The sequence below is a fragment of the Ectopseudomonas khazarica genome (genome assembly GCF_004521985.1).
GTDB classification, from domain to species: domain Bacteria; phylum Pseudomonadota; class Gammaproteobacteria; order Pseudomonadales; family Pseudomonadaceae; genus Aquipseudomonas; species Aquipseudomonas khazarica.
The window spans coordinates 1-113,226 of the sequence record NZ_SBHZ01000003.1; the positions used below are offsets into that span (position 1 = coordinate 1).

100 protein-coding genes and 4 tRNA genes (1 of these 104 only partly in view) are annotated in these 113,226 nt (G+C 63.8%); 44 read left to right on the forward strand and 60 right to left on the reverse strand.

Features of this window, described 5'->3' with window-relative positions:
* A partial coding sequence (locus EPK82_RS03800) for a type VI secretion system Vgr family protein (RefSeq protein WP_134675814.1) occupies positions 1-1,868 on the reverse strand: 1,868 nt, incomplete at its 3' end.
* A gap of 238 nt (positions 1,869-2,106) precedes the next feature.
* Here EPK82_RS03800 and EPK82_RS03805 point away from each other — a divergent pair.
* The 3 genes from EPK82_RS03805 to EPK82_RS03815 are packed head-to-tail and all read left to right on the forward strand — an operon-like array spanning position 2,107 to position 5,024.
* The gene (locus tag EPK82_RS03805; protein ID WP_134675815.1) at positions 2,107-3,513 is read left to right on the forward strand and encodes an NAD(P)/FAD-dependent oxidoreductase; all 1,407 of its coding nucleotides are present in this window, start codon (positions 2,107-2,109) and stop codon (positions 3,511-3,513) included.
* Positions 3,514-3,554: 41 nt separating this feature from the next.
* Complete coding sequence (locus EPK82_RS03810) at positions 3,555-3,896, forward strand: cupin domain-containing protein (protein WP_134675816.1); 342 nt, start codon at positions 3,555-3,557, stop codon at positions 3,894-3,896.
* Between the two features lie 51 nt (positions 3,897-3,947).
* A complete protein-coding gene (locus EPK82_RS03815; protein WP_134675817.1) occupies positions 3,948-5,024 on the forward strand; it encodes a polyamine ABC transporter substrate-binding protein in 1,077 nt (358 codons plus the stop codon).
* Between the two features lie 98 nt (positions 5,025-5,122).
* Here EPK82_RS03815 and EPK82_RS03820 read toward each other — a convergent pair whose 3' ends face one another.
* The 3 genes from EPK82_RS03820 to EPK82_RS03830 form a co-directional block, all read right to left on the reverse strand.
* Positions 5,123-7,006 carry a methyl-accepting chemotaxis protein gene (locus EPK82_RS03820; protein ID WP_134675818.1) on the reverse strand — a complete coding sequence of 628 codons (1,884 nt, stop codon included), beginning with the start codon at positions 7,004-7,006 and terminating at the stop codon, positions 5,123-5,125.
* A gap of 146 nt (positions 7,007-7,152) precedes the next feature.
* Complete coding sequence (locus EPK82_RS03825; protein WP_134675819.1) at positions 7,153-8,193, reverse strand: RNA methyltransferase; 1,041 nt, start codon at positions 8,191-8,193, stop codon at positions 7,153-7,155.
* Between the two features lie 45 nt (positions 8,194-8,238).
* On the reverse strand, positions 8,239-9,978 hold the full coding sequence (locus EPK82_RS03830; RefSeq protein WP_134675820.1) for an N-acyl-D-amino-acid deacylase family protein: 1,740 nt from the start codon (positions 9,976-9,978) through the stop codon (positions 8,239-8,241).
* Positions 9,979-10,094: 116 nt separating this feature from the next.
* On the opposite strand from EPK82_RS03830, the gene EPK82_RS03835 reads away from it, so the two are divergent.
* Positions 10,095-11,171, forward strand: a complete 1,077-nt coding sequence (locus EPK82_RS03835) for an AraC family transcriptional regulator (protein WP_081876419.1) — start codon at positions 10,095-10,097, stop codon at positions 11,169-11,171.
* Here the strand turns inward: EPK82_RS03835 and EPK82_RS03840 are convergent.
* Positions 11,107-12,132 (reverse strand): DUF5924 family protein, encoded by a 1,026-nt coding sequence (locus EPK82_RS03840; protein WP_134675821.1) that lies wholly within the window; start codon positions 12,130-12,132, stop codon positions 11,107-11,109. The two genes, EPK82_RS03835 and EPK82_RS03840, sit on opposite strands and share 65 nt — an antisense overlap.
* A 139-nt stretch (positions 12,133-12,271) precedes the next feature.
* Between EPK82_RS03840 and EPK82_RS03845 the strand changes: the two genes are divergently transcribed.
* The gene (locus EPK82_RS03845) at positions 12,272-12,571 is read left to right on the forward strand and encodes a DUF1883 domain-containing protein (protein ID WP_134675822.1); all 300 of its coding nucleotides are present in this window, start codon (positions 12,272-12,274) and stop codon (positions 12,569-12,571) included.
* A 249-nt stretch (positions 12,572-12,820) separates the two neighbouring features.
* Here EPK82_RS03845 and EPK82_RS03850 read toward each other — a convergent pair whose 3' ends face one another.
* Together EPK82_RS03850 and metH are read right to left on the reverse strand one after the other, a co-directional pair.
* The gene (locus EPK82_RS03850) at positions 12,821-13,330 is read right to left on the reverse strand and encodes a hypothetical protein (protein WP_134675823.1); all 510 of its coding nucleotides are present in this window, start codon (positions 13,328-13,330) and stop codon (positions 12,821-12,823) included.
* Between the two features lie 68 nt (positions 13,331-13,398).
* A complete protein-coding gene (gene metH / locus EPK82_RS03855) occupies positions 13,399-17,109 on the reverse strand; it encodes a methionine synthase (protein ID WP_047591039.1) in 3,711 nt (1,236 codons plus the stop codon).
* Positions 17,110-17,261: 152 nt separating this feature from the next.
* Between metH and EPK82_RS03860 the strand changes: the two genes are divergently transcribed.
* Positions 17,262-19,541, forward strand: a complete 2,280-nt coding sequence (locus tag EPK82_RS03860) for a fatty acid cis/trans isomerase (RefSeq protein WP_134675824.1) — start codon at positions 17,262-17,264, stop codon at positions 19,539-19,541.
* Positions 19,542-19,675: 134 nt separating this feature from the next.
* Positions 19,676-20,260 (forward strand): Fe-S biogenesis protein NfuA, encoded by a 585-nt coding sequence (nfuA, locus tag EPK82_RS03865; RefSeq protein ID WP_037047521.1) that lies wholly within the window; start codon positions 19,676-19,678, stop codon positions 20,258-20,260.
* 51 nt (positions 20,261-20,311) lie between these two features.
* Here the strand turns inward: nfuA and EPK82_RS03870 are convergent, their stop codons facing one another.
* From EPK82_RS03870 to EPK82_RS03885, 4 genes are all read right to left on the reverse strand, one after another.
* The gene (locus EPK82_RS03870) at positions 20,312-20,539 is read right to left on the reverse strand and encodes a DUF1272 domain-containing protein (RefSeq protein ID WP_037047519.1); all 228 of its coding nucleotides are present in this window, start codon (positions 20,537-20,539) and stop codon (positions 20,312-20,314) included.
* Positions 20,540-20,648: 109 nt separating this feature from the next.
* Positions 20,649-20,915, reverse strand: a complete 267-nt coding sequence (locus EPK82_RS03875; RefSeq protein ID WP_037047516.1) for a hypothetical protein — start codon at positions 20,913-20,915, stop codon at positions 20,649-20,651.
* Positions 20,916-21,095: 180 nt separating this feature from the next.
* Entirely contained in the window at positions 21,096-22,301 is a 1,206-nt protein-coding gene (locus EPK82_RS03880; RefSeq protein ID WP_134675825.1) for a catalase family protein, read from the reverse strand.
* 36 nt (positions 22,302-22,337) lie between these two features.
* A complete protein-coding gene (locus EPK82_RS03885; RefSeq protein ID WP_134675826.1) occupies positions 22,338-24,212 on the reverse strand; it encodes a di-heme-cytochrome C peroxidase in 1,875 nt (624 codons plus the stop codon).
* A gap of 413 nt (positions 24,213-24,625) precedes the next feature.
* On the opposite strand from EPK82_RS03885, the gene EPK82_RS03890 reads away from it, so the two are divergent.
* Both EPK82_RS03890 and EPK82_RS03895 read left to right on the forward strand, forming a co-directional pair.
* The gene (locus EPK82_RS03890; protein ID WP_244229832.1) at positions 24,626-25,672 is read left to right on the forward strand and encodes a sigma-54-dependent transcriptional regulator; all 1,047 of its coding nucleotides are present in this window, start codon (positions 24,626-24,628) and stop codon (positions 25,670-25,672) included.
* A 68-nt stretch (positions 25,673-25,740) separates the two neighbouring features.
* Positions 25,741-26,208: a DUF3429 domain-containing protein gene (locus EPK82_RS03895; protein ID WP_037047509.1), complete on the forward strand. Its 468-nt coding sequence runs from the start codon at positions 25,741-25,743 to the stop codon at positions 26,206-26,208.
* On the opposite strand, the gene EPK82_RS03900 is transcribed toward EPK82_RS03895, so the two are convergent.
* Genes EPK82_RS03900 through EPK82_RS03915 form a run of 4 tightly spaced genes read right to left on the reverse strand, consistent with a single transcriptional unit; the run spans position 26,176 to position 29,602 of the window.
* Positions 26,176-26,727: an AAA family ATPase gene (locus EPK82_RS03900; protein ID WP_134675828.1), complete on the reverse strand. Its 552-nt coding sequence runs from the start codon at positions 26,725-26,727 to the stop codon at positions 26,176-26,178. The genes EPK82_RS03895 and EPK82_RS03900 overlap by 33 nt on opposite strands.
* Positions 26,724-27,293 carry a nicotinamide riboside transporter PnuC gene (gene pnuC, locus EPK82_RS03905; RefSeq protein WP_037047501.1) on the reverse strand — a complete coding sequence of 190 codons (570 nt, stop codon included), beginning with the start codon at positions 27,291-27,293 and terminating at the stop codon, positions 26,724-26,726. Before pnuC ends, EPK82_RS03900 begins: the two co-directional genes overlap by 4 nt.
* A gap of 52 nt (positions 27,294-27,345) precedes the next feature.
* Positions 27,346-27,960, reverse strand: a complete 615-nt coding sequence (locus EPK82_RS03910) for a hypothetical protein (RefSeq protein ID WP_037047499.1) — start codon at positions 27,958-27,960, stop codon at positions 27,346-27,348.
* Between the two features lie 7 nt (positions 27,961-27,967).
* Complete coding sequence (locus EPK82_RS03915) at positions 27,968-29,602, reverse strand: methyl-accepting chemotaxis protein (protein WP_037047498.1); 1,635 nt, start codon at positions 29,600-29,602, stop codon at positions 27,968-27,970.
* Between the two features lie 251 nt (positions 29,603-29,853).
* Here EPK82_RS03915 and EPK82_RS03920 point away from each other — a divergent pair, with 251 nt between their 5' ends.
* Together EPK82_RS03920 and EPK82_RS03925 are read left to right on the forward strand one after the other, a co-directional pair.
* Positions 29,854-30,684, forward strand: a complete 831-nt coding sequence (locus EPK82_RS03920) for an undecaprenyl-diphosphate phosphatase (protein ID WP_134675829.1) — start codon at positions 29,854-29,856, stop codon at positions 30,682-30,684.
* On the forward strand, positions 30,681-31,388 hold the full coding sequence (locus EPK82_RS03925) for a cold shock and DUF1294 domain-containing protein (protein WP_134675830.1): 708 nt from the start codon (positions 30,681-30,683) through the stop codon (positions 31,386-31,388). The genes EPK82_RS03920 and EPK82_RS03925 overlap by 4 nt, the downstream gene beginning before the upstream one ends.
* Here the strand turns inward: EPK82_RS03925 and EPK82_RS03930 are convergent.
* Positions 31,374-31,727 (reverse strand): MmcQ/YjbR family DNA-binding protein, encoded by a 354-nt coding sequence (locus tag EPK82_RS03930; protein ID WP_134675831.1) that lies wholly within the window; start codon positions 31,725-31,727, stop codon positions 31,374-31,376. The two genes, EPK82_RS03925 and EPK82_RS03930, sit on opposite strands and share 15 nt — an antisense overlap.
* Positions 31,728-31,970: 243 nt before the next feature.
* Between EPK82_RS03930 and EPK82_RS03935 the strand changes: the two genes are divergently transcribed.
* Positions 31,971-33,809, forward strand: a complete 1,839-nt coding sequence (locus tag EPK82_RS03935; RefSeq protein ID WP_134675832.1) for a sensor domain-containing diguanylate cyclase — start codon at positions 31,971-31,973, stop codon at positions 33,807-33,809.
* Between the two features lie 71 nt (positions 33,810-33,880).
* On the opposite strand, the gene EPK82_RS03940 is transcribed toward EPK82_RS03935, so the two are convergent.
* From EPK82_RS03940 to EPK82_RS03955, 4 genes are all read right to left on the reverse strand, one after another.
* Positions 33,881-35,269 carry an efflux transporter outer membrane subunit gene (locus EPK82_RS03940; RefSeq protein WP_134675833.1) on the reverse strand — a complete coding sequence of 463 codons (1,389 nt, stop codon included), beginning with the start codon at positions 35,267-35,269 and terminating at the stop codon, positions 33,881-33,883.
* Positions 35,266-38,445 carry an efflux RND transporter permease subunit gene (locus EPK82_RS03945; protein WP_037047484.1) on the reverse strand — a complete coding sequence of 1,060 codons (3,180 nt, stop codon included), beginning with the start codon at positions 38,443-38,445 and terminating at the stop codon, positions 35,266-35,268. Before EPK82_RS03945 ends, EPK82_RS03940 begins: the two co-directional genes overlap by 4 nt.
* 29 nt (positions 38,446-38,474) lie before the next feature.
* Entirely contained in the window at positions 38,475-39,713 is a 1,239-nt protein-coding gene (gene mexE, locus EPK82_RS03950) for a multidrug efflux RND transporter periplasmic adaptor subunit MexE (RefSeq protein WP_047587996.1), read from the reverse strand.
* Between the two features lie 175 nt (positions 39,714-39,888).
* Positions 39,889-40,803: a LysR substrate-binding domain-containing protein gene (locus tag EPK82_RS03955; protein ID WP_037047481.1), complete on the reverse strand. Its 915-nt coding sequence runs from the start codon at positions 40,801-40,803 to the stop codon at positions 39,889-39,891.
* A 219-nt stretch (positions 40,804-41,022) separates the two neighbouring features.
* On the opposite strand from EPK82_RS03955, the gene EPK82_RS03960 reads away from it, so the two are divergent.
* The 3 genes from EPK82_RS03960 (at position 41,023) to EPK82_RS03970 (ending at position 43,663) form a co-directional block, all read left to right on the forward strand.
* Positions 41,023-42,045 (forward strand): zinc-dependent alcohol dehydrogenase family protein, encoded by a 1,023-nt coding sequence (locus EPK82_RS03960; protein ID WP_037047479.1) that lies wholly within the window; start codon positions 41,023-41,025, stop codon positions 42,043-42,045.
* A gap of 60 nt (positions 42,046-42,105) precedes the next feature.
* A complete protein-coding gene (locus EPK82_RS03965) occupies positions 42,106-42,999 on the forward strand; it encodes a chemotaxis protein CheV (protein WP_037047478.1) in 894 nt (297 codons plus the stop codon).
* Between the two features lie 163 nt (positions 43,000-43,162).
* Complete coding sequence (locus EPK82_RS03970) at positions 43,163-43,663, forward strand: hypothetical protein (protein WP_134675834.1); 501 nt, start codon at positions 43,163-43,165, stop codon at positions 43,661-43,663.
* 6 nt (positions 43,664-43,669) lie between these two features.
* On the opposite strand, the gene EPK82_RS24985 is transcribed toward EPK82_RS03970, so the two are convergent.
* Positions 43,670-43,903 (reverse strand): DUF2798 domain-containing protein, encoded by a 234-nt coding sequence (locus EPK82_RS24985; protein ID WP_037047473.1) that lies wholly within the window; start codon positions 43,901-43,903, stop codon positions 43,670-43,672.
* A gap of 259 nt (positions 43,904-44,162) precedes the next feature.
* Positions 44,163-45,368, reverse strand: a complete 1,206-nt coding sequence (locus tag EPK82_RS03980) for an NAD(P)/FAD-dependent oxidoreductase (protein ID WP_134675835.1) — start codon at positions 45,366-45,368, stop codon at positions 44,163-44,165.
* A 122-nt stretch (positions 45,369-45,490) separates the two neighbouring features.
* Here EPK82_RS03980 and pdxR point away from each other — a divergent pair, with 122 nt between their 5' ends.
* Positions 45,491-46,993 (forward strand): MocR-like pyridoxine biosynthesis transcription factor PdxR, encoded by a 1,503-nt coding sequence (gene pdxR / locus EPK82_RS03985; protein WP_037047470.1) that lies wholly within the window; start codon positions 45,491-45,493, stop codon positions 46,991-46,993.
* 34 nt (positions 46,994-47,027) lie between these two features.
* Here the strand turns inward: pdxR and EPK82_RS03990 are convergent, their stop codons facing one another.
* From EPK82_RS03990 to EPK82_RS04030, 9 genes are all read right to left on the reverse strand, one after another.
* Complete coding sequence (locus tag EPK82_RS03990) at positions 47,028-48,281, reverse strand: OprD family porin (RefSeq protein ID WP_134675836.1); 1,254 nt, start codon at positions 48,279-48,281, stop codon at positions 47,028-47,030.
* Between the two features lie 384 nt (positions 48,282-48,665).
* On the reverse strand, positions 48,666-49,154 hold the full coding sequence (locus EPK82_RS03995; RefSeq protein ID WP_037047465.1) for a GlcG/HbpS family heme-binding protein: 489 nt from the start codon (positions 49,152-49,154) through the stop codon (positions 48,666-48,668).
* A gap of 93 nt (positions 49,155-49,247) precedes the next feature.
* The gene (locus EPK82_RS04000) at positions 49,248-49,874 is read right to left on the reverse strand and encodes a response regulator transcription factor (protein ID WP_134675837.1); all 627 of its coding nucleotides are present in this window, start codon (positions 49,872-49,874) and stop codon (positions 49,248-49,250) included.
* Complete coding sequence (locus tag EPK82_RS04005; RefSeq protein WP_134675838.1) at positions 49,871-51,298, reverse strand: sensor histidine kinase; 1,428 nt, start codon at positions 51,296-51,298, stop codon at positions 49,871-49,873. Before EPK82_RS04005 ends, EPK82_RS04000 begins: the two co-directional genes overlap by 4 nt.
* A 485-nt stretch (positions 51,299-51,783) precedes the next feature.
* Positions 51,784-52,833: a type VI secretion system protein TssA gene (gene tssA / locus EPK82_RS04010; RefSeq protein WP_037056756.1), complete on the reverse strand. Its 1,050-nt coding sequence runs from the start codon at positions 52,831-52,833 to the stop codon at positions 51,784-51,786.
* Positions 52,830-56,648 (reverse strand): type VI secretion system protein, encoded by a 3,819-nt coding sequence (locus EPK82_RS04015; RefSeq protein WP_134675839.1) that lies wholly within the window; start codon positions 56,646-56,648, stop codon positions 52,830-52,832. The genes tssA and EPK82_RS04015 overlap by 4 nt, the downstream gene beginning before the upstream one ends.
* A complete protein-coding gene (locus EPK82_RS04020) occupies positions 56,645-57,403 on the reverse strand; it encodes a DotU family type IV/VI secretion system protein (protein WP_037056760.1) in 759 nt (252 codons plus the stop codon). The genes EPK82_RS04015 and EPK82_RS04020 overlap by 4 nt, the downstream gene beginning before the upstream one ends.
* Before the next feature lie 29 nt (positions 57,404-57,432).
* Complete coding sequence (tssK, locus tag EPK82_RS04025) at positions 57,433-58,758, reverse strand: type VI secretion system baseplate subunit TssK (protein ID WP_134675840.1); 1,326 nt, start codon at positions 58,756-58,758, stop codon at positions 57,433-57,435.
* Between the two features lie 51 nt (positions 58,759-58,809).
* Complete coding sequence (locus EPK82_RS04030; RefSeq protein ID WP_134675841.1) at positions 58,810-59,280, reverse strand: type VI secretion protein; 471 nt, start codon at positions 59,278-59,280, stop codon at positions 58,810-58,812.
* A 208-nt stretch (positions 59,281-59,488) separates the two neighbouring features.
* Here EPK82_RS04030 and tssB point away from each other — a divergent pair, with 208 nt between their 5' ends.
* The 11 genes from tssB (at position 59,489) to EPK82_RS04085 (ending at position 73,040) form a co-directional block, all read left to right on the forward strand.
* Complete coding sequence (gene tssB, locus EPK82_RS04035) at positions 59,489-60,040, forward strand: type VI secretion system contractile sheath small subunit (RefSeq protein WP_037056766.1); 552 nt, start codon at positions 59,489-59,491, stop codon at positions 60,038-60,040.
* A 29-nt stretch (positions 60,041-60,069) separates the two neighbouring features.
* The gene (tssC, locus tag EPK82_RS04040) at positions 60,070-61,548 is read left to right on the forward strand and encodes a type VI secretion system contractile sheath large subunit (RefSeq protein ID WP_037056768.1); all 1,479 of its coding nucleotides are present in this window, start codon (positions 60,070-60,072) and stop codon (positions 61,546-61,548) included.
* Positions 61,549-61,630: 82 nt separating this feature from the next.
* Positions 61,631-62,128, forward strand: a complete 498-nt coding sequence (locus EPK82_RS04045; protein ID WP_037056770.1) for an Hcp family type VI secretion system effector — start codon at positions 61,631-61,633, stop codon at positions 62,126-62,128.
* A gap of 12 nt (positions 62,129-62,140) precedes the next feature.
* Entirely contained in the window at positions 62,141-62,557 is a 417-nt protein-coding gene (gene tssE, locus EPK82_RS04050) for a type VI secretion system baseplate subunit TssE (RefSeq protein WP_134675842.1), read from the forward strand.
* Positions 62,550-64,337: a type VI secretion system baseplate subunit TssF gene (tssF, locus tag EPK82_RS04055; RefSeq protein WP_134675843.1), complete on the forward strand. Its 1,788-nt coding sequence runs from the start codon at positions 62,550-62,552 to the stop codon at positions 64,335-64,337. Before tssE ends, tssF begins: the two co-directional genes overlap by 8 nt.
* Positions 64,301-65,320: a type VI secretion system baseplate subunit TssG gene (gene tssG, locus EPK82_RS04060; RefSeq protein WP_134675844.1), complete on the forward strand. Its 1,020-nt coding sequence runs from the start codon at positions 64,301-64,303 to the stop codon at positions 65,318-65,320. Before tssF ends, tssG begins: the two co-directional genes overlap by 37 nt.
* The gene (gene tssH / locus EPK82_RS04065) at positions 65,320-67,866 is read left to right on the forward strand and encodes a type VI secretion system ATPase TssH (RefSeq protein WP_134675845.1); all 2,547 of its coding nucleotides are present in this window, start codon (positions 65,320-65,322) and stop codon (positions 67,864-67,866) included. Before tssG ends, tssH begins: the two co-directional genes overlap by 1 nt.
* Positions 67,867-67,930: 64 nt before the next feature.
* Positions 67,931-69,361, forward strand: coding sequence for an NAD(P)/FAD-dependent oxidoreductase (locus EPK82_RS04070; protein WP_134675846.1), 1,431 nt, complete (start codon positions 67,931-67,933; stop codon positions 69,359-69,361).
* A 284-nt stretch (positions 69,362-69,645) separates the two neighbouring features.
* The gene (locus EPK82_RS04075; protein WP_134675847.1) at positions 69,646-70,473 is read left to right on the forward strand and encodes an exonuclease/endonuclease/phosphatase family protein; all 828 of its coding nucleotides are present in this window, start codon (positions 69,646-69,648) and stop codon (positions 70,471-70,473) included.
* 13 nt (positions 70,474-70,486) lie between these two features.
* Complete coding sequence (gene tssI / locus EPK82_RS04080) at positions 70,487-72,487, forward strand: type VI secretion system Vgr family protein (RefSeq protein WP_134675848.1); 2,001 nt, start codon at positions 70,487-70,489, stop codon at positions 72,485-72,487.
* 7 nt (positions 72,488-72,494) lie between these two features.
* The gene (locus EPK82_RS04085; protein ID WP_134675849.1) at positions 72,495-73,040 is read left to right on the forward strand and encodes a toxin-antitoxin system YwqK family antitoxin; all 546 of its coding nucleotides are present in this window, start codon (positions 72,495-72,497) and stop codon (positions 73,038-73,040) included.
* Between the two features lie 151 nt (positions 73,041-73,191).
* Here the strand turns inward: EPK82_RS04085 and EPK82_RS04090 are convergent, their stop codons facing one another.
* The 3 genes from EPK82_RS04090 to EPK82_RS04100 all read right to left on the reverse strand — a co-directional run bounded on the left by EPK82_RS04090 (position 73,192) and on the right by EPK82_RS04100 (position 75,653).
* Positions 73,192-73,584, reverse strand: coding sequence for a DUF4280 domain-containing protein (locus tag EPK82_RS04090; RefSeq protein WP_081876531.1), 393 nt, complete (start codon positions 73,582-73,584; stop codon positions 73,192-73,194).
* 78 nt (positions 73,585-73,662) lie between these two features.
* Positions 73,663-74,985, reverse strand: coding sequence for an ATP-binding protein (locus EPK82_RS04095; protein ID WP_244229834.1), 1,323 nt, complete (start codon positions 74,983-74,985; stop codon positions 73,663-73,665).
* Positions 74,982-75,653: a response regulator gene (locus tag EPK82_RS04100; protein ID WP_134675850.1), complete on the reverse strand. Its 672-nt coding sequence runs from the start codon at positions 75,651-75,653 to the stop codon at positions 74,982-74,984. Before EPK82_RS04100 ends, EPK82_RS04095 begins: the two co-directional genes overlap by 4 nt.
* Positions 75,654-75,812: 159 nt before the next feature.
* Between EPK82_RS04100 and EPK82_RS04105 the strand changes: the two genes are divergently transcribed.
* Positions 75,813-76,187, forward strand: a complete 375-nt coding sequence (locus EPK82_RS04105) for a PA0061/PA0062 family lipoprotein (protein ID WP_134675851.1) — start codon at positions 75,813-75,815, stop codon at positions 76,185-76,187.
* A gap of 117 nt (positions 76,188-76,304) precedes the next feature.
* Here the strand turns inward: EPK82_RS04105 and dmpG are convergent, their stop codons facing one another.
* From dmpG to EPK82_RS04125, 4 genes are read right to left on the reverse strand one after another with little or no spacing between them, the layout of a single operon-like run.
* Complete coding sequence (dmpG, locus tag EPK82_RS04110; protein ID WP_134675852.1) at positions 76,305-77,339, reverse strand: 4-hydroxy-2-oxovalerate aldolase; 1,035 nt, start codon at positions 77,337-77,339, stop codon at positions 76,305-76,307.
* A 13-nt stretch (positions 77,340-77,352) separates the two neighbouring features.
* Positions 77,353-78,261, reverse strand: a complete 909-nt coding sequence (locus tag EPK82_RS04115; RefSeq protein ID WP_134675853.1) for an acetaldehyde dehydrogenase (acetylating) — start codon at positions 78,259-78,261, stop codon at positions 77,353-77,355.
* Between the two features lie 8 nt (positions 78,262-78,269).
* Positions 78,270-79,061: a fumarylacetoacetate hydrolase family protein gene (locus EPK82_RS04120; protein ID WP_134675854.1), complete on the reverse strand. Its 792-nt coding sequence runs from the start codon at positions 79,059-79,061 to the stop codon at positions 78,270-78,272.
* Positions 79,058-79,882, reverse strand: coding sequence for an alpha/beta fold hydrolase (locus EPK82_RS04125; RefSeq protein WP_134675855.1), 825 nt, complete (start codon positions 79,880-79,882; stop codon positions 79,058-79,060). The genes EPK82_RS04120 and EPK82_RS04125 overlap by 4 nt, the downstream gene beginning before the upstream one ends.
* 281 nt (positions 79,883-80,163) lie before the next feature.
* Here EPK82_RS04125 and EPK82_RS04130 point away from each other — a divergent pair, with 281 nt between their 5' ends.
* Positions 80,164-80,640 carry an SRPBCC family protein gene (locus tag EPK82_RS04130; RefSeq protein ID WP_037056613.1) on the forward strand — a complete coding sequence of 159 codons (477 nt, stop codon included), beginning with the start codon at positions 80,164-80,166 and terminating at the stop codon, positions 80,638-80,640.
* Between the two features lie 64 nt (positions 80,641-80,704).
* Here EPK82_RS04130 and EPK82_RS04135 read toward each other — a convergent pair whose 3' ends face one another.
* Together EPK82_RS04135 and EPK82_RS04140 are read right to left on the reverse strand one after the other, a co-directional pair.
* Complete coding sequence (locus tag EPK82_RS04135; protein ID WP_037056615.1) at positions 80,705-81,079, reverse strand: steroid Delta-isomerase; 375 nt, start codon at positions 81,077-81,079, stop codon at positions 80,705-80,707.
* A gap of 165 nt (positions 81,080-81,244) precedes the next feature.
* Positions 81,245-82,372, reverse strand: coding sequence for an LLM class flavin-dependent oxidoreductase (locus EPK82_RS04140; RefSeq protein ID WP_037056618.1), 1,128 nt, complete (start codon positions 82,370-82,372; stop codon positions 81,245-81,247).
* 223 nt (positions 82,373-82,595) lie between these two features.
* Here EPK82_RS04140 and EPK82_RS04145 point away from each other — a divergent pair, with 223 nt between their 5' ends.
* From EPK82_RS04145 to EPK82_RS04165, 5 genes are all read left to right on the forward strand, one after another.
* On the forward strand, positions 82,596-83,105 hold the full coding sequence (locus EPK82_RS04145; protein WP_037056621.1) for a flavin reductase family protein: 510 nt from the start codon (positions 82,596-82,598) through the stop codon (positions 83,103-83,105).
* Between the two features lie 18 nt (positions 83,106-83,123).
* Positions 83,124-84,779, forward strand: coding sequence for an FAD-binding protein (locus EPK82_RS04150; RefSeq protein WP_394346181.1), 1,656 nt, complete (start codon positions 83,124-83,126; stop codon positions 84,777-84,779).
* Complete coding sequence (locus EPK82_RS04155; RefSeq protein WP_037056628.1) at positions 84,776-85,531, forward strand: glucose 1-dehydrogenase; 756 nt, start codon at positions 84,776-84,778, stop codon at positions 85,529-85,531. Before EPK82_RS04150 ends, EPK82_RS04155 begins: the two co-directional genes overlap by 4 nt.
* A 434-nt stretch (positions 85,532-85,965) precedes the next feature.
* Positions 85,966-87,540 carry a DUF1302 domain-containing protein gene (locus EPK82_RS04160; protein WP_134675857.1) on the forward strand — a complete coding sequence of 525 codons (1,575 nt, stop codon included), beginning with the start codon at positions 85,966-85,968 and terminating at the stop codon, positions 87,538-87,540.
* 20 nt (positions 87,541-87,560) lie between these two features.
* Positions 87,561-88,937, forward strand: coding sequence for a DUF1329 domain-containing protein (locus EPK82_RS04165; RefSeq protein ID WP_134675858.1), 1,377 nt, complete (start codon positions 87,561-87,563; stop codon positions 88,935-88,937).
* Between the two features lie 546 nt (positions 88,938-89,483).
* On the opposite strand, the gene EPK82_RS04170 is transcribed toward EPK82_RS04165, so the two are convergent.
* The 3 genes from EPK82_RS04170 to EPK82_RS04180 are packed head-to-tail and all read right to left on the reverse strand — an operon-like array spanning position 89,484 to position 92,338.
* Positions 89,484-90,584: a 3,4-dihydroxy-2-butanone-4-phosphate synthase gene (locus EPK82_RS04170; RefSeq protein WP_134675859.1), complete on the reverse strand. Its 1,101-nt coding sequence runs from the start codon at positions 90,582-90,584 to the stop codon at positions 89,484-89,486.
* Between the two features lie 10 nt (positions 90,585-90,594).
* Positions 90,595-91,518, reverse strand: coding sequence for an alpha/beta hydrolase (locus EPK82_RS04175; protein WP_134675860.1), 924 nt, complete (start codon positions 91,516-91,518; stop codon positions 90,595-90,597).
* 4 nt (positions 91,519-91,522) lie between these two features.
* Positions 91,523-92,338 (reverse strand): SDR family NAD(P)-dependent oxidoreductase, encoded by an 816-nt coding sequence (locus tag EPK82_RS04180; protein WP_134675861.1) that lies wholly within the window; start codon positions 92,336-92,338, stop codon positions 91,523-91,525.
* Between the two features lie 148 nt (positions 92,339-92,486).
* Here EPK82_RS04180 and EPK82_RS04185 point away from each other — a divergent pair, with 148 nt between their 5' ends.
* Together EPK82_RS04185 and EPK82_RS24735 are read left to right on the forward strand one after the other, a co-directional pair.
* Positions 92,487-93,518: a Rieske 2Fe-2S domain-containing protein gene (locus EPK82_RS04185; RefSeq protein WP_134675862.1), complete on the forward strand. Its 1,032-nt coding sequence runs from the start codon at positions 92,487-92,489 to the stop codon at positions 93,516-93,518.
* Between the two features lie 325 nt (positions 93,519-93,843).
* A complete protein-coding gene (locus EPK82_RS24735) occupies positions 93,844-94,011 on the forward strand; it encodes a hypothetical protein (protein ID WP_156049331.1) in 168 nt (55 codons plus the stop codon).
* Between the two features lie 58 nt (positions 94,012-94,069).
* On the opposite strand, the gene galU (EPK82_RS04190) is transcribed toward EPK82_RS24735, so the two are convergent.
* The 4 genes from galU (EPK82_RS04190) to gorA all read right to left on the reverse strand — a co-directional run bounded on the left by galU (EPK82_RS04190) (position 94,070) and on the right by gorA (position 97,422).
* Positions 94,070-94,942, reverse strand: coding sequence for a UTP--glucose-1-phosphate uridylyltransferase GalU (galU, locus tag EPK82_RS04190; RefSeq protein ID WP_134675863.1), 873 nt, complete (start codon positions 94,940-94,942; stop codon positions 94,070-94,072).
* Positions 94,943-95,043: 101 nt separating this feature from the next.
* The gene (locus tag EPK82_RS04195) at positions 95,044-95,430 is read right to left on the reverse strand and encodes a VOC family protein (protein ID WP_037056652.1); all 387 of its coding nucleotides are present in this window, start codon (positions 95,428-95,430) and stop codon (positions 95,044-95,046) included.
* Positions 95,431-95,432: 2 nt separating this feature from the next.
* The gene (locus tag EPK82_RS04200) at positions 95,433-96,056 is read right to left on the reverse strand and encodes a trimeric intracellular cation channel family protein (protein ID WP_037056654.1); all 624 of its coding nucleotides are present in this window, start codon (positions 96,054-96,056) and stop codon (positions 95,433-95,435) included.
* 7 nt (positions 96,057-96,063) lie between these two features.
* Entirely contained in the window at positions 96,064-97,422 is a 1,359-nt protein-coding gene (gene gorA, locus EPK82_RS04205) for a glutathione-disulfide reductase (protein ID WP_037056656.1), read from the reverse strand.
* 72 nt (positions 97,423-97,494) lie between these two features.
* On the opposite strand from gorA, the gene EPK82_RS04210 reads away from it, so the two are divergent.
* Positions 97,495-97,917, forward strand: a complete 423-nt coding sequence (locus tag EPK82_RS04210; protein WP_134675864.1) for a VOC family protein — start codon at positions 97,495-97,497, stop codon at positions 97,915-97,917.
* Between the two features lie 47 nt (positions 97,918-97,964).
* Here the strand turns inward: EPK82_RS04210 and galU (EPK82_RS04215) are convergent, their stop codons facing one another.
* The 10 genes from galU (EPK82_RS04215) to EPK82_RS04260 all read right to left on the reverse strand — a co-directional run bounded on the left by galU (EPK82_RS04215) (position 97,965) and on the right by EPK82_RS04260 (position 105,739).
* The gene (gene galU / locus EPK82_RS04215; RefSeq protein WP_037056659.1) at positions 97,965-98,804 is read right to left on the reverse strand and encodes a UTP--glucose-1-phosphate uridylyltransferase GalU; all 840 of its coding nucleotides are present in this window, start codon (positions 98,802-98,804) and stop codon (positions 97,965-97,967) included.
* A 39-nt stretch (positions 98,805-98,843) separates the two neighbouring features.
* Complete coding sequence (locus tag EPK82_RS04220) at positions 98,844-100,205, reverse strand: UDP-glucose dehydrogenase family protein (RefSeq protein WP_134675865.1); 1,362 nt, start codon at positions 100,203-100,205, stop codon at positions 98,844-98,846.
* 144 nt (positions 100,206-100,349) lie between these two features.
* Entirely contained in the window at positions 100,350-101,504 is a 1,155-nt protein-coding gene (locus EPK82_RS04225) for a Fic family protein (protein WP_134675994.1), read from the reverse strand.
* A gap of 456 nt (positions 101,505-101,960) precedes the next feature.
* Positions 101,961-102,047: transfer RNA gene (locus EPK82_RS04230), tRNA-Leu, on the reverse strand.
* Positions 102,048-102,167: 120 nt separating this feature from the next.
* Positions 102,168-102,241: transfer RNA gene (locus EPK82_RS04235), tRNA-Cys, on the reverse strand.
* A gap of 38 nt (positions 102,242-102,279) precedes the next feature.
* A tRNA-Gly gene (locus EPK82_RS04240) sits at positions 102,280-102,355 on the reverse strand.
* A gap of 67 nt (positions 102,356-102,422) precedes the next feature.
* Positions 102,423-102,983, reverse strand: coding sequence for a CDP-diacylglycerol--glycerol-3-phosphate 3-phosphatidyltransferase (gene pgsA / locus EPK82_RS04245; protein WP_037056661.1), 561 nt, complete (start codon positions 102,981-102,983; stop codon positions 102,423-102,425).
* Between the two features lie 33 nt (positions 102,984-103,016).
* Positions 103,017-104,840: an excinuclease ABC subunit UvrC gene (gene uvrC, locus EPK82_RS04250; protein ID WP_037056667.1), complete on the reverse strand. Its 1,824-nt coding sequence runs from the start codon at positions 104,838-104,840 to the stop codon at positions 103,017-103,019.
* A 3-nt stretch (positions 104,841-104,843) separates the two neighbouring features.
* Positions 104,844-105,488, reverse strand: a complete 645-nt coding sequence (gene gacA, locus EPK82_RS04255; RefSeq protein ID WP_037056669.1) for a response regulator transcription factor GacA — start codon at positions 105,486-105,488, stop codon at positions 104,844-104,846.
* A 163-nt stretch (positions 105,489-105,651) separates the two neighbouring features.
* A tRNA-Ser gene (locus tag EPK82_RS04260) sits at positions 105,652-105,739 on the reverse strand.
* 173 nt (positions 105,740-105,912) lie between these two features.
* Here EPK82_RS04260 and EPK82_RS04265 point away from each other — a divergent pair.
* From EPK82_RS04265 to EPK82_RS04295, 7 genes are all read left to right on the forward strand, one after another.
* Positions 105,913-106,581 carry a Bax inhibitor-1/YccA family protein gene (locus tag EPK82_RS04265; RefSeq protein ID WP_134675866.1) on the forward strand — a complete coding sequence of 223 codons (669 nt, stop codon included), beginning with the start codon at positions 105,913-105,915 and terminating at the stop codon, positions 106,579-106,581.
* 121 nt (positions 106,582-106,702) lie between these two features.
* On the forward strand, positions 106,703-107,095 hold the full coding sequence (gene tusD / locus EPK82_RS04270; protein ID WP_037056680.1) for a sulfurtransferase complex subunit TusD: 393 nt from the start codon (positions 106,703-106,705) through the stop codon (positions 107,093-107,095).
* A complete protein-coding gene (tusC, locus tag EPK82_RS04275; RefSeq protein WP_037056682.1) occupies positions 107,096-107,455 on the forward strand; it encodes a sulfurtransferase complex subunit TusC in 360 nt (119 codons plus the stop codon).
* Positions 107,455-107,754, forward strand: coding sequence for a sulfurtransferase complex subunit TusB (tusB, locus tag EPK82_RS04280; RefSeq protein ID WP_047589207.1), 300 nt, complete (start codon positions 107,455-107,457; stop codon positions 107,752-107,754). The genes tusC and tusB overlap by 1 nt, the downstream gene beginning before the upstream one ends.
* Positions 107,751-108,086, forward strand: a complete 336-nt coding sequence (locus EPK82_RS04285; protein ID WP_134675867.1) for a TusE/DsrC/DsvC family sulfur relay protein — start codon at positions 107,751-107,753, stop codon at positions 108,084-108,086. The genes tusB and EPK82_RS04285 overlap by 4 nt, the downstream gene beginning before the upstream one ends.
* Positions 108,083-109,078, forward strand: coding sequence for a glycosyl transferase family protein (locus EPK82_RS04290; protein WP_134675868.1), 996 nt, complete (start codon positions 108,083-108,085; stop codon positions 109,076-109,078). Before EPK82_RS04285 ends, EPK82_RS04290 begins: the two co-directional genes overlap by 4 nt.
* A gap of 73 nt (positions 109,079-109,151) precedes the next feature.
* Positions 109,152-110,159, forward strand: coding sequence for a glutathione S-transferase family protein (locus EPK82_RS04295; RefSeq protein ID WP_134675869.1), 1,008 nt, complete (start codon positions 109,152-109,154; stop codon positions 110,157-110,159).
* A gap of 79 nt (positions 110,160-110,238) precedes the next feature.
* On the opposite strand, the gene cysG is transcribed toward EPK82_RS04295, so the two are convergent.
* The 3 genes from cysG to crcB all read right to left on the reverse strand — a co-directional run.
* Positions 110,239-111,627: a siroheme synthase CysG gene (gene cysG, locus EPK82_RS04300; protein WP_037055933.1), complete on the reverse strand. Its 1,389-nt coding sequence runs from the start codon at positions 111,625-111,627 to the stop codon at positions 110,239-110,241.
* 108 nt (positions 111,628-111,735) lie between these two features.
* Complete coding sequence (serS, locus tag EPK82_RS04305) at positions 111,736-113,016, reverse strand: serine--tRNA ligase (RefSeq protein ID WP_134675870.1); 1,281 nt, start codon at positions 113,014-113,016, stop codon at positions 111,736-111,738.
* A 79-nt stretch (positions 113,017-113,095) separates the two neighbouring features.
* Positions 113,096-113,226, reverse strand: the final stretch of a protein-coding gene (gene crcB / locus EPK82_RS04310) for a fluoride efflux transporter CrcB (protein WP_037055922.1). It continues 250 nt past the right edge of the window; 131 of the gene's 381 nt are visible here — the last part of the coding sequence; its start codon lies beyond the right edge, outside the window — the gene reads right to left on this strand; its stop codon occupies positions 113,096-113,098.

Below are 113,226 nucleotides of genomic sequence, written 5' to 3' on the forward strand. Positions count from 1 at the left end.
CCCCCGGAGTTCATCTTGATCGTCGCGCCGCTGATGGTCACGCCGCTGGGGTCGAGTTTGACGAAGCTGCCGCCGCCGGCGGCGGTGAGTTCCATGCCGGCGTCGATCACCACCTTGCTGCCGGCGTTGTAGTGAATCTCGCTGCCCGCTTCGATGAACAGGCCGGTGCCAATCTTGTTGTGCTGGGTGGTGGCGACGGTGAGGTGGTCGTTGGCGCGCACTTCGATCTTGCGGTCGAGGTCGGTGGTGCGGTGTTCCTCGGCCTGCATTTCCGCGTAGCTGTTGGCTTCGACGGTGTCGTGGCGTTCGTTGCCGATGCGGATCTTCTGGTCGTGCTCGACGTTCTCGTCCCAGTCGCGCTCGGCGTGGATGTAGATCTGCTCGGCGCCCTTGCGGTCTTCGATGCGGAATTCGTTGTAGCCGCCGCCACCCGGGCTGCTCAGGGTCTTGAACAGGCTGCGGGTCTTGTTCGCGGGCAGCTCGTAGGGCACCACATGCTCGGCGTGGTAGAGGCAACCGGTGACCAGGGGTTGGTCGGGGTCGCCCTCCAGGAAGGTCACCAGCACTTCCATGCCCACCCGTGGGATGGCCACGCCGCCGTAGGCATCGCCGGCCCAGTTGGAGGCCACACGCAGCCAGCAGCTGGTGGTGTCATTGCCGATGCCGTCGCGGTCCCAGTGGAACTGCACTTTCACCCGCCCGTACTGGTCGCAGTGGATCTCTTCGCCGGCTGGGCCGGTGACGACGGCGGTCTGGCTGCCCAGGACCTTGGGCTTGGGATGTTCGAGCAGCGGGCGATAGGGAATGTCCCAGGGCGTGGCCACGAAGCGGTTGCGGTAGCCCTGCTGGAAACCGTCACCCGGCTGGGTGTGGCTGGTGACCGACTCTTCCAGCACCTGCGGTTGCTTGCCCTCGTGGATGACTTCGCACAGCAGCCAGAGGTCGTTCCACTGCTCACGCGGGTGGCCGGCCAGCGCCAGGAAGTGGCCGCTGGCCAGGTACGCGTCGCTCTTGCCCTCGGCGAGCTCGTAGTCGCTGCGCAGGCGCTCCAGACTGCGCTTGGCCAGGTGCTTGCCGCGGGTGCGATCGGTGAAGCGTCCGGGATAGTCGTATACCTCCAGCGCCGGGGTGAACTCGCTGCTGTAGTCCGCCTCCATCTGCAGTTTGGGCTGCTCGAAGTCGTAGTCGCGCCAGGTGGCCTGAGTGCTGCGGGTTTCCATGCGCACGCCGAAGACGCTGACCACTTCGTTGTCGGCGGAGAGGCCGCTGTCCTGCTGGTAGTTCAGCGGATCGAGCTTGGGGAAGACGCTGGCGTCATCGCCAAACACCAGCACATGGCCGTCCTCGCTGTGCTGGAAGTGGAAGCTGATCCCTTCTTCCTCGCACAGGCGCTGGATGAAACGCAGGTCGCTCTCGTCGTACTGGGTGCAGTAGATGCGCTCGGGGTAGACGTAGGGGCCGAACTGCATGCGGTAGTCGGTGCCGTCCAGCAGGCCGTGTTCTTCGAGTACGGCGGCGATGATCTGCGGGGCGGTCAGGTGCTGGAAGATGCGCTGGTCGAAGCTGTGGCCCAGGTAGGCCAGGCTGGGGCGCAGGTCGATGTGGTAGCGCGTCAGGCGCTTGCCGGAGTCGCCCTGGGTGATGCCATGAATGATGCCGTGGACACCCTTGTCGCTCGGGCCGAAGGCCAGGTAGGCGGTCTGGTTGATCAGCTCGTTGAGGTCGAGGTCGGCACGCGGGCTGACCAGCTCGATATCGAAGCGGTAGGGCTTGTTAAGCATTTCCCGGCCAGTGAACGAGAGCACTTGCAGGTCGCTTTCGACGGCGGGAATGGTGAGGGTGATATGCGCCTGGTTGGCATCCAGCATGGCGGTTTCCTTCCTTAGATCCGGGCTGGGCATAGGGTGCCCAGCTCAGGTGGCAGGATCAATACTGGCCGGGCGATAGCATGACCTGGGTCACGCTAGGCGATACGCCCTTGTGCGGACTGAGTGGGCGAGCCGGCCGGATCGGGCAGGTAGGCAATTTTCCTCGCGGGCACGCACGCAAGACAGCGACCGTTCGACGCCTCTAGCCTTGGGCCATCGATTGATGACGGAGGCGAGGATGAATTCCTGGCGCAACATCAGCCTGTGGATGGATCAGCTCGACGAGCCCCTGCAGGCCCGAGCCGCCTTGCAGGCGGACCTGCAGGCGGACGTGGCGATCATCGGCGCGGGCTATACCGGGCTGTGGACGGCCTACTACCTCAAGCGCCAGGCGCCACAGCTGCGCGTGGTGATCCTGGAGGGCGAGACCGCAGGCTTCGGTGCTTCAGGGCGCAACGGTGGCTGGCTGATGGGCAATCTGCTCGGCGAGGATCGCATGCTGGCCGCCTTGCCCGCGGCCGAACGCAAGGCCTCGTTCGACCTGCTGCACGGTATTCCCGATGAGGTGGCGGCGGTGGTCGAGCGCGAGGGCATCGACTGCGACCTGCGCAAGGGCGGGGTGCTCTATTGCGCCGCGCGTTACCCGGAGCAGGAGGTGCGCTTGCGCGAGTATCTCGCCGAGCTGCGCGCCCTGGGCCTGGGCGAGGAGGACTATCGCTGGCTGGCACCGAGCGAACTGGGCGAGCAGTTGCGTATGGCCAATGCCTACGGTGCGCTGTATAGCCCGCACTGCGCGACCATTCAGCCCGCCAGGCTGGTGCGCGGGCTGGCCCGCTGCGTCGAGGGCATGGGCGTCGAGTTGTATGAACGCAGCCCGGTGATCGACTGGCAGCCCGGTGCGGTGCGCACTGCCCAAGGGCGCGTCACGGCCGATTGGGTGGTGCCGGCCATTGAGGGCTATGCCGCGACCCTGCCGCCGCTGGGCAATCACCAGTTGCCGGTGCAGAGCCTGATCGTCGCCACCGAGCCCCTGCCTGCGGATGTATGGGCGGGGATCGGCCTGGAACGTGGCCAGGCGTTCAGCGAGTTCAGCCGGCAGGTCACCTACGGCCAGCGCAGCCTGGATGATCGGCTGATCTTCGGCGCGCGTGGCGGCTATCGCTTCGGCGGGCGCCTGCGCAGCGACTTCAGCCTGACCCGGGACGAACTGGACCTGCGTCGCTACCTGATGGGGGAGATCTTCCCGCAACTGCGCAACGTGCGCTTCACCCACTCATGGGGCGGCAACCTCGGCATGGCGCGACGCTTCCAGCCGCACATGTTGCGCGATGCGCGCAACCGGATCGCCCTGGCCGGCGGTTACGGCGGCGAGGGCGTGGGGGCCACCAACCTGGCCGGGCGAACCCTGGCCGACCTGATTCTCGGGCATGACAGCGAACTGCTGCAGCAGCCCTGGGTGCTGGCTGACAGTCCGGTTTCCCGTCTGCGCCGCTGGGAGTCCGAGCCATGCCGCTGGCTCGGCTACAACGCGATCATCCGCAGCTTCGTCCACGAGGACGAGGTGCTCGCCAACCCGCGCAGCCCGGCCTGGCGACGACGCCTGGCGCAAGCCGTGGCGGGGCGCATGGAAAGCCTGATGAGCTGAGCGAGTGCCTGGCTCTCACCGAACTTCAACCTGGAACTCACATGAACATCACCCATTTCCGCAATACCCAGGACATCGTCCTGGAGGAGTCCAACCCGGTGGCCGTGCCGCTGAGCGAGCCGGTGGCGGTGGCCTCGACCACCAGCGTCGAACGCAGCGATGGCGTCGAGACTGGCGTCTGGGAGTGCACGCCAGGGCGTTGGCGCCGGCAGATCGTGCAGCAGGAGTTCTGCCACTTCATCGCCGGGCGCTGCACCTTCACCCCGGACGGCGGCGAACCGATCGAGATCGCAGCAGGTGACGCACTGATGTTGCCGGCCAACACCCTGGGCATCTGGGACATACAAGAAACGCTGCGCAAGACCTATGTGCTGATCTTCTGATCCGGCGCTTTTTTCAGTGACTGCCTAGAACAACAACTCACGAGGTAACCCATGCTGAAGAAACTTCTACCGTGCCTGTTGCTGGCCGGCACCGCCCACGCCGCCGACAGCGTGCGCATCTACAACTGGACCGACTACATCGCCCCGGACACGCTCAAACAGTTCGAGCAGAGCAGCGGCCTGGCGACGCACTACGATGTCTACGACAGCAACGAGACGCTGGACGCCAAGCTGATGGCCGGGCGTTCAGGCTATGACGTGGTGTTTCCCTCCAACCACTTCATGGCCCGGCAGATTCAGGGCGGTGCGCTGAAGAAGCTGGACCGCAGCAAGCTGCCCAACTGGAGCAACCTCAACCCGGTGCTGATGAAGGCGCTGGAGGTGAACGACCCCGGCAACGCGCATGGCTTCCCCTATCTGTGGGGCAGCACCGGCATCGGCTACAACGTCGACAAGGTGCGTGAGGTGCTGGGCGACGATGCGGCGATGGACAGCTGGGACGTGTTGTTCGACCCGAGCAAGCTGGCCAGGCTCAGCCAGTGTGGCGTGGCGATTCTGGACAACGGTCCGGAGATGCTGCCCATTGCCCTGCATCACCTGGGCCTGCCCCATCACAGCAAGAACCCTGACGACTACAAGCGTGCCGAGGCACTGCTGATGGAGATGCGCAAAAACGTGCGTTATTTCCACTCGTCCAAGTACGTCGGCGACCTGGCCAATGGCGAGATCTGCATGGCCGTGGGTTTCTCCGGCGACATCATGCAGGCCGGCGCGCGAGCCGCCGAGGCAGGCAACGGGGTGAAGATCCGCTATGAGATCCCCAGGGAGGGCGCGCCGATCTGGTTCGACATGGTGGCGATGCCGGTCGACGCCAGCAACGAAGAGGGCGCCTACGCCTTCATGAACTACCTGCTGCAGCCGGAAGTGATGGCGGCCATCAGCAACCACGTGAAGTATGCCAATGGCAACGCCAAGGCCGATGCGCTGGTCCAGCCCGCCCTGAAGGCCGACCCGACCGTGTACCCGCCGGAGTCGGTGATGGACAAGCTGTACACGCTGGAGGCCATGCCGCTGAAGATCGACCGGGTGCGCACGCGTATCTGGAGCAAGGTCAAGAGCGGCGTCTGATCACCACCCGCCCTGAATAGCACAAACGCCGCGAGCCTCTGCGGGATCGCGGCGTTTTCCTGTGCTTCGCTGGCAGCCGGGCGCTGCCTGTCCAGACGTCAGACCTTGAAGCGCCCCAGCAGACTGTCCTGCTGGCCAACCTGTTCCACCATCGAGGCGCACTGGCGCACCTGTTGCTCGGCGCCGCCTGCCAGCTCATGACTGATGTCGCGGATGTTGGTGGTGTTGCGGTTGATTTCCTCGGTGGTCGCGCTCTGTTCCTCGGCCGCCGTGGCGATCTGCAGGTTCATGTCGTTGATGCGGGTGATCGCCTCGCGGATGCGGCCGAGCATGTCGTTGGCCGCGCCGGCTTCTTCGGCGGTCTTGCTGGCCGTATCACGGCTCTGCTGCATGCGGCTCTCCGCCTGGCGTACGCCGCCCTGCAGCTGGTCGATCATCTGGCGGATTTCCTGGGTCGCCTGCTGCGTGCGCGAAGCCAGCGAGCGAACCTCGTCGGCGACCACGGCGAAGCCGCGTCCGGACTCGCCGGCACGCGCGGCCTCGATGGCGGCGTTGAGGGCCAGCAGGTTGGTCTGCTCGGCGATGCTGGTGATCACCTGCAGGATCGACTCGATGTTGTGGCTGAGCTTGGCCAGTTCGTTGATCGCGTGGCTGGTCTGGTCCATCTCGTCGGCCAGGTGGCGAATCGCCGAACTCGACTGCGAGACCACGCGCACGCCGCTTTCGGTCTCCTCGTTGGCCGCGACGGCCGCCTGGGCTGCTGCCTGGGCGTTGCGCGCCACTTCTTCGGCGGTGGAGGCCATCTCCTGCATGGCGGTGGCCAGCTGGTCGAGTTCCTGCAGCTGCTCCTGCAGGCGGCGGGCGGCCTGTTCCGACTCCTGCGATGTCAGCGCGGTGCTCTCGCGCACCTGGTGCGAGCTGCCCATCACGTCGCCGATCAGCGTCTGCAGGGTTTGCAGGAAACGGTTGAACTCCAGCGACAGCTCGCCGATCTCGTCATTGCTGGTGATCGCCAGGCGCCGGGTCAGGTCGCCTTCGCCGCTGTTGATCTCGCGCAGCGAGGTGCTGAGCAGGCCGAGCGGCTTGAGCAGGCTATTCATCAGCAGGCCGAGCACCACCAGGCTGATGGCCACGCCTACCACGGTGCCGCCCACGGCCAGCCAGGTCAGGCGATCGGCCTCGGCCATCACCACGCTCTCGTCGAGCACCACGCCGATGTACCAGTCCATGCCACGCAGGTTGGGCAGGGGAGTGAAGGACACCAGCAGGCTCTTGCCGTCGGCATCCACCTCGTGCAGTTCCTTGCCCAGGGCCGGGCTCTGGCCATCGAACAGCTCGCTGTAGGCCTTGCCGTTGTAGCTGGCGTCCGGGTGGGAAATGATGTTGCCCGAGCGGCTGAGCAGGAAGGCGTAGCCGGCGCCGTTGAAGTCCAGGGTATTGACCGCGTCGGCGACCGACTGCAGGCGGATGTCGCCGCCGAATACGCCGAGGAACTTGCCCGCGTCGCTGATCCGGGCGACGGCGGAGATGAGAATCTCGTTGGTGGTGGAGTCGACGTAGGGTTCGGTCAGCACGGCCTGGCTGCCGGCCTTGCCGGTGGCGTACCACGGGCGTTTGCGGCCATCCCAGTCGGCGCTGGGCTTCCACTCGTCACTGTTCTTGATCGGCTTGCCGTCCGCTTCCAGTGCGCCGAACACCAGAATGAACTCGTTCTTCAGCAGCGGGGCATCGAATACCCGCTGGTTTTCTTCCGGGCTGTAGCTGCTGTCGATGGTCTGTGCCATCAGGTCGATCAGGCGCAACTTGGCGTTGAGCCAGTTCTCGATCTGCCTGGCGAGCGCGTTGCTCGACTCGCTGATACTGGATTCGACCTGACTGCGCAGGGTGTCGCGCACCTGGCTGACCTGGGACAGCGACAGCAGGCTGGTAGTAAGGAACAGCACGGTAGCGGCAGCGATACCGACCTTGTGGGCAATCTTCATGAATGGGCTCCTGAGCGCCAAAACGACGGGGCTGCATCCATGCAATGCGGCTTGTGGCAAACCTATTACAGTGCCGGTAATTCACCGACTGGACGTGTGGTCTCTCTGTAGAGGGGCTATCGGCTGGCGGATGCCATTCTTGAGCGTCAGGCGCGACTTCTGTGCAGGCGACTGGTGTTGACCACGTCCACGGCGCGGGCACGCAGCTGGCCACAGCCGCCGTCGACATCCTGGCCGGCCGAGTTGCGCACCTTGGTCAGCACGCCCCGGCTGTGCAGGTAGCGGACGATCTCGACGATGCGCTCACTATCGGGGCGCTGGTACTCGTCGGCTTCCAGGCTGTTGTACGGGATCAGGTTGAGCACCGCGAACTTGCCCTTGAACAGACGCAGGATGTTGTCCAGCTCCGCCTGGCTGTCGTTGATCCCCCTGAGCAGCGTCCACTGGTACTGGATCGGATAATCGATGGCGCGGGCGTAGGCCTCGCCCAGCTCCATCAGCCGTTCGGGGTCGATGCGCGGGGCTCTCGGCAGCAGGCGCTGGCGCAGCTCGGCATCGGTGGTGTGCAGCGACAGCGCCAGGGCAGGGCGCACGCGTTGCTGCGGCAGACGCTCGAACACACGTGGGTCACCGACGGTGGAGAACACCAGGTTGCGGTGGCCGATTCCTCCTTCGGTGCCGAGCAGGTCGATGGCTTCGAGCACGTTGTCGAGGTTGTGCGCGGGCTCGCCCATGCCCATGAACACGACTTTCTTCACGGCGCGGCGGCGCCGGCCCAGCACCACCTGGGCGACCATTTCGGCACTGCTGAGCTGACGCAGCAGGCCGCTCTTGCCAGTCATGCAGAAGGTGCAACCCACGGCGCAGCCCACCTGGCTGGAGATGCACAGGCCGTCACGTGGCAGCAGCACGCTCTCGACCATCTGCCGGTCGGCCAGCTCTACCAGCAGGCGTGACGAACCGTCGGCACCGGGGTGCTCGGTGCTGACCCTGGCCAGTTGCTCGAGGCTGGCGGCGATTGCCGGCAAGCCTTCGCGCACCGTCAGCGGCAGGAAGTTCTCGGTCTTCTGGTGCTTGGTCCCGGCATCCAGCGGCTTGCCCTGCAGCCAGGCACGGGTGATGCGCCCGATATGCTGGGGTTTGGCGCCAAGGTCGGCGAGACGGCGAGAAAGTTCGGTGAGCTGCATGGGGCGCGCATGCTACCACCGCCGCGCGCCCGTGCGTAGGGCGTTTCAGCGCGCCGCGAGGAACTGGCCGTAGCCCCGCGCGTGGCCCAGCTCGGTGGCGATGCGTTCGTCGTCCACGGCCAGGCGGCCATTGATCAGCACATGGCTGACGCAGCCGGGATTGCGGCAGACCATGCGCGGGATGCCGAAGCCCTGCATCTCGTCCCAGTTCTCCTGCTCCAGGTTCTGCCGCAGGCCCTCGGGGTCGAGCAGCACCAGGTCGGCGCGGTCACCCAGACGGATGTAGCCGGCGTCGATACCGAGCCAGTCGGCCTGTTCGCCGGTCAGGCGATGGACCGCCTGTTCCAGGCTCATCACCGGCTGGCCCTCGTCATGGCTGTCCTTGACCAGCTTGAGAAAACGCAGCGGCAGGTTGTAGAAGGCCATGTTGCGAATGTGCGCCCCGGCGTCGGAGAAGGTGATCAGGGTGTTGGGGTTGCGCACCATCTCGCGCAGCTTGTCGCGGCGGTGATTGCCGATCACGGTGAACCAGCGCAGCTGGCGGCCGTGCTGCACCACCATGTCGAGAAACAGGTCGACGACATGCAGGCCGCGTTCGCGGGCCACGTCGGCGAAGTTCCTGCCCACCAGCGAGGTGTCCGGGCAGCCGAGGATCACCGCGTCGCCGAAGTCGCGCTGCCAGACCCGTGGCGACAGTTTGTCGGCGTAGTACTTGCGGAAGGTGCGGCGGTACTGCTCGTCCTGCAGCAGCTTGTTGCGCTCCAGCTGGTCCTTGACGTCCAGGGCCATCTCGCCCGCGCCGAATTCCTCGAACAGCACGATATCCATGCCGTCGGCGTAGATGGCGAAGGGCGTGGGCAGCAGTTGCCAGCGGAAGTCGCCGCCCAGGCGATTGGTCAGCCAGGCGGAAACACGGGCAAGCAGCGCCAGGCTGCGGTTGCCCTTGAGGTCGAGCAGGGAAATCAGCGTGGTCTTCAGCGGCTTGCGCAACAGGCCGATGGCCTCGCCGAGGTACTGGGTGATCTGCAACGGATTGGCGGCGTTGGGCGCGCCCTGGTGCACCCGGCCGCGCTGGCGCAGCAGGCGGTTCAGGCGGCGTATCTCGCGCCAGCGTGCATAGGTGCTGGGCAGGCTTTTCGACCATTCGCGGTCGCCGTCGATCTTGTCCCATTTCAGACACATGGTGGACAGCCCGAGAAAGCCGCAATCCAGCGCCTCTTCGAGTACGGCTTCCATGCGCTGCTGTTCCGCTGCGCTGGGTACGACCTGACGATCGGTGGCGCGGTGCAGGCCCATCACCGCCACGCGCAGGTCGCTGTGGCCAAGGAAACTGATCAGGTTCGGCCCCAGGGGGTGCTGGTCGATGAACTCGCGCCACTGCCGCGGGCCGCTCCAGGTCTTGCGTGTCTGCAGGATCGGCAGCACCTTCTCGCGCGGTACGGTTTCTACGCGGGTGAAGATGTCGGATGCATCCTCGGCCTGGCTGCAGACCATGCTCAGCGAGCAGCTACCGACCAGTACCGTGGTCACCCCGTGACGCACCGACTCCGACAGGCCGGGGGCGACGATCAGCTCGGCATCGTAATGGGTGTGGGTGTCGAGGAAGCCGGGGGTGATCCACTTGCCACGGGCGTCGATGACGCGCTCGGCCAGGTGCTCGTCCAGCGGCTCGGCGCTGATCAGGGCGACCCGACCATCCTTGATGGCCAGGCTGCGGATGGAGGAGGGGGCTGCGCTACCGTCGAAGTAGCGGCCGCTTTGCACAATCAGGTCGTACTGAGCCACGGATCACCTCGGATTTTTGTTGTTGTGGGGTGAGACTAAGCCGCTGGCGAGCGTGCGACTTGTCATGACACGACAAACACCGCATCTTCGTCGGGCAAGCCCTTCACGGAGTGGCCATGAGCATTCGCTACGAGGTACGCAGCGCCGCATTGACCGGATTGCCGGCCGAGGTGACGGCACTGGGCGGCAACCTGGATGACCTGCTGGCGGCGGTTGGGCTGAACCGCACGGCGCTGGCCGACGGCGACCGGCTGATCCGTATCGAGCAGGTGATCCGCCTGCTCTGCGAAGCGGCGCGGCAGCTCGCCTGTCCCGACCTCGGCCTGCGCGTGGCTGGCCACCAGGGGCTGCAGATGCTCGGGCCACTCGGTCGCCTGCTGGCGCGTGAGGCCGACCTGCACGGTGCCTTTTCTGCTGCGCAGCGCTACCTGGCCTTGCACAACAAGGCCGAGCACTGGCGCCTGTCGGCCATCGGCGACCAGGTTGAGGTGCGCCGTATCGAACATTTCTTCGCCGAGGAGGGCGGTCAGCAGTACCGGGAAATGGCCATCGCCGCCTGTGCCCGCATGGTGCGCGCCATGGGCGGGGCCAACCTGCATCCGTTGCGGATCGCGTTCAGCCACAGCCCCGTCGCGTCGCTCGCCTGCTACCGGCGGCACCTGGGCTGCGAGGTGCTGTTCGACCAGGAGCACGACTGCCTGATCTACGCCGCCAGCGTGCTGCAGCGTCCGGTGCTGGCCATGGCCAGGCGCGATGAGCATCTCGACGACTACCTGCGTACGCTGCTCGACGGCCTGCAGGACAGCCTCGAACTGCAGGTGCGCAGCCTGATCACGCAAACCCTCGGCATGCGTCAGCATTCGCTCGGCCACATCGCGCAGCTGTTATGCCTGCATCCACGCACTTTGCAGCGCCGGCTGCAGGCGGAGGGGTTGCACTTCAAGCAGCTGGTGCACCGGGTGAAGATGGATACCGCGAGCTGGCACGTACAGGCATCGAACATGCCCCTGACCCTGCTCGCCGACGTACTCGGCTATGCCGATCTGGCTGCCTTCTCCAAGGCCTTTCGCAACGAGTTCGGGCAGTCGCCGTCGACCTGGCGCCAGCTGCATGGCAACCTGCCGGACCTCAGTGCGGCGCCGCCGCGACCACCTCGAAGCGCAGCACGCCGATCATCTGCCCGGCCTCGGTGACGACCCGCACCTGCCAGCGACCTTCGGGCGCGCCGGGGAAGTTGAGCTTGTGCGTCCAGGCGCGATAACCCTCCTTGCGGCCGCCGTGGATATCCAGGGCGATGCGCTCGACTTCGCGGCCATCGTGCTGCCAGACGTGATAGATGCGTTCGTTCAGTCCGCGAGGCGCGTTGATCGAGGTGTAGGCATAGATGCCGTTGGCGCGCAGCTGCTCGGCGGTGATGCGTTGCAGGCTCTCGCCCGGGGTGCGCTGCGTGCCGTCGAAACGGTCGCTGATCGCCACTTCGGTCAGCCACAGGGTGGCGGGCGGCACCCACACCCGCGCCATCCAGCCCGCGCCGGCCATCACCAGCGGCAGCGCGGCCAGCAGGACGATGCGCCGCCAGCCGGCGAAACCGATCAGCCCCGGCAGGCTGGGCAGTGCCAGCACCGTGGCGACCAGCAGGGCGATGCGGTAGCTCTCCGGCGTGCTGAGGTGAAAGATGATCGGCAGCGCCGTGAGCATGACCGCGAACAGCGCCAGGCTGTGCAACATCAGCAGCAGCCAGCGCTGTGGCGCCAGCCAGCGGTAGTAGATGGGGTCGGTGATCGACGCCAGCGCCGCGACGCCGAGCAGGCCGCTGAACAGCAGTTGCCCGCTGTTCCAGGTGGTGGTGATGAAGAAGAACGGCAGGACGAAGAACAGGCTCTCCTGGTGGATCATCTGCGTCGCGTAGCGCAGCAGCGGCAGGGGCAGCTCGAAGCCGAAACGCCGGGCGATGCGTTCACGCAGCAGGCTCTCCATCATCAGCCACAACCAACTGACCAGCAGCACGACACCGAGGACCTTGGCCAGATGGGCCTGGCGGTCGACCAGCACGAAGCTGGCCACGCCGGAGCAGAAACCGAACAGGGCGACGAGGCCGGGATAACGCTGGATCCAGGCAATCAGCGTGGGCACGCGATCGAGCAGGGCTTTCATGGGAGCGACGCGCTACTGTGATGGGCGGGCATCCTAGGTAGTGCGGGCCCCGGGTGCAAGCGAATCGTCGGCGCTGCTGGCGATCAGGCGCGGCTTGCGGCACTATTGCGCCCCCGTTTCACCACCGAGTCCGATCACGATGAAATTCATCCATCAACGCGAGCAACTGGAAGAGGGCGATCTGGTGGTCATCCAGTGTTCGCAACCCTGCAACATTCGCCTGATGAACGACGCCAACTTCCGCGCCTTCAAGAACCGTGGCCGGCATAGCTATCACGGCGGCGCCTTCATCAAGTTTCCGGCGAAGATCAGCGTGCCTTCCAGCGGCTTCTGGAACATCACCATCGACACCGTGAGCCGCAAGGCCGTCAGCGTGACGCGCAAGCCACAGCTCGAATACAGCATCACCATCAAGCGCCAGCGCCGCGAAGGCGTTTAAGCCCTGAGCCCTGGCAAACAGGGCCAGCCCTCGCTTCCTGAGCGCACCGTGTTCAGCCCGCTCGCCCTGCTGCCCATTGCGGAAAATCAGGTAGCCGGCCGGATTATCGAAGGTAGAACAACTCACCGTCGATCGACAGGGCACGCTGTGTCGTGGCTACAAACATGAAAAGAGCCCTGAATGGCGGGCTCTATCATCTCGTTTGCCTCACTGGACAACCGCTGTGACAGCGGTCGGCCTGCATGACAATCAGCGAGCCAGGTAGTCGAGCACCTGTTGATTCTGGTAGAGCGCCACAACGCCATCGGCGATCGAGCCGCTGAGGTCCTGTTGCGCACTGGCTCCGGTGGCATGGTTGACGGTGATGTCGAAGCGCTGCCCGTCACCCAGGCTGACGGTGAAGGTCATGGTGCCTTTCCAGTAGAAGAAGATGTAACGGCTTTCCAGGTGAGTGACCTTCAAGTCGATCGTCTTGTTGCTTCCAGCACTCACCTTGCCATGGCGCGCCAACTCGAATCGGGCTTGAGTGACCATTGTCTTGGTGACTTCGTGATAGTTCGACTGCAGGCGAATACCGCTTTGCGAATGGAGTATCACGGGCTCGGTGGCAGGTTGAGCGTTCTCGATGGTCACCGTTCCGCTCGTGGGAAAGTCGGCTATCTTGGAAGGCGCCAGCTCGAACACGGGTGGGTCGAACGCGATGGTGCCGCAGCCGGTCAGCAGGGTGAACAGAAGGAGGGCGGAGAGTCGGTAGTACATGAATACGTCCTTGCAGGGAAAGGCCCGGCGGCTATCGCCGCACGGGCTCGGGAGGTTCAGGTGTCAGCTCAGTCGTCGTAGCCGAGATTGGGCATCAGCCAGCGTTCGCTGACGCCGATGTCCTGCCCCTTGCGCTTGCTGTACTGCTCGATCTGGTCCTTGTCCACCTTGCCGACGGCGAAGTACTGCGCCTCGGGATGCGCGAAGTACCAGCCGGATACCGCCGCCGCCGGGAACATGGCGTAGTGCTCGGTGAGGAACACACCGCTACGGCCGGCCTTGTGGTAGTCGGCCTCGGGGTCGAGCAGCTTGAACAGCGTGGCTTTCTCGGTGTGATCCGGGCACGCCGGGTAGCCGGGCGCCGGGCGGATGCCGTTGTACTGCTCGCGAATCAGCGCTTCGTTGTCCAGTTGCTCGCCTGCGGCGTAGCCCCAGTACTCCTTGCGCACACGTTCGTGCAGCCACTCGGCGCAGGCTTCGGCCAGACGGTCGGCCAGCGCCTTGACCATGATCGAGTTGTAGTCGTCGCCCTTGGCCTCGTAGGCCTTGGCCACTTCCTCGGCGCCGATGCCGGCGGTGGTGATGAAGCCGCCGACATAATCGGTCTTGCCACTTTCCTTCGGCGCGACGAAGTCGGCCAGGGACAGGTTCGGCTTGCCGTCCGGCTTGATGGTCTGCTGGCGCAGGTGATGCAGGGTGGCCAGTTTCTCGCCGCCGTCGCCGTAGACCTCGATGTCGTCGTGGGCGACCTGGTTGGCCGGCCAGAAACCGAACACAGCGCGAGCCTTGATCAGTTTCTCGTCGATCAGCTTCTTCAGCAGCGCCTGGGCGTCGTTGAACAGGCTGGTGGCCGCTTCGCCGACGACCTCGTCGGTGAGAATGCGCGGGTACTTGCCGGCCAGGTCCCAGGAGATGAAGAACGGCGTCCAGTCGATGTACTCGACCAGGGTCGCCAGATCGATGTCGTCCAGCACGCGGGCACCGGTGAAGCCTGGCTTCGGTGCTACGTAGCTGGCCCAGTCGAAGGCCGGCTTGTTGGCGATGGCGTCGGCATAGCCCAGGCGCTCGGTGCGCGAGGCGCGGGCCGAGGTGCGCTCACGCACCACCACGTATTCGTCGCGGGTCTTCTGCACGAAGTCGCTCTTCAGCTCCTTCGACAGCAACTGGGTCGCCACGCCCACGGCACGCGAGGCGTCGGTGACATAGACCACGGCGTCGTTGCTGTACTGCGGGTCGATCTTCACCGCGGTGTGCGCCTTGGAGGTGGTGGCGCCGCCGATCATCAGCGGCAGGTTGAAGCCCTGACGCTGCATCTCCTTGGCCACGTGCACCATCTCGTCGAGCGACGGGGTGATCAGGCCGGAGAGGCCGATGATGTCGCACTTCTCATCCCTGGCGGTCTGCAGGATCTTCTCCGCCGGCACCATCACGCCGAGGTCGACGATGTCGTAGCCGTTGCAGCCGAGTACCACGCCGACGATGTTCTTGCCGATGTCGTGCACGTCGCCCTTGACCGTGGCCATGAGGATCTTGCCCTTGGCCTCCGGCTTGTCGCCTTTTTCCGCTTCGATGAAGGGGATCAGGTGCGCCACCGCCTGCTTCATCACGCGGGCGGACTTGACCACCTGCGGCAGGAACATCTTGCCCGAGCCGAACAGGTCGCCGACCACGTTCATGCCGCTCATCAGCGGGCCCTCGATGACCTCGATGGGGCGCGCGCACTGCTGGCGGCATTCCTCGGTGTCCTCGACGATGAAGGCCGTGATGCCCTTGACCAGCGCGTGCTCCAGGCGCTTGCCGACCGGCAGCGAGCGCCATTCCTCGTTCTCCACTTCCTTGGCCGCTCCGTCGCCCTTGAACTTGTCGGCGATGGCCAGCAGCGCCTCGGTGGCGCCGTCGTTGCGGTTGAGCACCACGTCCTCGACCGCGTCACGCAGCTCTTTCGGAATCTCGTCGTAGATTTCCAGCTGGCCGGCGTTGACGATGCCCATGGTCAGGCCGTTCTGGATCGCGTAGTAGAGGAACACCGAGTGGATCGCTTCGCGCACCGGGTTGTTGCCGCGGAAGGAGAACGACACGTTGGACACACCGCCGGAGCTGAGCGCGTAGGGCAGCTCGTCACGGATATAGGCGCAGGCCTCGATGAAGTCCACCGCGTAGTTGTTGTGCTCCTCGATGCCGGTGGCGACGGCGAATATGTTCGGGTCGAAGATGATGTCTTCCGGCGGAAAGCCCACTTCATTGACCAGGATGTCGTAGCTGCGCTGGCAGATTTCCTTCTTGCGCGCAGCGGTATCGGCCTGGCCGACCTCGTCGAAGGCCATGACCACCACGGCGGCGCCGTAGCGCTTGCACAGGCGGGCGTGGTGCTTGAACGCCTCGACACCTTCCTTCATGGAGATGGAGTTGACGATGCCCTTGCCCTGGATGCACTTGAGGCCCGCTTCGATCACTTCCCACTTGGAGGAGTCGATCATGATCGGTACGCGCGAGATGTCCGGCTCACCGGCGATCAGGTTGAGGAAACGGACCATGGCTGCCTGGGAATCGAGCATCCCTTCGTCCATGTTGATGTCGATCACCTGGGCGCCGGCTTCCACCTGCTGCAGGGCGACCTCCAGGGCTTCGGTGTAGTTCTCCTCGCGGATCAGCCGGGCGAACTTGGCCGAACCGGTGATGTTGGTACGCTCGCCGACGTTGACGAACAGCGAGCTGCGATCGATGGTGAAGGGCTCCAGGCCGGACAGGCGGCAGGCCTTGGGAATCTCCGGGATGACGCGCGGGGCATGCTTGGCCACCGCCTCGGCGATCGCCTTGATGTGCGGCGGGGTGGTGCCGCAGCAGCCGCCGATGATGTTGAGCAGGCCGCTGGCGGCGAACTCCTCGACCACCGCTGCCATCTGCTCCGGGGTCTCGTCGTACTCACCGAAGGCATTGGGCAGGCCGGCGTTGGGGTGAGCGGAAACCTGGGTGTCGGCCTTGGCGGCCAGTTCGGCCAAGTACGGCCGCAGCTCCTTGGCACCGAGGGCGCAGTTCAGGCCGACGGAGATCGGCTTGGCGTGGCGCACCGAGTTCCAGAAGGCTTCGGTGGTCTGCCCGGACAGGGTCCGGCCGGACGCGTCGGTGATGGTGCCGGAGATCATGATCGGCAGTTCGACGCCATCTTCCTCGAACACCTGCTGCACGGCGAAGATCGCCGCCTTGGCGTTCAGGGTGTCGAAGATGGTCTCGATCAGGATCAGGTCGGCGCCGCCCTCGATCAGGCCGCGCGTGGCTTCGGTGTAGTTGTCCACCAGCTCGTCGAAGGTGACGTTGCGGTAGCCGGGGTCATTGACGTCCGGGGAGATCGAGCAGGTGCGGCTGGTCGGGCCGAGCACGCCGGCCACGAAGCGCGGGCGATCCGGCGTTTCCAGGGTCTTGGCATCGCAGACCTCACGGGCCACGCGGGCGCCGGCCACGTTCAGCTCGTAGACCAGCGACTCCATGCCGTAGTCGGCCTGCGACACCTGGGTGGCGTTGAAGGTGTTGGTTTCCAGGATATCGGCGCCGGCATCCAGGTAGGCCTTCTCGATCTCGGCGATGACCTTCGGCTGGGTCAGCAGCAGCAGGTCGTTGTTGCCCTTGACGTCGCTCGGCCAGTCGGCGAAGCGCTCGCCACGGTAATCGGCTTCTTCCAGCTTGTAGCTCTGGATCATGGTGCCCATGCCACCATCGAGGATCAGGATGCGCTCCTTCAGTGCTTGCTGGAGGGCTTGTAGGCGGGCGCTGCGATCGGACATGGGTAACTACCTGAGCAAAGCGGAAACAAAGGTGCGCGATGATAGCAAAGCTGCAGGGTTCTGGAGCGCCGGCGCCATGTCCATGAATTTCATTCATGTTGCCGGTGGCGAGCTGTCGTTAGAATCGCGTCACCGCCATCAAGGATGCTGTCATGCTCAAGCCCGCTGTTCTGTTGTTCCTGTCACTTGCAGCCGGCGGCCTGGCCCGCGCTGAGCCGATCTCCTACAGCGATGACGTCGAGCCGATTCTCACCCACAAATGCGTGGCCTGCCATACCTGCTACGACGCCCCCTGCCAGCTCAACCTCGGCAGTGGCGAGGGCATCCTGCGCGGTGCCAGCAAGCAACTGGTGTACGACGGCACGCGTACCAAGGCGCAGGCGACCACGCGGCTGTACCTGGATGCCCAGGGCGAGGAAGCCTGGCGCAAGCGTGACTTCCACTCGGTGCTCGATGCGCAGAACGGTCAGGCGGCGCTGATCATACGCATGCTCGAACTCGGTCGCAGCCAGCCGCTGGAGCCCAATGCCAAGCTGCCTGACAACCTGGATATCGCCATCACGCGCAGCAACACCTGCCCGACACCGGGCGAGTTCGCGGACTACGCACAGAAGAATCCTCACGGCGGCATGCCATTCGCGGTGACCGGGCTGGAAGACGCCGAGTACGCGACGCTGGAGCAGTGGCTGGAGCAGGGCGCGCAGGTTTCCGAGCGGGCCGTGCAGCCCAGGGCCGAGGAGCTGCGTCAGGTCGAGACCTGGGAGGCGTTCCTGAACGCACCGGGCGCCCGGCAGAACCTGGTCTCGCGCTGGTTGTACGAGCACCTGTTCCTGGCCCATCTGCACTTCGACGGCGGCGAGCCGGGGCATTTCTTCCAGATGGTGCGCTCGCGAACGCCCAGTGGTCAGGCCATCGACCCGATCGCCACGCGGCGCCCCAATGACGATCCCGGTACCGAGTTCTACTACCGCCTGTGGCCGATCCAGGGCGTGATCGTGCACAAGACCCACATCACCTATCCGCTGGGCGAGGAGAAGCTGGCGCGGGTCAAGGCGCTGTTCTTCGCTGACGACTGGACGCTCGACGCAGTGCCCGGCTATGGCGCGCAGCGGCGTGCCAATCCCTTCGAGACCTTCGCCGCGATTCCGGCACGGGCGCGCTATCAGTTCATGCTGGATAACGCCGAGTATTTCGTGCGCACCTTCATCCGTGGCCCGGTGTGCCGTGGGCAGATCGCCACCGACGTGATTCGCGACAACTTCTGGGCGCTGTTCCAGGACCCCGAGCATGATCTTTATGTCACCGATGCCGAGTACCGGCGCGAGGCCACGCCACTGCTGGCGATGCCGGGCCAGTTCGACGACATCGGCGATCTGCTCGGGCTGTGGCGCAACTACCGCGACAAGCGCAACGAGTACGAAGACCTGCGCCAGGACGCCTACGCCGATGCGCCGCCAGCGGACTGGGCGCACATCTGGAGCGGCAATGACAATGCACTGCTGTCGATCTTCCGTCAGCATGACAGCGCTTCGGTCCGCAAAGGCCTGCTCGGCGAAATTCCACAGACCCTCTGGTGGATGGACTACCCGCTGCTGGAACGCACCTATTACCAGCTGGTGGTCAATTTCGACGTGTTCGGCAATGTCTCGCACCAGGCGCAGACACGCCTGTACTTCGACCTGATTCGCAATGGCGCTGAGGTGAACTTCCTGCGCCTGCTGCCGGCGGATTCACGCGAGGACTACCTGGACGACTGGTACCAGAACAGCGGCAAGCTGAAGATGCTGCTGGACTACACCACGGTCGATCACCGCAGCCCGAGTGCGCTGAACCTGGCCGGGCGGGACCCCAAGCAGCAGTTCGCCGAACAGCTGCTGGCGCGTTACGCCACGCTCAATGCGCGGCCCGACCCGATCAATCGCTGCAAGGGCGCGCGCTGCTACCGCGAAGGCCTGTCGAAAGATCTGCAGCACGTCGAGCAGACGCTGGCGCGCCTGACCAGTCGCCCGGCGGGTGGTTTGAAGGTCATCGACCAGCTGCCCGAGGCGACGATGCTGCGCGTGGAGCTCGACGATGGCTCGCGCGAGATCTACAGCGTGCTGCGCAATCGCGCGCACAGCAACGTGGCCTTCATGCTGGGCGAGGAGCTGCGTTATCAGCCGCGCCTGGACACCCTGACCATCTACCCGGAGGTGCTGAGCAGCTACCCGAACTTCCTGTTCAGGCTGCCAGCCAGCGAGATCGATGAGTTCGTCAGGCAGATGGAGAGCGTGGCCGACCAGGCGTCGTTCGGCCGCATCGTCGAGCGCTGGGGCATACGCCGCAGTCACCCCGAGTTCTGGCGCTACTTCCATGACCTGAGCGAGCACATCCGTGCAACCCAGCCCCTGGAGGCGGGGGTGCTCGACATGAATCGCTACGAGAACCTCTGACGCCCTGCCGACCTCTAGCCGCTCGCTGGGATGCGGGCGGGCGAGGGGGGAGTCTCTATCCTGAGTAAATTAGTAGGACTATATTCAGGGCGTCAGTTGGCGTACACTTCGCTTCATGACCGTGAGGAGTTGCCATGAGCACTATTACCATTACCGATGCCGCGCATGACTACCTGGCCGAGCTGCTGAGCAAGCAGGACACTCCGGGTATCGGCATTCGTATCTTCATCACCCAGCCGGGTACGCCTTACGCGGAAACCTGCATTGCCTACTGCAAGCCGGGTGAGCAGAAGCCGGAAGACAACGCCGTTGGCCTGGCCAGTTTCACCGCCTGGATCGATGGCGTCAGTGAGCCGTTCCTGGAGGACGCGGTTGTGGATTATGCCACCGACCGCATGGGCGGCCAGCTGACCATCAAGGCGCCGAACGCCAAGGTGCCGATGGTCAATGAGGACAGCCCGCTCAACGAACGCATCAACTACTACCTGCAGACCGAGATCAACCCGGGGCTGGCCAGCCATGGCGGTCAGGTAAGCCTGGTCGACGTGGTCGACGAAGGCATTGCGGTGCTGCAGTTCGGTGGTGGTTGCCAGGGCTGTGGTCAGGCCGACTACACCCTCAAGGAAGGCATCGAGAAAACCTTGCTGGAACGCATTCCCGAACTCAAGGGCGTGCGCGACGTGACCGACCACAGCAATCGCGAGAACGCGTACTACTGAGTCCGCGTCAGGCGTGACGAAGGGGCGACCAGAGGTCGCCCCTTCGTCGTTTCAGGCCTTGTGAACGCGCTGGGTGGACGCGGGGAAGCGCTCGAGCTTCTCGGCGGGACGAATCGGTCGCCTGACCAGCTCGCCGCCGCAGTTGGGGCAACGCAGCGCCAGTGCCTGCTCGGCGCACGTGCGGCAGAAGGTGCATTCGAAGGAGCAGATCAGGGCGTCGACACTGGCGGCGGGTAGATCGCAGTCGCAGCGTTCGCAGTTGGGGCGCAGCTCAAGCATGGCGATGGGCTCGGCAGAGGATCGATTCGTCCAGTCTGCAAGCGCCGGTGGCTGCGCGCAAGATGCTCAATCCAGGCAGGGGCGCCAGGGCGCCCCGAGCGCGGACGACTTACTCCGGCATGCTCCACGGCGCCAGGTCGAAACCCTGGCTGCGCAGCTCGTCACGAGAGCGCTGCAGGGCATCTTCTAGCTGCTGCGGGTCGCTGTAGGTCGCGCTGGAAAGCTGGCGGCCAAGCAGGCGAGTGCTGGTGCGGTCGATGACGCTGATGCTGACGACGCCGGTGCCATCCTGCGGAGCCCAGGCCACGCACTGGAACGGGCGGAAGGCACGATCGGCAATCAGCAGGGCTTCGTTGAAACGCAGCGGTGTGTTCATGGGGTCGGTTTCTCCGAGTTGATCCCAACAGTTAATTGCGGCCAGTCCATTATCGACTTGGCCTTTCGTTACTGTTGATGAACTCAGCGCACCCATAAGTCACAGGTTGGTGAAAAAAGTTTTTATTGCCGGTGCGGCGTGTCCTGGCGAGAACTTTGTACGTCTCGCCATTACAACTTTCTACTGCGAAAGTTCCGTGCCCGTTTCTTCTTCATCGACCTGAGACGCGCTGTTCTCGGGGCCTGCAGCGGCCGGCGCAGCGTTGCGCTGATGGCGATAGGCGCTCACCGCTTCATATACCGACTTGCGCAAACGGTTGATGCCGCCAATAGGGCGGTGCGCTGCAAGTGCATGCCAGGGGTTGAAGGACAAATTGTCGCAGAAGAGATTCTGTTCGCGGCTGTCGAAGTCCTGAGGCGGCACGGTAATACGGGCCACACTTTCAAACGGCGACAGTTTTTCATCCCATTCGACGGAGGGGTCCTCGATGGGCATGTAGTACTGCGCATCCTGTTTTTGCACCTGCAGTTCGAAACAGGCGGGCGCGCGGTCCAGCGACAGTTGCTGGTACAGCGCGTTGCGCAGGAAGTTGGGCAGTGCGGTGTTCTGCTCCGGCAACTGATAGGGCGGGCAGTTCTGCGGCGCGGGCACTACGCGGTATTTGATGTTCAGGTCGCCAAGCTTGAACGGCGCGATGGAGTTGTAGGTGGTATCAACCGGGCTCTCCGGCGCCGGTGAAAGCGTCTTCAGGGCGATGACCAGATGGCGCACTTCCCAGGTGCGAGGATCCCAGCTGGGGAAGAAGGCCTGTACTTTCTGGCCGTCGGCCTGGGCCGCGAAGTTGCTGCGGTATTCGGCCACGTCGCGAACGAAGAAAGCGGGGTGGTTGAACATCACGAAGTCCTGCTCGCCGGCATGCTGCGGGCTCTTCATGAGTTTTTCGCCGGGCACGTCGAGCAGCTTGAGCGCCATGCCGCGCGCATCGCGGGCGCGGTCGAACTGCGGATAGGCATTGCCATTGGACAGGCGCATCCAGGCCTGCCAGACATGCCCGGGCTCGCTGAACACACCCTGGCGCAGCGACGCGTCCAGGTCTGGCAGGACCTGCACGTCCGCCCTGACGCACCCGTGAGCCTTGGCATGGGCGTCGCGCAGCACACGGGTATTGTCACGGTGCTGCTCGACGATGCGCACGGCATCCTCGATGATCAGGCGGGTCAGCGCCGCCTCGTCCGCAGGGATCTGCTCCTGCGTCGACACCGGGCCGGAGAACTTCCAGGCGTAGTAGAGCTCACCGGCGCCCCAGCCAACGAGGCCGATCAGCGCGACGGTGAGCAACAGTTTACCCAGCAGACGACCCAGCCAGAGCCAGAGACCTTTCAACATCGTTGCAATCCTTGTTCTAGAACTTATCGGTTGAAATCAGCCTTCGCAGCTTGGGCCCGGTGTCCAGGGGCGCACGGCGACATCGCTGAGCTGGTTTTCCAGCGCGCTGTTGCCGAGCACCTTGAGGTACTCGATCAGCGCGAGACGCTCGTCCGGCGACAGGGCGCGGCCGATCACACCTTCCTGGCGGCAGCCATCGCGGAACTCGTGGCCGCCATTGCCATTGCCGGTTACCCGGGTGTCGAGCAGGAAACCGCCGGTGAAGGCCTCGCTGCGATAGCCCACGCGTACCGGGTCGAATTCGAAGTTACCGACCCAAAACTGGCTTTGCCGCTCGTAGACCGGTGAGAGCAACTCGAACAGGTTGGGCACCGAGCCATTGTGCAGGAACGGCGGGGTCGCCCAGATGCCGTCGAGTGGCCGGGCCTTGTAGCCGCGTTTTTCCTGCACGCCGATGGCCAGGCCATAGCCATCCATGTCGTAGCGCTGGCGCGGGCCGATACCGGCATCCTGGTAGGCGCGGTTCTCCACGTAGGCGGTGATGTAGGCCAGGCCCTTGGCGCTGGAGATGCTCTTGAAGTCGACGTCTTCCAGGTTGGCGCCGAACAGCTTGACGTCCAGGCGCGACAGCTCGGCCTTGCTCCAGCCCAGGCGACTGATGTCGAAGCGGTGATCGGCGATGTTGTCGGCGGTGGTCGGGTCGGTGCCGACGATGCTGGTCGGGACGATGCGCATCCGCCATTCGGGATCACGCGAGGGTGCCAGGCGCTGGTCGCGTGGCTTGGGATCGGGAGCATGGCAATAGGCGCAGTTTTCCAGATACAGCGCCTTGCCACGGCTGGCCAGCGGCAGGTCCACCTTGCCGAATACTGCCTCCGGCCACTTCGGCGGCTGCAGCTGTTTCAGCGTTTCCTCCAGGGTGTGGAGGTCATGCACGCGCACGCTGGAGGCATAACGATCGGCCTCGGCAACGCCCTTGCCGTGCTCGTCGAGCAGGTCCAGGCTCGCGCCGACGCCAAGGGCCTCGCCGACATTGCGCGCCATGGGCTGCATGGCCGAGCCGTTCCATTGCACCCAGTCGAACTTCCAGATGTCCCAGAGTTGCGGGTAGCTCACCGGGGCGTTGGCGACGCGATAGTTGGCTTCATCCAGCACGTCGCCGAACACCGTATTGGCGATGCGGCCGAACGCGTCGGTGCGTCCAAAGCCTTCTTCGGTCGGATACAGGCCGCGATGCCAGTCGTTCATCGCCGTGGCCAGCAGGCGGTCGAGCACTTGCTTGAAATCCTCCCGCAGCTGATCCCGGCCCTGCGGATACTGCTCGCCCAGCACTTGCTGGGCGAAGCGGCGAAACTTCAGCGGGTTGTAGTAGGTGAAGGCCATGCTCATGCCCAGTGCCTGGCCGAAGCCGCCACCACGCAGCGTGGGTACGGTGGACGCCAGGGAGTGCAGGGCGGCGCCGCCATCGATGCGCACTGCCTGGCCCTTGTAGCGCAGCTCGCCGGTATGGCAGGCGGCGCAGCTGATATCGAGGAAGCGCTCGCCGCTCTCGTCGTCCTGATGACGGGTGAAACCGACGGGCAGGTTGCCGGGGTTGAGGTCGCTGGCCTGCTGGTTCGGATCGGTCAGGAAGCCGAAGCGGGCGAGGTAGTCGAGTCGAGCGAACTTCTCCTTGCCGAAGGGCATCTCCAGCGCCGTGAACCAGTCGTAGCGCAGGCCCTTAACCGTGGTGCCCTGGGGGGTGTAGTAGTAGGTCTGGCGCTGCTCGTCGTTCCACTGCTGCAGATAGTGCAGCTCCTTCGGCGGATCGAAGCTCGGCAAGTTGGGGTTGGCCACGTAGTACAGCGCGACTGCCAGCCCGATCAGTGCCAGCAACACAATGAGCTTCAGGGTATGACGGAGCAGACGCATCCAGGACTTCCTTGTGGCGTTCTTATTGATCGGCTTGTTATGCCAATACTGCAGGCCATTGGCAAGTTGCCATCGTGGCAATTATGAAAACTCTGCAATAACCAGCGGGAACAACCCATATAGAGAAATGATCCATGGAGCGTCAAAGTTCTTGCTAGCGTTACAGTTGTGAGCGCCAAATCGTTGTTTTTTATGGGATTACAAAATAATGGCGCCAAGGATGGAGTATGTTGGAGGCTGTTTCCGGCACATCCCGGCAATTACTGGTGCTTGAGCCGATCGGTGCATGCGAAGCACTGCTTCCGCTGTTGCAGGATGCTGGTTGGTCGTTGCGCCGCTGCACAACGGAAACGCTCGTCACCGCGACTAGCCATGTGCTGCTGCTCGATCTGCATGAACAGCCGTTACCCAGCTTGCTTGCACACTTGCGGCGAACGGGGCTCTGCTGCGTCGCGCTCGCGGCCAGCCAGCCGGCAGCTTCCAGCGAGCTGGATGAACTGGCCCATGAATGGCTGTTCGCGGTGCTGTCGTTGCCGGTGGACGTGCCAGGCCTGCTCGAGACCCTGCAGCAGGCCCAGGCAGGCGCTCGCTTGCTGCGCTCGAAAAGCAAGAAACCACGGCAGTTCCTGGGCAACAGCGGCCAGGCCCGTAGCCTGCGCAAGCAGCTGGATGAACAGGGCAGGAGAGACGGGCCACTGCTGATTCGAGGTCCGCGTGGCAGTGGCAAGCACCTTCTGGCGCAACTGCTGCACGAGCGCACCGCCTCTGCGCAGCGGCGGATGTTGCAGGTCGATGTCACGCAGTTGCCTGGAGGGCTGTTCGATCAGGCCGGACACTCAGCGACTCTGGCTGCGGCAGCCAGCACGACGATTCTGCTCGAAGGCATCACGACCCTTTCGAGCGCTGACCAGCAGCACCTGCTGCACCACCTGCAGGGCCACCCCGGCCTGCGTTTACTGGTCATCAGTGGCGATGAGCTGGAAGCGGCGCTGCAGACGAAGCACTTTCGCGAGGACCTCTATCGGCTGCTGAGCGCCCGGCAACTGCATACACCGGCCCTGAGCGAGCATCCCGGCGATCTGCTGATGCTCGCAGAGCACTTCGCCAGGCGTCACGGCGTGGCCATCGGGCGCCACCACCGGCGTTTCAGCGAGGAGGCGATCGAAGCCATGATGGCGCATGCCTGGCCGGGCAACGTGCGCGAACTGCGCAACCGCCTGCTGCGCGCCCTGGTCCTGTCACAAGGGCGCCAGATACTCGCCACGGACCTTGGCTTGGAGGCACCGCAGGCAACGGATGATGACCCGGTGACCCTGGAGGACTACATCCTGCGCGCCGAGCGTCAGGCGTTGAACGATGTGCTGGGGCGCTACACCCACAACATGAGCCAGGCAGCCCGTACGCTTGGGGTTTCCCGGCCAACCTTCTATCGGTTGCTGCACAAACATCGACTGCGCTGAAGGGGCGTTACTGTTTCGCCGGGGAAACACTGCTAAGGTGCACGGCAAACGTATCGCGGGAGATCTTCATGCATCCGTTCGACGCCGAAAAGCCGCCGCAACTGGCCGTCCTGCTGGGCTATGCCGGGCTGCTGCCCTTCGTCAGCGGCGCCGCCGGGATCTGGGTGATTCCCCTGGGCTGGCGGCCTTACGTACTGGACGCGCTGCTGGATTTCGCCGCGGTGATCCTGGCCTTCATGGGCGCGATCCACTGGGGCCTGGCGATGCGAGCCGAGGAGACCGACGAGAACGCCAAGCTGCAACTGGGCCTGTCCGTGGTTCCACCGCTGCTCGGCTGGGCGGCATTGGCCAGCGGCCTACCCATCGCGCTGACGTTGCCGATCTTCCTGCTGTCGTTCATCGGCCTGTACCTGGCCGACATGCATGCGGTACGCGTTGGCCTCGCACCGCAGTGGTATCCCGCATTGCGCACCCCCCTGACCCTGGTGGTGTGCACCAGCCTGCTACTGGCCTGGGCCAGCGTGCTGATTCGCTGAGTCGAGCAGCGTCGCCACCTGGGTCATTGCGGCTTCGCGGCGTTCGGCCCAGTCGCCGGACAGGGCGACGTAGCGCTGCCCGTTGTCCAGCAGCCAGTCGTGGCAGGCGCGGTGGAATGCCTGACGCTCGGCCAGCAATGGCTGGCAGCGTTGCCCGTCTTCGATCCAGGGCACGCCTGCGGGGTCGAGCAGCAGGTGCAGGTCGTAGTGACGGGCCAGCAGCTCGGTTTCCAGCCAGCCCGGACAATCAGCGAACAGGCAGCGACTCCAGAGCAGGTTGCTCAGCAGGTGCGTGTCGAGAATCAGCAGTGCAGGTCGCGCGGCACGCGCAGCATCTTCCCAGGCCAGCTGGCCACGGGCGATATCGTCGATGTCGGCATAGCAGGTGTCGCGCTGATGCCGGTCGATGAAATGACGCACGTACTCGCCCACCACCACGCCGCCGAAGCGCGCCTGAATTTCCGCTGCCAGCCAGCTCTTGCCGCTGGACTCCGGCCCGGTCAGTACCAGGACCTTCATGGCGCGTAGCGCAGCGCGGGGTCACGCCGCCAACTCAGCCAGCCGCTGATGGCCAGCGCGGTGAAGGCAGCATAGAGCCCGGCAGTGAGGTACAGCTGGCTATGGACGAAGAACGCCACGTAGCAGAGGTCGACGACCACCCAGAGGGCCCAGCACTGCAGGCGTTTCTGGGCCATCCACAGCTGGGCGACCAGGCTGAATGATGTCAGCGCGGCGTCGAGCCAGGGGGCGCTGGCATCCGTGTGATTGGCCATGAGATAGCCAAGCAGCCAGGCTCCGAGCGCCCCCATCGACAGGCCCGCCGCCAGGCTGGCGAGGCTCAGTCGACTGACCTTGCGCCCGTCGTGCTGGTCGCCGCCACGTGTCCACTGCCACCAGCCGTAGAGCTGCGAGCCCGCGAACAGCAGCTGCAGAAGCAGGTTGGAATACAGTCGCCAGTCATAGAACAGCCACGCGTACAGCAGCACCATCAGCAGGCCGATGGGCCAGCACCAGGGGTTCTGCCTGACCGTCAGCCATACCGCGACGATGCCGAGCCCGGCAGCAATGAGTTCAAGCCAGGACATCCGGCATCCTCGGAACGATGAAAGGGCAGCGATTGTACTGGTCTGGCCGGCCTCAGCACACCAGGCTGTCGGCCTGCCGATAGAGCGTCAGCAGTTTGCGGGTGATGGTCTGCTGGATGTCGTCGCGCTCGAAGCTCGACAGGCGCTCCAGACGCGCCAGCTGCAGACGGTGCAGGTGGATGTAGGGCATCTGCTGGTCGAACTCGCGCAAGTCGCCCTTCATCAGTACCGGCAGGAACAGGTCGCCCACCTTCTTCTGGTTGCTGATGATCTGTGCCAGCGCCGGTTTGAAGGCCATGGTCTTGGGTGTCGGGCCGCCGTCGACGATCTGCGTGCTGAGCAGCAGCCCCGGCTTGCCGAGGACCTTGCCGGGCAGCACGCAGAGCCCGGTCTTGCGGATGGCGTGACTGTCGATGCCGTGCAGGGTGTCGTGAAAGGCGTAGGGGTTGGGCAGCACCACCATCTTGCGCCCGAGGTCGGTGGGGAAGTGCAGGCTGTAGTTGGTATACAGCTGCCCCACCGATTCGGAGTACACGCACAGGCGATTCTCGAACAGCTTGATGAAGCGCTCGGCCAGCTCGCGCCGGGCCATGCTGTCCAGGTCCCAGATCAGGTCCTGGTTCTGTGGCCGACTGAAGTCGACCTCCTGATGTTGCATGTTGCTCATGAACGTCTCATACGCGGAACTGCCCCAGCAGGCGATTGAGCTGGTCAGCCAGTTGTTTCAGGTGCTGGCTGGCAGCACTCGACTGTTCGGCGGCCTCGGCCGTGTTGTGGGCCAGTGCCGCCGTCTGGGTGACGTTCTGGTTGATGTCTTCAACCACATGCGATTGTTGCAAGGTGGCGCTGGCGATGGAAGCGTTGAGTCCGGCCAGATTGCGCAGCGACTGCGCAATCTGGGCAAGGCTTTCGCCGGCCTGGCTGGCCTGTTCCACGGTCAGCTGAGAGGCACGGCTGCTGTCGTTGATCACCTTGACGGCGGCTTCCGAGTTGCCCTGCAGGCGCTCGATCATGCCCTGGATCTCGGCGGTGGACTGCTGGGTGCGCTGCGCGAGCAGACGCACTTCGTCCGCGACCACGGCGAAGCCACGCCCCTGCTCGCCGGCACGGGCCGCCTCGATGGCGGCATTGAGGGCGAGCAGGTTGGTCTGCTCGGCAATCGAGCGGATCACTTCCAGGACGCTGCCGATCTGCGTGCTTTCGCTGGCCAGCGACTGGATCACCTCGACGGCCTTGTCGATGGTGCCGGACAGCTGGTCGATCTGGCGCAGGCTGGCGTCGATGTTCTGCTGGCCCTGGCCGGCCTGGTCCTCGGCGTTCTGCATCTCGCTGGAGGCATGCTCGGCGTTCTTCGCCACGTCCTGCACACCGTAAGTCACCTGGTTCACGGCGGTTGCCACCAGTTCCATCTGCTGCGCCTGCTGCTGGCTGTGGCGCTGCGCCTCGCTGGAAATGTCGCCAAGCGAGGCGGCGGCCCGATCCAGCGAGCCGGCCGAGTCGAGCATCTGCCGGATAACCTGGCGCAGCTTCTCGGTGAAGGCGTTGAAATAGGTGGCCAGCGCGGTCAGTTCGTCGCGTCCGTGGCTGTCGAGGTTACGCGTCAGGTCGCCTTCGCCACTGGCAATGCTGGCCATCGCATCCACGGCGGCCTGCAGTGGCTGGACGATGCTGCGGGTGATGAGCACTACCAGCACGACCAGCAGCACGGCAATCAGCAGGCCGATGCTCATCGCGCTCAGCGCCTGGGTCCTGAACTCGGCCTGCACGTCGTCGACGTAGACGCCGGAGCCGATGATCCAGCCCCAGGGTTCGAACAGCTCGACGTAGGAAATCTTCGGCACCGGGTCGCTGGCACCCGGCTTGGGCCAGCGGTAGTCGACCTGGCCGGCCCCCTTGCTGCGGCTGATGGCGACCATCTCGTTGAACAGTTCCTTGCCATCCGGGTCCTTGAACGCGGAGAGGTTCTGGCCTTCGAGCTTGGGGTTGGTCGGGTGCATGATCATGACCGGGGTCTGGTCATTGATCCAGAAGTACTCCTGGCCGTCGTAGCGCAGGCCGCGCACGACTTCCATGGCCTGCTTCTGCGCCTCCTCGCGACTCAGGGTGCCGGCGCTCTCCAGGCCATGGAAGTACTTGAGGATGCCGGCGGCACTCTGGACCACGTGCTGGGTCTTTTCCGACTTGCCGAGATACAGATCGGTATGGATCTGCCGCAGCATGTAGGCGCCCTGCAGGATCAGCGTCAGGATGGCCAGCACCAGGATCAGCCATAGACGCCGGCTGATGGGAAGACTACGTAAGCTGTTCATGGACGTATTCCTGATTGTTGTAATTGTCGGGATCAGGGCCACCTCGATGGAGGGCAAGGCAATACTGTCACATCAAGGCATTATTCACTCTAGTTGTCTGATAGCATTTCGGCCGCCCGGCGCCAAACCTGAGTGCTGGCCGGGCCAAGCCGCGTCAGGGAACTTCCGCGATCGATTTGTGTCCCAGGGCCGGGGCCGTGCTCCACGTTTAGTCTTGCGCATAAGGCACCTGCCGCGTTTTGGGAGATTCAATGGATATCTGGATGGCTTTTCAGGCCCTGATGCTGGGCGTTGTCGAAGGGCTGACCGAGTTTTTGCCCATTTCCAGCACGGGGCACCTGATCGTGGTCGGTGACCTGCTGGGTTTCAACGGCGAAAAGGCCACCGCCTTCAAGATCATCATCCAGCTGGGCGCGATTCTGGCGGTGATGTGGGAGTTCCGTGCGAAGGTCGTCGGTGTCCTCGTCGGCTTGCCCAGCGATCCGAAAGCCAGGCGTTTCAGCTTCAATCTGTTTCTCGCGTTCATTCCGGCGGTGATCTTCGGGCTGGCCTTCGCGGACCTGATCGAACACTGGCTGTTCAACCCCATCACAGTGGCCACGGCGCTCATCCTGGGTGGCATCGTCATGCTATGGGCTGAGCGCCGGGAGCACCCGATCCAGGCGGAGTCGGTGGACGACATGACCTGGCAGCTCGCGCTCAAGGTCGGATTCGCGCAGTGCCTGGCGCTGATCCCGGGGACGTCCCGTTCCGGGGCCACGATCATCGGTGGCCTGGTCTGCGGCCTGTCGCGCAAGGCCGCGACCGAGTTTTCCTTCTTCCTGGCCATGCCGACCATGGTGGCGGCCACGGTCTACTCCCTGGTCAAGTACCGCGACATCCTGCAAACGAGTGACCTGCCGATCTTCGCCATTGGCTTCGTCAGTACCTTCATCGTCGCCATGATCACCGTGCGTGCGCTGCTCAGGTTCATCACCAACCACAGCTATGCGGTGTTCGCCTGGTACCGGATCGCCTTTGGCCTGCTCATTCTCGCGACCTGGCAACTGCACCTGATCGACTGGAGCACGGCGCAACCGTGAGTGGCGCCGAACGCAGGGGGCGCCTGAGAAGCTGGAACGACGACAAGGGCTTCGGCTTCATCCAGCCCGAGAGCGGCGGGGCGGACGTCTTCGCCCATATATCGGCGATGCGCGGTGACCGTCGCCCGCAAAGCGGTGACCAGGTGCTGTATGTCGAGGGGCGAGACGAGCGCGGGCGCCTGCGCGCCGAGCATCTGCGCCTGGCTGGGGAACTGAGTCTCGATCGCCAGGCGATCCGGCGCAAACCGCAGAACCCCGCTGCGAAAGGATCAGCGCCGCGTACGGCGCGCAAAAGCACGGGGCAGGGCTCCATCCGCCATCTTCCGGCCAAGGTCACGGTCTTCCTTCTGCTCTGTGCCTTGCCCCTGATCGCCGCGCTGAAACTCTTCGACCAGGGCCTGTGGTGGCTGTTGCCGCTCTACCTGTCAGCCAGCCTGCTGAGCGTCCTGCAGTATTGGCTGGACAAGCGCAGCGCACAGGACGGCAGCCGGCGCATCGCCGAGAAGACCCTGCATCTGGTCGAGCTGCTGGGCGGCTGGCCAGGGGCGCTGATCGCCCAGCAACTGCTGCGCCACAAGACGCGCAAAGTCTCCTACCAGATAGTGTTCTGGATGATCGTCGCTGCGCATCAGGTGCTCTGGCTCGACCTGCTCTGGCTCGACGGCACTCATATTGCCCGCTACGTCCCGTTACTCGTCCAGTAACAGACCGGGTTGCAGCCGCTTGGGTAGGCGGCGTACCACCAGCTGATGCGAGCGCGTGAGCAGTTGGGTCAGTTCCTGACCGGCAAGCGGCAATTGCCTGGCGCTCATGCTGATCCAGTGAGCACGGGCCAGGTACGGGGCAGGGCGGATGCCCGGCCGGTCGACGTAACCGAGGAACAGGTCGCTGTCGACCTTGAACGCCAAGTCTTCGCCGAGAAAGTCGAGAATGGCAAACATCTTGTTGCCGGCAACGGAGAACACCCGGTTGCTGCCCCACTTGAAGTCCTCGCGGGCACCGGGCAGGTTCAGGCAGAAAGTGGCGATCTGTTCGGGTGTCATGGTGGGTTCCGCTGGATTGTCCGAGAACAGTCTAACGAGCGCAGCTACGCCTGCGTATACCGATTTACCTAGCAGCAGCCGTTGCCACTGATCGATGCTCCTGGCGAACGTCAGCCTCAGGGGAACGATCAGCCCTGGTTATTTTGGTGGCGCTTTACCGGCCCCTGAGCTTGTCTTGTAGACTTTCGCCAACCAAGCCCCTGAGCGAACTTTGTCTCGTTCGAGTTCAAACCGATACTTTTCATGACCGTTGATCACCATTTTCGGCTCTTCTTCCTATTGCTAAGCCTGCTGCTGCATGCGCTGCCAACCTGGGCCGGGGCGCGTGTGGTGGATGCCGTCGAGATGGCGCAGGAGCCGCTGTCGCTCACGGCGCAGGTTGGCGTACTGCAAGACCCTTCGCGGGCCTTGACGGTGCAGGCGGTCAGCACCGCCGAAATGGCGCGGCAGTTCCAGCACGGCCTGGCCAGTGGTGCATCCTTCGCGCTGGGGTTTACCCGCTCGGCCTACTGGTTTCGTCTCGACATCGGCAATAGCGGCGATGAGCCCGTGCAGCGACTGCTGGTGGTCAGCAATCCGCGCATTTCCCTGGTGGATGCCTATGTGCCGGACGGGCAGGGTGGTTATGCCGTCTGGCGCACCGGCGCCGATCGTCCGCAGACCAGCAAGGCCTATGACAACCGCAACTTCGTCTTCCCGCTGCAGCTGGCGGCGCATTCGCAGCAGGCGGTCTATCTGCGGGTCGAATCGAGCATCGGCTTGCTGGTGCCGTTGCAGCTCTGGTCGGTCGAGGCATTCCACGCTCACGAGCGCAACGACTACATGGCGCGCAGCGGCTACGTGGGCATCGCGGTGGCGATGATTCTGTTCAACCTCATGCTGTTCATCGCGCTGCGGGAGCGGATCTACCTGCTCTACGTCTGCTTCGTGCTCGGTGCGGTGGGCTGCGTGACCATCAAGAACGGCATGGCGCCGGACTGGCTGCTGTTCGGCCTGCCGCTCAACTCCAACGTCGCCTATTACGCCAGTGCGTCCCTGGCCCTGAGTGCGCTGATGCTGTTCATGCGGCGCATGTTGCAGACCGAGGTGACGCTGCCCTGGGGCGACCGCCTGTTGCGCGGCATGATCCTGTTCTTTCTGGCCAGTCCTGTCGTGTTCGCCCTGGCGCTGCCGCAGGTGTCGCGCTATGCCATCCTGCTGTTCCTGCTCGCCGCCGTGGTGATGATCGGCGTGGGCGTGGCCTGTGCGTTGCAGCGTCAGCGCAGCGCCTATTTCTTTCTGGCCGCCTTCGGCCTGCTGATTCTCGGTGGTGCGAGTACCACCCTGCGTGCCCTTGGCGTGTTGCCGACCAATGTGTTCACCGAGGATGGCCTGCAGCTCGGTTCATCGCTGGAGATGTTGCTGCTGGCATTCGCCCTGGCCGATCGCATCAACGTGATGCGCCAGGAGAAGCTCCAGGCCCAGGCGCAGCTGTTGCAGGCGCAGAACCAGCTGGTGGAGAGCCTGCAGCGCTCCGAGCGCGAGCTGGAGCGACGTGTCGCCCAGCGTACCGAGGAGCTGCAGGTACTCAATCAGCGCCTGGAAACCCTGAGCATGACCGATGCCCTGACCGGCATCGCCAACCGCCGCCAGTTCGACGAGCTGCTGGCTCTGGAGTGCAAGCGTGCCGCGCGCCATGCAGCGCCTCTGGGCCTGGCGATCATGGACGTGGACTGGTTCAAGCCCTACAACGACCGCTACGGCCACCCGGCAGGCGATGCCTGCCTGCGGCAGATCGCCCAGGCGCTCGCCACGGCCCTGGGCAGGCCCACCGATGTCATCGCCCGCTACGGTGGCGAGGAATTCGTCCTGCTTGCACCGATGAGCGATCTGGATGGCACCTGCGCGATTGCGCAGCGCCTGCTCGAAGCCGTCAGGTCATTGCAGCTGGCGCATGCCGACTCACCCTTCGGCGAGGTCACGCTCAGCATCGGGGTCGCCGCGTTGCTCGCAGGCGAGCAGCAGGCGCAGGCGCTCATGCAGCGCGCGGATGCGGCGCTCTACCGGGCCAAGCAGTCAGGGCGCAATCGCGTCGAGGGATAAAAAAAGCCCCAGGGCATCATCCCAGGGGCTGAGGAGGATCGGCAGGGCAGCCGATCCGGGGGAGAGCGGGTTCAGGCCTGGGGTTGCCAGCCGCCACCGAGCGCCTTGTAGATCGCGACGATGCCGCTGTACAGCTCGACCTCGGCCGCAGCCTGAGCGTCTTCGGCAGCCAGGCGTTCACGCTCGGCATCCAGCAACACCAGGAAGTCCACCGTACCTTCGCGGTAACGGATCGCCGCCTGCTCGGCGGCTGCACGGCTGGCTTCCGCCTGACGCACCAGCGAGATCAGGCGCTGCTGACGTTTGGCGTAGTCACTGAAGGCGTTCTCCGATTCTTCCAGCGCCAGCAGCACCTGTTGCTCGTACTGCGACAGCGCGCCGTCCGCTTCGGCCTCGGCGCCGCGCAGGCGGGCACGCACGCTGCCAAGGTCGAACGCCGCCCAGGTGATGCTGGGCGCCACGCCCCAGGCGCGTGCTGCAGATGCACCGAGTTGCGAGCCACGGCCAGCGGTGAAACCGAGGAAGCCTGACAGGCTGACCCGTGGGAACAGGTCCGCAGTGGCCACGCCGACCTCGGCGGTAGCCGCCGCCAACTGGCGCTCGGCCGCACGGATGTCCGGGCGGCGACGCAGCAGATCGGCCGGGTTGCCAATCGGCAGGGCCTTGGCGATCACCGGCAAGGGTTTCGCCGTCAGGTCGATTTCCAACTGCTCCGGCCGCTGGCCGAGCAGGGTGGCGATACGGTTCTGCGCACGCACCTGTTGGGCCTGTAACTGCGGCAGGCTGGCCTCGGTCGCGGCCAGTCGTGCATCGGCGCGCAGCACGTCCAGTTCGTTGCCGACGCCGGCGTCGCGCAGCTGCTCGGTGATGGCGCGCGAGTCCTGCTGGTTCTTCAGGTTCTTGCGGGCGATGCTCTCGCGCAGTTGCGCGCCGCGCAGCGTGCCGTAGGCATCGACCAGTTCGGCGATCAGGCTGACCTGCAGTTGGTAGTAGTCGGCCTCGGCCAGCTCGATGCGCGCTTCACTGGCTTCCAGCTGACGCTGAATGCGTCCGAACAGGTCCACTTCCCAGGCCATGTCCAGGCCCAGGTCGTAGCGTTCCTGACGGATACGGTCTTCACTGGTCGGTGGCTGCTGCGCCTTGCCGAACTCACCGCTGGCGCGGCTGGTGACCGTCGGGAAACGGTCATTGGCCACATCGTCGCGGATCGCCCTGGCTGCACGCAGGCGGCTGAAGGCCACGCGCAGCTCGCGGTTGTCCTGCAGCGAACGCTGCACCAGCTGATTCAGCGTCGGGTCATCGAATTGCTGCCACCAGGTCGCTTCGAAGCGCGAACGGTCGTAGTCGGCGCTCTCCAGCGCGTCGATGCGCGCCGGGTCGGTAGCGGGTGCCCGGTAGTCCGGGCCTACGGCACAGGCCGACAGCGCCAGGGTCAGGAGGGCGGGGGCAAAGGCTTTCATGCATGCGACTCCTGCAGGCGAACGGCTTTCTTGGCTTCGCGCTTCTCCACGAACCCACGGATCAGGACATAGAACACCGGGGTGAGCAGCAGACCGAAGAAGGTCACGCCGATCATGCCGGAGAACACGGCCACACCCATGGCATGGCGCATCTCGGCACCGGCACCGCTCGACAGCACCAGCGGTACCACACCCATGATGAAGGCGATGGAGGTCATCAGGATCGGGCGCAGACGCAGGCGGCAGGCTTCCAGCACGGCGGCGATGCGATCGAGGCCTTCTTCCTGTTTCTCCTTGGCGAACTCGACGATCAGAATCGCGTTCTTGCACGCCAGGCCCACCAGTACGATCAAGCCGATCTGGGTGAAGATGTTGTTGTCGATGCCGGCGATGATCACCCCGGTAATGGCGGCGAACAGCACGGTCGGCACGATCAGGATCACCGCCAGCGGCAGGCTCCAGCTTTCGTACTGGGCAGCCAGCACGAGGAAGGCCAGCAGCACGCAGAGCGGGAAGATGAAGATCGCCGTGTTGCCCGCGAGGATCTGCTGATAGGTCAGGTCCGTCCATTCGAAGGTCATGCCGATGGGCAGTTCTTCGTTGAGCAGCTTGGCGATCGCTGCTTCGGCCTGGCCCGAGCTATAGCCTGGCGCCGCAGCACCGTTGATCTCAGCGGTGAGGAAGCCGTTGTAGTGCATCACGCGGTCGGGACCGGCACTGTCGTCGACCTTGACGAAGGTCGACAGCGGCACCATTTCCCCACGGTTGTTGCGCACCTTGAGCTGGCCGATCTGCTCCGGCTCCAGGCGGAACTGCTGGTCGGCCTGGACGTTGACCTGGTAGGTCCGACCGAAGCGGTTGAAGTCGTTGGCATACAGCGAGCCCAGGTACACCTGCAGGGTGTCGAAGATATCGCTGATGGCGACGCCGTGGGTCTTGGCCTTCTCGCGGTCGATGGCAGCATCCACCTGCGGCACGTTGACCTGGTAGCTGGTGAACACCGACATGGGGTTCAGCTCGGGCAACTGGCGCGCCTTGTTGAGGATGTTCTGGGTCTGCAGGTACAGCTCTTCGTAGCCCAGGTTGCCGCGATCCTGGATCTGCAGGCGGAAGCCACCGATGGTGCCGAGCCCCTGTACCGGCGGTGGCGGGAAGATCGCGATGTAGGCGTCCTGGATGTCGGCGAACTGGGCGTTGAGTTCGGCCGCGATGGCGTTTGCGCTCATCGACGGGTCTTTGCGCTCATCGAATGGCTTGAGCGGGGTGAACACGATGCCGCTGTTCGGGCTGTTGGTGAAACCGTTGATCGACAGCCCCGGGAACGCCACGGTGTTCTCGATGCCCGGATGCTTGGCCGCGATCTCGGACATGCGCTTGATCACCGCCTCGGTGCGGTCCAGCGTGGCCGCGTCGGGCAGTTGGGCGAACGCCACCAGGTATTGCTTGTCCTGCTGCGGCACGAAGCCGGTCGGGGTGCTGGAGAAGCCCATGTAGCCGAGCACCAGCAGGCCACCATAGACCAGCAGGGCAATGCTGCTGCCACGCAGTACGCGCCGCACGGTGCCGACATAACGGTTGCTGGCGCGGTCGAACAGGCGGTTGAACGGGCCGAACAGCCAGCCACCGAAGAGCTTGTCGAGGATGCGCGAGAAGCGGTCTTTCGGCGCGTGGTGATCCTTCAGCAGAATGGCGGCGAGGGCCGGCGACAGCGTCAGCGAGTTGACCGCCGAGATCACGGTGGAAATGGCGATGGTCAGCGCGAACTGCTGGTAGAACTGCCCGGTGAGACCGGAGATGAACGCGGTCGGAATGAACACCGCGCACAGCACCAGGGCCGTGGCGACGATCGGGCCGGTCACTTCCTTCATCGCCTGGCGCGTGGCCTCGACGGGCGACTTGCCCAGGGCGATGTTGCGCTCGACGTTCTCCACCACGACGATGGCGTCGTCCACCACGATGCCGATGGCCAGCACCAGGCCGAACAGCGACAGGGCGTTGAGCGAGAAACCGAACAGGTGCATCACCGCGAAGGTACCGATCAGCGAGACCGGCACGGCGGCCAGCGGGATGATCGAGGCGCGCCAGGTCTGCAGGAACAGGATGACCACCAGCACCACCAGCACGATGGCTTCGAGCAAGGTGTGCACCACCGCTTCGATGGAGCCACGGACGAAGATGGTCGGGTCATAGACGATCTCGTAGTCCATGCCCTGCGGGAAGCTCTGCTTCAGCTCGGCCATGCGCTCACGCACCGCATCGGAGATGGCGATGGCGTTGGAGCCAGGACGCTGGAACACCGGGATGGCCACGGCCGGCTGGTTGTTCAGCAGCGAGCGCAGGGCGTACTGGTTGGAGCCGAGTTCGACGCGGGCGATATCTCGCAGACGGGTGATCTCACCGTTCTCTCCGACACGGATGATGATGTCTTCGAACTCTTCCTCGGTGACCAGACGGCCTTGCGTGTTGATCGACAGCTGGAAACTGTTGCCGGCGTCCGATGGCGGCGCGCCCAGCGCACCGGCAGCGACCTGACGGTTCTGCTCGCGGATCGCGGTGACCACGTCGGTGGCGGTCAGGCCGCGCGAGGCAACCTTGTTCGGGTCAAGCCAGACACGCAGCGAGTAGTTGCCCATGCCGAACAGCTGCACGTCACCCACACCGTCCAGGCGTGCCAGCTCGTCCTTGACGTTGAGCGCGGCGTAGTTGGATAGGTAGAGCATGTCGTAGCGCTGATCCGGCGAGGTCAGGTGCACCACCATGGTCAGGTCAGGCGAGGCCTTGTCCACGGTCACGCCGAGACGCTGTACCTCGGTGGGCAGCGTCGGCATGGTGCGGGTGACTCGGTTCTGCACCTGCACCTGGGCGTTGTCCAGGTCGGTACCCAGGGCGAAGGTGACGGTGAGGGTCAGCTTGCCGTCGTTGGTCGATTGCGACGACATGTAGAGCATGCCCTCGACACCGACGATGGCCTGCTCCAGTGGCGAGGCCACGGTTTCGCCGATCACCTTGGGGTTGGCACCGGGGAAGTTGGCGCGAACCACGACGGTGGGCGGCACCACTTCCGGGTATTCGCTGATCGGTAGCTGGAACAGCGAGATGGCACCGCCGATCAGGATCAGCAGTGACAGCACAGCGGCGAAGATCGGCCGCTGAATGAAGAATTGCGAGAAATTCATGGATCTTTCCTCAAGTCACGCTGGCGTGATCAGCCGCGCGGAGAGTGAGCATCGATTTTTTCGGCGGCGACACGCGGGGCCTGGCTGCCATCGACGGCCTGGCGCATGCGAGCCAGTTGCTCGAGCGTGCCTTCATCGGCCATCGACACCGGCTGCGGGTCGACGGTGGCGCCCGGCATGGCACGTTGCAGGCCGTTGACGACGATCTTCTCGCCCTTGCTCAGACCGCTGCGCACGATACGCAGGCCTTCCAGCTTCGGCCCCAGCTCGATGGCGCGATAGGCCACGGCATTGTCGGCGCCCAGCACCAGGACATACTTCTTGCCCAGGTCGGTGCCGACGGCCTCGTCCTTGATCAGTGTCGCTGCATAGGGCTTGCTGCCGACCAGCTTCAGACGCGCATACAGACCGGGGGTGAAGCGGCCATCCTCGTTGTCGAAGACGGCGCGGCCACGGATGGTGCCGGTGCGCGGGTTGACCTGGTTGTCGAGGAAGTCCAGCTGACCCAGGTGCGGGTGGTCGGCTTCATCGGACAGGCCGAGGTAGACCGGGCTGGCGCCACGGGCATCGGAGCCGGATTCGCGAGCCAGCTCCACATACTTGAGGAAGGCGCGCTCGTCCGCATCGAAGTAGGCGTAGACCTTGTCGGTGGACACCACCGAGGTCAGCAGGCTTTCGCCGGCACCGACCAGGTTGCCTTCGGTGATCTCGGCGCGGCTGACGCGACCGTCGATGGGCGAGGTGATGCGGGTGAAACCGAGGTTGAGGCGAGCGTTCTCCAGTTCGGCGGCGATGGCGGCGACCTCGGCCTTGGCTTCGGTCGCGGCGCTGGCGCGGGCATCGGCCAGTTCAGCGGAGATGGCGTTGCTCTGGCGCAGGCGCTCGCCACGGCGGGCCTCGCTGGCTGCACGTGCCTGGTTGGCACGCGCCTGTTGCAGCTGGGCCTCGAGGCGTTTGACTTCGGCCTGGAATGGGCGCGGGTCGATCTGGAACAACAGGTCGCCTTTCTTCACCAGCGAACCTTCGTCGAAGGCCACGCGATCGATGTAGCCCGAAACGCGCGGGCGAATCTCGACCGACTGCGGTGCCTCCAGGCGGCCGGTGAACTCATCCCACTCGTTGATCGGTTGTTCGATGACTTCGGCGACGCTGACCTTGGGGGCCGGCATCTGCGCCTGAGCCTGAGGCGCCTGATCGCAGCCGCTCAGGGCGATGACGCTGGCGAGCGCCAGGGGGAATATCCAGATGTTCTTGTGATGCTGTTCCATAGATGACTCCGCCAGTCGGATTTGTGGATGGGCGGAGTCTGCGGCGAGTCAGAGGGTGCTACGAATCGAACACCATGAAGTTGAATATCATCAGGAATGATGAAAGACAGAGTTCTATCAATTTTGAGTCATGATAGTGCGAGAAAGTTCCTGCCGGCACCTGCATGGTGCGTTTTCAGAGGCTGTCGGGGTCACCACAGAACATCTGGATGCGCGAACGCAGCCAGCGCTCTGCCGGGTCGTTGTCCTGCGCGCCGCGCCAGGCCATGTGTAGCTCGAATGTCTGCGCCGGCAGCGGCAGGTCCTCGGCGCGCAGGCCACCGGCCGCGGTCAGGGCTGCGGCGGTGTAGTCCGGCACGCTGGCGACGATGTCGGTTTCCGCCAGCAGGGTGGCTAGGCCGTTGAACTGCGGCACGGCCAGTACCACATGGCGCTCGCGCCCGACCTTGGCCAGCTCGTCATCGATGAAGCCGGTGAGGTCTCCGGCGAAGGACACCAGGGCATGCGGACGCGCACAGTAGTCATCGAGGCTCAGCGCGCCGGGCACGGTGTCTGCACGCAACAGCTTGGCCTTGCTGCGCCGCAGGACCTTGCGCTTGGCGTTGGCCGGCAACTCCTCGGTGTAGGCCACGCCCACGGAGATCTCCCCGGAGGCCAGCAGCCCCGGCATCATCAGGTAGTTGGTACGGCGAATCACCAGTACCACGCCTGGTGCCTCGGCGCGCAGGCGGCGGAGCAGGGCAGGCAGCAGGGCGAACTCGACGTCATCGGAGAGGCCGATGCGAAACACCGCCTTGCTGGTCGCCGGATCGAAGTCGGCAGCGCGGCTAACTGCGGTGGAGATGGAGTCCAGCGCGGGCGAGAGCAGGGCGAAGATTTCCTGTGCCCGTGGCGTCGGCTCCATGCTGCGCCCGGTGCGTACGAACAGCGGGTCATCGAACAGCGTGCGCAAGCGTGCCAGCGCCGCGCTGATGGCTGGCTGGCCGAGAAACAGCTTCTCAGCAGCCCGGGTCACACTGCGTTCGTGCATCAGCGTCTCGAAGACGATCAGCAGGTTCAGATCGAGGCGACGCAGGTCGTTGCGGTTCATCCAGGTACCATCCGAGGGGACACGGGCCTTGTCAGCACCGCGTTGCAAATGAGAGCCTTGCCGGCACAAATAGTACGGGCAGTGCGCAGCGGATTGAAAGTCGCTGAATCACTGACAGGCATGAAGACTATCGATAGAGTCTGATAGTGTCGCCGTCGCACAGCGGATAGAGTCCACAATCATTGAAGTGTTAATCCGCGATCAAGCTCGAGGTAAGCGATGTCCCGCATGATCCGTTTTCATAAGTTCGGCGATGCCGATGTGCTCCAGTACGAAGAGGTTCCGACGCCTGTGCCCGGCCCTGGTGAGGTGCTGGTGCGCGTTCAGGCGGTCGGCCTGGGCTGGAAAGACGTATTGTGGCGTCAGAACCTGGCGGCCGAGCAGGCCAAGCTTCCGGCAGGCACCGGCTTCGAACTGGCCGGCACCATCGCCGCCCTGGGCGAAGGCGTCAGCGATTTCGAGATCGGCACCGCCGTCGCCGGCTTCCCGGCCAGCACGCCGAACCGCTATCCGACCTGGGGCGATCTGGTGCTGATGCCCAGCCATGCCCTGACCCGCTATCCCGAGGTGCTCAGTCCGCTGGAAGCCAGCGTGCACTACACCAGCCTGCTGTTCGGCTACCTGGCGCTGGTCGACCTGGCGCACCTGAAACCGGGGCAGCATGTGCTGATCACCGAGGCCAGCCACTGCATGGCGCCGCAGACCGTGCAGTTGGCCAAGGCGCTGGGGGCGAAGGTGATCGTTTCCACCAGTTCGGCGGATGATCGCGAGTTCCTGCGTGGTCTCGGTGCCGACAAGGTGATCGCGACCGAGGAGCAGGACCTGGTGCTCGAAGTCGAACGCTACACCGAGGGCAAGGGCGTCGAGGTGATTCTCGACCAGTGCGCCGGGCCGCAGATGAAGCTGCTGGGTGACATCGCCGCGCCGCGTGGCAAGTTGATCCTGTACGGCATCAACGGCGGCAACGATACCGCGTTCCCGGCCTGCGCCGCCTTCAAGAAGCACCTGCAGTTCTTCCGTCACTGCGTGCTGGACTTCACCGGCTGCCCGGAGCTGGGCATCGAGCCCAACAACGAGGCGGTGCAGCGCGCGCTCACCCACATCAACCAGATGACGGCCGACCGCCTGCTGACGCCGGTGATCGACAAGGTGTTCGACTTCGAGGACTTCGTCGAGGCGCATCGCTACATGGAAACCTGCCCCAACCGCGGGCGAGTCGCCTTGAAACTGGCTGCGGATTAAAGTCCGCAGCCAGCTGGTCGCTATACCCGGTAGGCCTACCGTTCGTTCAAGGATCGTTTCATGAGTCTCATCACCGGCGACGCGCTGTCTCTGCTGTTGTTTCGTTTGCATAGCGGCCGACTGCTGGGAATCAACCTGCTCAAGGTCAACGAGATCATTCCCTGTCCGCCGCTGACCAAACTGCCCAACCGTGGACCGAACGTGCGCGGCATCGCCACGTTGCGTGGCTCCGCGCTGACGGTCATCGACCTGTCGCGTGCCACGGGCGAGGCCGGGGCCGCCGACGAGGACGACGGCTGTCTGATCGTCACCGAGCTGAGCCGCTCGCGCCAGGGGCTGCACGTGAAGAGCGTCGAGCGCATCGTGCAGTGCTCCACGCGCGACGTGCGCCCGCCACCCGCAGGCTCAGGCAACCGGGCCTTCATCACCGGGGTGACCCAGATCGACGGCGCCATCGTGCAGATTCTCGATATCGAGAAGGTGTTGCACGACATCACGCCTGCCCTGGAAGAGGCGCCGGTCGGGCAATTGCTCGATGGCCAGGACGGACAGATCCTGCAGGGACGACGGGTGCTGCTGGTCGACGATTCGCAGGTCGCGCTGCAGCAGACGCTCAACGTCCTGCGCCAGCTGGGCCTGGACTGCACGGCGGTACGCAGTGCCCAGGCGGCGCTGCAGCAACTGCATGAATATCGCCAGGCGGGCATGCCCTTCGAGCTACTGGTGTCCGACATCGAGATGCCCGAGATGGACGGCTACAGCCTGGTGAGGGAAATCCGCCGCAGCGCCGACATCGCCGATACCTACGTGTTGCTGCACACCTCACTGGACAGCACCATGAATACCGAAAAGGCCCGCTCGGTCGGTGCCAACGCGATGCTGACCAAGTTCTCCTCGGTCGACCTCACCCGGGCACTGCTGGACGCCTTCCGGCAGATCAGCGACTCGCACTGACTCTCGCCGCCACCTTGCCGCTCAGCGGCAAGGTCTTGCCTCCCATTGCCGCCGTTGAAAACGAACAAGCCCTGTGTTTTCAGAGGCTTACGTCACTCTTTCATGTTGGCACGCGCCTTGATTCCAAGCCCCTGGCAACTGCAACTCAGTCAAGGAGCGAGGCATGAGTATCATTGGAGGCGTAGGCAACTACAGCGGCGTGTCGCTGACCGGTTTCCGCGGCAAGCAGAACGAGCAGCAGGATGAACAAGCGCTCGTTACACGCGAGGTCGGGAAAACCGTGCGCACGGCGAATGCCGAGTCGGAGCGCGAATTCCAGGCCAGACAAGCCACGGAAGAGGGGTTTGCCCGCCTGCGGGTAGCCCTGCAGAACAGCGCCGATGAGCAGACCGAAACCAGCGTCGGCTCGGGACAGGTGGAGAAGATGGAGGAAGACGACGGCAAGGCCGCGCTCGAGGCGTTCAAGGCCTACATGGCAATGACGCCGGCGGAAAAGATGCGCGACCGCATACTCAAGGAAATGGGCCTGACCGAGGAAGATATCGAGTCCATGCCGCCTGAGCAGCAGAAGGCAGTGGAGGAGACGATTGCCCAGCGCATGCAGGAACGCGCCGAGATTCAGGCTGCTTCGGACGAGGATAGCCACTCGTACGGGCTGGTCTGAGGGCAGTCAGTCCTCGCGCTGAACGATGAGATCGGTCAGTCGCCGGACATAGGGTGCAGCCAGCAGTACCACCGGGATCATGCTCAGCCAGGTCAGTAACCAGGTCGTGCTCCAGCTGAGCATGAACGGACCCAGTGCCATCCCCTTGGGGTTGGCGATCAACGCCGCGATGGCGCTGGTGATGGCGGATTGCAGCAGCCCGAATACCTGCGGCCGGTACTGGCGATTGATGCGTGGCACGCGAACTCTCCTGCAGTCAAAGACCCGCGACAAGGCACTTCGACCCGGATTCGCCAGAGGGTGGCGGTGTGGCAGGGCCTTGCCCGTATGACCAGGCGACTGTCGCCAGGGGCTGCAATCAGGTCTGGCCTCGAGCATATACCGCTTGGGGCGCGTGATGTCAGTGGTTGCGCTGTCGAGCGGCAGGCCTCGCTGTGGCCGTGCGCAACTCGCAACGACGCATCCCCGGACGCACAGGGCGTCCGGGGCTGGCAGCGGGTCAGGCAACGACGGGGATCAGCGGGTCGGCCGCCGCCAGCGCGACATCGCGCTTGGCCTCCGGCGGGTAGATCCACTTGGTGTTGATCTCGGTCTTGATGGCCTTGCCTTCCTGGCCGGTCAGCAGCACCTTGCGCTCCCAGCCTTCGGTGAAGACAGCGCCCCAGGCGCCGAGATCGAGGCAGGTCACGTACTTGGGCTGACTGTATGGGATCGCTTCGACACCCAGCAGATCGGCCGCCGCGTTGTTCCCCGACGAGCGCCCCAGGGCGATGGCGTGCTGGCAGGTCATCAGCGCATGATTGCCCAGCTCATCCACGGCGGCATAGGCCGTATCGCCGGTGGCATAGATGCTGTCCTGGCCCAGTACCTTCAGGTTGCGGTCGACATGCAGGCGTCCGAAGGCATCGCGCTCGCCATCGATCTGCTGGGTCAGCGGCGAGGCTTTCACCCCCACGGTCCAGACCACGGTGCTGGCCTCGATGCGCTCGCCATCGTCGAGTTGCACGCCCTGTTCGTCGACCATCGATACCGGGCTGCCGAGCTTCCAGGTGACCCCCAGCGCATCGCTGGCTTCGGCGATCACCGAGGCGATCTGTTCGCCCATCGCGCTCCCCACCTGCTTGCCCATATCGACGACGATCACCTGCACATCCGCCTCGTCGCCGAGGATGGCGCGCAAGCGCGCCGGCATTTCTGTTGCCGTTTCGATGCCGGTGAAGCCGCCTCCGACCACCACCACGGTGTTTCGCGCCTGGCTGGCCGGCTTGTCACGCAGGCTCTGCAGATGAGCCTCGAGCTTTTGCGCCGATTCGAAGCTGTCGACATCGAAGGCGAAGCGGTCGATACCGGCCAGAGGAGGGCGGGCGACCTGGCTGCCCGAGGCCAGGATCAGCCGGTCGTAGCTCAGTTCGGCCTGGGCGCCGCCCGTTTCGCGGTAGATGACGCGCTTGCCGGCGGCATCGATGCGCGTCGCACAGCCTTCCACGAAATTCACCCCGACCGCATCGAACAGCGGGCCGAGCGGGGCAACGGTGGTGGCCAGGTCTGTTTCGTAGAAGCGCGGGCGCACGCGGAGTTCGGCTTGCGGGGCGAGGAGGGTGACGCTCACCTCCAGACGCTGGTGCTGGTCCAGCAGGCGAATGGCGCTCAGCGCGCTCCACATGCCGGCAAAACCGGCGCCGATGATCAGGATTCGTTGTTTCATGTCGTTGTTCCCGTAGCGAAGAAGAAAGGTGCTGGCTGACTACGGGATGAATTGTGCGGTTGCATTGGATCAGTGTATTGATCCAATCTTTGCAAGAATTACTGATCCACTTCGGAGCGCACATGGCTGCCGACAAAACACCGCCAGAGGTGGTCTTTCTGCCGCTGGGAACGCCGGAAGAGGGTGTCAGCCTGCAGAGCTGGCTGTATGAGTCGCTGCGCGCCGCGATTCTCCTCGGGCGTCTTCCCGCAGGCAGCAAGCTGCCCAGCACGCGCGCGATGGCCGAGTACTACAAGCTGGCCCGTGGCACGGTGCAGGCGGCCTATCAGCAGCTGCTTTCCGAGGGCTACCTGCAGGCTCGAACCGGCAGCGGGACACGCGTCAGCGATGTACTGCCGGACCCGACGCTGAACGCGGGATACGTCCGGCGCAAGGTGGTGGCCGAGGTGAAGGAAAGCCGCAGCGCCCCCGACACGCCCTGGTTGAATCGCCTGGCGGAGATCGATCCGATCTTCTCCCGACGCACGCTGCCCAGTGGGCTGCGTCCTTTCTTCCCTCATCGCGGCGACATCAAGGCCTTTCCCATCGACCTGTGGCGCAAGCTGCATACCCAGCAGTTGCGCAGCTCGCGTCTGTCCATGCTGCTGGATTCCGATCCGGCGGGCTTGCCCGCACTGCGCGAGGCGGTCGCTGGCTACCTGGCCATTGCCCGTGGGGTGCAGGTGTCAGCGTCGCGCATTCTCCTGCTCAGCACCGTGCAGCAAGGGCTGGACCTGTGCCTGCGGCTGCTGGCACCGGGCGAATCGCAGGTGTGGATGGAGGACCCGGGTTACCCGGGCGCACGCCAGCTGATGGAGGTATCCGGTGTGAGGCGTGTGGACGTGCCGGTGGATCAGGCCGGCCTCAGGGTCGATGAAGGCGTGCGCCTGGCGCGTGATGCGCGGCTGGCGTACGTCACGCCATCGCGCCAGGCGCCTCTGGGCGGCGAGCTGTCGCCCGCGCGGCGTCTGGCCCTGCTGCAATGGGCGCAGGAGCAGGGTAGTCATATCTTCGAGGATGACTATGACAGCGAGTACCGCTTCATCGCCAAACCCATCCCGGCACTGCGCTCCATGCCGGGCGCCGAGCACTCGGTGATCATGGCCGGCACGTTCAGCAAGCTACTGTTTCCTGCGATCCGCCTGGCCTATCTGGTGCTGCCCGAGCATCTGGTCGAACCGTTCACCCGCGCTTCGGCGCTGTTGTCGCGGCATGCCAACGGCCTGGCGCAGGCGGTGCTGGCCGATTTCATTCACGAAGGGCATTTCGACCGCCATGTGCGGCGTATGCGCAAGATCTACGCTTCCCGGGCCGATGCCTTTGCCGAAGCCGCGCACAGGCATTGGCGCGGATTGATCGATGTGCCGGAGATTCGCGCGGGGATGGACATCGCCTGCCGCTTGCACGTCGAGGATGAACAGCTGGCGTTCGAGCGTTTGCAGGAGGCCGGCATCGGCTCGATACCGCTGTCGCGCTACTGGGTCGCCAATACGCAGGCACCCGGCCTGATGATGGGGTTCGCCGCCTACGACGAAGCTGCGATCGAGGATTCGGCCAAGGCTCTCGTACAGGCCTTGCGGGCATGAAGGGTTGCCCCGACCAGGGTCGGGGCAGGGGGCATCACAGGATGCTCAGCGGGTACTCGACGAATGCACGAATCTCGTTGAGGTCCGGACCGACATCGGTGCTCGAACGATAGATCGAGTTGCGCAGGCGCAGGTGCAGGTCCTTGGCCACGCCACTCTGGACGGTGTAGCTGACCTGGTTGAAGATCTCGCGCTCGGTACCCTCGTTGTCGTTACCGGTGTCGATGTTGTCGCCACGGACGTAGGCGAACTTGTAGCGCAGGCCCGGCACGCCGTACTCGGCGAAGTCCAGCTCGTAGCTGGCCTGCCAGGAGCGCTCGTCCTTCAGGTTGAAGTCCGAGTAGTAGGAGTTGGCCAGGTAGATGCTGCTGCCGCCATCACCGTAGTCGTAGGCGAAACCGGCATCGCCGCTGTTGCGCTGATGCGCCAGGATGAACGCGTGGGCGCCGACGCTGTACTTGGCGGCCAGGCTCCAGATGGTGTTGCGGTCGCCTTTGCCGTCGCCACCAAAGTCCAGCGCGGCGCTGGAGCCGGTGTCGTACTTGGTGCGGTAGATGTTGAAGTCGAAGTTCAGCGCCTGATCGGCCGCCAGTGCCAGGTTGTAATTGACGTTGGCGTAGTAACGCTTGTACATGTCCTCGAGGTCGGCGTGGTAGACCGCCAGGCTCAGGTCATCACTGACGGCGTAGCTGCCGCCGAGCACATCGATGCTCTTCAGGCGGTTGGGGTCGCGCGCCGAGTCGCCCATCGGGCTGTCAGCGGTGAAGCGCCCGGCATTCAGCTCCAGGCCTTCGATCTCGTTGCTGGTTACCAGCGTACCGGTGAAGGACTGCGGCAGCAGGCGGCTGTCGTCATGCGCCAGAACGGGCAGGGAAGGGAACTGATTGCCGTACTTGATCACGGTGTTGGAGACGCGCAGTTTCACTGCACCGCCGGCCTGGGAAAGCTCATCGACCGGACGACCGTCGCCGTCGGTGTCGAAGAAGGCGCGGTAGTTGCGTCCACGACCGCTGTCGAGCTTGATGCCCAGCAGGCCGAAAGCGTCGACGCCGAAGCCGACCGTGCCCTGGGTGAAGCCGGACTCGAAGGTGGTGATGAAACCCTGGCCCCAGGTCTTGGCATCGTTGGTGCGGTCTTTGTAGTCGCGGTTGAAATAGGCGTTGCGCAGCAACAGGTTGAGGCTGGCATCCTCGACGAAACCGTTGGCTTCGGACTGGCTGCTGGCGTGCGCCAACTGGCCACCCAGCGCGAGGCTGCAGGCCAGCGCGAGACCGTGTTTTCTGTACATGAGTGCTCCCGGTGTTTGTGTGCTGTTCTAAACGTGCCTCACATCGAGGTAAGGCCCGGCCCAGAGGGCGCGCTTAGAGTTATCACCATGCTGCCGGCGGCACTATTTGAGCTGATTGATGATCACTATCGATGACTTCGATGGGGTGTTTGCGGACGCACCCGGTAGGCTTCGTCCCGATGAAGATTCCTGGGCAGCGACAGTTGACTCCGTGACAAGGTCGTTGCTCTGGCTCCACTTCATCTCCTTTGGTTAAGACGACTTGTGACCGCCTGGATCTTCCAGTGCGGTCTTTTTTTGTCCGGGAGACAGGGACCAGGCCACCGCCAGCTTCAGCAAGCGGCGGTGGCCAAGGCCGCGAATGACTACTCGCGTTACGATCGCTTAGCGAAACAACGCGGCATTCGCTGCGAGGACCTCATCGGCGCACTGTGCATCCAGGTGACCACCCGGAGCACCTGCCACACCGATGGCCCCGATGACGGTGTCGCCGGCCTTGACCGGAACCCCGCCACCCAGCAACAGGAAACCCGGAATATCGCTGAGGTTGGCTGCGCCGGGGTTCTTCTGCGCGTTCTCCATGATTGCCAGCGTAGGGGCCTTGGCCGACGCCGAGGTGAAGGCCTTGGCCCTGCTGGCCTCGATCGTGTGTGGGCCGGCGTTGTCCGCGCGGGCAAAGGCCTTCAGCAGGCCGGCACGATCCACCACCGAAGCGCTGACGTTGTAGCCTTTGGCGGAGCAGGCCGCGACGGTCGCACTGGCGAGCTTCTGCGCGTCGGCCGTCGACAGATTGCCTTCATTGAGAACCGCGCCGTTGGCGACGTTGACGAGGGCGAACGAGCAGAGCAGGGCAGCTAGGGACGAACGAGTCATGGGACTTTCCTTTTAGTCGGATCAGGAGTCGCCAGTCTGGTCGCATGCCCCTCGCCGCGGTATTCGCCCGACTACTCGTTGTTCTCCGTAGCGCTACGGAGACGGTTCATCCAGCAGGCTGGCGTACTGGCGGATCAGCTGTGCCAGCGAGTCGGCCTCGAGCTTGTCGAAGACGTTGGCCCGGTAGGTTTCCACGGTTCGCGGCGAGAGCTCCAGCTCCCGCGCGATCTCCTTGTTGCTCATGCCTGTGACAATGCGCACCAGCACGTCATGCTCGCGCCCGGACAAGCGCGCCAGGCGCTCGCTGGCCGCCAGGCTGACGGCCTGACGCTCCCGGCTGGCGATATGCAGACGTACAGCGGCTTGCACCGCATCCAGGAACACATCGTCATCCACGGGCTTCTGCAAGAACTCCATGGCACCGCCCTTGAAGGCGCGGCGACACAGATCGACGTTGCCATGCCCGGTCAGCATCACCACCGGCAGATCGGAACATTCGGCGAGCCGTTCCAGTACCTCCAGCCCACCCATGCCCGGCATGCGAATGTCCAGCACGACGCAGCCGATCGACTGCGCCGACAGCGTGGCGAGAAACGCCTGCGGATCGCCATGGCTTTCGCTGCGCAAGCCGACGCTGCGCAGCAGCAGGGCCAGGCCATCACGCACGGCGTCATCATCGTCGACCAGGTAAACCAGCGGGGAATGGGAGAGGGCGTTCATGCATCGGCTCCGGCAAGCGGTAGGCGCAGGGTGAAGCAGGCGCCGCCCGTGTCCAGGTTGCGCGCGCTGAGGCGGCCGTCCATGGCGCCGGCCAGCGTCTCGCACAGTGTCAGGCCCAGCCCCATGCCGTGCTGGCGTGACGTATAGAACGGCTCGAACAGGCGTGGTAGCGCTTCGTCTGCGATGCCCGGACCGTCGTCGCTGACATGGAACACATACGCATCGTCCTCGACGCCGCCACTGACCTGGATGTTGCGGGTGCCACTCATGTCAGCTGCGTTCTGCACCAGGTTGTGCACTATCTGCTCGAGCGCGACCCGATCGCCCAGCGGGCATTCGCCCGGGCTGGCATTGGACCAGCTCAGGCGAATGCCCTGGCGGGCCAGCTCCTCGGCGCGTAGAAACAGTAGCGAGGCCATCAGCTGCTCGGCATCCACCGCTGCACGCGTCGACGGCGAGCTGGACTGCACCAGATCGCGCAATCGGCGGATGATGTCCGCCGCACGGCGTGCCTGGGCAGCGCTGGCAAGCAGCGCCTGGCGCACGGCAGGGCGCTCGTCCTCTTCGTCGAGCAGGCGCTCGGCTGCACGCACCTGGGCGAGAATCGCCGTCAGTGGCTGGTTCAGCTCATGGGCGATGCCTGCGGCCATTTCACCCAGCGAACCCAGGCGGGCCATCTGCGCCAGGCGGGCTTGCTCCTGCTGTCGCCGAGCCTCGGCGCGCGTGCGCTGCCAGGCCGTGCCGGCAACGGCCAGCAGAGCGCTGGCGAACGCCCATGTCAGCCATGCCGGCCAGGGCCAGTCGGCTGGCGTCAGGGTCCGCCAGCTGTGCAAGGCAAAGGGCTGGCTGACGGCTCCCAGCGGTTTGCGCAGGTCGAACGTCCAACCCACGGAAAGGTCCCCGGGCTGGCGGGCCAGCAGCGTGAGCGGTCCGTTGCCCAGATCCAGAGTCAACACGCCCAATGATGGCGGAAATTCATCGGCGGAGAGCAATTGCCGTGCATCCAGCAGCAGGCTCCAGCCTGACGGCGCGACCAGCCAGTAGCGCGACTGTTCCTGAGGCAAGGTGACAGGCCGCTGCAGTTGGCGCGCTCGTTCGAGCATCATCGCCAGGTCTGCAGGCGCTGCCTGAGTCGCCATCCAGGTGCCGTTGCGAAACAGCCCGAGACCCTGCAACTGCGGCATGCTTGGTTGCAGGCTGGGCAACAGGCGTTCGGGCGCCGGCGGATTCGCCAACGCCGCCAGCGTTGCCAGGACGGCCTCATGCTGCACGGTCTTCTGACTGAGCATGCGCTGGGCGATGCTGGTGTCCTGGAAGAAGCGTTCGTAGTTGGCAACGCCGTCCTGCCAGCCAATCCAGGCTGCACCGGGGCAGAACAGGATCAGCCAGAGCACGGGAACGCTGAATCTGGACGATGATTTCATGGACCTCATCATGCCTGTCGCATTGGCCGTTCACCATCCGTAGTGCTGCGGAGGTTTCAGACCGGTAGCGGTGTCTGTTCTCATGTGTTGGTTGCATGCGTGCGCAGAGTGTTTTGTCTGGCGCCCTGGTGGTTTCTTCCAACCCAATACTTCGCATAATGTATATTATGTTAAATCACGTATATCGATGACCACCTCCCGGCTTGCCACGTCGTCCAGCTGGAAAACTCCAACCTGCCTAATCGTTGCTCGTCGACGCCCAACCGTCTTCCAAATCTATCCGAGTCTTTCGGCGCTGCTTTGCACCGGATGGATAAGCGCATGGACAGTCGACGCTACAGACCAACTCGCCTCGATACGTCACGACTCAAAACTTTCGCCAGCTGAGACTGCACTCGTCATTGCACCGACGAGGACGCGCATACCCGACCCGACATGCAGATCAATCTGCGCGCCCAGAGCGCTGGCCATACTGTGCTCGAAGGTCACTTGAGAACGCCGAGCAGCTTCCATAGGCGCCGGGACTCGGCATCGGCGCTGATCAACTCATCCAGTAGCTCACCGAGCGGCTGGTTGCCCCACTCCACTGCCCTGCGGATGACATAAGGCACCGGGCTGTGCGGTTCGGTCTTGGCCAGATAATCGGCAATCTGTGCCAGTTGCCGATAGGCCTGCTCACGACTGCTGGGTACACCCGCAGCAGGCGGCGCAGGGACAGTCGGTTCGGTAGTCGGCTCGTCCATGACGGCATCGCTCTCAGGATTGGATGAAGGAGACTCGGCTGGCGGGATGAATTCCTCGAGCTGAGCACGTAGCTCGATCAATGTATGGCGTAATGAACCGAAGCTGGGCGCCAACTCTGCCAGCCATTCATCGCTCCAGTGATCCAGACGCTCAAGGGCGGCAAGAGCGGCTTGCAGTTCGGCGTCAGCGGTTTGGAAGTCCGTCACCGGGGTTTGCCTGAGCTTTTCCTGCAGCTTGCGATACTCCAGCCGGGCAGCTTCGGCGGCGATCTTGTCCTGCTTGCTGTCGCTCATCTGCACCTGGCGCTGCTGCAACTGCAGCCAGTCGTGCAGGGTGACGCCGACATCAAGGCCAAAGAGCGCGACCTGGGTCTGCACGGTGTCGCTGTACTGGCGGATCAGCCACTCCAGGGGGAAGACGCGCCAGGAACGATCACCCTCCTCTGGCTGCGGATGCAGCGTATCGGGATAGCGTTCGCACAACTCGCACAGCAGCTCCAGGGCTGCAGCCAACCCAGCCAGTGCATGGCGTCTGATCCAGGCTTCGCCTAGCCACACGGCGATCATCAGATCCTTGCTGCGTTCACGCAGCAGGTCACCGGCCAACTGCTCCAGCGCCGCCCAGTCGCCACGCTTGAGTTCACTTTGCCAGACGCCAGTGGGCAGGCTCGCGTCGTCTTCGCGGCGCAGCTCCCGCAGGCGATCCCAGGCGCCCTCGTAACGCAGGCTCGGTCCGCAGACCGCATCACCTGGAATGGGCTGGAGATAAGGCTCGATGGACAAATGGCTCATAGCGGTGGCGCCTCATCGTACGAGGCCTGCAACTGGAAACTGGCAAACGGCGATGCGGGTGCAACCACCGGCAGCGGCTGGATCGATAAAGGCAGCTTGCTTCCCTGGCTGAGCAGCGACAGGCGCATGAACATCTGCGCCTGCGGGCTGGCATCCAGCATGCCGCGTACCGGCACCTGCAGGGTCAGGGGGAAGTCCGTGTAGTCCGTGTTCGGCAGATGCTGCGGCACCACATGCACGCGCATCATGCGCAGCAGCGCCCACGGCCCGCGGTATTCCCAGCCAGCCTCCAGGCCGTTGACGGCCATGCTCGCTTGCAGCGGATCGATCACCGGGCGCTGGTTGCTGTCACGCGCCCAGCGCAGCACGAGCTGCAGCGGATCGCCGACATTCCAGCGCAGGCGCTGGCCACTCTCGCCAGGATGCGCGATCTGATGGCCCGCGCCGTTGAGTGTCCAGGCGATCACCTGGTCGGCGCCCTCCTCGTCTTCTCGATCCGTCCGCCAACGTACCTCCAGCTCGACGCCGATGACACCTGACTGATCGCGAATGAACAGCGGCCCGAGCCAGCTCCTGGCCTGTTTCATCCGTGCCAGGAAGTCCTCCGCGGCCAGTCGGTTACCTGCCGGCGCCAGTGCCAGCCCTTTCTCGGCCGCCTCCAGATGGGTGTCGATCAGTTCCAGCAGATGCTTGACGCGGGCCGGGTCGGCATCGCTGCTATCGAGGTTGTAGGAGAACGGAAAACGGCCGGCCAGATACTGATTGAAGTAGCTCGCCAGCGCGCTCCAGGCTTGTGCCGCGCCCTGTGTCTGCAATTCGTTGCAGCGCTGCCGGGCCTGCTCCGATATGCCCTGGGTATAACGCGCCAGATCGCCATCGCCTGGCGGCAGGCTCGCGGTCGAGAGCACCTGGCGGCAGTTGCCGATGTCCATTTCCACCAGGTCCCGGCTCACCAGCTGCTCGAACAACGCGGGAGCGCTGGTCGGGTTCTGCGCCTTGTACTTCTTCATGTCATCGTTTATCGAACCCAGGCGGGATACCTTCTCCTGCAGCGGCAGTGGCAGATCATTCTGTGCCCTCAGCCACGTCAGCTCGGGCAGTACCTTGTCGGTACTGGTGCTGATATCGGTGAACTGTCGGGCCAGGGAGGCTTTCAGATCCTGAATGTCGGTGGCCCGGAACAGCTTCAGCCCCAGGTTGGGTTTGCCGTCCCACTCGGCAATCGGATAACGCAGGGTGAACAGCGGCAAGGTGTCGATATCCGCCAGTACCTCGGCGACGTCCGCCATGGCGCGCAAGGTCAACTGCGATTGCAGGGTGCTGGCCAGATCGGCGCGGCCCAGCCCCTTGAGTGCCTGGATCACTTGCATGGCCTGTTCGACGGAGACATTGAACTGGTTCTGCGTAGCGTCGTCGCTGTAGGAACCGCCCGACGAGGTCAACGCCGACCACATGGCCAACGCAGCGGCCTGTTCGGCGGCCTTGAGCATGCCCGCACGATAATCCGGCGCTATCTGAGCCAGCTCCTGCGCCACGAAGTCCTGGTAACTCTGCTGGTAGACCAGCGCCTGAGCTATCTGCTGCTCGCTCACATCGCCAAGGGCTCGGGTGTCGAGGCTGCCATCCGGGCGGCGCATCGCGCTCACGGCGAAGTCGCGCTGGAGCAGGTCATCGATGCTTCTGGCCAGCTTGCTGATGTTCTTCTGCAAGACCAGCGTTCCACCCGCCTGGCGCTGCAGGAGGTTGTTGCGGCTCGCGGACTCTTCGATCCACTGGCTGTGGAAGGTCTTGCGCAACTGTTCGGCCTCCTGCGTGACGGAGGCTTCGATGGTCGGCCCCAGCAGACGGCTCTGCTTCACGTCGTTCATCAGGTCACGAAAGCCAGGCACGAGCTCTTCCCCGCTGCCATGGCTCCAGGCGGAGTTGGTGAGGACGATCAGGTCGTCCAGATGGCCGATCAGTGCGTTGATTTCCTCGAGTTTCTTCAGCGAGGTATCGCGGCCATATTCCAGATCGCTCAGGTGCCTCTTGAGATAGCCGGCGGGCGTGACGAAATTGCCGGCCAGGAAGTATTGCTCCAGCCAGAACTTCATCAAGCCCTGGAAATGCGCGGAAAGCTGCTTGCCGTTGGGTTCCAGATCCACGGGGCGCAGGCCTGGTGCGGACAGATGGCGCAGGGTCCGGTCGTAGAATGCACGTCTGGACAGGCTGGAGGGGTCGAGGCTGAGCCCCAGCGCGTCGTTGCCCAGCTGGGCAAGCGATTCGGTGACGCCTTCCTGGCCGGTCAGCGCGTTGTTGAGCAGGTTATTGTGCCGTTCGAGGCTGACCACGCCCTCCGCCAGGGTGCGTGCCTTGACGTAGTTCGGCCATTGATCCGGCTGGGCGCTCTGCACGTCCGGGCGGCGCTGTTCATTGCGGATCACCAGCAAGCTTTGCAGTTGGTAGTCCTGCAGTTGTTGCAACGGCACCAGGGCTTCGCGGCGCGCCATGCCGCGCAACAGTTGATCCATCTGCTGATCCAGGGACGTGCCCCAGGACGAGGGATAGACCAGCGATGAAAAATGCCAGCGCGGCGCCTGCTGCAGCAGCTCCCAGAACGCCTGCACATTGAGCCTTGCCTGCTCCTGACGACGTTCCGGCGCGCGCAGACTGACGTGTCCGGCATGGGTTTCCTGCAGCAGGCTGCTCAGTACGCGGGCATCCTCCTGTCGCTCCTGCCACACCCATAGCATGCCCAGCAGCCAGCACAGCGCGAATACGACGGCAATGCCGCCGACGGTCATCTGCCAGCGTTGGCGCAGACGCAGTATGCGCGGTAGCGCCTGTGCCAGGCCCTGTTCCGCGATCAGCCGCTGCCGCCAGAGCGCTTGGGTGAAGACGCCTTGTGCCGCTGGCACCTCTCCGGGGTAGAGCTGCGTCGACTCGGCGAGCGCTTGCGCCGCGCCGAGGTAGATGCCACGGAATCTGGGCGCCTCTCCCTGCGTATTGCCCTGAAAGACCGGCTCCAGCAGGGTACGGAGATTGCCCTTCAATTCCAGCAAAAGGTCCGGCAGACGGTACAGATCCTCGGCCAGCTCGCCCTTCAAGGCGCCGACCTCGATGATCGCGGCCTGCATGTTCTGCACCACGGCTTCCAGCGCATCGTCGAGCCAGTAGCTTTGCCAGCCGGCATCCAGCCCATAGGGCGATGACCAGCCCAGCAGACGCTCGCGTCCCTCTTCGGGGAGTGCGGCGACCAGCTCCTGAAAACCTGGCATTTCCTCGAAACCGCTGATCAGGACATAGACCGGCACGCTCAGTCCCAGGCGTTGCAGCAGTTCCGCAAAGCGCCGGCGCAGCACGATCACATCGGCAGCACCTTGCGCACCGTCCTGCAACTGATTGAGGGGAATGTTCCAGATCACGCCATCCAGTGGGCGCTGGCCACGCAGCCTGAGCAACATGCTGAGCAGGCGCCGCCAGACGAAGGTGGACGCATTGCCGCCATCGCTGGGCAGGAAGATGCTCTGGGGTACCACCAGCAAGGCGCCGTCCTGATCCGCCCACCAGCGCCCGAACCACGCCGGACGGCCTGCAGGCGTGAGTTGCCAATCGAGGCAAAGCTGGCTGCCCTCGCGCGGATCACCGAGCAGCATCAGCCAGGGCACCTGATAGCGCGACTCGATTCCCTGTTCGTGCTCCATCTTGCGCACCGCGGCATAGAAGCTGCGGATCGCCATGCCCGATTGCGTCCGCAGCCACCAGAACAGTGCGGCCAATGCCAGCAGCAGCAGGAGCACGCCTAGCAGACTGAGGATGATCGCCAGCGTACTCATTGCGCCTCATCCAGGCTGACCAGATGCAGCAGTGGCGTCAGCTCCGACTGGATGTCACGCCACATCCAGTGCCCGGCCAGGCTCAGCAACAGCAGCAAACCGCAGATCGCCAGGCTCAGGCGCACGCCGTCGGGCAGCGCACGGCGCAACGGCAAGCGCAAGGGGGACGCCCGGGTGGGCCGGGCCAGGCTGGATATCACCTCTGCTGCCGCAGGTTCGCGCTGCCAGGCGAAGGTGAACAGCGCATGGCGCCAGCGTGTGTGCAGCGCACGCCCACGATCACTGCGCAAGCCGCCATAGAAACCCAGGATCAGGCATTGCAGATAGACGTTGGCCAGATCACGCGAAGCCGGCGCACGCTCCTTGAGCAGCTTGTGAATGGCGCGGGGCAGGCGCTCGCCCGCGGTACGCGAGCCATACAAGCGTGCTTCCAGGGGGCGTGGCTGCCAAGCCGTACGCCCTGGCCATTCATCGAACAGCAGGCGTTCGTCGACCAGGGCCACGAACGCATACACCATTGCCTTGACCTGGCTCGAGGACGATGCCCCCACGCTGGCGAATGCCGCGCGCCACAGACGGCGGACAACCAGAATCGTGGCTTCCGCCATGCGCTCGACCTGCTCATTGCCCGCATTGCTGAGCCCGGCAATGCCCTCCCAGGTTTCCCGCCATTCGATCCACGCCTCACGAAATGCCAGACTCAGGGGGGCTTCACCGAATTCGGGTGGGTACAGCGCAACGCTCCTTTCCGACATCTAGACTTCCTTGGCTTGGCTGGCGGATCTCAGGGGGTATCGGCGGTGAACAGCAGAACCTGCCAGGGGTTTGCCGCCGCTCTCTGCGAGGTCGCGGCCAGACATAGCGGCTGTTCGGGATCGAACCAGTCACCGGCTGCCTGGATCAGGAAGAGATGGGTCTCCTCACCCACTCCATAGGCCGTTCGCTCATTGCGACTCATCGGCTGGTGCGGCAGGCCGCTCATGCGCTGCTGGCGGAGCGTGGCGACATGCTGCTGCGACGCGATGACGGCCTGGGCCAGCCAGGCCTGCGCGGCCTGCTGCCCTGTACCGGCGGGCATGCGCAGCCCGACGATCAGGCGTTGTCGACGCGTCTGGTTATCCGGCAAGTCGATGGCAAAGCCCTGCTCGGACTGCTCGAAAACCAGGCAGCGGTAACCGACACGGATACTGTCCAGGCTCCGATGAAGCCATGCGATGACCTCGTCGAAGCCGTGCTTGAGATCGAGAAAATCAAGCGGCGCGAACGCTGGCACGCCATTGAGCGGGTCGAGCGCACACCAGGCGCCCGCCAAGCCGGCCAACAGGCCATGCAGGTGCGCCGGCGTCGCCACTCGGCCATTCAGGGCCACTTCGACCTCGGGGAGCCGGGACCAGAGAGCCGTCAGCTGCCGCCTGAGCTCCTGCACGTCATCGCGATTGCCCGCCTGCTCGGCCTGGCGTAGGCGCCCGGCCAGGAACATACATTTTTCTCGCCCTCGCGCGCACAATGCCGCGACCATCTGCCCCAACTGCGATTCCGGCAGGATCAGCGACATCGGCGGCACGTACGCCTGCCTGACGAAACCGCCCCCCTCCCTGGCGATACGCAACAGCGGCAGGCAGACCGAATCGGCCCTCTCGCTGTCGGTCACCAGGCGCAGATTGGGGCGCCAGATCAACACCGGCTCGGGATGTTCGCCACTGGCCAGATCGGGCACCGCATCTCCGCAGAGGGATCGCAGACGCCCGTTGAGTGGCAACACCTGCCCGCTGCGGCCAAGCGGATTGACTGCCAGGTAGAGAGTCACGCAGGCATTGGCCGAAGCCGCCACGGCAGGCCCCACATCGAGCTCGAGCCCCCTGTCGCCAGCTGGCTGCACGCTGACGGGCAGACCATCAGGCAGGATCGCCTCGAGCGACTGGATACGGACCAGACCGGTACTGAGCGCCGCCGGGTCCACTTCCAGTTCGCTCACCCCCCAGAACCAGGGGTTTGCAGCATTGGCGCACAGCGCCGTGACGACTTCTGCGCGCAGTCCCTGCAACTGAAAATGCTGAGGCAATAGCTGCATGCCCTCGTGCCAGCAGACTGCATCCGGCAACACCTTCATAGCACTCCCCTTCGACATCCGCTGTTTGGCATGCACACGCGCAACGCTGGGCTAACGATCTTGACCGGTCAGCAGGCGCATTTCCCTGCTGTCGAAACGCAGCCACACTCGGCCTGATTCGTTCAGGCGCAAACGATGCACGCCAGGGGTGTTATAGCCGGCGAATACCAAAAGTCCAGCGGCCCCATCGCCGGCGAAGGGGAAGTCGCGCACATCGCGAAACTGCCCCGGCACGAGTTCCAGCCCCCACACCGAAAACAGATTCCGGTAGTCGCGCTCGTACTGCCCCCGCTCGGCGAACCATTGCCTGGCGGGAATTTCGGAAAGCAGCTTGAGCAGATCCGGGTCATGCACGGCAACGAAGTCAACGGCAATCGGCGTGTCGTCATTGGCCTGCTCCGCCACATCCAGCGTCAGGCTGTCCAACTGGATTCTTTCGCCGCGAAAGGAACAGCCGCACAGGGCCATCAGGAGGCTCAGCAACACGGCAAAGCGATAGGAGGTCGCACGTCCCTGCGTCATGAGAATTTCACCTTGAACTTCACGTTTGCAAATTTATAGACCTGATCTAGCGTCTATGAAAGTTCGTCTTCGTGGCGAATGAGGATGGATCGCCAAGGATGGGCTCGCTGTTCAGCCAACCCGTCATCGTCGTGATCCAGCAACGGAGTGCGAGCACGGGTTCGTCCGCTGCAATGCGCTCCCGGTATCACCCCGGAGCCCAACCGACATGGCTGAAAGCACTCAACACAAGTTGGATCGAATCCGCCCTCCCCGCGTCCAGATCACCTATGACGTCGAGATCGGCAACGCCATCGAGAAAAAGGAATTGCCCCTGGTGGTCGGCATCCTCGCCGATCTTTCCGGCAAGCCGGACACCCCCCTGCCCAAGCTGATCGACCGTCGGTTCACCGAGATCGACCGCGACAATTTCAACGAAGTGCTCGCTTCCATCGAGCCGCGCAGCACCCTGCAGGTGGAGAACACCATCAGCGGCGACGGCAGCAAGATCAACGTCGAGCTGCGTTTTCGTCATTTCGACGACTTCGATCCGGTCAACATCGTCAAGCAGATCACCCCGCTGCGTCGTCTCTACGAAGCGCGCCAACGCTTGCGTGACCTGCTCACCAAACTCGATGGCAACGATGACCTCGACAAGTTGCTGCAGGACGTGGTGAGCAACACCGAAGGGCTACAGGAAATCAAGTCCTCGCGGCCTGAAGACGAAGCCCCGGCGGCCGACGCCGCTGCCGATGGTGAAGCACCGGCCGACCAGGCCTGACCGACCCTCGACTTTCCGGAGACAACGCAATGGCAACAGAAGCCGGTGCATCCAGCGAGAGCACGACCGAGACCTTGACCCTGCTCGACCGCATCATCGCCGAGGGCCGCATGGCTCACGACGAGAGCCAGCAGGACTACGCCCGCGACATGCTCGCGGAGTTCGCTACCCAAGTCCTCGATGAAGGCATGTCCATCGACAAGGACACGGTGGCCATGATCAACGACCGCATCAGCCAGATCGACAAGCTGATCAGCGACCAGCTCAACGAGGTGCTGCACCACCCCGACCTGCAGAAGCTGGAAGCCTCCTGGCGTGGCCTGCACATGCTGGTGGATCAGACCGAAACCAGCACCCGCCTGAAGCTGCGCCTGCTCAACGTCACGCAGAAAGAGCTGCAGAACGATCTTGAAAAAGCGGTCGAATTCGACCAGAGCGCGCTCTTCAAGAAAATCTACGAAGAGGAATACGGCACGTTCGGCGGGCACCCCTTCAGCCTGCTGGTCGGCGACTACGCCTTCGGCCGCCACCCGCAGGACGTGGCCTTGCTGGAGAAACTCTCCAACGTCGCCGCCGCGGCTCATGCGCCCTTCATCGCGGCTGCCAATCCCAAGCTGTTCGACATGAACAGCTTCACCGAACTGGCCGTCCCGCGCGATCTCAGCAAGATCTTCGAGAGCCTGGAGCTGATCAAGTGGCGCAGCTTCCGCGAGAGCGAAGACTCGCGCTACGTCTCCCTGGTGCTGCCGAACTTCCTCCTGCGCCTGCCCTACGGCCCGGACACCAAGCCGGTGGAAGGCATTGGCTATGTCGAAGACGTCAACGGTACCGATCACTCCAAGTACCTCTGGGGCAACGCGGCCTGGCTGATGGCCGTACGCATCACCACGGCCTTCGCCAAGTACGGCTGGTGCGCGGCGATCCGGGGAGCCGAAGGGGGTGGCGCGGTGGAGGACCTGCCGGCTCATACGTTCCGCACCCTGTCCGGCGACCTGTCGCTGAAATGCCCGACCGAAGTGGCGATCACCGACCGCCGCGAGAAGGAACTCAACGACCTCGGGTTCATCACCCTGTGCCACAAGAAGAACACCGATATGGCCGTGTTCTTCGGCGGCCAGACCACCAACAAGGCCAAGGTCTACAACACCAACGAAGCCAATGCCAACGCGCGCATCTCGGCCATGCTGCCGTACGTGCTGGCGGCCTCGCGCTTCGCCCACTACCTCAAGGTGATCATGCGCGACAAGGTGGGCAGCTTCATGACCCGCGACAACGTGCAGACCTACCTCAACAACTGGATCGCGGACTACGTGCTGATCAACGACAACGCGCCTCAGGAAATCAAGGCCCAGTACCCGCTGCGCGAAGCACGCGTGGACGTTTCGGAAGTCGCCGGCAAGCCGGGCGTCTACCGCGCCACGGTATTCCTGCGCCCGCACTTCCAGTTGGAGGAGCTGACCGCCTCGATTCGCCTGGTAGCCAGCCTGCCGCCACCAGCCGCAGCTTGATCCGGACGCCCCGCCGGCACACCCGGCGGGGACGCGCTCCACGCATGATCCACCCCGTTCCCAGACCCAGGAGTTATCCGCAATGGATGCCATCATTCTCGACCTCGGCGACGACATCAAAGGCGACAGCCTGCTCGAGGGCTACACCGACAAGATCGAACTGATGTCCTACAGCCACAACGTGGCGATGCAGGTCACCAACGACGTCAGCAACTCGGAACGTACCTCCGGCAAACCGCATATCGGCGAGTTCACCGTTACCAAATTCGTCGACACCTCCACGCCTTCGCTCAACGAATACTGCTGCGCCGGCAAGCCCATCACCAAGGCCACCATCACCATCGGCCGCAACGCTTCCGAAAGTGACGGCAAGCTGCTGTCCTTCATCGTCTACACCCTCGACAACGTCGTGCTTTCCAACGTCAGCGTCAGCGGCGGAGCCGGCGGCAAACCGGTGGAAACCCTGTCGATGAACTTCACCAAGATCAAATGGGAACTCACCGCACAGAAGGACGATGGCACCAAGGAGGGCACCGCGGCCTCCACCTGGGATCTGGCGGCCAACAAGCTCGTCAAGTAAGCAGGCCGAGGCGTGCGTGCGCCCCTGTTCGAGCGTCTGTCCGCCGAGGCGGACGAGGCGCCGGCCTTCGACCGCGAGGCATTGGCCGAATCCGTTCGCCAGGAGTTGATGCGCTTGCTCAATACCCGGCGCCCGCAGCGTGTTGCAGGGCAATCACTGACGCTGCTCGATTACGGCATTGCCGACTGGACAGGCCTGCAAGCCTTGCGCGCCGATGATCGCCGTCTGCTGTTGCGCGAGGTGCGTGCCGCCGTGCAGCACTTCGAGCCACGCTTGCAACTCAGCGACATCGACGTCGAGCCCTCGCCTGGACAGCCTCAGCGATTGAGCATCCGGCTTGCCGGGCGTCTGCGTGAAGGGCAACACACCTGGCCGGCTACATTTCTGCTCGCGTCCGGCGACGAGGGGATAGAGGTACGCCATGAGTGACTCGATCGACGCTGAACTGCTCGATTATTACCAGCGCGAGCTGACGTGGTTGCGCCATGCCGGCGCTGGCTTCGCCCAGCGCCATCCCAAGGTGGCCCGGCGCCTGGAACTGGCGCCCGGAGAATGTCCTGATCCGCACGTCGAGCGCCTGCTGGAGGGGTTCGCCCTGTTGACCGCTCGCCTGCACCGTCGCCTCGATGACGACTACGCCGAATTCAGCGATGCCCTGCTGGAACAACTCTACCCTTTGGCCCTGCGTCCCCTGCCCTCCTGCGCCATCGTGCAGTTCGAGCCCGATCCGACCCAGGGCAATCTTGCCGAGGGTTACAGCCTGCCACGCGATACCCCCCTGTTCGTCACCACGCGCGATCAGGCCAGCGTGCACTGGCGCACCAGTGCACAGGTCGAACTCTGGCCGCTGCGCATCAGTGAAGCCACGCTGCTCGATGGCGATGCGGCGGTGGCGTTCAGCGGCCATCCGCTGGCCCGCTCGGCCTTGCGCCTGACCCTGGAATGCCTCGGCGAGTTCGACTGGGCGCAATTGCCGGTGCGCAGCCTGCGCGTGCACCTGGCAGCGTCCCCGATGACCAACGCCATCCTCTACGACCTGCTCGCGGCTCACTGTCTCGGGCTATGGAGCGGTTCACCCGGCAAGCCGCTGTGCCGCGTATCCGGCACTGCCACACCCGTGGGCTTCGCCGACGACCAGGCCTTGCTGCCTGATGAAGATGGCCAGCACCCAGGCTTGCGTTTGCTCGCCGAATACTTCGCCTTCCCCGACAAGTTCGCCTTCTTCGATCTGCCAGTGCTGCCACCGGCAGAAGGCGGCCAGGCGTGCCAACTGGTGATCGCCTTCGACCACGCCCCTGCAGGCCGCCCTCACCTGCAAGCCAGTGAACTGCGCCTGGGCTGCACGCCGGCCATCAACCTGTTCCCGCGCACCTCCGAGCCCTTGCGCCCGGATGGCACTCGCAGCGAATACCGTCTGGTGGCCGACGCCCACCGCGAAAAAAGCGTGGAGATCCACAGCATTCGCAGCATGCGTGCCGCGACGCCCAGGGGCGTGCGCCGGGTGCCGGCCTATTACGGGCATAACCATGGCGGTGAAGGCTTCTACTGGTACGCTCGCCGGGTGCAGGGCCTGAACCCCGCGCAGCCGGGCAGCGATCTGCTGCTGAGCCTGGTGGACACGGCCTTCGACCCGCTGCAGGACGCCCCCGAGTACAGCCTTACCGCCGAACTGCTGTGCACCAGTCGGCACCTGGCCGAAAACCTGCCTGCCGGCACCCGCCTGGGATTCGAACGTCCCGGCCCCGTCGCGCAGGCCAGCCTGCTGAACACACCCACAGTGCAAAGCCTGCCACGGCTGTCCGGCCCTTCGCGTTGGCGCCTGGTTTCACAACTGAGCCTCAACCACCTCTCGCTGGTCGAGGGCCCCGAAGCCCTCGATGCACTGCGCGAGCTGTTGCATCTGCACAATCTGCGCGACGAAGCCGGGCCCCGGCGCCAGGTGGAAGGCCTGCTGGAGTTGACCTGCGAGCGGGTGGTGGCGCGGGTCGGTGACGATGCCTGGCGCGGCTGGCGCAATGGCCTGGAGGTACGCATCCGCCTGGATGCGGAGCATTTCGCCGGCAGCAGCGCCGTCCTGTTTTCCGCCGTGCTGGCGCAATTCCTGTCCCTCTACGCCACGCCCAATCGCTTCGTGCGTACGGTGCTGGTGGATCACGACAAGGAGGTGCGGACATGGCAGCCCCAGGCCGGCAAGCCCCTGAACCTCTGAGTAAACGCCTGCGCGAGGTCCCACAGGACTTCGAGTTTCTCCAGGCCCTGCTGCTGCTGGAACGCGAGCAACCCGGCGCCACGCCTCTCGGCCAGGGCAGCAGCCCCGAGCAGGAAGCGGTGCGCTTGCGCGGGCCATTGACGCCCACCTTCGCCCCCAGTCAGGTCGCGCATCTGCAGGACGTACCCGGCCAACCGCCGATCCTGAGCACCGCCGTCTTTGGCCTCGGCGGCCCCGACGGCCCACTGCCCTATGCCTATCAGGAGTGGCTGCAACAGCGGGCGCGCCTCAAGGATCATGCTCCCGCGGACTTTCTCGACCTGTTCCACAACCGCCTGCTCGCACAGCTCTATCGGGTGCTCGGCCGCCACCGTCTGGCGCTGGGTTTTCAGCACCCGCAACAGGCACCAGCACAGCGACTGCTACTGGCTCTCAGCGGCCTGTTGCCACGCAGCCTGCAAAATCGCATGGCACTGCCGGATGCCGCCATAACCGCCCGCGCCGCGTCATTCAACGGCCCGCGCCGGTCTCTGGCTGGCTTCGCCGTATTGGTGCGTCAGCAGTTCGGCGTGGCCGTGGACTACGACGCCTACCAGGGGGCCTGGCGCAAGATTCCCCCGGCCAGCCGCAGCCGCCTGCAACGCGGTGGGCGCAACCTCGGCCTGGGGCGCGATGCAATCGCCGGAACCTGGGTGTGGGACGAGCACGCCGGCATTCGCCTCACCCTCGGGCCGCTCACAGCCGAGCAGGCACCGGCCTATCTGCCTGGCGGGGAACACCATGTCCGCCTCGCGGATATGGCCAGCCTCTATCTCGGCCCGGATACCGAATGCCAGCTGCGCCTGCTGGTACGCCCTGGCAATCCCTTGCGCCTGGATCGGCAGCAACCGCCGCGCCTGCGCTGGAGTAGCAACCTGCAGTACGCCGGGGCGACCACCCTGCAGCGTATCGACACCCGCCTGCGGCACAAGGAGACGGCCTGATGGAACTCGCCGCGCTGATCGGTCGCCTCAACGCAGACAGCCGCCGTGCCCTGGAACGCGCCGCTCAGCGTTGCCTGCAGCGCACGCATCATTACGTGGAAATCGAGCACCTGCTGCTGGAACTACTGGACATAGAAGGCGGCGATCTCGCCTGGTTGCTGCCGCGCTTCGGTCTGGAGCGCGACAGCGTGGCCACCGAGATCAATCGCGCCCTGGAGCTGTTCAAGGCCGGCAGTACACGCACCCCCGCCCTCTCCGGCCAGACCATCGGCCTGCTCGAAGACGCGGTGGTTCAGGCCAGCGTGACGGGGCAGCAGAGCATCCGCTCGGGTCTGCTGCTGCTTGCGCTGCTCGATCGCGACGAGCGCCGCAGCCTGCTGCTCAACAGCGCCGCCTCGCTGCTGCGCATCCCGCGTGAAGCCCTGCGCGCCAATCTGTTGGAGTGGACGCAAGCGTCCCGCGAACACAGCGGCGGCGGCCCTGCAGGCAAAGTCCGTCCCGCCCCGGAAAACGCTCAGGACAGCGTGCTCGACCAGTACACCCAGGACCTCACCGCCGACGCCCGCGCCGGGCGCATCGACCCTATCGTCGGGCGTGACGGCGAGATTCGCCAGAGCATCGACATCCTCCTGCGCCGTCGGCAGAACAACCCGATCCTGGTCGGCGCCCCCGGTGTCGGCAAGACCGCCGTGGTCGAGGGCCTGGCCCTGCGCATCGCTGCCGGCGACGTGCCGCCGCCCTTGCAGAACGTCATCCTGCGCGTGCTCGATCTCGGCCTGCTGCAGGCCGGTGCCGGGGTCAAGGGCGAGTTCGAGCAGCGCCTCAAGGGCGTGATCGACGCCGTGCGCGGCAGCGAACAGCCGATCATCCTGTTCATCGACGAGGCGCACACCCTGATCGGCGCCGGCGGCAGCGAGGGTGGCAGCGACGCCGCCAACCTGCTCAAGCCGGCCCTGGCGCGGGGTGAGCTACGCACCCTGGCCGCCACCACCTGGCTGGAATACAAGAAGTACTTCGAGAAGGACCCGGCCCTGGCCCGCCGCTTCCAGTTGGTGCAGGTGGAGGAACCCGACGAGGCCACCGCCGTGGAGATGCTGCGCGGCGTCGCTGCCAAACTGGAGCAACATCACGGTGTGCAGGTGCTCGACAGCGCCATCCAGGACGCGGTCAAGCTCTCCCACCGCTACATCTCCGGCCGCCAGTTGCCGGACAAGGCCATCAGCGTGCTCGACACCGCCTGCGCCCGGGTCTCCCTCGGCCAGCACGACGTGCCGCCACCGCTGGAAAGCCTGCGCCATCGTGAGGTGGCGGTGAGCGAAGAACTGCAACGCCTGCGCCGCGAGCAGGCCACCGGCCTCGATCACCGCGAACGCATCACCACCCTGGAGCAGGAATCCGCCAGCAACCAGGCTGCCATCCGCGAGCTGGACACCCGCTGGGGCGAGGAGCGCGAAGCCGTGCGCGAACTGCTGGACGCCCGCCGTGAACTGCTGGCCCTGAGCGAAAGTGTCGATGCCAGCCAAGCCGATGAAACCCTGGACGAGCGCATCGACCATCTCGCCGCCGAACTCACCCGCCTGGAAGCCGGCCTCGACGCCATCCGCCAGGACGACCCGCTGGTGCCCGAACAGGTGGATTCGCGCACCGTGGCCGCCGTGATCGCCGGCTGGACCGGCATCCCCATCGGCAAGATGCTCGCCGACGAAGCCTATGCCGTGCGAACCCTCGGCCAACGCCTGGGCCAGCGGGTCATGGGCCAGGACAGCGCCCTGGGCACCATCGCCCAGCGCATCCAGGCCTACCGCGCCGGCCTCACCGACCCGGCCAAGCCGGTGGGTGTGTTCCTGCTGGTCGGCTCCACCGGCGTCGGCAAGACCGAGACCGCCTATGCCCTGGCCGACGCCCTCTACGGCGGCGAACGCAACCTCATCAGCATCAACCTCTCCGAGTACCAGGAGGCCCACACCGTCAGCCAGCTCAAGGGCGCCCCGCCCGGCTACGTCGGCTACGGCACCGGCGGCGTGCTGACCGAAGCGGTGCGCCGCCGCCCCTACTCCGTGGTGCTGCTGGACGAAATCGAAAAGGCCCACCCTGACGTGCTGGAAGCCTTCTACAACGTCTTCGACAAAGGCGTGATGGAGGACGGCACCGGCCTGGTGGTGGACTTCAAGAACACCGTGATGCTCGCCACCAGCAACGTCGGCGCCGAACTGGTGCTGGACACCCCTACGCACCAGCTCGGCAGCGACGCCTTCAACGAACGCCTGCGCAAGGTACTGCTACAGGCCTTCCGCCCCGCCTTTCTCGCCCGCATGACCGTGGTGCCCTACCGCCCGCTGCTTGAGGCCACGCTGGAGGGCATCGTCCTGGCCAAGCTGGAAAAACTGCGCGAACGCTACAAGGCCGCCACCGGCAAACAGTTCGACTTCGACCCCGCCATCGTCAAGGCCGTGCTCGCCAAGTGCAGCGCGGCAGGTGCACGGGATATCGAGAATGTGCTGATGGCGCAGGTGACGGGGAAGTTGGCGGAGTGGGTGTTGGAGTGAATTGGGCCTCAAGCACTTTGACAGTCCCACCGGGACTGAATGTTGTTATAGGGATAACAATGACATGCCAATCAGATTGATCATAGGCGCCGGTGTCTCCGCTGCGGCGTTCCTGCAAACGTCAGACGACGATCATGAAACCGTAGTAGTTGGTGAAGATGGCCTTTGGGCCAAGCTAGCCGAACATCCGATGGGGCAGCCTGCCCATCTTCTCCAACTGCCGGGAACCCCTGTGCCGACATTTCAGGCCCCCAACGGAGAGATGAGCCTCGATAACTTTCTTTCCTCGGGGGTTTTCCAACAAGGTGTCAGCCGAATCGTCGCCGGGAAGCGTTACGGGTACAACCCGAGTCGCAAGGTGCAGCGCATTTCCAAATCCCGGAGCCAGCCAGGCAAATACGTCGCCTGGTTCGATCACCACCATGCACTGATCGTCGACAGAATCGTGATCGCCACGGGGATAGGCGCTCAACGCAAGCCTCCTCCCGTGAGCGGTACGATCCCTTCAGGCCTCGGTTATACCCAGGTCATTGAGGGTATTGATTTTCTATCTGATCCTGATGAATACACAGCGAATATTGATCGTGCCATTTATGGGGGGAGCGCCACGGCCGCCTGGGTAGCGGATCTAGCCAGCCAGAGATCACCGCGTATGAATTGGTTCGCCCGCCCGGGCGGAACCGAATTCAGCGGAGCAGTGCTGCCCGGTTCACGCAACGCCGAGATCATCAAACTCTGTGAAGATAACGATCTGAAACGACTCGAAGAAGTTGAAAAAATCGAGATCGTGAATACCAAGCTGCATATTCATATCAAGGGAAAAGACTACTACTACATTGCTGATCAATTCATCTATGCGCTCGGCGGTGATACCGATACGAGACTGACCAGTAGCCTTTACCAAATTCTCGACTCGGACATTGGCGATGCGCTGTCACCAATCATCGATCTGAACGGCGCACTGGGAGCACGTGAGGAAGGTGTTGTGGCCCTGGGCACAGCAGATAGAAAGGTCATGATCGTAGGGGCCGCTACCTACAATACGACGACACCAACCCTGCGTAACAAACAAACCGCGCCGATGAGCGAACTGCCATGGAATGCCCAAGTTCCCGACGGTATTGCCGTGGTAGGAGCCTCTATCTCGGCACTGAACTCGTTTATCCCCATCACTCAGGTTGCGACCGGCGAACCACGACAATGGCACGACATCACAATCACTCGCAACGATATCAATATCAATCTGGCCGACAGAAACCAGCTAACCATTCTGTTTTCCCTGATGTTCGACAACTGGCCCTCCTATCTGGTGGAGTCGCTGACCGCCTCAGTGATAAACGAGCGCAGCCAAGTAAGCCCTGTGATCCCCACGCCCACGCGGGAGATGTTTGGAATAGACCGCTCAGAACTCTTCAGCTTGATAAAGGCCCATGCACCGGACCTCACAGATTTCCATATCACTCAGCGCTGCCAATTGGTAGGGCTGACGACATAAGGGTTTGTAAGTTGAAAGCAATAGAGCGCGACACTCCGAATAAATACCCCCTTTGATTGCCAGCTTCAGTTTGAGCCAGTTTTTTCATGCAAGACCAGGAAGTGCTCAGCAACAGAGTTCCAATAGAAGTGATTTTCGTGAATGGTCAAATGCACCCACGCCATTGGTAATCACTCAGGGCGAGCCCAACGAATAATGCGCGACAATGATACGGGTGACAGGAAAACCGACGAAGTAGCCATGAGCAATCCAGGTCGTCTGGATCATTACAAGGATGGGGGAAAGTGAAAATAGTCAATTGGAACACCAAGGTTTGCGACCAAAGCCAGGCAGATGTCATAGCTACTTATCTTGACGACGTGGAGGTTGACATCGCTTGCCTTCAGGAAGTCGGCAACAATAGCGACCTGAGCAAATATTTAGACGCCCTCCCAAGCAATGACTGGCATGTAGCAAGCGCGCCGGAAGGTTATGGCGGCAAGAATTATTACATCATCATCAACAAAAGCACCTGCAGTAACATTTCTCCCGTCGAACGTTTTGACCCCCGTCTTGATCCTGAAAATATAAAGTTGAAATACCTATGGTCCTCGACACTCTTCGACCAAATTCACGGGCGCAGCCCCATATATCTGGAACTCAGCCACGGCGGTGAAGATTATCGCATTGCCAACTGGCACGCGCCGATCAATGTACACACGCCTGGAGAGCTATCCAAGCGACTCAAGGGCGGTAGCAACCTAGAATCCATGATCGGCGTAGAGACCTCCATGACCTTTAATCCAACCATGACACCTAAACGCATTATTCTGGCGGGGGACCTGAATATCAAACAGCAGGAACTGGAAGAAAACTGGCAGCAGTATCTGGTCGACATTCAGCTGCAATACAAAAGCGGTACGAAACCGAAATTCATGAAGAGAAAAACCCTCTTCGACGAATACCTAGACATCACCCCAAGCCGTAACCATCTCGAACACATACTGGTCTCCTATGATGTCGACTTCGACATCCATGTACTTTGGAGTCAGTGCAGTGAGACTATCAACAACAAACAGATCACTAACAAAAGCGACCATTCACTGATGTACGTAACCTTGGAAGACGCATAACGTCGAGGTACGGATGGCCACAAACGAAACCACCAGTCTCATAGTAAACAGCGCGGCCTCAGTCACGTTGCACGCTCAAGGCCTTACTGGCGGCGAACAACTGAATGATCTAGGCAATCTCTGCCTTGATGCCCATTGCACCACCGTCCTTGCTCTGGTCGACTTGGTAGCCAGTCACTTCTCTATTCTGCTGATCAACGACGCCAACCAACGCCCCCTCGATGCCCTGGTCGCGGAGATCCGCCAGCTCCCCGCCGATGCCACTGCCGACCGCTATCAGGTGGTGCTGCGTCCCTGGCTTTGGTGGCTGACGCTGGCCAGCAACAACCGGGTGTTCCAGAACCTCTCCACCAGCGACATCGTCACCACCATTTTCAAGGGTCATGGCTTTACCGACTTCAAGCTGTCGCTCTCCGGCAGCTATGAGCCGCGCGAGTATTGCGTGCAGTACGGCGAGACGGATTTCGCCTTCATTTCGAGGCTGCTGGAGGAGGAAGGCATCTTCTGGTTCTTCACCCACGAGGACGGCAAGCACACGCTGGTGCTGGGCGACAGCAGCGATGCCTTCGTGCAGATTCCCAACGGGCCGAAGGTGCCCTATCTGGGCCAGGGCATCGGCGCGCGCGAGCTGCATGGCATCCGCGCGGCGCAGTACAGCGTACAGGCGGTGAGCGGGGTGTACAGCGCCACGGACTACGCCTTCACCACCCCCACCACCTCGCTGTACAGCAATGCCGAAGCGGTGGCCGGGCCACTGTCGATGTACGAGCACCCAGGTGGCTATATCGCCAAGGCGCGGGGCGATGCGCTGACCAAGCAGCGCATCGATGGGCTGCGCAGCCAGGAGAAGCGCCTGATCGGCGAGAGCGACTGCCGCTGGCTGGTGCCCGGCCACTGGTTCACCCTCACCGGGCATGACGACACCAGCCTCAATATCGACTGGGTGGTGACCGCCGTCACCCATGACGCCAGCCACGAGCACTACCGCAACCGCTTCGAAGCCATCCCCAAGGCCACCGCCTACCGCCCGCCTCGGCTCACGCCCAAGCCGCGCATGCACACCCAGACCGCGCAGGTGGTGGGCAAGGCCGGCGAGGAGATCTGGACCGACCAGTACGGCCGTATCAAGATCCAGTTCCCCTGGGACCGCGACGGCAAGAATGACGAAACCTCGTCCTGCTGGGTGCGCGTGGTGCTGCCCTGGAGCGGCAAGGGCTTCGGCATGCAGTTCATCCCACGCATCGGCCAGGAGGTGATCGTCACCTTCATCGATGGCGACCCGGATCGCCCGCTGGTCACCGGCTGCGTCTACAACGGCGACAACACCCTGCCCTACGCCCTGCCCGACAATCAGACCCAGTCCGGTATCAAGACCAACTCCTCCAAGGGCGGTGGCGGCTTCAACGAGCTGCGCTTCGAGGACAAGAAAGACGCCGAGGAAGTCTTCCTCCAGGCGCAGAAGGACATGACCGTCAACGTGCTCAACGACAGCACCGCCACCATCGGCCATGACGAAACCCTCACGGTGCAGAACGCCCGCACCCGCACGGTGAAGGAAGGCGACGAGAGCATCACCCTGGAGAAGGGCAAGCGCACGGTGACCATCCAGACAGGCAGCGACAGCCTCGACGTGAAGGACAGCCGCACCGTCAGCGTTGGCGCCGACCAGACCCACAGCACCGGCGGCAACTACAGCCACAAGGTGAGTGGCAACTGCGAGCTGACCGTGGACGGCAACCTCACCATCAAGGTGACCGGCACCCTTACCTTGCAGAGCAGCGGCGACTTCACCGCCAAGAGCGACAAGAACCTCACCACCCAGGCCGGCATGGCGCTCACCGACAAGGCCGGCACCTCGCTCACCAATCAGGCGGGTACCTCCCTGGACAACAAGGCCGGCACCACCCTGACCAATGACGCCGGCGTCAGCCTCACCAACAAGGCCGCCGCGGAACAGACCGTGGATGGCGGCGGCATGCTGACCATCAAGGGCGGCATGGTGAAGGTCAACTGAGGCGCCCATGGCTAATAACGGCAACCTCGACCTCACTCGTGGCGACAGCCGCCTGCAGGGCAAGCTGCAGGACGGCGCCCTCGATGGCCCGGTATCCATCCAGGAAGCCGGCCGCCCGCAGGCCCGGCTCGGCTATGCCAACGGCGTACTGCACGGTCCCAGCGTCCTCTACCACCCCAACGGCCAGGTATCGGCACACCTGCCTTACGCCGACGGGCGCCTGCATGGTGAGGCTCAGTACTTTGCCGCCGAAGGCTGGCTGCAGCGCAAGGTCGCCTACCGCCAGGGCTTGATGCATGGCGAAGCCAGCAGCTACTACCCAGACGGCAGCCTGGCCGAGCTGGAGCTGTATCGCGATGGCGTGCGTGACGGCCTCTATCAACGCTTCCATGGCAACGGCCAGGTGTCACACCGCAGCCGCTACCTCAACGGCAAGCCACTGGACGATGGCCAGGGCTTCGCCGAGGACGGCCGCCCACTGGACGCCGAGGGAAAACCCATCTCACGGCTGCGCTGGTGGTGGAGAAGGTGGAACGAATCGGCCGAGGCCTAGCAGATTATTGAAAAGCGCAGGCGCGGCAGCCAGCGCAAATACCGATGGCGGCCCCACAAGAACAGGTGAAGAGCTCACAAGCTGCAAACGAGCATTTTGAGCCTGTTCTTGACGCGGCAATGGCAACGCAGGTCTTTTTTCCAGCGGCCTGTCAGGGAATCAGCATCTGCACCTGGCCAGGCACCACCACCTTGATCACCCCCGCCCAGGTGCACATCAACGTGCAGTTGGAATCCAGTGAGGGCATATTGCCCAGCAGCATGGTAGGCGCACCGGGAATCCAGGGCGAGGCCGTGGCGGGTATGCAAGGCATGGGCGTCAACACCCCCAATGCCGCCGCAGTGGCCGCCGCCACCGTCGGGTTGGCCATGCTCATGCACATGCCGAAGGGCATGATATTCACCAGCGGGATGTAATCCATGATATTCGCCGCCGGCATGCCCCCTGTCAGCGTGCGGTTGGTCGGCAATACGTTCAATGCGCTCGGCGCGGCGCCAAAACTGCATTGCAACGTCGCACCACTGCATACCTGCGGACAACCCATCACGTTCTCCAAGCCGGTCCCTGATGGAGGGGAAGCTTAGTAGAAAGTCGTTGAGTGGTACTTTCGGCGAACGACACTTCATGGCACGAGCGGAAGGCTCATCACGGCCTCCAGTCCTTCACCAGAATTGCGCAGCTTCAACTCGCCGTTGAACCTGGCAACGATCGCCTCGACAATCGCCAGGCCAAGCCCCGTTCCACCTGCGCGGCCCTGATGCCAGAAGCGCCGTGTCACATCATTCAGTTGCAGCTCAGGAATTCCCCCGCCTTTGTCCTGCACGCAGAAAAGAGCCATTGAACCTTCGACAGAGACTGAAAGCCCGACCTCGGTGCCGGGTGCGGTATGCCGGAGCGCATTGTCGATGAGATTGCGCAGCGCAGCCGTTGCAAGCGCTGACGGCACCGCGAGTGGATAGCGGTCTGCATTCGGGTGGAGCTTGATCTTCACGAGATTGCTCCGTTCGGAGTCCTCCAGCGCCTGCATGATGATTTCGGCCGGGAACGCCTGAACGCCATCATCGAACGACAAGCGTCCCTCCACTCTGGCAAGCAGGAGAAGCTGTTCCAGAATGCAGTGCAAGCGGTCGGCGCCTTTTTCCGCCTTGCCGAGCGCGACTCGGGAAACATCCCCATCCGTTAACCGTGCGACCTGGATATGGGTCTTTATGGCCGTGAGCGGGCTACGCAGTTCATGCGCGGCATCTCCGGTGAATCGGCGCTCTCTCTCTATCGCGCGTGAGAGGCGAAGCAGCAATTCATTCTGCGATGCAGCAAGCGGACGAAGCTCCACGGGAAGCTCGTCGACGTTGAGTGGGTCCAGGTGTTCTGCATTCCTTGAGAGGAGCGCTCTGGACATCCTTGCGAGGGGGCCCAGCCCCTTACCCACGCAGATCCAGAGAACGACAAGGCCGCCAATCAGCGCAACGAGAACAGGCACTGCTGCAGCCTCCAAAATGGCGTACTTCAGGCGTGCGCGTTGCTCGATTCGGTCTGCCGTGCTGATTCTCACGCCATCAGCCTCCAGCGTGAAGGTTCGCCACTCGACGCCATCTGCAACCTGGGTGTGATATCCCTCACCCATGCGCCCTATTCGCTCGCTTGGCGAGTTGTGACTCCTCACGAGAATCTCGCCTTTCAGGGACGACACCTGGCAGGCCATACCCGCCGTCAGGTTGACATCCTCGTCAGGCAAAAGGCCCGACGACCTCATTCCATCGTCCACAGCTGACAGTGATGACGCGCCGAGCATGCTCACGACAAGTTTTGCAGAGGCGGCCAGTCGTTCATCCAGCGTTCTGTCGATGTTCTTCTGCAAGTCGCTGAACATCCACGCCGCTGACAGCAGCCAGAGAATGAGAAAACTGCCCCCGAGACGGTACATCAAGCCACGCCGAATACTCACGACTCGCGCTCCCCGAGATGGCCGAGTCGGTAGCCGATGCCCCGTACCGTCTGAACAATGCTCGCGCCCAGTTTCTTGCGCAGGTTGTGAATATGGACATTGAGTGCATTGCTCTCCACGTCAACGGAAAATCCATACACCGCATCCTTGAGTGCGTCGACGCTGACGATCCCTTTGGTATTCAGAAGCGCACAAAGCACTGCCTGCTCTTTCTTCGACAGATCGACGGGATCGCCATTCACGAGAAACTCGCGGGTGGACGGATTGACTGAAAGTTCGCCATGCTGGATCACGTTGCTACTGCGCCCCAGAAAGCGTCGATGCAGGGTGTGCAACCGGGCGACCAACTCACGCAGGTCGAAGGGTTTGAGCAAATAGTCATCCGCGCCCGACTGCAAGCCAGCGACCCGATCATTGATCGAGTCCCTTGCCGTCAGCACAAGCACCGGTATGTGGAAGTTGCGACTTCTCAACCGCCGCAACAGCATGAGCCCGTCCTGGTCAGGCAACCCCAGGTCCAGAATCAACAGATCGAACTCTGCAGCCGCTAATGCAGACTCGGTAGCGGATGCAGTGGTGACATGACTGACAGTGAAACCTTGAACGGACAGGCCGGCAGACACGCCTTCGGCGATAAGACTGTCGTCTTCGGTTAACAGTATGCGCATGATCCCTCCCCCCGTTGTCACGGCGAAGCATACATTGCCAACATTAAGATCGAATTAAGATTTCGAGCCTTATCTCGCCGTTTATTGTCAATGTCTTAATCGGGAATTAACTCGCTGGCGCGATGATGATTCCACCCTGAATCAACATGGACATTACCAATGAAACTCCTCTTCCTCGCTGCAATATCGGCACTGTTGTCTGCCTGTGCGACCCAGATACCGTCCGCCAATGACTCCACGGCAATCATTACGTTTCAGAACAGCGCCGGTGATCTTCTGATGGCAAACAAAGTCAATGGAGTCAGCGTCGACAATGGACGCTACTTCAGTGTTTCACCGGGAAACAACAAACTGGAGGTATTGATTACATCGGGAACTGGGCAAGAAAGCAGTTACGCTATGTTCGCAACTCTCGAGTATTCTGATTTTGCTGCGGACAATACATACGAAATGAGAATAATGGACAAAGGTTTTCAAAAGAGCCTGCAACTGATCGACCGTACCGGCTCACTATTGAGTGAACGCGCGCTGTAAGAAATAGCGGCATCGTTTTAGACATTGACCGCCATAAGGCGGTCAATGTGTCTCTTGTATTCATACCCGGCAAGAACGCTGCGTGACACTGGCACGCACCGACGCGTCAAGAACCGCTCAAGTCGGCAATACACCGCGCTGACGTGACAGCGTCAGCGCCAGGTCTTCGATCATGTCTTCCTGTCCACCGACGGTGCCACGCTTACCCAGCTCGACCAGCAGCTCACGGGCCTGGATGCCGTACTTCTGCTCGGCACGCTTGGCGAACAGCAGGAAGGAGCTGTAGACGCCTGCGTACCCCAGTGTCAGCGCATCGCGGTCGACACGGATCGGCTGGTCCATCATCGGCACCACCAGGTCCTCGGCCACGTCCATGATCCGGTACAGGTCGATGCCGCTGTTAACGCCCATGCGTTCGAGTACCGCAACGAAAACTTCCAGCGGTGTGTTGCCGGCGCCAGCGCCGAGCCCTGCCACCGATCCATCGATACGCCCTGCCCCGGCTTCGATGGCGGCCAGCGAGTTGGCAATGGCCATGCCCATGTTGTGGTGGCCGTGAAAACCGATCTCCACGTCGGCGTTCAGGCCGGCACGCAGCACCGAGATCTTCTCCGTCACTTCATCCGGCAGCATGTAGCCGGCCGAGTCGGTGCAGTAGATGCAGTTGGCACCGTATCCCTGCATCAGCCTGGCCTGCTCGAGCAGTTTTTCCGCGCTGAGCATGTGCGCCATCATCAGGAAACCGACGGTATCCAGCCCCATGCTGGCGGCCATGCCGATATGCTGCTCGGACACATCAGCCTCGGTACAGTGGGTGGCGACGCGGATGGTGGAAACGCCACAGCCGTGCGCCATCTTCAGGTGATCGACGGTGCCGATACCCGGCAGCAACAGCGCCGAAACCCTGGCTTGCTTGAGCTTGGGAATCACCGCGTCGAAATACTGCTCGTCACTGTGTGCCGGGAAGCCATAGTTCAGCGAGCTGCCGCCCAGGCCATCGCCGTGAGTGATCTCGATCAGCGGCACGCCCGCAGCATCCAGGCCGGTGGCCACCGCCACCATCTGTTCCAGGCTGATCTGGTGGCGCTTGGCATGCATGCCGTCACGCAGGCTCATGTCGTGCAGGCGCACGCTCTTACCTTGCAGGTTCATGTCGTTTCTCCACTCAGCGGGCTGGCAATTGCAGGGCGCCCCTATGGGCTTCTTCAGCGAACATCTCGGCGGTGCGCAGGCCTGCGGCTGTCATGATGTCCAGGTTGCCGGCGGACTTCGGCAGGAAGTCGCCGAGCCCTTCCACCTCGACGAAGATCGATACCTTGCAGCCATCGAACACGGGGCCGTTGATCAGCTTGTAGCCCGGCACGTAGCGCTGCACTTCCCTGACCATGTGCAGCACCGAGGAACGTATCTCGGCCTGATTCGGCTCGGACTCCGTCAGGCAGTGGATGGTGTCACGCATCATCAGCGGCGGCTCGGCCGGGTTGATGACGATGATCGCCTTGCCGCGTTGGGCTCCGCCGATCTTCTCTACCGCGCCAGCCGTGGTGCGGGTGAACTCGTCGATGTTCTGCCGGGTACCAGGGCCAACCGAGCGCGATGAAACCGTCGCGACGATTTCACCGTACGTCACCGCTTGTACGCGCGAGACCGCCGCGACCATGGGGATGGTGGCCTGGCCGCCGCAGGTGACCATGTTGACGTTCATCGCCAGACTCTCGGCGTGCTGCTGGAGGTTGACCGGGGGCACGCAATAGGGGCCGATGGCCGCCGGGGTGAGGTCGATCATGATCACCCCGAGCTCATTGAGTTTGCGGCTGTTCTCCGCATGCACGTAGGCCGAGGTGGCGTCGAAGGCGATGCGGATGTCATCGTCCAGGACGTGTGGCAGCAGGCCATCGACGCCTTCGGCAGTGGTCTTGATGCCGAATTCGGCGGCGCGCTTGAGGCCCTCCGAAGCCGGATCGACGCCGACCATCCACACCGGTTCGATCCATTCCGAGCGACGCATCTTGATCAGCAGGTCCGTGCCGATGTTGCCGGGGCCGATGATGGCCGCCCTGAGTTTCTTACTCATGGGAGCTCCTATGCGCAGAAGGACACCTGGGCACTGCCCAGGCCGTCGATGGTCAGTTCGAAACGGTCGCCGGCATGCGCCGGCTCCAGTGGAACCAGAGACCCGGAGAGAATGATTTCGCCGGCCTTGAAGGGAATGCCGAAGCCGCCCAGGGTGTTGGCCAGCCAGGCCACCGCAGTCAGCGGGTTGCCCTGCACCGCAGAACCCAGGCCCTCGCTGATCAACGTACCGTTCTTGAACACGCGCATGTGCAGATTGGGCAGATCCAACGGGCGCGGATCGACCTGCTCGGTGCCGAGCACGAATACGCCGCAGGAGGCGTTGTCGGCGACCGTATCCTGGATGCGGATGTTCCAGTTCTGGATGCGCGAGTCGACGATCTCGAAGCAGGCCATGACGCACTCGGTCGCCTCCAGCACATCCTGCTCGGTGACATCGGGACCGATCAGGTCGCGCTTGAGCCTGAAGGCGATCTCGCCTTCGGCGCGCGGCTGGATCAGGCGGTTATCGCGCAGGGAAATCACCTCACCGTTGGCGAACCACATGTCCTGCGTGAGAAAGCCGAAGTCGGGCTGGTGCACGCCGAGCATTTGCTGCACCACACGTGAGGTGACACCGATCTTCTTGCCGACGATGGCCTGGCCGTCGGCGACGCGTCGTTCCAGGATACGGCGCGAGATGTGGTAGGCGTCCTCGATGGAAATGGCCGGCCAACGCTTGGTCAGCGGCGTCAGCGTGTATCCCTCGCGAAGCGCCCGATAGAGCGCCTCGGCATGCAGATCGCGCAGTTGCTCGCTCATGTGCGGCCCTCCGCGATGAAGGCCTGGCATTCGCTGTTGAACAGCTCGGCGTATTCGACCATGGCCCAGTGCCCGCACTCGCTGAGCAGCACGAAACGGATACGACTGCAGGCATGCATCATGGTCTGTGCGCCGGCTACCGGGCAGAACTTGTCGTTCATGCCCCAGAAGCCGAGGATCGGGCACTGCAGCTCAGCCAGACGTGCGCTCATGTTCGGCACCTGCATGGTCGACAGCACGCACAGCGGCTGCTGATTGACCACCGCCACGCGCTCTTCGACCGTTTCGTCGCTGAGCAGACTGGCGTCGAACAGCTGCAGGCCGAGCAGTTTGCGCATGCCGTCGGCGTCCTTCAGCTGGCCGGCGGCGAAGGCCGCGCCCATCTTCTGGATGCCTTCCATCTGCAGGTAGTACTGTTCCTTTTCCATCAGCCCGCCGGGGGCCATCAACACCAGTCGACTGACGCGCTGCGGTTCGTCCAGGGCCAGCTTGAGAGCGATGGCACCGCCCAGGGAATTGCCGACCAGCACGCAGCGGCCGATGTCGAGCTGATCGAGCAGGCCGCTCAGAGCGGCAACGAAGAAATCCAGGGTGTACTGCGTCTCGGGCTTGTCCGAAGCACCGTACCCGGGCAGGTCGGGCACGATCACGCGGTGGCCGGCTGCGGCGAGCTGTGGGTAGTTCTGCTTGAAGTTGCTATGGCCGCTGGCACCTGGCCCGCTGCCGTGGATGAATACCACCGGCTGACCTGCTCCCTGGTCCAGGTAATGCAGGCGCAGGCCATTCTGCAGGGTGATGTACTGTCCATTCGGCGCGGCCATCGGCGGTTTCCTCGGCTCGTGGTAATGCCGGGATTATTTCGATGCGGCGGCGCAGCGACATCGTCCGAGAGGACTACGACGATCCCGGATCGATTGCTGCGTTCTTCCTGTCCAGCCATGCCCTCCTCTGCAGGCAACTCACATCGTCCGCTCGGACGTGGTCGTCCAGCTTTCGTCCCCTTAGTCTCGCCAGCGATCCGGGTTCGGTGATAGCGGGCGCCTACCAGGGATGCCCTTGCCCCTCTTGCCGCACCCAGCGTAAACGACTGATGGAGTCAGCCATGTCCACCACTCATGCCAGCCATACCGTCCATCTCAACCTCTCACTGGAAAGCGCCTGGAGATTCCTCAGCGATCTCAGCCTGGCGCCTTACTACGTACCAGGGCTGACCGGTTGCTGGTTCCACCCTGGCCCGCAGCGGGGTTGTGGGGCCAGCCGCCGGGTGCAGCGTCGCTATGGTCAATGGCTGGATGAGACGGTAATCGACTGGCAGGAGGGAAAGGGTTTCGTCCTGCATCTGCACAAGGCGGGCCGAGGGGCACCCTTCCCCTTCAGCGAGGCGCGTTTCAGCTATGCCCTGGAAGCGCACGGCAGCGGCAGCCGCATGACCCTGTGCCTGGACTATCGTCTGCGTGGCGGCCGTCTGGTGGAGCGCCTGCTGGCCAGTACTTTCGAAAGGACGGTGCAGCAGATCGGCGAATGCCTCACGGTCTACTACGAGACGGGCGAGACGCAGAATCGAGACTTCCTTGACTGAACGCGAGGAGCTGGCCGCTGAATGCTGCGGTCTGCATTCGTCGTCTCACGGTCCCTGCAAGCACTCAGCGAAGCTCGAGATTGTCCACCCCCCAGTAGGCCTTCATCGACTGGAAGCGACCGTCCTCGTTGAACTCCATCACGTCGATCACCCTGATGGTGCAGGGTTGGCCATCCCACTCCAGCTCGATGCAAAACGGCATCGCCGCGCAGTTGCCAGCCACCCGCACCGGGCCGGTGAGATGCGCATGAACTTTGTTGCGGCCAAGTCCCTTGTGGTAGAAACGCTCGATCGCTGTGCGTCCGATCAGGGGCGGCGTGCCCACCGGGTCCTCGACGCGCGCGTCGTCGGCATAGAGTGCAAGGATGCCATCGACGTCACCCGCATCGACCAACTCGATATAACGCTGCATCGCCGCGCGCATTGCTTCGGCCGTCATCTCCACTCACCTCCGACAGGGCGACGGCAGCAGAGCGCCGTCGGTAGACCTTTCACCATCAGTCAGAAACGACCGCATCGCCCTGCCCCAGAGGCTCGAGGCATCGATGCAGCCGTCAGCCAGTGATGGGCCGGATGGCCCACCGCCATGCCCAGCTCAGCGGTCCTACTGTTGCCTGCTGCGGAAGTACGGGATGACTTTCTCGCCGATGTTCTTCAGCGTTTCCAGCTGCGCCCAGTTCGGTACCGTGCCCATCTGGCAGATGAACAGGATCTCGTCGGCCCCCGCATCGATCAGGCGCTGCACGTAACCGATGCAGTCCTCGACCGTGCCATAGGCATGGTTCGGGTTGAGCATGCTCATGGCCGGATCGGAGAAATCCACCGTGACGGTTTCCGAGGCGAAGTTGGACTTGATGATGTCCTGGCCGCTGCCGTCGTGCACCACGTCTTCCGTCCACTGCGCCGGGTCCGGACGGGCACCACCGCCGTACCAGTAACCCAGCGACTCCATGAAGTAGCGTTGCCCGCGGATACCGATCTTGCGCGCCGTCGCGTTGTCGTCGAGAACGATGGCCGGGCATAGTGCGGCGATATGACGATTGGGGCGAAAGCCCACCTGGTCCTTCTCTTCCCGCTGGTCCCAGGCCTCGTGATACACGGCGACCTTCTTGGCGATCTCCTCGGGGCCGCCGAAACCCAGCACCAGCGCTCCCATGCCCCGGCCACCCGCACGCTTCAGGCTCTCGGTATTGGTGCAGGCCAGGTACATCGGTGGGTGCGGATCCTGATAGGGCTTGGGATGAATCGGCCGCCTGGGTATCTGCACGAAGTCGCCGTGATGCTCGATTTCGTCGCGCACGAACATCTTCGGAATCAGGTACATCGCCTCGTCTATCTGTGGCTGCAGGCTGGCCAGGTCGTAGCCGAAGGTGCCCGCCTCCTGCTCTGTGCCACCCTTGCCCACGCCGAAGTGCACACGGCCCTTGGACAGCAGGTCGAGGGTGGCGATGCGCTCCGCGACCTTCACCGGGTGATTCATGGCCGGAGGCAGGCACACCACACCATGACCGATGCCGATACGTTCGGTCTTGCCTGCGACGAACGCCAGCACGGTTTCAGGAGCGGACATGTGCGAGTAGTTGGTCAGCGCGGTGTGCTCCACGCACCAGAAGGTATCGAAACCGAGCTTGTCGGCCAGCACCGCATGCTCGACGGTTTCGTCGAAGATGCGACGGTCCCCTTCGCGGCTGGCGTCAACCGTCTGGGCCTCGTAGATCAGGGAGAATTTCATGGTGGTTCCTTGTACTTGTAGGTCTCAGGGAGCTGTCGGCGACCGCTTCGCGTGCCTTGTCCGCATGGTCGGAGATCACCTGCCCAGCTGAATCCCACAAACGGACTATTGGCTGCCCGTCACTGGCTCCGGTACCGAAGGCACCTAGTCTCCTCGGACGATGCTGCCCATGACCTCCCGGGCAAGAATCCGTCGCACTGCCAAACACTCGGAGGCCCGTGCGATGAACGACACCCCACTGAAGGACGACATGCTCCAGGCCATGCGCCGCCTGGCCAAGTCAGTGACCATCATCACCACCAGCAACGGCCAGCAACGCTTCGCGATGTCGGCCACGGCAGTGGATTCGCTGTCCACCGAGCCACCGTCGCTGCTGATCTGCGTGAACAAGACCGCCTCGTTGCACGCGGTCCTGGATGCCGGCGCGGACTTCTGCGTGAACATCCTTGGTCTGCAGCAGGAAGAGCTGTCGCACCTGTGCAGTGGCCCGATCAAGGGCGAGGCCCGCTTCCAGCGCGGCGACTGGAGACAGAGCGAGGACGGCATTCCCTATCTGGCCGACGCCCAGTCGGCGATCCTCTGCCAGCAGGACGGCAAGTTCAGCTATGGCACCCACAGCATCTTCATCGGGCGTATTCGCCAGATTCACAACAGCGAGGAGATCACCCCGCTGGTCTACCTGAACGGTGCCTACACCACGACCGCCGCGACACCCTTGGCGGTGGCCGGCTAAGGCACAGGCATGGAGGGCATGCAGGCACTGCGCGTGAGCAGCGCAGCCCAGCTCGACTGGAGCGAGCGCTGCGGGTTGCTGGTGGTCGGCTTTGGCGCGGCTGGCGCCAGCGCAGCCATCGAGGCGGCCGAGCGTGGCCTGCGGGTCATGGCCCTCGACCGCTACGCCGGTGGCGGTGCCAGCGCGCTGAGTGGTGGCGTGGTGTACGCCGGGGGCGGCACGCCCTACCAGCAGCAAGCCGGCTACCAGGACAGCCCCGAGGCGATGTTCGCCTACCTGCGTCAGGAGGTCGGCGACGCGGTGAGCGAGGCGACCCTGCGTGATTTCTGCCTGCACAGCTGCGAACAGTTGGCCTGGCTGGAGCGCCAGGGCGTGGCCTTCGAGGCCAGCATGCCACCACACAAGACTTCCTACCCCAGCGACCAGTACTACCTCTATTACTCGGGCAACGAAACCCTGGCCGACTATGCGCGCCATGCCTCGCCAGCTCCGCGCGGCCATCGGGCCAAGGGCGAGGGCCTGTCTGGCGCCGTGCTCTATGCCGCCCTGGCAGCCAGCGCGCAGCGCGTCGGCGTACGTCTGTACCGCCAGTGCCAGGCACGCCGGCTGGTACTGGATGCAAACGATCGGGTGATCGGTGTCGAGGCCTGGCAGCTTGCCGCCGGCAGCCCGGCTGCACATCGTCACGCGCGCCTGTCTCGCTGGGCCCAGGCGCTGCACATGTATGCCCCCGTGTTGGCCGAGCGCCTGCGCGCGCGGGCGAGAAAGATCGAGCAGGCACATGCCGAGCGCCGCCTGATCCGGGCGGAACGCGGGGTCCTGCTCAGTGCGGGTGGTTTCGTGCTCAATCGCGAGATGGTCCAGCGACACGCCCCCGCCTACCTGGCCGGGCTGCCGCTGGGCGGCGCCGGTTGCGACGGCAGTGGTATCAACCTGGGCCGCAGTGCTGGTGGCTCGACGGCGCGCATGGACAGGATCAGCGCCTGGCGCTTCATCAATCCGCCACAGGCGTGGGCTCAGGGCATGATCGTCAACGCACGTGGTCAGCGCTACTGCAACGAAGAGGCGTATGGCGCCAAGCTCGGGCATCTCATGGTCGAGGAGCATGGCGGGCGCGCCTTTCTCATCCTCAACCACGACCTCGTCTGCAAGGCACTGCGCCAGGTTGGCCCAGGACGGGTCTGGCAGTTCCAGCGCCTGCCCGTACTGCTCAATCTGCTGTGCAATGCCAAACGCGCCCATACCCTCGAACGCCTGGGCGCACGCTGTGGGCTGCCCGAGCGTGAGCTCAAGGCCAGCCTGGAGGCCTACAACGCTACGGCCCGGGGTGAACGTGCCGATGCGTTCGGCAAGTCGCCAGCCATGCTCGCTGACCTGAGCAAAGGCCCCTGGTACGCCCTGGATCTTTCCTTCGCCTGCCGCCTGTTCCCCTGCCCGACCATCAGCCTGGGTGGCTTGCGGGTATGCGAGACCAGTGGCCGTGTTCTGGACGACAACGGGGTGGCCATTGCCGGTCTGTACAGCGCCGGCCGCAACGCGGTGGGCGTCGCCTCCAACCTGTATGTTTCCGGCCTCTCGCTGGCCGACTGCATCTATTCCGGCCGGCGTGCCGCCGCACACATGGCGACCACGGTCACCCAGCAAGCCCAGTACCCCCCAAGGAGAACGACATGAACCGAGTCCAAGGCAAAGTCTGCCTGATCACGGGTGCCGCCAGCGGCGTAGGCCGTGAAGATGCCCTGTTGCTGGCCAGCCAGGGCGCCAAGGTGGTGCTCACCGACCTCAATGAGGAGGCCGGCCGCTCGGTCGCCACCGAGATCGGTGATGACGCACTGTTCGTGCGCCAGGACATCGCCAGCGAGGCCGACTGGCAGCACGTCATCAAGTGCACCCTGGAGCGCTTCGGGCGCCTCGACGTGCTGGTCAACAATGCAGCGATCCTCCTGCTGGGCAGCATCGAGGACACCAGCCTGGAGCAATGGCAGCGGGTGCAGAAGATCAACAGCGACGGCTACTTCCTCGGCTGCAAGTATGCGATCGCGGCGATGAAGGCGAGCGGGGGTGGCTCCATTGTCAACATGTCCTCGGTCGCGGCGCTGGGTGCCCTGCCCATGTTCTGTGCCTACTCGGCGTCGAAGGGCGCAGTGGCGGCCATGACCCGTGCCATTGCCCTGCACTGCAAGCAGCAGGGTTACCGCATCCGCGTCAACAGCGTGCATCCGGACGGGATCAACACACCGATGACCCAGGCGCTCGCCGGTGGTCAGCCGATTCCCCAGGAGGTGCTGGATGCGGACCCGATGAACCGCATGGCCGCGCCGCGCGACATCGCCAACGTGGTGCTGTTTCTCGCCAGCGACGAGTCACGCTTCATCAACGGCGCCGAGATTCGCGTCGACAACGGGCAGCTGATCAGCGCTCTTTGACGCGACCTACCTGCACGGGGCGGTCCTCAGCAACGCAGCCGTCGGTTGCTCGACATGCACCTCAACGGCTGCCTGCCTAGCTGCCGCACGGCGCAACCATCGCGGTCGGCCGAGCGTTCTGAATCTCACGCCAGTCTGCAAATCGGTCCAGCGAGGCCAAGTCGTGCGTTCTGGAGCGCCGGCCAACCTGCGCGCCCCTGTTGCTGACGCTGCGGCGGTGTCCGGGTGTGGGCGTGCGCTCCCTTTCCGTCATTCATGTGCTGGAAACGCGTCAGCAACCCCGTGGCAGCTGCCGGCAGCGGCCGCAGGCCGTGCATTCAGGTTAGTCTGCTTGGACGATGTTGCCCCCGATGCGCGATTTCATAGTGGCACCTGGCTGTATCCCCTTCACCCGAGATGCTGGTCGGGGTCAACCGACCGCCAACGAGGACAAGATGATAAAAACAACAAGCGCCTTGCGACCACTACACGTCTCCATCCAACTGGCCACTCTGGCGCTGGCGGGTCAGGCTCACGCCCTGACCTTCCAGCCCAGCGAAGACCTGAGTATTGATCTGGACACCACCCTGTCCTACAGCCTGGCCTGGCGGGTCGAGGACCGCGACGACAAGTTGCTGGCCAATGTCGACGGCAATGACGGTAACAACGCCTTCGACAAAGGCAGCCTGATCAACAACCGGATCAGCTTTGTCACCGAGGCCAACTTCAACTGGCGCCAGGACTACGGCGTGTTCCTGCGTGCGACGGGCTTCTACGACAACGTCTACGACCAGAGCAACGACAACGGTACGGGCACCTCCAACTGCTTCGCGGGTGGCCGCTGCTCCCGCCCGAACCGTTTCTCCGACGATACCGTCGACCAGCATCGCGAAGACCTGCGCATGCTCGACGCCTACGTCTATGGCAACTGGCGCGTCGCCGGCCACAACCTCAACCTGCGCGTCGGCGATCAGGTCGTGAGCTGGGGCGAGAGCATGTTCTACCCAGGGATTTCCGGTGCTCAGAGCCCGGTCGATGCGACCAAGTCCACCACCCCGGGGGTGGAGGTCAAGGAGATTCTCCTGCCGGTCGGTCAGGTGTTCGGCCAGATCAACCTGACCGATGCACTCAACCTGCAGGCGTACTATCAGTACAAATGGGAAAAGACCGAGCTGTTCGGGGTCGGCAGCTACTTCTCCAGCACCGACTACATCGACGAAGGTGGATTCAACGATGCCTCGGGCTTCCTCACGCGTCTCGACGACGAGGAGCCGAGCGACAGCGGTCAGTACGGCGTGGCGCTGACCTACACCGCCGAATCGCTGAACAACACCGAGTTCGGCCTTTACTACGTGCGCTTCCACGACAAGCAACCATCGCTGGATTTCCGTCCCTCGCTCACTGGCCACTACCAGGTGCGCTACTTCGACGACATCGACCTGTATGGCGTGAGCTTCGCCACCAACATCGGCGACGCCAGCATTGCAGGCGAGGTCAGCTATCGCGATGGCCAGTCGGTGATGGTCGACGATCTGTTCTCCACGCCGGTACGGGGCAAGACGCTGCAGAGCCAGTTGTCGACCGTGTACGTGTTCGGTCCGACCCGCTTCGCCGACAACATCACCCTGGCAGGTGAAGTGGTGCACATCCACGTGCTGGATAACGACACCTCGGAACCGATCGAACTGTTCCCGGGTTTCATCCTGCCCGGCTCCAGCTCCGACAGCCTGGCCCTGGACCGAGACGCCTGGGGTTATACCGTGCAGGTGACGCTCGACTACAACAACGTCTTCAGCGGCTGGGACATGTCCGTGCCCATTACCTTCAGCAGCGCTGCCAATGGCGACAGTGCGATCAACGGTGCCATCAACGACGGCGCCCACGACAACCGTTTCAGTATCGGCTCCTCCTGGCGCTACCTCGACAACTTCACCGTAGAAGCGCGCTACAACGCCTATCTGGGCAACCCCAACAACACCGGCCTGGCCGACCGCGACAACGTCGCCCTGAACTTCAAGTACCGCTTCTGAGCCGGACGGAGGAGAACCCCATGAATACCCCAAGCATGATCAACGCGGCCCTGGCCGCTACCCTGCTGTGCAGCTGTCTGAGCGTCCAGGCCAAGGTCAGCGAGGCCGAAGCCGCGCGCCTCGGCCAGGACCTCACCCCTATCGGTGCGGAGAAGGCCGGCAATGCCGACGGCAGCATCCCGGCCTGGAGCGGCAAGTGGCTGGGCGTGCCGCCACACGTGAAGTTCGCCGGCCCGGGCACGCCCTACGCAGACCCCTATGCCAATGAGAAGCCGCTGTTCGTCATCACCTCGAGCAACGTGGAACAGTACGCCGAAAACCTCAGCGACGGCCAGAAGGCGCTGCTCAAGCGCTATCCGCAGAGCTTCCGCATTCCGGTCTACCCGAGCCACCGCGACTTTCGCATCGACCCGGTCGTCGACCAACTCATCAAAAAGAACGCGCTGAACGCCGAACTGGCGGACAACGGTTATGGAACCGTGAATGCCTGGGGTGCCTCGCCCTTCCCTATTCCGAAAAGCGGCGTCGAGCTGTTGCTCAACCACACCATGCAGAGTCGTGCCTTCACCGAGGAAGCCAACTACGTTCAGGTGGTGAACTACGCGGACGGCAACCGCGTCATCGACAAGGTCAACTACAAGATCCAGGCGGTATGGTCGGACCCCAGCTACTCGCTGGAGAAGGCCAACGGGCTGTTCACCAACTTCATGGTCACCAACCTGGCCCCGGTGCGCAAGAAAGGCGAGATCATTTCCGGGCACGAATTCATCGACCCTTACAGCCAGCCGCGCCAGGCCTGGCAGTACACGCCCGGCCAGCGCCGTGTGCGCCGGGCACCTACCGTCGGCTATGACTCGCCCTATGGCGCTGGTGGCTTTCGCACCTACGACGAGGACCGCCTGTTCAATGGTTCGCCGGATCGTTACGACTGGAAGATCATCGGCAAGCGGGAAATGTTCATCCCTTACAACAACTACCGCATCGATGCGCCAGACGTGACCCTGGAGCAGGTCATTTCTACCTCTGGCCACGTCAATCCCGATCTGATGCGCTATGAAAAGCATCGGGTATGGGTAGTCGAAGGCAAGGTCAAGGCCGGTACCCGGCATATCTACGACAGACGGGTGATCTACCTTGACGAGGACACCTGGGCCGCCGTCATGGCCGACAACTACGACGGCCGTGGACAACTCTGGCGGACCAACATGCAGACCTCGATCTACGCCTACGATGCCAAGCGCTTCCATGCGCGTCTGGGCATCTACCAGGACCTGATCGCCGGCTCCTATATGGTCGACCGCCTGCTCGATGGACAGAAACCGGCCCTGCTCAACGTCAGTCATTTCGCCGAGGACGAGTTCTCCCCCTCCTATCTGCGCAAGCTGGGCACCCGCTAAGACACTTCCTGAAAGCGTGCCTGCAAGAGGGCATGTTTCGCCTCGCCGGGCCCGGTCGCTGTAGCGTCCGGGCCCGGTTCGTCTGAGCCTCCCGACTCCCCGTTCGGCGACAACCACCCGCCCCTGCTAGTGTCCAGCAGCCACGCTGCGAAAGGGTCACCCGCTGGCGCAACTGTCTGGCAGGCACCACAGCATGCGCCTGGTGATCTTCAAGAGGCTGGCGACGGTGCGCTATCCACTGCCATCGACATGACGCCGATCCCGCACGTGCAGCAACCGCGCCGGGCCCTGCTGCAGATGTCCTCGATGGCCCGTGCGGTCTTCGCACCATCCAGGCGATCGTCGCCCCCGGAATCGCTGGCGGCCGCGGCCAGTCGAGGCCAGTGTCACAACCCCGGCTGGCCGCAGAGCGGAGGCAGCGCCATGCTGAGCTGCCCAGGCATGGCCGGCGATAGCAGAGTGAACGACCACAGGCTGCAGCAGCGGGCCTGCCCTCTGACAGGCGAATGCCAGGGGCGCATGAACAAACGGGAGATTCCTGCGGCGTTAGCAGGTGAAGGGCACGAACTCGACCACTTCCAGCTCGAAGCCGGACACCGCCTTGTAGGGTACCGGAGCGCTCATCAGCTGCATGCGGCGCACACCGACATCGCGCAGGATCTGTGCGCCGATGCCCAGGGTCCGCTGTGGGAAACGCGGCGTACGTGACAGCCCCGCACCGTGCAGCCACAGCTGCTCGATGATCGCCTCGGGATTCTCGCGCTGGGCCAGCAACACCAGCACACCCTTGCCGACAGCGGCGATATGCGCCAGTGAACGATCGAGGTTCCATTGCGGTGATGCTGCCTGGCAGTCACAGCCCAGGGCGTCGCGCAGGGTCTCCATCATCTGCACCCTGACCAGGGTCGGTTGCTCCCGTTCGATCTCGCCACGGACCAGCGCCAGGTGCAACTGCCCCTGGTAGGTGTCCTGGAAGCTCAGCACGCGAAACTCGCCGTGGCGGGTCGTCAACGAGTACTGTCCACCACGACGAATGGTCCCCTCGTGAAGAATCCGGTAGTGGATCAGCTCGGCGATGCTGCAGATCGGCAGAGCATGATGCCGGGCAAAGGCCTGCAAGGTCTCACCGCGGGCCAGATCGCCACGCTCGTCAAGGATTGCGACCAGCGTAGCCGCTGCCTGGAAGCCGGCCAGGCGTGCCAGGTCGCAGGCCGCCTCGGCATGCCCGGCGCGCTGCATCACGCCGCCAGGCAGCGCCTGCACCGGGAACACGTGTCCTGGCTGAACGATGTCAGCGGCTACGCTGCCCGGGTCAATCGCCACCCGAATCGAATGTGCGCGGTCCGCCGCCGAGATGCCGGTGCTCACACCCTCGCGCGCCTCGATCGAACAGGTGAAGCCCATGCCATGCGTGGCGCGGGAGTGCGGCACCATCAGATCCAGTCCAAGCCGCTTGCAGTGCGCTTCGCTCAGCCCCAGGCAGATCAGGCCACGGGCATGCATGGCCATGAAATTCACTGCCTCGGCGTCGGTATGCTCGGCAGCCATCAGCAGCGAGCCTTCACCATCCTGCTCGTCATCGGTGATGACCACCATGCCGCCGGCACGCAGGGTTTCCAGCAGCTGGTGCACACTGTCGAACTGCATGGACGCTGCCTCAGTTCAACGCCTGACGCAGGTCGACAGCGAACTCCGCTAGCTCGACCGCCGCACGCTCGACAAAAGGCGCCATGCTGGCGAAACCGTGGATCATCCCGGCGCAGCATTTGCTCCGCACCCTTACCCCGGCCTGACGCAAGCGCTCGGCAAAGGCTTCGCCCTCGTCGCGCAGGGGATCGAACTCGGCGGTCAGCAGAACAGTGGCTGGCAACCGCTCCAGGTCGCCGGCCAGCAGCGGTGAGGCCAGCGGATCGGCCGCCTGCTCCGGGTGACTCAGATACTGGCGCCAGCACCAGTGCATCTGCTCGCGACTGAGGAAGAAACCCTCGGCCAGCTCCTGGTAGGAGGGGCTGGCGCAGAAACCGTCGGTAACGGGATAGAGCAAGCCCAGCGCGGTGATGCGCGGCGTACCAGCAGTTGCCTGACGCGCCACGGCTATGGCCAGATTGGCGCCGACGCTGTCGCCGACCAGGGCCAGACGCGAGGCGTCCACACCCAGTTCGGCAGCACGCTCGACCAGGTCCAGGGTGGCCTGGTAGCAGTCCAGCGGCGCAGCCGGAAACTTGCTCTCCGGAGCCAGCCGATAAGCGACCGAGACCACCACGGCATCGCACTGCTTGGCCAGGCTGCGGCACAGGTTGTCGTGAGTATCGAGAGTGCCGAAGGCGAAGCCGCCGCCGTGGAAGAACACCAGCAGCGGCAGGCCTGCCTCCGCTTTCGGCCGATACAGGCGTGCCTCCAGCGGACCATCCCCACCCGCGACCTGCAGCGCGCGCACCTCGCTCATCTCGGCGCCGGCTAGCAACGGCATCATGTGGTCGACGACCTTGCGGTAACTGACCGCATCGAGCTGGCTGAAGTCGGGTTGCGGCAAGCTGCTGAACTGGGCAAGGACGGCAGCGATCTGACTGTCGAGAGGCATGGCCCTACTCCTGTGCCAACTGCAAGACCGGGTTGGTCTCGTCGAGCATGCTTTGCAGGCGTCGCTGCAGGGCTGGCTTGAAGAACTTGTGCGGGAAGATCCAGAAGCGCTGCTCGTCGATGGCAGCGAATACCTGTTGCGCCAGTTCCAGGGGGCTCATGCCTTCGCGGATACGGCTGCCCAGCAGCGTGTCGAGTTGTGCATCCGCATCACCGATACGGCTGTTGGATTCCATGATCGAACTGGCTACCGGCCCCGGGCAGAGCACCGAGACGACGATCGGCGCATCGAGCATGGCCAGCTCGTAATGCAGGGTCTCGGAGATCGCGACCACCGCCTGCTTGGTGACGTTGTAAGGCCCCAGCAGCGGGCTGTTGATCAGGCCCGCCAGGGACGCGGTATTGATCACATGGGCCGGGCGCTTCTGCTGCAGCAGCAGCGGCATGAAACTGCGAATGCCGTTGAGCACACCATTCAGATTGATGTCGAGCATGCGCTGCCACTTGGCCGCATCGACCTCCCAGCACAGCCCGGTCTGCATGATCCCGGCATTGTTGAACAGCAGGTCGACGCCGCCGAAGCGCTGTACGGCGAGATCGCGCAGCGTCTCCAGATGCTGCGGCTGGCTGACGTCTGTCAGTTGCCAGGCAACTTCAGCCCCGCGCTCACTCAGCATCTCGGCTACGGTGGCCAGACAGGCCGCATCTATATCTCCCAGGACCAGCCTCAGGCCTTGGCTGGCTGCGTATTCGGCCAGCCCGCGGCCGATGCCGCTGGCAGCCCCGGTGATGACGGCTACGCGAGCGTCAGTGTCGCTCATCTGGACCTCCACTCCTCGTTCTCGTGGTGTCAGTAGAGCCGGGGCAACGACCGCAGGCATCGTCCATTCAGACGATGCCTGGCGCAACTCAGGCCGCAGAATCCAGAGCGTGCACAACCTACCCATGCGCGCCAACGGAGAACACAAGATGCCCGCACTGCACCGAATCGAAGTGAAACAGCTCCCCGAGCGTTACGCCCGTGGCTGGCACTGCCTGGGCCTGGCCAACGACTACCGCGACGGTCGGGCGCATCGTATCGATGCCTTTGGTACCCGCCTGGTCGCATTCCAGGGCGAGGACGGCCAGCTGCATATTCTCGACGGGTATTGCCCGCATATGGGGGCGGATCTCAGCGAAGGTTGCGTCGAGGGTAACTCGCTACGTTGCCCCTTCCACGAATGGCGCTGGGGCGCCGATGGCGTGTGCGACGACATCCCGTACGCCAAGCGCATCCCGCCACGGGCCAGGATCAAGGCCTGGCCCGTTCTGGAGCAGAATCACCTGCTGTTCGTCTGGCACGACCCGGAGGGCAATCCACCACGTGCCGAGCAAGCCATCCCACGTATCGATGCCTGCTACGACGAAGCCTGGGCCAGCTGGGCCATCGCCGAAATGACCATCGCGACCAATTGCCGCGAGCTGGTGGACAACGTGGCAGACATGGCGCACTTCGGCAGCGTGCATGGCGCGCCACTGCACTACTTCAGCAACACCTTCGAGGGGCATGTCGCCGAGCAGAGCATGCGCGGCACCAGCGCGCGCCTGTCCGGCGATGCCGAGCTGGTCACGGTGGCCACCTACTATGGCCCTGCCTACCAGATCACTGACATGACCGGTTCTATGGCCGGGCAGGCCATCCATTCGATCCTGCTCAACTGCCATGTGCCGATAAACCAGCACAGTTTCACCCTGCGCTACGGTGTGCTGGTGAAGAAAATCCCCGGCCTCAGCGAGGAGCAGAACCGCGCCATGGCCATGGCCTACGTCGAGCAGGCGCGCGCCGCCTTCTACGAGGATGTGGCGATCTGGCAGAGCAAGACCCGAGTCGACAATCCGCTGCTGTGTGACGGCGACGGCCCGGTCTACCAGCTGCGCAAGTGGTACGAGCAGTTCTATGTCGATGCCGCCGAAGTCCCGCGCGAGAACGCCGAACGCCATGAATATGTGGTGAAAGGCTGAAGACGGCGCCCGTTGGCGCGGCGGATTGCTCGAGGAAGCTCCGACAGCTCGGCTGCGCGTGACGGCCAGGGTCTCGCCAACTCCCCCGGCGGGATCTTCTGGCCCCTCCCTCTCATCGTACTCGAACAGCAACCTTGTTCCGCGCCGAGCGCTGGAGCACCGCTGCATTCGCGCGCCGCAGGCGGCAAGTGCCTGCGCGCACAGGCACGGAGGCGATCTAGTTCACTCGGACGAGGACGCTCTTTCCGAGGCGCCCTAAGGTGAAGGCACAACAACAACCGCGCTGGCCTGCCCCGCAGGTGAAGCGCCCAGCCTGAGGTGCGCCATGAAGACCTCCACCTGCTGCACGCTGCTCGCCGTTACCGTGATTGTCGGCCTGGCCGGCACATTGATCATGTCGCGTCCCCAGCCCCAGATGACCCTGCTCGTCTGTCCTGCGCCCCAGGGCGGATGCTACCTGCCACCGCCGAGTATCGGGCGCCTGATCCCATGAGCGGCAGCGCGTCGAGCAGCACGACGCGCTTTCGTCCGATGGAGACGCAACCGCTCGCTCAGGCCGATACCGCCTTCAGGCGTGCGTTCGCCGCACTCACCGGGTGCGTCCTGTGGCGGTTCTCGAAACAGAAGTTGGTCGCCTGCACGTAGCCCTCGGCCGAACCGCAGTCGAAACGCTGGCCCTTGAACTTGTATGCCAGCACACAGCCTTGTTGCGCCTGCTTCATCAAGGCGTCGGTGATCTGGATCTCGCCGCTCTTGCCGGGCTCGGTCTGCTCGATCAGCGAGAAGATATCCGGCGTCAGGATGTAGCGCCCGATGATCGCCAGGTTCGACGGCACGTCTTCCGGTCTGGGCTTCTCCACCATGCGCTCGATGCGGAAGATATCGTCACGCAGCGCCTCACCGGCGATCACACCGTAGCGCGACACGTCCTCCATCGGCACTTCCTGGATGGCCACGATCGAGCAGCGGAACTGTTCGTAGAGTTTGACCATCTGGCTCAGTACGCCGTCGCCTTCCAGGTTCAGGCACAGGTCATCGGCCAGCACCACGGCGAACGCTTCGTCACCGATCAGCGGGCGGCCAGTGAGGATGGCATGCCCCAGGCCTTTCATCTCCACCTGGCGGGTGTAGGAGAAGGTGCATTCATCGATCAGTTGGCGAACACCGCTCAAGGACTTCTCCTTGCCGGTGTTGGAGATTTCGTGTTCCAGCTCGTAGCTGATGTCGAAGTGATCTTCCAGCGCGCGCTTGCCACGCCCCGTGACGATGGCGATTTCCGACAGGCCGGCCTCGAGCGCTTCTTCGACGCCGTACTGGATCAGCGGCGTGTCGACCACCGGCAGCATTTCCTTGGGCATCGACTTGGTCGCGGGAAGAAAGCGTGTGCCGTAGCCGGCCGCGGGAAACAGACATTTCTTGATCATGGATTCCATACCAAATTCACAGACTAGGTACAGAACCTGACCAGCCTGGCAGCCGATCGGTTCAAGAAATTTCATGCGCGCCTGCGAAGGAGGCGTCGGTTTCAGCCGTTGTCGGGATAGCGACTGACTTCGATCAGGTTGCTGTCCGGATCGCGGAAATACACCGACTCGATAGGCCCGACGGCGCCCGTGCGCGCAACGGGGCCCTCCTCCACGGACACCCCCTGCCCGGCCAGGTGCTCCAGCACCTGCGCCATCGACCACTGGGTGATCAGGCAAAGGTCGATGGCACCCGGCGTCGGCCTGGCCGCCTTGGGCTCGAACTCGCGCCCTGCCTGGTGCAGGTTGAATTTCTGCCGGCCGAAGACCAGCGCGCTGCGCCCGGCGCCGAAACGCTCGTGGCGCATGCCCAGGACGCGCTCGTAGAAGTCGACGGTGACGTCGATATCCGCCACCGTCAGTACCAGGTGATCCAGTCGTTCGATCATGCTCAATGCCTGTCCAGTAGATGAAAACGCGGCAACCCGAGGTGCCAGTGAATTGCAGCCAGACGCGAGGCCAGCACGACCAGCATCGCTGCGGCCGTGTCCACCCAATGCGGCGTACCCAGCATGCGCAGGGCGATGAAGGTCAGCGCGCCGGCGATGCAGGCGGTCGCGTAGATTTCCTTCTGGAAAATCAGCGGAATCTCGTTGCACAGAACGTCGCGAATGACGCCTCCGACCACCCCGGTCATCACGCCCATGATCACCGCCGTGCTGATTGGCGTACCGTGCTGCAACGCCAGCTCGGTACCGTACACAGTGAACACGGCGAGACCGAAGGCGTCGGCGATCAGCAGGCCCTTCTCGTGAATCGGTCGCGTCATGCGTACCCAGGCGACCGTGCCCAGGGCCGCCAGCGATGCGACCAGGATGTAGGTGTCGTCACGAATCCAGCTGACCGGATGGTTGTCCAGGATCAGGTCACGCAAGGTGCCACCGCCCAGCGCAGTGACGATGGCCATCACCAGCACGCCGAACAGGTCCATGGACTTGCGCCCGGCCATCAGCGCGCCGGTGATGGCGAATACCGCTACGCCGAACAGGTCGGCGATGTAGAAAAGTCGCTCCATGCTGCGCTCAGCGGCTGACCGGCGTGCGCAGGGTGACGAACTCCTCGGCCGAACTCGGGTGCACCCCGATGGTCTCGTCGAAGATCTGCTTGGTCGCACCGGCCTTCAGCGCGATGGCCAGGCCCTGGACGATCTCGCCCGCCTCCGGGCCGACCATGTGGCAGCCGAGCACGCGATCGCTGTCGGCGTCGACCACCAGTTTCATCAGGGTGCGCTCCGGGTTGTCGGTCAGGGTCAGCTTCATCGGCCGGAAACGGCTCTCGAAGATCTTCACCTTGTACCCGTCCTCGATGGCCTGTTCCTCGCTGAGCCCGACGGTGCCGATATTCGGCAGGCTGAACACGGCAGTCGGAATCATGCGGTAATCCAGCGGGCGGTATTCCTCGGGCTTGAACAGACGACGGGCCACCGCCATGCCCTCGGCCAGCGCCACGGGGGTCAACTGGACACGACCGATGACGTCGCCCAGGGCGAGGATCGAGGGCGTGGATGTCTGGAACTGCTCGTCCACGGCGATGTAGCCGCGCTCGTCCAGCTTCACCTCGACATTCTCCAGGCCGAGGTTGTCCAGCATCGGCCGGCGGCCGGTGGCGTAGAACACACAGTCGGTGTCCAGCACGCGACCATCCTTGAGCGTCGCCGCCAGGCTGCCATCGGCCTTGCGTTCGATGCTGGCGATATCGGCGTTGAACTGCAGGTCCAGCCCCTTCTTGCTCAGTTCCTCTTTCAGGTGCTCACGTACTGCACCGTCGAAGCCGCGCAGGAACAGGTCGCCGCGATACAGCAACGTAGCCTGCGCGCCGAGGCCGTGGAAGATGGAGGCGAATTCGACCGCGATATAACCACCGCCCACCACCAGCACACGCTTGGGCAGCGTTTTCAGGAAGAAGGCCTCGTTGGAGCTGATGGCGTGCTCGCGGCCGGGAATATCCGGAATCTTCGGCCAGCCACCGGTGGCGATGAGAATGCGTTCGGCACTGTGGCGCTCGCCGTCGACTTCGACGGTGTGGGCGTCGACGATGCGCGCATGGCCCTCGAACAGGCTGACCCCGCTGTTGACCAGCAGGTTGCGGTAGATCCCGTTGAGGCGCTCGATCTCGCGGTTCTTGTTGGCGATCAGCGTTGCCCAGTCGAAGTTCGCGGCTCCCAGCGACCAGCCGAAGCCCTCGGCCTGCTCGAAGTCCTCGGCGAAGTGCGCGCCGAAGACCAGCAACTTCTTCGGCACACAGCCGACGTTCACGCAGGTGCCGCCCAGGTAGCGGCTTTCGGCAACGGCCACGCGCGCCCCGAAGCCAGCGGCGAAACGCGCCGCACGCACACCGCCGGACCCGGCACCGATAACGAAGAGATCGAAGTCGTAACTCATTGCGGCCTCCTTGAACAGGTCGCCAGCATACCCGAAAGCCAACGGCTAAGCTGAGTCCAGGAGGTGTACGCCATGCGCCCTGCCCTGACCCACATTGCCCTCCATGTACCGGACCTGGACGCCTGCATCGTTTTCTATCGCCGCTACTGCGGCATGCAGGTGATCCACCAGCGTCCGGGCAAGGGCACGCGCATCGTCTGGATGGCCGAACCCGGCAAGGAACACCAGTTCATCTTCGTCATCATGCCCGGTGGCCAGGACAGGCATCTGGCCGCGGATGACTACAGCCACTTCGGTTTCGCGCTGGAAAGCCGCGCCGATGTCGAGCGCATTGCCGCCATGGCCGCCGCCGACGGCTGCCTGATCTGGCCGCCGCGCGACGAGCCCTACCCGGTCGGCTTCTACTGCGGCCTGCGCGATCCCGCAGGCAACTACGTGGAGTTCAGCTACGGCCAGCCTCTGGGGCCGGGTTCGGAGCAGATGCCGATCCCCTGAAAGCAAGACGCCACCCGAAGGTGGCGTCGTGTCGATCGGCCTGCGTATCAGAACGCCTTGCCGGTCTTGTACAGATTCTCGAAGCAGAAGTTGGTCGCCTCGATGTAGCCCTCGGCACTGCCGCAATCGAAACGCTGGCCCTTGAACTTGTAGGCCATCACGCAGCCCTGCTGGGCCTGGCGCATCAGTGCATCGGTAATCTGGATTTCACCGCCCTTGCCAGGCGGGGTGCTGCGAATCAGGTCGAAGATATCCGGCGTGAGGATGTAGCGGCCGATGATCGCCAGGTTCGACGGCGCGTCTTCCGGCTTGGGCTTCTCCACCATGTTGCTGACGCGGTAGATGTCGTCACGGATCATCTCGCCGTCGATCACACCGTACTTGTAGGTTTCGTCACGCGGGACTTCCTGAATGGCGACGATGGAGCAGCGGAACTGGTTGTACAGCTTGACCATCTGCGCCAGCACGCTGTCGCCTTCCAGGTTCAGGCACAGGTCGTCGGCCAGGACCACGGCGAACGGCTCGTCACCGATCAGCGGCTGGCCGCACAGAATGGCGTGGCCCAGGCCTTTCATCTCGACCTGGCGGGTGTAGGAAAAGCTGCACTCGTCGATCAGGCGGCGAATGCCGACCAGGTATTTTTCCTTGTCGGTGCCCTTGATCTGGTGCTCGAGTTCATAGCTGACGTCGAAATGGTCTTCCAGAGCGCGCTTGCCGCGACCGGTAACGATGGAGATCTGGCTGAGGCCAGCCTCGAGTGCCTCTTCGACCCCATACTGAATCAGTGGCTTGTTCACCACCGGCAACATTTCTTTCGGCATGGCCTTGGTGGCGGGCAGAAAGCGGGTACCGTAACCGGCAGCGGGGAACAGGCATTTCTTGATCATGGGACTCCCTGATGGAGGATGAATGGCGCGCCCAGTCTATCAAGCCGCGCTGGCCTTACAACTGCCGACTGCTGGCCGACCGATACCGCGGTACAAAAATCCCTGCTCGGCCAGCTGAGCCGCGTCGTAGATGTTGCGCCCATCGAACAGCACCGGCATGCGCATCGCCCCGCGTATGCGTGGAAAGTCCGGCTGACGGAATTGCTTCCACTCGGTCACCAGCACCAGCGCGTCGGCTCCCTGGGTCGCCGCATAGGGCGAATCGCTCAGCAGCAACTGCCCAGACTCGACCGCAGCGGCGTAGCGCGCAGCCACGCCGGCAGTGGCTACCGGGTCGCAGGCCTGGACCCGCGCACCCGCCGTGAGCAACGCCTCCAGCAGCACCAGGCTCGGCGCTTCGCGCAGGTCGTCGGTGCCAGGCTTGAACGCCAGACCCCAGAGCGCGATGACCCGCCCCTGGAAATGACCGTTGAAGTGCTCGCGCAAGGCCTGGAACAGCAGGGTCTTCTGCAGCGCGTTGCGCGCTTCGACCGCGCGCAGGATGCCCGGCTCGATGCCTTCATGCTCGGCGGTGCGGATCAGCGCCTTAACGTCCTTGGGGAAGCACGAGCCGCCGTAACCGCAGCCGGCGTAGATGAAGTGGGTGCCGATGCGCCGGTCGCTGCCGATACCACGACGGACCTCCTCGACGTCCACGCCCAGGCGCGCACAGATGCCGGCCATCTCGTTGATGAAGGAGATCTTGGTGGCGAGAAAGGCATTGGCCGCGTACTTGCTGAACTCGGCGGCACGCACGCCCATGCAGAGCAGGCGGTCGTGGTTGCGCAGGAACGGCGCGTACAGCCGGCGCAACAGCTCGCGGCCACGCTCGTCGTCACAGCCCACGATAACCCGGTCCGGGCGCATGAAGTCCTCGACGGCAGAGCCCTCCTTGAGGAACTCGGGATTGCTCGCCACCACCACGCGTGCACGCAGCCCACGCCGCACCAGCCCCGCGTTGACACGCTGCTCCACCCGGCCAGCGGTGCCGACCGGCACGGTGGACTTGTCCACGACCAGGCAGTTGTGATCGAGCTGTTCCCCCAGTTCGTCGGCAACCGCCAGCACATGCGTCAGGTCCGCCGAGCCATCCTCGCCGCTTGGCGTGCCCACGGCGATGAACACCACCTCGGCGCGCCGGATGCCGGCGCGCAGCTGGGAGGTGAAGCTGAGCTGGCCGCTGGCGAGCTGCGCCTTGAGCATCGCCTCAAGCCCCGGTTCGTAGATCGGCACCTCACCGCGGGAGAGCATCGCGACCCGCTGCGGATCACGCTCGACGCAGATCACCCGGTTGCCCATCTCGGCAAAGCAGGTCGCCGTCACCAAGCCCACGTAGCCTGCTCCAATCACGCCTATCTGCATCGCAGCATCCTCCAGAGGTTTGCTGCGATTGCAACCAATCGCGGTGGCAGCGATGTGACGGAGCGGAGAAGGAAAGATGACAATGGCCGCGCTCGGGCAACGCCCTCAAGCGTGATGCCTGACGGTCACGGGGCTTGGCGCAGGTCAGACGCCTACGACGGGTTCCGGGATGAAGCCTTCGTCCCGTAGTGCCTTGACGACGCCACGGATCAGGTAGTTGTTGGAGAAACCGATCGTGTACTGCCTGGAACCCTCGGCGACCGGGCGAAGCATGCCCTGGTCGACCAGCTTCTTCAGCTGGTAGGTCCGCTGATTGGCGGTCAAACCAGGCAGCGCAGGCGCCAGGTCCGCAGACTTCACCACGCCTTGCCTGATGGCGAGCTTGAGCACGCCCTCCTCGGTCGCCGTGATCAGGCTGCGATTACGTGCGATATCCACGGCGGGATTGAGGATATGCCGGGTCAGGTACTCGAAATCCGTCAGGCGATCCACCTTGTCCAGCTCTTCGCGCACACCCTCCAGAACATAGATACACCAGTTTTCCAGGCCCTCCGCTGTGCCGCTGTCCGCGCCGGAAAGCATGGCGTAGTAACGCTCACGGTCATTGCAGAAGACCGCCGTAGGATTCAGCAACCGGCCACCGACGTTCACGTTGAAACCGTACTTGATCAGCAACGCGTAGGTCAGAAGCCTCACCACGCGCCCGTTGCCGTTACCGAACGGGTGGATCCAGCCAAAGCGGTGATGAGCCAGCGCCACCTTCATCAGGTCGTACTTGGATGGATCAGGCCGGTTCACGAAATCGACCAGTTCACTCATGTAACCGGGGACGGAAACCGCATCCGGTGGAACATGGGGCGACTGGGAAATACGGACGCCCCCCGACCGATAGGCTCCGGGTGTGCGGTCACCCTCTCTTTCCAGATCGTCGACAGCAAGCTGATGCAGCTCGCGGATGAAATGCTCGGACAGCGCATCTCCGGGGCTCATCGAGCCCTCGATGTACTCCATCGCCCGTTCGATGTTCGCGACCTCCCGCAACTGGTCGCTCTCCTGCTGCCGCCCCTCGACCTTGCTTTCGACGTAATCCGCCAGTGTCGTGTGGTTACCTTCGATCCGAGCCGAACCCAGGCTCTCCAGCATGTGGAAGATGCCTTTCAACTGGTAGAACACCGGCAACGGCGTACTGCCCTGAAGCTGCAGGCGCCGCAGGTGCTCGAGCTCGTTGAGCACATCCACCAGAGGCGAAGCGAAGGAAGGGTTCAGAAGCTGGAGTTCATGATGAGCAAATGGCGACATACGCAGGATTATCTCAAAAAACAATCTCTACTATCTTGAAAAAAGACCATGAAAGCCTTGATTACAGAGGGCTTCGCGACCAATCACTCATGAAGCTATCTTGAATCGGTGGCCATATCAAATGAAAAATGACCCTGCGCGGAACTGGAAAGGCAGCCAGTGCGGCATCTGACACGAACCTGCCGAGTCTCGTGCCGTGCAGCACCTGAGCAGACATGGAACGTCACCTGTCTGTGAGGAAGCAAGGACTGCGAGACGCTGGTGCGTGAGCGCGGAGGCCAGGTCGGTTCTGGGGCACGAAAGCCATGGAGATTCGAGAGGCTGGCGCGTCACTCGCTATCCTGAGCGAGGCACAAGATAGCTGTTAGGATAGTCGGCTGCCCGCCTCTGCGGCGATGGCGGGAGAAGAGACCCCAGGAATGCCTTGGGGATCGCCAGAGATCGTGTTTCGCTAGATGGTGCCCGAAGCCGGACTCGAACCGGCACGCCATTGCTGGCGAGAGATTTTAAGTCTCCTGCGTCTACCGATTTCGCCATTCGGGCGGTAGCGCTGTGCGAAGGGCTGGACTATATACAGCCCTCCACGTCCTCGCAAGGCACGCAAAAGGTGCCACTGAGAATGAAAAAGGCCTCGTAAATCGTTGATCTACGAGGCCTTTGTATTGGAGGCTGAGGTCGGAATCGAACCGGCGTTCACGGATTTGCAATCCGGTGCATAACCACTCTGCAACTCAGCCTTAAATCAAACGAGCCGCCTTGGCGACTCGTGTAAAACTGGAGCGGGAAACGAGACTCGAACTCGCGACCCCGACCTTGGCAAGGTCGTGCTCTACCAACTGAGCTATTCCCGCTTGTCTTGTCGACGGGCGCCATTCTATAGAATCGAATCGCGGCGTCAACCCTTTGATTCAAAAAAACTTATTTCTTTTCCGAGGTGGTGCTGAGGTGCGGCCAGGCGGCCAACAGATACTGCAGCATCGACCACAGAGTCAGCACGGCAGCAATGACCAGCAGCACGTAACCGACGATGACCCAGAAGGTGAACTGTGGCGGGTTGCCGAGCAGGATGACCAACGCCAGCATCTGCGCCGCCGTCTTCCACTTGCCCAGGTTGGACACCGCCACCTGGGCACGGGCACCCAGTTCGGCCATCCATTCACGCAAGGCGGAGACCACTATCTCGCGGCCGATGATGATCGCTGCAGCGAGCGTCAGCCAGAGATTGGAGTGCTCGGCCGCAAGCAGCACCAGCGCGACAGCCACCATCAGCTTGTCCGCGACCGGATCGAGGAAGGCACCGAATGGCGTGCCCTGCTCCCAGCGCCGTGCCAGGTAGCCATCGAGCCAGTCGGTCGCAGCGGCAATCGCGAAAACGCCGCTGGCGGCCCAGTAGCTCCAGGAGAACGGCAAATAGAACAGCAGGATGAAAACCGGGATCAGCGCGACCCGGAGCACGGTAAGCAAGTTGGGGATGTTCATCGGCACAACTAGGCTGCGAGGTGAGCGAGCATTCTACTCGCTGTGCAGGGTCGCATAAATCAACTCAGCGAGCTTTTTACTGATTCCGGGTGCTTTGGCGATTTCTTCGGCGCTGGCGCGCGAGAGCTCCTGCAGACCGCCGAAATGATTGAGCAACTCACGCCGCCGCTTGGGCCCGATACCTGCAACCTCCTCGAGAGTGGAGGTACGCCGTGCCTTGCCGCGGCGCGCACGATGCCCGGTGATGGCGAAGCGGTGGGATTCGTCGCGGATCTGCTGGATCAGGTGCAACGCAGGCGAATTGCCGGGCAAGGTGAACTCATGTGCCGCGTCGTTCAGGTACAGCACTTCGAGGCCGGGCTTGCGCGTGGTGCCCTTGGCCACGCCCAGCAGGATCAGGTCGGGCACGGCCAGTTCCTGCAACACCTCACGGGCCATGGCCAGCTGGCCCTTGCCGCCGTCCACCAGCAGCACGTCGGGCAGCTTGCCTTCGCCATCCTTGATCTTGCTGAAACGCCGGGTCAGTGCCTGGTGCATCGCTGCGTAGTCGTCGCCTGCGGTGACGCCTTCGATATTGAAGCGCCGATAGTCGGACTTCAGCGGGCCCTCGGGGCCGAACACCACGCAGGAGGCGACCGTCGCCTCACCGCTGGAGTGGCTGATGTCGAAGCATTCCATGCGCTGCGGCGGCTCATCCATCTCCAGCACCGTCGCCAGGGCCTCGAAACGCTCGGTCATGTGCTCGCGATTGGCCAGGCGTGCAGCCAGCGCCTGCTCGGCATTGGTAACGGCCAGCTGCTGCCAGCGCGCCCGGGTCGCCCGCACCCGATGACTGATCGTCAGGCTGCGTCCCCGCAGCGACTCTATCGCCTCGACGAGCGTGGCGAAATCCTCATGCTGCACGTTGACGATCAGCTCGCTCGGCAGGTCGCGTTCCGCATTGCCCAGGTAGTACTGGGCGAGGAAGGCCATCAGCACATCGCCACCCTCCTCCTCGATGGCTACCTGAGGGAAGAAGTTCTTGCTGCCCAGCACCCGGCCACCGCGAACGCTGATCAGGTGCACGCATGCGCCGCCCGGATTGAGCATGACCGCGACCACGTCGACATCCCCGGTGCCGCCCTCCATGCTCTGCTGATCCTGCACGCGCCGGAGCATGGCGATCTGGTCACGCAATTCGGCCGCGCGCTCGAACTCCAGGGCCATGGAGGCTTTTTCCATGCTGACGGACAGCTCCTCGCTCAGGGCATTGCTGCGCCCATCGAGAAACATCACCGAGTGGCGCACGTCCTCTGCATACTCCTCGGGGCTTACCAGGCCCACGCACGGCCCCTTGCAGCGCTTGATCTGGTACTGCAGGCAGGGACGCGTGCGGTTCTTGTAGTAGCTGTCCTCGCATTGGCGGACGAGAAAGGTCTTCTGCAGCAGGCTGAGACTTTCACGGATGGCCAGCGCACTGGGATAGGGGCCGAAGTAGCGACCCTTGGCCTTCTTCGCGCCGCGATGGATGCCCAGGCGCGGGAAGTCGCCATCGGACAGGAATACGTAGGGATAGGACTTATCGTCGCGCAGCAGGATGTTGTAGGGCGGCCGCCATTCCTTGATCAGCGTCTGCTCGAGCAGCAACGCCTCGGTTTCGTTGGCGGTGATAGTGGTTTCGATCTGCGCGATGCGCGCGACCAGCGCGGCGGTCTTCGGCGCCTGGCCGGTCTTGCGAAAGTAGCTGGCGAGGCGTTTCTTGAGATTCTTCGCCTTGCCCACGTACAGCAGGCGCGCCTCGCCATCGAACATGCGATAGACGCCAGGGCGACCGCTGCAGGTCGCGAGGAACGCACTCGAATCGAACGGGGCGGACATCGGCTAGTTGGCGGCGTCGACCATGCCGTGGCGCACTGCCAGCAGTGCCAACTCGACATCGCTGGTGATGGAGAGCTTCTCGAAGATGCGATACCGGTAGGTATTGACGGTCTTCGGCGACAGGCAGAGCTTGTCCGAGATGTTCTGCACCTTGTGGCAATTGGCGATCATCAGGGCGATCTGGATTTCGCGCTCGGACAACAGGTCGAACGGCGAGCCATTGCTCTGCGGCTGGAAGGACTTCAGCGCCATTTGCTGGGCGATCTGCGGGTCGATGTAGCGCTGCCCGGCGAACACCAGGCGGATGGCCTGAACCATCTCGTCGAGCGCTGCACCCTTGGTCAGGTAGCCGGCGGCGCCAGCCTGCAGCAGGCGGGTCGGGAACGGATCGTCTTCGCAGACGGTAACGGCGACCACCTTGATGTCGGGGTGGCTGCGCATCAGTTTGCGTGTGGCTTCCAGGCCGCCGATGCCAGGCATCTTGACGTCCATCAGCACCACGTCCGGCTTGAGTTCACGAACCTTGAGCAAGGCCTCCTCGCCGGTACAGGCCTCACCGACGACCTGCAAGCCGTCGATGTCAGCAAGCATGCGCGTGATACCCGTGCGAACCAGATCGTGATCGTCGACCACCAGCACCTTAATCAATCGCCACCTCGTTGCACCTTGTCAGCCACCGTGCAGCGACGGTGAGGTTGAACTTGCCGGCCACCTTAGCAAAAAAGCCAGGGACTGACCTAGCTTGACGCACGGGAGTCAAAAAGCAAGCGTCAGATTAAGATCGGGAATTGCTCAGGGCAATACAGGGAAATGGCGGAAGCGGTGAGATTCGAACTCACGGATAGTTGCCCATCGACGGTTTTCAAGACCGTTGCCTTAAACCACTCGGCCACGCTTCCAGATTCTTTCTACGGAGGGTTCGAGACCGCTGTCTCGAAGCTCCGCCTCAGTGCGGGCGGCAATCTTACCGGAACGCAACACACTGTCAAACTCTCTGTCTTGGCACAGGGATCGGCTCTGCTATGATCCGGGCATTCGAGTAACGGAATCCTTGTGCCACAGGAGCGTCGCCATGCAAGAGCAAGACTACGTCATCAATCATTCGCAGGCTGAGCAACAGGAAGTCAGCAAGGTGTTGCGCAACACCTACGGCCTGCTGGCCATCACCCTGGCGTTCAGCGGCCTGGTGGCGTTCTTCAGCCAGCGCGCCAACCTGCCTTACCCGAGCTTCTTCGTGGTGCTGATCGGCTTCTACGGCCTGTTCTTCCTCACCTACAAGCTGCGTGATTCCGCCTGGGGCCTGGTTTCCACCCTCGCCCTGACCGGCTTCATGGGCTACACCCTCGGCCCGATCCTCAACCGCTACCTGGGCATGGCCAACGGCGCGGAAGTGATCAGCTCGGCGTTCTCCATGACTGCCCTGGTGTTCTGCGGCCTGTCCGCCTACGTACTGACCACCCGCAAGGACATGAGCTTCCTCAGCGGCTTCATCACCGCTGGCGTGTTCGTCCTGCTCGGCGCCATGGTGGCCGGCTTCTTCTTCCAGATCAGCGGCCTGCAGCTGGCGATCAGCGCCGGTTTCGTGCTGTTCTCTTCGGCCTGCATCCTGTACCAGACCAGCGCCATCATCCACGGTGGTGAGCGTAACTACATCATGGCCACCATCAGCCTGTACGTATCGATCTACAACCTGTTCGTCAGCCTGCTGCAGATCTTCGGCATCATGGGCGGCGACGACTGATAGGCTTTCGTCCCCCTTCGAGCCCGCTTCGGCGGGCTTTTCTTTTTTATCCACTCGACTTTGTGCGCCGCAGGCCCCTGGCCTTATCATTGCGACTGTTTTTAGCTTCGCCGGACGCCCCATGAAGTTTGCCATCGCCCTGTTCGCCGCTCCTCACCTGCCAGCCTCACGGCGCGCGCTGCGCTTTGCCCAGGCAGCGCTGGCTGGCGGCCATGAAATCGTCCGCCTGTTCTTCTATCAGGACGGTGTACACAGCGCCGCCAGCAATGTCGTCACCCCGCAGGATGAGCTGGACCTGCCCGGGGAGTGGCGTGAGTTCGTCACCGGCAACGACCTGGACGCTGTGGTGTGCATCGCCGCAGCACTGCGCCGTGGCGTGCTCAACGACGAGGAGGCGCAGCGCTATTCGCGCCCTGCGGCCAACCTGGAGGCGCCGTGGGAGCTGTCCGGCCTCGGCCAGCTGCATGAAGCCGCACAGCAGGCCGATCGACTGATCTGCTTCGGAGGCCAGTGAATGAGCAAGTCGCTGCTGATCATCAGCCGCCAGGCGCCCTGGAGCGGTCCAGGTGCCCGTGAGGCGCTGGACATCGCCCTGGCCGGCGGCGCGTTCGACCTGCCGATTGGCATGCTGTTTCTCGACGATGGCGTGTTTCAGCTGAGCCAGGGCCAGCAGCCCGGCGCACTGCAGCAGAAAGACCTCGGCGCCAACCTGCAGGCGCTGCCGATGTTTGGCGTAGAGGACCTGTACGCCAGCGAGCGCAGCCTCGCCGAACGCGGCCTCGCCGGCAACGAACTGAATCTGGCGGTGCAGCGGCTCGACGACAGCGCGCTGACCGCCCTCCTCGACCGTTACGACCAGGTGATCACAGTCTGATGGCCACCCTGCACATTCTTTCTCATTCGCCATTCGCCGACAGCCGCCTGGCCAGTTGCCTGCGCCTGCTCGGCGCCCAGGACGCCCTGCTGCTCTGTGGCGATGCGGTCTACGCCCTGCAGCCCGCAACCGCCAACCTGCAGGCGCTGCAGTTGATGCCCGCCAGCGTCGCGCTCTACGCCCTGGACGAAGACCTCGCCGCGCGCCACCTGCAAGCCCCCGAACGCGTACAGGCCGTGGACTATCTGGGCTTCGTCGAACTCTGCACCCGCTACGCCAAGGTCAACAGCTGGTTATGAACACGCTGAACGTCGCTGGACAGCATATCGCCCTGGACAAGGACGGCTACCTGGTCGACCTGCAGGATTGGTCGGGCCCGGTGGCCGAAGCCCTGGCGGAGGCCGAGGAGCTGCAACTGAGTGCCGAGCACTGGGAAATCCTCCAGCTGCTGCGCGCCTTCTACAACGAATTCCAGCTGTCGCCGGCCAATCGCCCGCTGATCAAGTACGTGGCCCTCAAGCTGGGCCCGGAGAAAGGCAACAGCCTGCACCTCAATCGCCTGTTCAAGGGCACGCCTGCCAAGCTGGCGGCCAAGCTGGCCGGCCTGCCCAAACCGACCAATTGCCTATGAACCTGATCACTCCCGCCGAACACCCTTTCGCCCAGTTCGTGCGCATCCTCGGCAAGGGCAAGCGTGGCGCTCGCGGCCTGACCCGCGAAGAAGCACGCGAGGCCATGGGCCTGCTGCTCGATGGCAAGGTCGAGGACACCCAGCTTGGTGCCTTCCTGATGCTGTTGCGGCACAAGGAAGAAAGCGCCGAGGAACTCGCCGGCTTCACCGAGGCGATTCGTCCGCGACTGGCTGCCCCGGCTATCCAGGTCGATCTGGACTGGCCCAGCTACGCCGGCAAGAAACGCCACCTGCCCTGGTACCTGCTGGCAGCCAAAGCCCTGGCGAACAGCGGCGTGCGCATCTTCATGCACGGCGGCGGCGCCCACACCGCCGGACGCCTGTATACCGAGCAACTCCTGGCCCATTTGGAGATACCCCGCTGCCATGACTGGCCGTCGGTGCAGCAGGCGCTGGACCAGCAGCACCTGGCCTACGGCTACCTGGGCGACTGGATGCCAGCGCTGCAGCGCATGATCGACCTGCGCAACACGCTGGGCCTGCGCTCGCCGATCCACTCCCTGGCCCGAGTGATCAACCCGCTCGGCGCCCGCTGCGGCCTGCAAAGCATCTTCCATCCCGGCTACCAGGCCGTGCATCGCGAAGCCAGTCGCCTGCTGGAGGATTGCGCCATCGTGATCAAGGGCGAAGGGGGCGAGATCGAGGCCAACCCGGATTCGGCCTGCCACCTCTATGGCACTGCCAATGGCGAGGACTGGGATGAGGAATGGCCAGCGCTCTCGGCGCAGCGCCACGTCAAGCCGGACGGCCTCGACCCAGCACGGCTGAAGGCCTTCTGGCACGGCGAGCAGGACGATGCCTATGGCTATCTGGCGGTCATCGCCACCATGGCCACCGCGCTGCGCGGCCTTGGTCTGGCGCGTGAGGACGCCTTCGCCCAGGCGAAGATGCGCTGGGACGCCCGCCTTCAATCAATCTCTTCGATGGATTGAGCCAGCTTTTTCAACGCTTCAATCGAGCCGGTGACGATAGACTCCAGTTTCATTCAAAACGGAGGCAGGCGTCATGGGCTTGTTGATCGATGGGCACTGGCACGACCAGTGGTATGACACCGGCAGCGGCGGACGTTTCCAGCGCGAAAGCGCGCAGCGGCGCAACTGGGTGACCGCCGACGGCGGCGCGGGGCCGAATGGCGATGCCGGTTTCAAGGCCGAGGCTGGCCGCTACCACCTGTACGTTTCGCTGGCCTGCCCCTGGGCGCATCGCACCCTGATCCTGCGCAAGCTCAAAGGGCTCGAATCGCTGATCGATGTGTCGGTAGTCAGCTGGCTGATGCGCGAACAGGGCTGGACCTTCGATCGCGACTTCGGCTCCAGCGGCGATCACCTCGATAACCTCACCTACATGCATCAGCGCTACACGGCGGACGACCGTCATTACAGTGGGCGCGTCACCGTGCCGGTGCTGTGGGACAAGCAAACCGGCGGCATCGTCAGCAACGAGTCGTCGGAAATCATCCGCATGTTCAACGACGCATTCGACGGCCTGAGCGGCAACGACCTGGATTTCTACCCCGAGCCATTGCGCGAGCGCATCGATCAGCTCAACGAGCGCATCTATCCGGCAGTGAACAACGGTGTCTATCGCGCAGGCTTCGCCACTACCCAGGAGGCCTACGAAGAGGCCTTCGACGAGCTGTTCGACATGCTCGATGAGCTCGAAACGCTGCTAGACGGGCAACGCTATCTGGCCGGGCATTATCTGACCGAAGCCGACATCCGCCTGTTCACCACGCTGATCCGCTTCGACGCCGTCTACCACGGCCACTTCAAGTGCAACCTGAAGCGCATCGAAGACTACCCGAACCTGTCCAACTGGCTGCGCGAGCTCTACCAGTGGCCCGGCGTCAGCAAGACGGTGGACTTCACCCATATCAAGTCGCACTACTACGCCAGCCACGCCACCATCAACCCGACGGGCGTGGTGCCCAAGGGGCCGCAGCAGGACTTCACGGGCGCGCACGATCGCCAGCGCCTGCCGGGCAAGGGCGTGTGGCAAAAAACCGAGCGCTAGGCCGCAGGGTGGATGAGGCTGTTTTCATCCACCGAGACCCAGCCACGGTGGATCGATGAAGCGCGATCCACCCCACGTATCAGACGTGGCCCTGCGCGCCCTCGAACCAGGCCAGCTTGTCACGCAAGGTGACCACCTCACCGACGATGACCAGGGTCGGTGCATGCACTTCATGCTCGGCCACCAGTTGCGGCAAGCTGTCCAGGGTGCCGGTGAACACCCGCTGATTCTGCGTGGTGCCCTGCTGCACCAGAGCCGCCGGCGTTGCGCCCGAACGACCGTGGGCGATCAGTTGCTCGCAGATGGCGGGCAACCCCACCAGGCCCATGTAGAACACCAGCGTCTGCCCCGGAGCCACCAGGTCCTTCCATGGCAGATTGCTGCTGCCATCCTTGAGGTGCCCCGTGACGAAGCGGACCGACTGCGCATGATCGCGGTGGGTCAACGGAATGCCCGCATAGGCGGCGCAACCCGACGCGGCGGTGATGCCTGGCACCACCTGGAAGGGAATGTCCTCCGCGGCCAGTTGCTCGATTTCCTCGCCGCCACGGCCGAAGATGAACGGGTCGCCCCCTTTCAGGCGCAACACGCGCTTGCCCTGCCTGGCCAGGTCGATCAGCAGCTGGTTGATCTGCTCCTGCGGCACCGCATGATCGGCACGGCGCTTGCCCACGTAGATGCGCTCGGCATCGCGGCGGCACAATTCGATGATGGCTGGCGCCACCAGGCGGTCGTAGAGCACCACATCGGCCTGCTGCATCAGGCGCAGCGCACGGAAGGTCAGCAGGTCCGGATCACCGGGGCCGGCACCGACCAGATAGACCTCGCCCAGCGCTCGCGGCGCGGCGCCGGCCAGGCGCTCCTGCAGAAGACGCTCGCCCGCCTCCGGCTTGCCAGCGAAGACGCTCTCGGCAATCGGCCCCTGGAAGACATCCTCCCAGAACACCCGGCGCTGCTGCACATCGGGAAACATCTGTTTGACCCGCTCGCGAAAGCGCTTGCCCAGGTTGGCCAGCTGCCCATAGCTGGCAGGAATCCAGGTCTCGATCTTGGCTCGGATCAGTCGCGCCAGTACCGGCGCATCACCACCACTGCTGACGGCAACGATTAGCGGCGAGCGATCGACGATCGCCGGGAAGATCACACTGCACAGCGACGGCGCATCGACGACGTTGACCGGGATACCGAGCGCCTGGGCTTCGGCGGACACCTGCGCGTTGAGCGTTTCGTCGTCGGTCGCCGCGATGACCAGGGCCACGCCCTGCAGGTCGCTGCTCGCATAGCCACGCAGGAAGATGCCGGCCGAGCCAGCCAGCTCCTGCAGCTCGCTGCGCACCTCGGGCGCAACGACGCGCAGGCGCGCACCGGCATCACTGAGCAGGCGCGCCTTGCGCAGCGCGACCTCACCACCGCCGATCACCAGTACCGGGCGATCCTGCAGCTTGTGGAACAGCGGAAGAAATTGCATCAGGTCAGCCTCAGCGGAGGTCGGTTCGCAGAATGCGTCGTGCACACCCTGCCGCCATTGAAAACGGGGCAGCCGTGCCGCCCCGTTCCATGCATCGCGATGACCGGCTCAGCCGATCACTTCGATACCACCCATGTAGGGCTTGAGTACCTCGGGCACGCGAATGCTGCCGTCGGCCTGCTGGTAGTTCTCCAGCACCGCGACCAGGGTGCGGCCCACGGCCAGGCCGGAACCATTGAGCGTGTGCAGCAGCTCCGGCTTGCCGGTTTCCGGGTTGCGGTAACGCGCCTGCATGCGGCGCGCCTGGAAGTCGCCGCAGTTGGAGCAGGAGGAAATCTCGCGGTACTTGTCCTGGCTCGGCACCCAGACTTCCAGGTCGTAGGTCTTGACCGCAGAGAAGCCCATGTCGCCGGTGCACAGTGCCAGCTTGCGATACGGCAGCTCGAGCAGCTGCAGCACGCGCTCGGCATTGGCCGTCATGCCCTCCAGCGCCTCGAAGGAGGTCGCCGGTTCCACGACCTGCACCATCTCGACCTTGTCGAACTGATGCTGGCGAATCATGCCGCGCGTATCGCGGCCGGAGGCCCCTGCCTCGCTGCGGAAGCACGGCGTGTGGGCGACGAACTTCAGCGGCAGCTGCTTGGCGTCGAGGATTTCGCCGGCGACGATGTTGGTCAGCGACACTTCGGCGGTCGGGATCAGGTACAGATCGGCCTGGTCTTCACGGGCGATCTTGAACAGGTCTTCCTCGAACTTCGGCAGCTGACCGGTGCCCTGCAGCGCCGGCGCCTGCACTAGGTACGGGGTGTAGGCCTCTTCGTAGCCGTGCTCGCCAGTGTGCAGGTTGATCATGAACTGCGCCAGGGCACGGTGCAGGCGCGCGATGGGGCCGCGCAGCAGGGCGAAACGGGCACCGGAGAGCTTGGCGGCAGTCTCGAAGTCCAGCCAGCCGTGCTGCTCGCCCAGGGCGACGTGATCCTTGATCTCGAAGTCGAAGCTGCGCGGTGTCCCCCAGCGCGCGACCTCGACGTTCTCGTCCTCGTCGGCGCCGACCGGCACGGATTCGTGCGGCAGGTTGGGGATGTTCAGCAGCAGGTTGTCCAGCTCGCCCTGGATCGCGTCCAGCTCGCGCTTGCCGGCTTCCAGGTCGTTGCCCATCTGGTCCACTTCCGCCAGCAGCGGCGCGATGTCTTCACCGCGCGCCTTGGCCTGGCCAATGGATTTGGAACGACTGTTACGCTCGGCCTGCAATTGTTCGGTGCGCACCTGCACCGACTTGCGCTGACTCTCCAGGGCCTCGAAGCGGGCGACGTCGAGTGCGAAGCCACGGGTGGCGAGGCGCTCGGCGATTTCGGTGAGTTGCGTGCGGACGAGTTTGGAGTCGAGCATGTTCGGGTCTCAATACATCGGCGAAATGGTTAATGACCAGCAAGCTGGCGCGGGTTGTGGAGTGTAAAGCCTTAACGGGTCAGGATGCCAATCGGGCCAGGCTCAGGCCGGCCCAGGCTGCCAGCAGACCGCCAAGGATGCTGAAGGCCAGATAGCCGAAGGCTTCGGGCGCGCGCCCACCCTCCATCAGCTTCATGATCTCCAGGCTGA

What these genes read in the sequence shown, in the direction of transcription:
- EPK82_RS24735 (WP_156049331.1), top strand. Translation starts at nt 93,844, where the DNA reads ATGAAGACCTCCACCTGCTGCACGCTGCTCGCCGTTACCGTGATTGTC.
- EPK82_RS04180 (WP_134675861.1), bottom strand. Translation starts at nt 92,338, where the DNA reads ATGAGCGACACTGACGCTCGCGTAGCCGTCATCACCGGGGCTGCCAGC.
- EPK82_RS04045 (WP_037056770.1), top strand. Translation starts at nt 61,631, where the DNA reads ATGGATGCCATCATTCTCGACCTCGGCGACGACATCAAAGGCGACAGC.
- EPK82_RS04130 (WP_037056613.1), top strand. Translation starts at nt 80,164, where the DNA reads ATGTCCACCACTCATGCCAGCCATACCGTCCATCTCAACCTCTCACTG.
- uvrC (WP_037056667.1), bottom strand. Translation starts at nt 104,840, where the DNA reads ATGTCCGCCCCGTTCGATTCGAGTGCGTTCCTCGCGACCTGCAGCGGT.
- EPK82_RS03875 (WP_037047516.1), bottom strand. Translation starts at nt 20,915, where the DNA reads ATGAACACACCGCTGCGTTTCAACGAAGCCCTGCTGATTGCCGATCGT.
- tssH (WP_134675845.1), top strand. Translation starts at nt 65,320, where the DNA reads ATGGAACTCGCCGCGCTGATCGGTCGCCTCAACGCAGACAGCCGCCGT.
- tssG (WP_134675844.1), top strand. Translation starts at nt 64,301, where the DNA reads ATGGCAGCCCCAGGCCGGCAAGCCCCTGAACCTCTGAGTAAACGCCTG.
- EPK82_RS03960 (WP_037047479.1), top strand. Translation starts at nt 41,023, where the DNA reads ATGTCCCGCATGATCCGTTTTCATAAGTTCGGCGATGCCGATGTGCTC.
- EPK82_RS04295 (WP_134675869.1), top strand. Translation starts at nt 109,152, where the DNA reads ATGGGCTTGTTGATCGATGGGCACTGGCACGACCAGTGGTATGACACC.
- EPK82_RS03895 (WP_037047509.1), top strand. Translation starts at nt 25,741, where the DNA reads ATGCATCCGTTCGACGCCGAAAAGCCGCCGCAACTGGCCGTCCTGCTG.
- nfuA (WP_037047521.1), top strand. Translation starts at nt 19,676, where the DNA reads ATGAGCACTATTACCATTACCGATGCCGCGCATGACTACCTGGCCGAG.
- EPK82_RS03930 (WP_134675831.1), bottom strand. Translation starts at nt 31,727, where the DNA reads ATGACACCCGAACAGATCGCCACTTTCTGCCTGAACCTGCCCGGTGCC.
- EPK82_RS04165 (WP_134675858.1), top strand. Translation starts at nt 87,561, where the DNA reads ATGAATACCCCAAGCATGATCAACGCGGCCCTGGCCGCTACCCTGCTG.
- EPK82_RS03820 (WP_134675818.1), bottom strand. Translation starts at nt 7,006, where the DNA reads ATGAAGATTGCCCACAAGGTCGGTATCGCTGCCGCTACCGTGCTGTTC.
- EPK82_RS04290 (WP_134675868.1), top strand. Translation starts at nt 108,083, where the DNA reads ATGAACCTGATCACTCCCGCCGAACACCCTTTCGCCCAGTTCGTGCGC.
- EPK82_RS03880 (WP_134675825.1), bottom strand. Translation starts at nt 22,301, where the DNA reads ATGTTGAAAGGTCTCTGGCTCTGGCTGGGTCGTCTGCTGGGTAAACTG.
- EPK82_RS03910 (WP_037047499.1), bottom strand. Translation starts at nt 27,960, where the DNA reads ATGAGCAACATGCAACATCAGGAGGTCGACTTCAGTCGGCCACAGAAC.
- EPK82_RS04185 (WP_134675862.1), top strand. Translation starts at nt 92,487, where the DNA reads ATGCCCGCACTGCACCGAATCGAAGTGAAACAGCTCCCCGAGCGTTAC.
- EPK82_RS04070 (WP_134675846.1), top strand. Translation starts at nt 67,931, where the DNA reads ATGCCAATCAGATTGATCATAGGCGCCGGTGTCTCCGCTGCGGCGTTC.
- EPK82_RS03965 (WP_037047478.1), top strand. Translation starts at nt 42,106, where the DNA reads ATGAGTCTCATCACCGGCGACGCGCTGTCTCTGCTGTTGTTTCGTTTG.
- EPK82_RS03840 (WP_134675821.1), bottom strand. Translation starts at nt 12,132, where the DNA reads ATGAAAGCCCTGCTCGATCGCGTGCCCACGCTGATTGCCTGGATCCAG.
- EPK82_RS03885 (WP_134675826.1), bottom strand. Translation starts at nt 24,212, where the DNA reads ATGCGTCTGCTCCGTCATACCCTGAAGCTCATTGTGTTGCTGGCACTG.
- EPK82_RS04125 (WP_134675855.1), bottom strand. Translation starts at nt 79,882, where the DNA reads ATGGCCGCGCCGAATGGACAGTACATCACCCTGCAGAATGGCCTGCGC.
- pdxR (WP_037047470.1), top strand. Translation starts at nt 45,491, where the DNA reads ATGGCTGCCGACAAAACACCGCCAGAGGTGGTCTTTCTGCCGCTGGGA.
- EPK82_RS04195 (WP_037056652.1), bottom strand. Translation starts at nt 95,430, where the DNA reads ATGATCGAACGACTGGATCACCTGGTACTGACGGTGGCGGATATCGAC.
- EPK82_RS03805 (WP_134675815.1), top strand. Translation starts at nt 2,107, where the DNA reads ATGAATTCCTGGCGCAACATCAGCCTGTGGATGGATCAGCTCGACGAG.
- EPK82_RS03810 (WP_134675816.1), top strand. Translation starts at nt 3,555, where the DNA reads ATGAACATCACCCATTTCCGCAATACCCAGGACATCGTCCTGGAGGAG.
- EPK82_RS03900 (WP_134675828.1), bottom strand. Translation starts at nt 26,727, where the DNA reads ATGAAGGTCCTGGTACTGACCGGGCCGGAGTCCAGCGGCAAGAGCTGG.
- galU (WP_037056659.1), bottom strand. Translation starts at nt 98,804, where the DNA reads ATGATCAAGAAATGCCTGTTCCCCGCTGCCGGTTACGGTACCCGCTTT.
- EPK82_RS04085 (WP_134675849.1), top strand. Translation starts at nt 72,495, where the DNA reads ATGGCTAATAACGGCAACCTCGACCTCACTCGTGGCGACAGCCGCCTG.
- EPK82_RS03940 (WP_134675833.1), bottom strand. Translation starts at nt 35,269, where the DNA reads ATGAAAGCCTTTGCCCCCGCCCTCCTGACCCTGGCGCTGTCGGCCTGT.
- EPK82_RS04200 (WP_037056654.1), bottom strand. Translation starts at nt 96,056, where the DNA reads ATGGAGCGACTTTTCTACATCGCCGACCTGTTCGGCGTAGCGGTATTC.
- tusB (WP_047589207.1), top strand. Translation starts at nt 107,455, where the DNA reads ATGGCCACCCTGCACATTCTTTCTCATTCGCCATTCGCCGACAGCCGC.
- EPK82_RS04225 (WP_134675994.1), bottom strand. Translation starts at nt 101,504, where the DNA reads ATGTCGCCATTTGCTCATCATGAACTCCAGCTTCTGAACCCTTCCTTC.
- tssA (WP_037056756.1), bottom strand. Translation starts at nt 52,833, where the DNA reads ATGAGCCATTTGTCCATCGAGCCTTATCTCCAGCCCATTCCAGGTGAT.
- serS (WP_134675870.1), bottom strand. Translation starts at nt 113,016, where the DNA reads ATGCTCGACTCCAAACTCGTCCGCACGCAACTCACCGAAATCGCCGAG.
- tusC (WP_037056682.1), top strand. Translation starts at nt 107,096, where the DNA reads ATGAGCAAGTCGCTGCTGATCATCAGCCGCCAGGCGCCCTGGAGCGGT.
- EPK82_RS04115 (WP_134675853.1), bottom strand. Translation starts at nt 78,261, where the DNA reads ATGAGTAAGAAACTCAGGGCGGCCATCATCGGCCCCGGCAACATCGGC.
- EPK82_RS03980 (WP_134675835.1), bottom strand. Translation starts at nt 45,368, where the DNA reads ATGAAACAACGAATCCTGATCATCGGCGCCGGTTTTGCCGGCATGTGG.
- EPK82_RS03860 (WP_134675824.1), top strand. Translation starts at nt 17,262, where the DNA reads ATGCTCAAGCCCGCTGTTCTGTTGTTCCTGTCACTTGCAGCCGGCGGC.
- EPK82_RS03990 (WP_134675836.1), bottom strand. Translation starts at nt 48,281, where the DNA reads ATGTACAGAAAACACGGTCTCGCGCTGGCCTGCAGCCTCGCGCTGGGT.
- EPK82_RS04100 (WP_134675850.1), bottom strand. Translation starts at nt 75,653, where the DNA reads ATGCGCATACTGTTAACCGAAGACGACAGTCTTATCGCCGAAGGCGTG.
- EPK82_RS04210 (WP_134675864.1), top strand. Translation starts at nt 97,495, where the DNA reads ATGCGCCCTGCCCTGACCCACATTGCCCTCCATGTACCGGACCTGGAC.
- cysG (WP_037055933.1), bottom strand. Translation starts at nt 111,627, where the DNA reads ATGCAATTTCTTCCGCTGTTCCACAAGCTGCAGGATCGCCCGGTACTG.
- tssB (WP_037056766.1), top strand. Translation starts at nt 59,489, where the DNA reads ATGGCTGAAAGCACTCAACACAAGTTGGATCGAATCCGCCCTCCCCGC.
- tssI (WP_134675848.1), top strand. Translation starts at nt 70,487, where the DNA reads ATGGCCACAAACGAAACCACCAGTCTCATAGTAAACAGCGCGGCCTCA.
- EPK82_RS03845 (WP_134675822.1), top strand. Translation starts at nt 12,272, where the DNA reads ATGAAATTCATCCATCAACGCGAGCAACTGGAAGAGGGCGATCTGGTG.
- EPK82_RS04090 (WP_081876531.1), bottom strand. Translation starts at nt 73,584, where the DNA reads ATGGGTTGTCCGCAGGTATGCAGTGGTGCGACGTTGCAATGCAGTTTT.
- EPK82_RS03915 (WP_037047498.1), bottom strand. Translation starts at nt 29,602, where the DNA reads ATGAACAGCTTACGTAGTCTTCCCATCAGCCGGCGTCTATGGCTGATC.
- EPK82_RS03920 (WP_134675829.1), top strand. Translation starts at nt 29,854, where the DNA reads ATGGATATCTGGATGGCTTTTCAGGCCCTGATGCTGGGCGTTGTCGAA.
- dmpG (WP_134675852.1), bottom strand. Translation starts at nt 77,339, where the DNA reads ATGAACCTGCAAGGTAAGAGCGTGCGCCTGCACGACATGAGCCTGCGT.
- EPK82_RS03995 (WP_037047465.1), bottom strand. Translation starts at nt 49,154, where the DNA reads ATGACTCGTTCGTCCCTAGCTGCCCTGCTCTGCTCGTTCGCCCTCGTC.
- EPK82_RS04160 (WP_134675857.1), top strand. Translation starts at nt 85,966, where the DNA reads ATGATAAAAACAACAAGCGCCTTGCGACCACTACACGTCTCCATCCAA.
- EPK82_RS04175 (WP_134675860.1), bottom strand. Translation starts at nt 91,518, where the DNA reads ATGCCTCTCGACAGTCAGATCGCTGCCGTCCTTGCCCAGTTCAGCAGC.
- EPK82_RS04155 (WP_037056628.1), top strand. Translation starts at nt 84,776, where the DNA reads ATGAACCGAGTCCAAGGCAAAGTCTGCCTGATCACGGGTGCCGCCAGC.
- EPK82_RS04020 (WP_037056760.1), bottom strand. Translation starts at nt 57,403, where the DNA reads ATGTCGGAAAGGAGCGTTGCGCTGTACCCACCCGAATTCGGTGAAGCC.
- EPK82_RS04220 (WP_134675865.1), bottom strand. Translation starts at nt 100,205, where the DNA reads ATGCAGATAGGCGTGATTGGAGCAGGCTACGTGGGCTTGGTGACGGCG.
- EPK82_RS04015 (WP_134675839.1), bottom strand. Translation starts at nt 56,648, where the DNA reads ATGAGTACGCTGGCGATCATCCTCAGTCTGCTAGGCGTGCTCCTGCTG.
- EPK82_RS03815 (WP_134675817.1), top strand. Translation starts at nt 3,948, where the DNA reads ATGCTGAAGAAACTTCTACCGTGCCTGTTGCTGGCCGGCACCGCCCAC.
- EPK82_RS04000 (WP_134675837.1), bottom strand. Translation starts at nt 49,874, where the DNA reads ATGAACGCCCTCTCCCATTCCCCGCTGGTTTACCTGGTCGACGATGAT.
- metH (WP_047591039.1), bottom strand. Translation starts at nt 17,109, where the DNA reads ATGTCCGATCGCAGCGCCCGCCTACAAGCCCTCCAGCAAGCACTGAAG.
- tssF (WP_134675843.1), top strand. Translation starts at nt 62,550, where the DNA reads ATGAGTGACTCGATCGACGCTGAACTGCTCGATTATTACCAGCGCGAG.
- EPK82_RS03870 (WP_037047519.1), bottom strand. Translation starts at nt 20,539, where the DNA reads ATGCTTGAGCTGCGCCCCAACTGCGAACGCTGCGACTGCGATCTACCC.
- EPK82_RS03970 (WP_134675834.1), top strand. Translation starts at nt 43,163, where the DNA reads ATGAGTATCATTGGAGGCGTAGGCAACTACAGCGGCGTGTCGCTGACC.
- tssK (WP_134675840.1), bottom strand. Translation starts at nt 58,758, where the DNA reads ATGAAGGTGTTGCCGGATGCAGTCTGCTGGCACGAGGGCATGCAGCTA.
- EPK82_RS03850 (WP_134675823.1), bottom strand. Translation starts at nt 13,330, where the DNA reads ATGTACTACCGACTCTCCGCCCTCCTTCTGTTCACCCTGCTGACCGGC.
- EPK82_RS03935 (WP_134675832.1), top strand. Translation starts at nt 31,971, where the DNA reads ATGACCGTTGATCACCATTTTCGGCTCTTCTTCCTATTGCTAAGCCTG.
- EPK82_RS03835 (WP_081876419.1), top strand. Translation starts at nt 10,095, where the DNA reads ATGAGCATTCGCTACGAGGTACGCAGCGCCGCATTGACCGGATTGCCG.
- tssC (WP_037056768.1), top strand. Translation starts at nt 60,070, where the DNA reads ATGGCAACAGAAGCCGGTGCATCCAGCGAGAGCACGACCGAGACCTTG.
- galU (WP_134675863.1), bottom strand. Translation starts at nt 94,942, where the DNA reads ATGATCAAGAAATGTCTGTTTCCCGCGGCCGGCTACGGCACACGCTTT.
- EPK82_RS04285 (WP_134675867.1), top strand. Translation starts at nt 107,751, where the DNA reads ATGAACACGCTGAACGTCGCTGGACAGCATATCGCCCTGGACAAGGAC.
- pgsA (WP_037056661.1), bottom strand. Translation starts at nt 102,983, where the DNA reads ATGAACATCCCCAACTTGCTTACCGTGCTCCGGGTCGCGCTGATCCCG.
- gorA (WP_037056656.1), bottom strand. Translation starts at nt 97,422, where the DNA reads ATGAGTTACGACTTCGATCTCTTCGTTATCGGTGCCGGGTCCGGCGGT.
- EPK82_RS04170 (WP_134675859.1), bottom strand. Translation starts at nt 90,584, where the DNA reads ATGCAGTTCGACAGTGTGCACCAGCTGCTGGAAACCCTGCGTGCCGGC.
- EPK82_RS03955 (WP_037047481.1), bottom strand. Translation starts at nt 40,803, where the DNA reads ATGAACCGCAACGACCTGCGTCGCCTCGATCTGAACCTGCTGATCGTC.
- EPK82_RS03945 (WP_037047484.1), bottom strand. Translation starts at nt 38,445, where the DNA reads ATGAATTTCTCGCAATTCTTCATTCAGCGGCCGATCTTCGCCGCTGTG.
- EPK82_RS04135 (WP_037056615.1), bottom strand. Translation starts at nt 81,079, where the DNA reads ATGACGGCCGAAGCAATGCGCGCGGCGATGCAGCGTTATATCGAGTTG.
- EPK82_RS04140 (WP_037056618.1), bottom strand. Translation starts at nt 82,372, where the DNA reads ATGAAATTCTCCCTGATCTACGAGGCCCAGACGGTTGACGCCAGCCGC.
- EPK82_RS04005 (WP_134675838.1), bottom strand. Translation starts at nt 51,298, where the DNA reads ATGAAATCATCGTCCAGATTCAGCGTTCCCGTGCTCTGGCTGATCCTG.
- EPK82_RS03825 (WP_134675819.1), bottom strand. Translation starts at nt 8,193, where the DNA reads ATGCAGCTCACCGAACTTTCTCGCCGTCTCGCCGACCTTGGCGCCAAA.
- EPK82_RS04105 (WP_134675851.1), top strand. Translation starts at nt 75,813, where the DNA reads ATGAAACTCCTCTTCCTCGCTGCAATATCGGCACTGTTGTCTGCCTGT.
- EPK82_RS04265 (WP_134675866.1), top strand. Translation starts at nt 105,913, where the DNA reads ATGCAAGAGCAAGACTACGTCATCAATCATTCGCAGGCTGAGCAACAG.
- EPK82_RS04120 (WP_134675854.1), bottom strand. Translation starts at nt 79,061, where the DNA reads ATGAGCGAGCAACTGCGCGATCTGCATGCCGAGGCGCTCTATCGGGCG.
- tusD (WP_037056680.1), top strand. Translation starts at nt 106,703, where the DNA reads ATGAAGTTTGCCATCGCCCTGTTCGCCGCTCCTCACCTGCCAGCCTCA.
- EPK82_RS04145 (WP_037056621.1), top strand. Translation starts at nt 82,596, where the DNA reads ATGAACGACACCCCACTGAAGGACGACATGCTCCAGGCCATGCGCCGC.
- EPK82_RS04030 (WP_134675841.1), bottom strand. Translation starts at nt 59,280, where the DNA reads ATGACGCAGGGACGTGCGACCTCCTATCGCTTTGCCGTGTTGCTGAGC.
- EPK82_RS04150 (WP_394346181.1), top strand. Translation starts at nt 83,124, where the DNA reads ATGCAGGCACTGCGCGTGAGCAGCGCAGCCCAGCTCGACTGGAGCGAG.
- pnuC (WP_037047501.1), bottom strand. Translation starts at nt 27,293, where the DNA reads ATGTCCTGGCTTGAACTCATTGCTGCCGGGCTCGGCATCGTCGCGGTA.
- mexE (WP_047587996.1), bottom strand. Translation starts at nt 39,713, where the DNA reads ATGGAACAGCATCACAAGAACATCTGGATATTCCCCCTGGCGCTCGCC.